This window comes from Pseudomonas sp. URIL14HWK12:I5 (genome assembly GCF_900176445.1).
In the GTDB taxonomy this organism is placed as follows: Bacteria; Pseudomonadota; Gammaproteobacteria; order Pseudomonadales; family Pseudomonadaceae; genus Aquipseudomonas; species Aquipseudomonas monteilii.
In genome coordinates, this window is the sequence record NZ_FWXQ01000005.1 from 283,843 (window position 1) to 394,544 (window position 110,702).

Genomic DNA, 110,702 nt, shown 5'->3' on the forward strand with positions numbered 1-110,702 from the left:
CCGTATTCCTTGAAGACGCGGGCAATTTCTTCCACCGGCGCGGTGGCGATGAACTCGGCGGCACTGATGCCTTGGGCCGGGTTCATGCGCATGTCCAGCGGGCCGTCATTGAGGAAGCTGAAACCACGCTCGGGGTCATCCAGTTGCGGTGACGACACGCCAAGGTCCAGCAACACGCCGCTGACCTTGCCGTGCAGACCGCGCTCGGCCACTTCCGCGCCCAGCTCGGCAAAGCTGCGCTGCACAATGACAAAGCGGCCGTCTTCGGCCGCCAGCGCTTGCCCCGTGGCAATCGCCTGTGGATCTTTATCGAAGCCCAGCAGCCGCCCTTGCGGCCCGAGCTTGCTGAGAATCAGCCGGCTGTGTCCGCCACGGCCAAAGGTGCCGTCCAGATAGCAACCGTCGGCGCGCAGGGCCAATGCCTCGACAGCTTCGTCGAGCAGGACGGTAATGTGGTTGAAGCCGCTATCTATGGTCACAGGATCAGGTCACGCAATTCGTCGGGCATGGCACCCGGTTGTTGAATAGCTGCAAGGTCGGCTGCCGAAACCGCGTTCCAGGCATCTTCATCCCACAGCTGGAATTTGTTCAGTTGCCCCACCAGCATCGCCTTCTTGTCGAGCTTGGCGTACTCACGCAGGCGGGGCGGTACCAGGAAACGCCCACTGCCATCGAGCTCCAGGTCAACCGCATTACCGATCAGCAAACGCTGCAGGCGACGGTTTTCCTCACGCAACGACGGCAAGGCACGCAACTTGGCTTCTATCTGTTCCCACTCATCGAGGGGATAAACACACAAGCAGGGGTCCACGGCGTCGATGGTCACGATCAGTTGACCATTGCAACGCGAATCGAGCTCGTCACGGTACCGGCTCGGCATGGCGAGACGTCCCTTGGCATCGAGGCTGACGGCGTTGGCTCCGCGGAACACGGCTGCGATTCCCCACAATGTTAGCTTTTTTGTGCCAGAAAACCCACTTCATCCCACTTTCTGCCACTTGCGCACACTATAGGAATCCGCCCGCAGCACCGTCAAGGCACGTTCATAAGGAAAAGCCTTACAGGACCGAGATTTAGCGCGTTAAGAGAAGGTGGAAGCACTACCAAGAAGAAAAAAAGACGAGAAAAATCAAACCCACGCAAGCGAATGGAGTTCGAAGTTAAAGTGATTTATCAAGAGTAAGATTTTTTCGGTATTACCAGAGAGGATCTGCTATCGAATGAAGCAGAGAAGGAAAGGTGGAGAGTCGATCTGTAAGCCGGGTTTTGTCGAGGACAGTCATTCCTCTACGACGGCCATCACTGGACGCCTCTAGCAACCTACCCGGTTCCGACGCGGGCCACGCCTGATGGAACCCTATTTGGTCTTGCTCCGAGTGGGGTTTACCTAGCCACGCACTGTTGCCAGCCGTGCGGTGCGCTCTTACCGCACCTTTTCACCCTTACCGGCACCGAAGTGCTTAGGCGGTTATTTTCTGTGGCACTTTCCGTAGGCTCACGCCTCCCAGGCGTTACCTGGCACTCTGCCCTATGGAGCCCGGACTTTCCTCCCCCTGCTGCTCACACAACAAAAGTTGCGGAACAAAAGCAGGCAGCGACTGTCCGATCGACTCTCCGCCGACAAGGTTACCGGCACGCGCGCCCGAGAACAAGCAATACCGGCATTTATATCAATTTGCCACTATTCGGCTTTCTGCTTTTCAAGGGCAAGTTGATACAACAGGTTCTTGCGCACCCCGGTAATTTCAGCCGCAAGTGCAGCCGCCCGCTTCAGCGGTAACTCGGCCAACAACAGGTCGAGCACCCGCTGGGCCTCGGCACTGATGGCCTGCTCGCCCTCCGGCGCACTCCACCCACCTACCAGTACCACGCACTCACCGCGCTGCTGGTTGCTGTCGCCAGCCACGAAGGCACGCAACTCAGCCAGCGGCAGGCCCTTGAGGGTCTCGAACGTCTTGGTCAGTTCGCGCGCCAGCAATGCCGGGCGGTCACCACCAAAAACCGCCTCCATGTCTTCAAGGCACTCCAGGATTCGGTGCGGGGCTTCATAGAAGATCAGCGTGCGCGGTTCTTCCTTTACCTGCTCCAGGCGTGCCCGGCGCCCCGCCTGCTTGGCTGGCAGGAAACCTTCGAAGATGAAGCGGTCCGACGGCAAGCCGGCCGCCGACAGCGCAGCGATCAAAGCACAGGCACCCGGCACCGGTACCACATTCACCCCAGCGGCCCGCGCCTGGCGCACCAAGTGGTAGCCGGGGTCAGAAATCAGCGGCGTGCCGGCATCAGAGACCAATGCCACGTTCTCGCCAGCCAGCAGCTTGGTGAGGAAACGCCCGCCTTCGTCGCGCTCGTTGTGCTCATGACAGGCCGCCAGTGGCGTGTCGATGCCAAAGTGCTGCAACAGCCGGACCGAATGGCGGGTGTCCTCGGCGGCGATCAGCGCCACGTCCGCCAGCACCTTCAACGCCCGGGCGCTCATGTCATCGAGGTTGCCGATAGGGGTTGCCACCACATACAGCGTCCCCACCGTGGATTTCGAAGCCCCTGCCACATCAGTCACTGCGCACACCTGTCATTCGGATCAAAGGCGCCATTGTAGCCCGAGCGCCTGCAACAGGGCGCAAAGAACTTCACCAGCGACCGGCGACAGGCCACCTATAGTGAAGGATCGACACGGCGACATCGCGCCCCGGCCAGTGCTTGGGTACAATTGCCGGCCAACTTGATCGAGTAACAGGACCTTTACATGATCGCTTGCCTGCGGCTGCTCACAGCCCTCTGCCTCGCTGCCCTGCTGGCGGCCTGCGCTAGCTCGCCCTCATCCAGCCTGGGCGAACTGCCACGCACCCCGGATGCCAGCATCGAGCAACTGCTCGAAAAGGCCGCTTCCAGCAAGTCTGCGGAAGACGCCGCCCTGCTGCGCCTGAGCGCAGCCGACCTGGCCTACAAGCAGAAGGATTTCCCACGCGCCGCACGCATCCTCGAGCAAGTGCCGCTGGACACGCTCAAGCCGGCCCAGCAAGTGTTCGCCAGCACCCTCGCTGCCGAACTGGCCATGAGCCGCAACCAACCCAAGGCCGCCCTGACAGCACTGGCTCACCCTAGCCTGCAGCGCGTCGCCGAGCTTCCGGCTGAGCAGCAAGCACGCACCTACAGCGTGCACGCCGCCGCCCTCGAAGCCGACGGCCAGGCCCTGGCTGCTGCGCAACAGCGCGTACTGCTGGCTCCGCTGCTCAGCGGCCAGGCCGCCAGTGCCAACAACGATGCCATTTGGGCACTGGTCGCCTCGCTGCCGGCAGAGCAACTGCAGCAGCCGGCCAACGACCAGATGCTGAGCGGCTGGACCAGCCTGGCCTTCGCCGTGAAAAGCGCCGGCACCCTGGAGCAGCAGCAAGCGGCTATCGAAGCCTGGGTCAAACAGCACCCGGACCACCCGGCAGCCCTGCAACTGCCGCAGGCACTGACCAAGCTCAAGGAACTGGCCAGCCAGCCGCTGACCAAAATTGCCCTGCTGCTGCCGCAGGAAGGCCCGCTGGCCGGTGTTGCCCGCGCGTTGCGCGACGGCTTCATGGCCGCCCACTTCCAGGCCCAGCAGGCCGGCCAGCCAGCGCCTGCAGTGCAGGTGTTCGACAGCTCGCGCATCGGCTCGCTCGATGATTTCTATCGACAGGCCCAGGCCGCTGGCGTGCAACTGGTCATCGGCCCGCTGGAAAAACCGCTGGTGAAGCAAATGGCCGCCAAACCTCAGTTACCCATTACCACCTTGGCCCTGAACTACGCAGACGCCGGTCAGAAGGCGCCGCCGCAGCTGTTCCAGTTCGGCCTGGCTGCCGAAGACGAGGCCCGCGAAGTTGCCCGCCGCGCACGCGCAGACGGCATGGTTCGGGCCGTGGCCCTGGTGCCGAGTGGCGAGTGGGGTGACCGCGTACTGGCCGCCTTCCGCCAGGACTGGGAAGGCAATGGCGGCACCCTGCTCGCCGCCGAGCGCATCGCCCAACCCGTCGCCCTGGCCCAGCAAATTGCCGACCTGTTCCAGCTGCGCCAGAGCGAGGGCCGCGCCAAGAGCCTGCAAAGCACGGTAGGCGGTAGCATCGCAGCACAACCGTCGCGCCGTCAGGACATCGACTTCATCTTCCTCGCCTCGACCCCACAGCAGGCACAGCAGATCAAGCCGACCCTGAACTTCCAGTACGCCGGTGACGTGCCTGTCTACGCTACCTCGAACCTGTACAGCGCCAGCGGCGACGTCAACCAGTACAATGACATGAACGGCATTCGCTTCTGCGAAACGCCGTGGTTGCTCGACACCAGCAACAGCCTGCGCCAGCAAGTCGTGCAACAGTGGCCGCAAGCCGCTGGCAGCCTGGGCCGCCTGTATGCCATGGGCGTCGATGCCTACAGCCTGGCGCCGCGCCTGGGCCAACTGAAAGCACTGCCGGACAACCGCGTCATGGGCCTTTCGGGCAGCCTGAGCATCAACGCCAACCAACGCGTCGAGCGCCAGCTGCCATGGGCCGAATTTGCCGGCGGCCAGATCAAGCGCCTGCCTGACACCGCGCGTTGATGGCCGCAGCATCACCAACTCGCGCCGGGCAAGCGGCAGAAAACCAGGCCCTTGAGTACCTTCAGGGGCAAGGTCTGCAGCTGCTGGCGCGCAACTGGCGATGCAAAGGCGGTGAGCTTGATCTGGTCATGCTTGACGCCGATACAGTAGTATTCGTCGAAGTCCGCTACCGGTTGCACGCGGGCTTCGGAGGCGCCCTCGACAGTATCGACGGGCGCAAGCAGAAACGGCTGGTGCTTGCCGCCACCCTGTTCCTGCAGAAGGAGCCCCATTGGGGCAACCACCCCTGCCGCTTCGACGTAGTCGCCCTGCAGGGCAGCCACCATGCAGGCAGACCGCTTCAATGGCTGAAAAACGCCTTCGAATGCTGAACCCACTTCGTTTTTTTTGCTCTATGTATCGCGGGCCGGTCGTTGTTGCGCGTAGCAAAGGCCACCGCCCTACTTAAGGTCACCAGATGGACATGCAATCCCGAATTCGCCGGCTGTTCCAGGCCAGCATCGATACCAAGCAACAGGCAATGGACATCCTGGCACCGCACATCGAGCAGGCCAGCCTGGTCATGGTCAATGCGCTGCTCAACGAGGGCAAGATGCTCGCCTGCGGCAACGGCGGATCGGCTGGCGATGCCCAGCACTTTTCCTCCGAGCTGCTCAACCGCTTCGAACGCGAACGCCCGAGCCTGCCTGCCATCGCGCTGACCACCGACAGCTCGACCCTGACCTCGATCGCCAACGACTACAGCTACAACGAAGTCTTTTCCAAGCAGATCCGCGCCCTGGGCCAGCCCGGCGACGTTCTGCTGGCGATCTCCACCAGCGGCAACTCGGCCAACGTGATCCAGGCGATCCAGGCCGCACATGACCGCGAAATGATTGTCGTAGCATTGACTGGCCGCGACGGCGGCGGCATGGCTTCGCTGCTGCTGCCCGAGGACGTGGAAATCCGCGTACCTTCCGCCGTTACCGCGCGCATCCAGGAAGTCCACCTGCTGGCGATCCACTGCCTGTGCGACCTGATCGACAGCCAACTGTTCGGGAGTGAAGAATGACCCCAATGCGCCTCGGCCTGATGGCCCTGACCCTGTGCCTGAGCGTCACCGGTTGCAGCTCGGTACTGACCTCTACACGCAATTCGCCGATCGAGGACGATCGCGGCACGCGCACCATCGGCAGCAAGATCGACGACTCGCTGATCGAGACCAAGGCCGCGGTGAACATTTCCAAGGCCAGCCCTGACCTGGACAAAGGCTCGCACATCGTTGTCAGCAGCTACAACGGCATCGTCCTGCTGGCCGGGCAAACCCCGCGCGCCGACCTCAAGAGCCTTGCCGAGCAAACCGCCAGCCAGGTGCAGCGGGTCAAGAAAGTGCACAACGAACTGCAGGTGATGCAACCCTCCTCCATCCTGGCACGCAACAACGACGCCTGGCTGACCACCAAGATCAAGACCCAGATGCTGACTGACAATGCCGTGCCCAGCTCGCGCATCAAGGTGATTACCGAGAACGGTATCGTCTATTTGCTCGGCCTGGTAACCCAGCAGGAGGCCAACTCGGCCACTGCCGTGGTACAGGGTGTGTCGGGCGTGCAGAAGATCGTCAAGCTGTTCGAGTACATCGACTGACACACTGGCCTCTTCGCGGCTAAAGCCGCTCCTACAGGTATCGCGTACCTCTGTAGGAGCGGCTTTAGCCGCGAAGAGGCCGGCACAGACAACATCAATGCCCCACCTTCAAGAAACCCGGGAAACACCGCATGAAAAAGCTTCTGCTGCCTGCCCTGCTGATCGGCACCTTCGCCACCCTGGCCGGCTGCTCAACCCCTAGCCTGATCACCCTCAACGATGGCCGTGAAATCCAGGCTGTCGACGCACCGAAGTACGACCGCGACGCCGGCTTCTACGAGTTCCAGCAACTCGATGGCAAGCGCACCCGCATCAACAAGGACCAGGTACGCACCATCAGCGACCTGTAATCCCGCGTTGCAACAAAGAAAAAGGCGATCCGGTTGGATCGCCTTTTTTGTTACTTGACCACTTTCAGGCTCGGTCGGCCACTTGGGCGTGGCGGCTGCCCACCTCCCTCTGGCGGCCCGTCGTCGTCCGGCTGCACGTCATCGTCTTCCAGCTCGTCGCCATCCATTGGCGACTCCAGCTCAAAGACCATGCCCTGGCCATTTTCGCGGGCATAGATGCCCAGAATGGCGCCAACCGGCACAAACAGCGAGTGGGCCACTCCACTGAAACGGCCCTCGAAGCTGACCGCTTCATTGTCCATGTGCAGGTGGCGCACGGCACTTGGCGAGATATTCAGGACAATCTGGCCATCACTGGCGAAACCATCCGGCACCTGAACTTTCGGGAATTCGGCATTGACCAGCATATGGGGCGTGCAATCGTTGTCGACGATCCACTCGTACAGTGCTCGAACCAGATAGGGGCGACTGGAGTTCATCAACGGCTCCTTAAAGCTTGCGCATTTCACGTTCTACGGAGGACAGGCTCGCCTGGAAAGGCTCGCGAGCGAACTGACGCTCCATGTAATCCAGCAGCGGCTTGGCTTGCCGCGGCAACTCGATACCCAACACCGGCAAACGCCAGAGTATGGGCAGTAGACAGCAATCGACCAGGCTTTGCTCATCGCTCATGAAACAGGCGAATTCATTGAACAGCGGCGAAACGCCGGTCAGGCTTTCGCGCAAGGCCTTGCGCGCTTCGGTTCTGGCAGCCTCACTGCTGCGTGAATCGAGCACGGTATCGGCCAGGGCACACCAGTCGCGCTGAATGCGGTGCATCAGCAAGCGGCTGTTGCCGCGCGCAACCGGGTATACCGGCATCAGCGGCGGGTGCGGGTAACGCTCCTCCAGGTATTCCATCACCACGGTCGACTCATACAACGCCAGGTCACGGTCGACCAGGGTCGGCACACTGCCGTAAGGGTTCACTTCGACCAGCTTGGGCGGCAGGCGGGCGGGGTCGACATCGATGACCTGTACGGTGACGCCCTTCTCGGCCAACACCAGGCGTACCCGATGAGAATAGTGATCAGCGGGATCGGAATAGCAGGCTAACCTGTTGGTTGCGCCCATGTAGCGGCTCCTCGCACGGGATGCTTGTGCAACTGTAAATGAAAACGCGCCCGGGACGCCCCCGGCATTTCTGCTGGGGGCACCCCGGGCGCGTTCAACAACCAGAAACTACTGCGTGATCAGTGCACGTCCTTCCAGTATTCACGCTTGAGCAAGTAGGCGAATACGAAGAAGAAAGCCAGGTACAGCAACACATAGGTACCGATGCGCTGGCTTTCCAGTTTGACCGGGTTGGCCGAATAGGCCAGGAAGGTCACCAGGTTCTTGACCTTCTCGTCGAACTGCTCGGTCGTCAGGGTACCGGATTTCGGCGTAATGGTCAGCTGGTCGCAGGCTTCATGGGTGATCGGGCTACCGGTCAATGGGTCGAACTGCTTCTTGCCATCGGTTACGGTCTGCACCTGCTTGCAACCAATCACCTGATTGCCTTGCAGGCCGACCAGCACGTTGGGCATGCCGACGTTCGGGAACACCTTGTTGTTCACCCCGTAAGGCCGCGACGGGTCCTCATAGAAGCTACGCAGGTAGGTGTACAGCCAGTCGGTACCGCGCACCCGAGCCACCAACGTCAGGTCGGGCGGCGCGGCGCCAAACCAGGTCTTGGCGTCACTGGGCTTCATGCCGATCTGCATGTGGTCACCAATCTTGGCACCGGTGAACACCAGTTTCTCCAGCATCAGTTCGTGAGGGATACCGAGGTCATCGGCCACACGCTCGTAACGCTGGAACTTGGCACTGTGGCAACCCATGCAATAGTTGGCAAAGGTGCGCGCACCGTCCTGCATGGCGGCCTTGTCGGTCAGGTCGATATCGACCTTGTCCAGCTCCAGGCCGTGTTCGGCAGCGAAGGAAAAGGCAGGCATCACTGCCAGCAAACATACTGCAATCAACTTTTTCATCAGCCAGTCACCCTTTCCGGAACCGGTTTGGTCTTCTCGAGCCTTGTGTAGAACGGCATCAGCAGGAAGTAGGCGAAGTACAACACCGTGCATACCTGCGACAGCAAGGTGCGCCCAGGTGTCGGCGCCAGTACGCCCAGCACGCCGAGAATGACGAAGGCCACGCAGAACACCAGCAGGAAGACCTTGCTGATCCAGCCCTTGTAACGCATGGAACGCACCGGGCTGCGGTCGAGCCAGGGCAGTACGAACAGCACGGCGATGGCCGCCCCCATGGCGATGACGCCCATCAGCTTGTCAGGCACCGCACGCAAAATGGCGTAGAACGGTGTGAAGTACCACACAGGCGCAATGTGTTCAGGCGTCTTGAAGGCATTGGCCTGCTCGAAGTTCGGTTTCTCCAGGAAGTAACCGCCCATTTCAGGGAAGAAGAACACCACGGCACAGAACACGAACAGGAACACCACCACGCCGACAATGTCCTTGACGGTGTAGTACGGGTGGAACGGAATGCCGTCCAGCGGAATGCCGTTTTCGTCCTTTTTCTTCTTGATGTCGACGCCATCGGGGTTGTTCGAACCCACTTCGTGCAGGGCGAGGATGTGCAGCACTACCAGGCCGAGGATGACGATGGGCAGTGCGACCACGTGCAGGGCGAAGAAGCGGTTCAGGGTGATACCCGAGATGAGGTAGTCGCCACGGATCCACTGAGTGAGGTCGTCGCCAATCACCGGAATGGCGCCAAACAGCGAGATGATCACCTGGGCACCCCAGTAGGACATCTGCCCCCACGGCAGCAGGTAGCCCATGAAAGCTTCAGCCATCAGCGCCAGGTAGATCAGCATACCGAACAGCCAGACCAGTTCGCGTGGCTTCTGGTAGGAGCCGTACAGCAGGCCACGGAACATGTGCAGATAGACCACGATGAAGAACGCCGACGCACCGGTGGAGTGCAAATAACGCAGGATCCAGCCGTATTCCACGTCACGCATGATGTACTCGACCGAGGCGAATGCCTCTTCCGCCGAGGGCGTAAAGCTCATGGTCAGCCATACGCCGGTGACGATCTGGTTGACCAGCACCAGCAGCGCCAGGGAGCCGAAGAAGTACAGGAAGTTGAAGTTCTTGGGCGCGTAATACTTGCTCAGGTGGTCTTCCCACATCTTGGTGGCGGGGAAGCGAGCATCAATCCAGTCCATGAACTTGCTCATCATGCGTTCTCCTGGTCGACGCCGATGACGATGATCTCGTCCGACTCGTAAGAGTGCGGTGGCACTGGCAGGTTGAGAGGTGCCGGCTGCGACTTGTAGACGCGGCCAGCGAGGTCGTAGTGGGAGCCGTGGCACGGGCAGAAGTAGCCACCTACCCACTTTGGACCGAGATCAGCAGGCGCCACTTCCGGGCGGAAGGTGGGCGAACAACCCAGGTGCGTGCACAGGCCGACGAGAATGAGGATTTCCGGCTTGATCGAGCGAACCTCAGGGTCGACGTAGGCCGGCTGCACAGAGGCCTTGGATTCTGGATCAGACAGGTCGCCGGTGATTTTTTTCAGGTTACCGAGGATTTCCTCCGTTCGCCGCACAATAAACACCGGCTGGCCACGCCACTCGGCCACCATCTGCTGCCCGGCCTCGACCTTGGCGATATTGACCTTCACCGGTGCACCTGCGGCTTTCGCCTTGGCACTGGGAAACCATGACCCCACGAACGGTACCGCAGCCCCCACTGCTCCCGCTGCCCCGACCACGGATGTCGCGGCTACGAGGAAGCGGCGCCGGCCTGCGTTGACGCCGTCATTGCTCATTCAGTCCTCTCCCATCAGCTTGCTTGGCCTGTTGAACCAGGCTTGTACTTAGGTTGTGTCAATGGCACTAAAAATTGGCCGCCATGGTAAGAAACAAATCCACACACTGACAAGGTGATTACCCCGCAAGAGGCGACAACCCGCGTTTTGCTTGATCTGCGTCTATGCGACAAGCGGCCACCGACATGCTGACAGGTTAGTTCAAGCCAAAAAAAAAGCCCGGTTCCAAGGAACCGGGCTTTTCTCGACTGCCGAAGCGGTATTAACGCTTGGAGTACTGAGGACGCTTACGCGCTTTACGCAGACCCACTTTCTTACGCTCGACTTCACGAGCATCGCGGGTGACGTAGCCAGCACGACGCAGAGCGCCACGCAGGGTTTCGTCGTATTCCATCAGAGCGCGGGTGATACCGTGACGGATCGCACCGGCCTGACCGCTGACACCACCACCGGAAACGGTGACGTAGATGTCGAACTTCTCAACGGTTTCGGTCAGCTCGAGTGGCTGGCGAACAACCATGCGAGCGGTTTCGCGACCGAAGAACACGTCCAGAGAACGGTTGTTGATGGAAATGTTACCAGTACCCGGACGCAGGAATACGCGAGCGGTTGCGGTCTTGCGACGGCCAGTGCCGTAGTTTTGAGTCGCCGACATAATGAACCTTCCCGTTAGATCTTCAGTTCTTGAGGCTGCTGAGCAGTGTGTGGGTGAGCAGCACCCGCGTACACTTTCAGCTTGCGGTACATGTCGCGACCCAGCGGGTTCTTAGGCAGCATGCCTTTGACCGCGGTTTCGATAACACGCTCTGGGGCCTTGGCGATCAACTTCTCGAAGTTGATTTCCTTGATACCGCCCGGGAAACCGGAGTGGGAGTAGTACATTTTGTCGGAAGACTTGGCACCAGTCACACGAACCTGCTCGGCGTTGATAACGACGATGTAGTCGCCGGTGTCAACGTGAGGGGTGTATTCTGGTTTGTGTTTGCCACGCAGACGGGTAGCGATTTCGGTAGCCAGACGACCCAGGGTCTGGCCAGCGGCGTCAACTACGAACCACTCGCGCTTTACTGTTTCCGGTTTAGCAGTAAAAGTTTTCATTCTCTAAAGCCTCAGAGGCCGCCCAGCGAAAAATAGACGGCGAATCTTACTGGATAGTGCACAGCTTGCCAAGGGCAAGCGCGCAGCCGAACGCTGACGCTTTTGGGGGCTCGGGTCGGGCACGCCAATGTTCGACGGGGTTCTTCCTGCGTGGAGGTGCATCACTTCCGCCACACGGAGAGGGGCCGAATTATCCAGATTGCGCGAAAAATTTCAACCTGCTTTGATGGGCTTCTTTGCCAAGGAGTGTCTACCCGATGGAATACCGCCAGCTTGGCCGTACCGACCTCAACGTCAGCGCCCTGTGCCTGGGCACCATGACCTGGGGCGAACAGAACGTTCAGGCCGAAGCCTTCGAACAGATCGCCCGGGCCAAGGCCGCCGGGGTCAACTTCATCGACACCGCCGAGATGTACCCGGTGCCGCCCCGCCCGGAAACCTACGCAGCCACCGAGCGCATCATCGGCAACTGGTTCCGTGAGCAAGGCGACCGTGACGACTGGGTGCTGGCCAGCAAGGTCGCAGGCCCCGGCAACGGCATCAGCCACATTCGCGACGGCCAGCTCAAACACAACCGTCAGCACATCGTCGCAGCACTGGACGAGAGCCTGAAGCGCCTGCAGACCGACCGCATCGACTTGTACCAGTTGCACTGGCCGGAGCGCAGCACCAACTTCTTCGGCAAGCTGGGCTACCAGCACCTGCCACAGGACCACTTCACCCCGCTGGAAGAAACCCTCGAAGTACTCGACGAACAGGTGCGTGCGGGCAAGATCCGCCACGTCGGCCTGTCCAACGAAACACCGTGGGGCACCATGAAGTTCCTGCAACTGGCCGAAAGCCGTGACTGGCCACGGGCGGTATCGATCCAGAACCCTTACAACCTGCTCAACCGCAGCTTCGAGGTAGGCCTGGCGGAAGTGGCCATCCGTGAGCAGTGCGGCCTGCTGGCCTACTCGCCGCTGGCCTTCGGCATGCTCTCGGGCAAATACGAGAACGGTGCACGGCCGGAAAATGCCCGCCTGACCCTCTTCAGCCGCTTTGCCCGCTACTCCAACCCGCAGACCGTGGCGGCCTGCAGCCGCTACGTGCAACTGGCCCGCGAGCATGGGCTGGACCCGGCACAGATGGCCCTGGCGTTCGTGACCCGGCAGCCTTTCGTGACCAGCAACATCATTGGCGCGACCAGCCTCGAGCAACTGGAGAGCAACCTGGCCAGCGTTGAGTTGAGCCTGAGCGACGAGTTGCTGGCAGGGATCGAGGCGATTCACCAGCAGCAGCCCAACCCTGCGCCTTGAGCGCAATCCTGTAACGCCCTCTTCGCGCGTAACCCCGCGCAGAGGGCGTGCAGTGTACCGGGGTAGACACCATCGCCAAAAAATAAGACGATCCAGCCGGTGATTGACCACTCTACCCTATAAGAACAATGACAATGATGTTTACCCAACCCTCCGCGTCGCTGCGGCGCGTCAGCATCCTGGCCATTGACAAGGTGTTCGCTTCGACCTTGATGCAAGCCAAGGATTTCTTCCACCTCGCCAGCCTGCGCTACAGCAAGCAGCTGGGCCTGGGCCTGCAGCCCATGTTCGAAATCCGCCTGGTGAGCCCCGACGGCCAGCCTGTGGACAGTTTCAGCAATGTGCAGCTACCGGTCGACGGTGGCCTGGACGACGCCGATGTGATCATCCTCCCGGCCTACTGGGACGACTTCGACAACCTGCTGCAACACTACCCACAGGTGCTACCGTGGCTGCGTGACCAGCATGCGCGCGGCGCGGTGCTGTGCGCCGAGGCCAGTGGTGTGTTCTGGCTGGCCGAGTCCGGCCTGCTCGATGGCAAGGAGGCGACCACCTACTGGCGCTTCTTCAACAGCTTTGCCGAGCGCTTTCCGAAGGTCCGCCTGAACCAGGACAAGCACCTGACTGACGCAGACAATATCTATTGCGCGGGCGGGGCTACCTCGGCCTGCGACCTGTACATCTACCTGATCGAACGCTTCTGCGGCGCCAACGTGGCCCGCGCCGTGGCCCGCGACATCCTCTACGAAGTGCAGCGCAACTACACCCCGGGGCGTATGGGCTTTGGCGGGCAGAAGCTGCACCAGGACCTGATCATCCTGCAGATCCAGCACTGGCTTGAAGAGCACTTCGCCGACAAGTTCCGCTTCGAGGATGTGGCCCGCAACCACGGCATGAGCATCCGCAACTTCATGCGCCGCTTCCAGGGCGCGACGGGCGACAAGCCGCTGCACTACCTGCAACGGCTACGGATCGAGACAGCCAAGGGGTTGTTGTCGAGTACACGCAAGAGCATCAAGACCATCAGCTATGAGGTCGGTTATGACGATGCCAGTTTCTTTGCGCGGCTGTTCCGTCAGCACACCGAGTTGTCGCCGAACCAATACCGGCAGCAGTTCATGCAAGAGGCTTGAGACCAATGGGGCCGCGTTGCGGCCCCAGCAATCTTATGGCTTGTGCGCGCGCGACAGGAATTCGTGCGACTGCATCTCCAGCAACCGGCTCAGGGTGCGCTGGAACTCGAAGCTCAGACGCCCACCGGTATACAGGTCCTTCAGCTCGACCTCGGCCGAAATGATCAGCTTGACGTTACGGTCGTAGAACTCGTCCACCATGTTGATGAAACGGCGGGCGATGTCGTCGGTGGTCACGCCCATCTGCTCCACGTTGCTCAGCAGCACGGCATGGAAAATCTTGCCCAGCTCGATGTAGTCGTTCTGGCTACGCGGCCCGTCGCACAGGGCGCGGAAGTCAAACCAGGCAACGTCATCGCAAGTACGCAGCGCATTGATCGGGCGGTTCTCGATCATCAACACGTCGTTCTCGACCGCCTGGGTGCATTCAGGCGTCAGTGCCTTGAAGCTGGCGCGCATGCTCTGGTGAGCCGCATCGTTGAGCGGGAAGTGGAACAGCTCGGCCTGCTCCAGGTGACGCAGGCGGTAGTCGACGCCGCTGTCGACGTTCACCACGTCGGTGTACTGCTTGATCATGGCGATGGCCGGCAGGAAGCGCGCACGTTGCAGGCCGTCCTTGTACAGGCCGTCCGGCACGATGTTGGAGGTAGCCACCAGCGACACGCCATTCTTGAACAGCTCTTCCATCAAGGTGCCGAGGATCATGGCGTCGGTAATGTCCGACACGAAGAATTCGTCGAAGCAAATTACCTTGGCTTCTTCGCTGAAGCGCTTGGCAATGATGGTCAGCGGGTTCTTCTCGCCCTTGAGGGTTTTCATTTCCTCGTGCACACGCTTCATGAAGCGGTGGAAGTGCGTACGCATCTTCTGCTTGAACGGCAGCGCTTCGTAGAAGGTATCGACCAGATAGGTCTTGCCTCGCCCTACCCCACCCCAGAAGTACAGGCCCTTGACCGGGGCCTGCTCCTTCTTGCCGAACAGCTTGCCGAACACGCCCGGCTTGTTGTTCTGCGCGTGCACCAGGTCGTCGTACAGGCGCTGCAGGTGACGCACCGCAGTTTCCTGCGCCGCGTCATGGAAGAAGTCGGGACGTTTCAGATCTGCTTGATAGCGTTCTAAGGGAGTCATGATTCGTTAGCGAGGCAACAAAAAACGGGCCGTCACTGTAGCGACAGGCCCGCTTAATGGCAATGAGACTTGCGTCAATATGCCTCATCCAGACCAACTAAGTGCTGGATGGCACCGGCTTTGCCGGTGTTCGCGGGTAAACCCGCTCCTACAGGCGAAATGCCTCAGTCTTGCTGTGGCTGAAGCGCTGCACGCAGGCTATGAATGGCTGCATCACGGGCTTCGGCGCTGTCGAACTGCGGCCCGTCGGCAACCTGTTCGCCGTTCAGCCACAGGCCAAAGCCCAGGCCTTCGACGCGCACATCCGCCTCGCCACCCTGCTGCAACTGCTTGCTCACGGCGCCGGCGCTCTTACCGTCGGCGAAGCTGCGCGACAGCAACAGTTGCTCGCCATCAGCGGCCAGCAGGCGGAAGCGGAAGCTGCCGTCTTCGTCGCGGAAGCTGACGAAACGCGCGCTCTTGGCGGCCTTCTTCTTCACTTCGGTGTTGGTCTGCACACTGCTGCGGAACGAACGCAGGCCCACGGCCTCGCGCAGCTGCTCGAGGAACGGCGTGGCGATCTTGCGGGCCTTGGCGGCGCCGGCAAGCAGGATGTCTTCCAGGTCCGCCGGACGGGCGATCAGCTGGTGGTAGTACTCGCGCTTCTCGGCCAGCTGGCCATCCAGCAGCTGGAACAGCCGCTGCTTGGCCTCGCCCCAGCCCAGGCCCTGCAGCAGCTCTTCACGGAACTCGGCGCGCTGCGCCGGCGTCGAGAAGGCCTGGAACAGGGTGAACAGGTGCGCGTTGTCCGGGTCTTTCGCTTCGCCAGGCGCACGCGAGTCGGTGACAATGCGCGAGATGGCGTCCTTCATGTCCTTGGCGCTGGTGAACAGCGGGATGGTGTTGTCGTAGCTCTTGGACATCTTGCGCCCGTCCAGGCCCGGCAGGGTCGCCACGCTCTCCTCGATCACCGCTTCCGGCAGGGCGAAGAAGTCCTTGCCCTGGCCGAACAGGTGATTGAAACGCTGGCCGATGTCGCGGGCCATTTCCACGTGCTGGATCTGGTCACGGCCGACCGGCACCTTGTTGGCGTTGAACATCAGGATGTCGGCAGCCATCAGCACCGGGTAGCTGAACAGGCCCATGGTGATGCCAGCGTCCGGGTCTTCGCCGGCCTCGACGTTCTTGTCCACCGAGGCCTTGTAGGCATGGGCACGGTTCAGCAGGCCCTTGGCAGCAACGCAGGTCAACAGCCAGGTCAGCTCGGGGATTTCCGGGATGTCGGACTGGCGGTAGAAGGTCACCTTGTCCGGGTCCAGGCCACCGGCCAGCCAGGTGGCGGCGATTTCCAGGCGCGAACGCTGGATGCGCAGCGGGTCGTCGCACTTGATCAGGGCGTGGTAGTCGGCCAGGAAGTAGAACGAGTCGACACCGGGCTGCTGGCTGGCACGGATCGCCGGGCGAATGGCGCCGGCGTAGTTGCCCAGGTGCGGAGTGCCGGTGGTGGTGATACCGGTAAGAATGCGCGTGGTCATGGGTGTTCGCTTATTCAGGCTTGGCTCAGTTCGAAAGGCGCGGCAGCAGCAGATCCTTCAGATCGGTCAGCTTGCCATGGAAGAAGTGTCCGCATTCTGCCACTTTCAGCAGCTCATGGGGGCGCGACAGGCTGTCGGACCAATCGTAAACCAGCTGCGGCGCAACGACTTCGTCGGCATCCGGCTGCACCACGGTGATCGGGCAGCGCTGCGGCAGCGGGAATTCGGCCGTCAGACGCATGACTGCCGGGGCGATCATGAACAGGTGCTGCAACTCGGTGCCTGCAGCCTCCAGGCGGCCGGCCAGGCTGGTGGCGACAAAGCCCCCGAACGAGAAGCCCATCAGCACCAGCGGCAGGCCCAGGTGCTTTTCGCGCAGCCAGGCCGCAGCGGCCTCGGCATCGGCCACTTCGCCAGCGCCCATGTCATGACTGCCGGCGCTCTGCCCGACGCCACGGTAGTTGAAACGCAGGGTCACATAGCCGGCGTCACGGGCGGTGCGCTGCAGGGTCGAGACCACCTTGTTGAGCATGGTGCCGCCCTGGACCGGGTTGGGGTGGCAGATCAGCACCACGCCACGGGCATTGGCCACGTCCAGGTACAAGGCTTCCAGCTGGCCACTGGGGCCATCGATGAACAAGGGGGTTTCGCGGACAAGCAAGGCACTACTCCGTGACCTCGGGAGGGGTCGATTCGTCTAGGTGAGGAATTCTGTTCTGATTTGCGATCGCTCGCGGTATACAGCGCAGGTCTGAGCCGTTAACGTAAAGCAAAGCCGTTTATAGAGGAAGGACTCGTGGAACTCTCGCTCCTTGTTTGGTTGTTGCCAACCCTGGCCCTGGTCATCGGCGTGGTAGTCGGTTTCGTCGTCGCTCGCCTGCTGCCCAATGCCGCGCCGAGCAGCACCCAGCGTCAGCTGGATGACATCCAGAAGCGTTTCGACAGCTACCAGAACGAAGTGGTCACCCACTTCAACAGCACCGCCGTGCTGGTCAAGAAACTGACCCAAAGCTACCAGGACGTGCAGGATCACCTGGCCGAAGGCGCCAACAGCCTGGCCCTGGATGAAGTCACTCGCCAACGCCTGCTGGCTGCACTGCACTCTGAAGCGCCGCAAGGCCCACGTGACCGCCTGACCCCGCCGAAAGACACCGCCGAAGTGCCACGCGACTATGCGCCGAAAGCGCCGAACTCGCCGGGAATGCTGGATGAGAGCTACGGGCTCAAGCGTTAATCCGCTGAGCATGAAAAAGGCCTCGCAAGAGGCTTTTTTCGGTTTACCTATTTGCAAGCCTGCAATGCCTGCTCGACATCCGCCAATAGATCCTCCACATCCTCCAGACCCACCGACAACCTCACCAGCCCCTCCGATATCCCGTGATGTGCCCGCTCTTGCGGCGTGTAACTGGAGTGCGTCATGCTCGCCGGGTGCTGTGCCAACGACTCGGCATCCCCCAGGCTCACCGCCCGTGCAAACAGCTGTAGCGCATTCATGAAGCGCCGCCCTGCCTCGATACCGCCCTTGAGCTCGAAAGCGATCATGCCGCCCGGCAAACGCATCTGGCGTTGCGCCAGCTCGTACTGGGCAAACGTCGGCAACCCCGGGTAGTGAATCAGCTCCACCTGCGGCTGCCGAGCCAGAAACTCCGCCACCTGCTGGGCATTGGCGCAATGTCGGTCCATGCGCAGAGCCAAGGTCTTGATCCCGCGCATCAGCAGCGCTGCGTCGTGGGGTGACAGGACCGCCCCGGTCATATCCTTCAACCCTTCCAGGCGGATACGGTCAATCAGCGCCTTGCGTCCCACCACCAGGCCGGCAGTGATATCACCGTGGCCACTGAGGTACTTGGTCGCCGAATGCACCACCAGGTCCGCTCCCAGCTCCAGCGGCCGCTGCAGGTAGGGCGTGCAGTAGGTGTTGTCGACCACCACATGTACATCATGCCCGCGCACCGCCTCGGCCACCACGGCGATATCCACCAGTTGCATGTTGGGGTTGGCCGGCGTTTCGAAGTAGATCATTCGTGTTTTGCTGTTGATCGCCGACTTCAGGGCCTTGGCATCGTTCAGGTCGACATGGCGGATTTTCACGCCGAATTCGCCAATGCCATGGTGCAGGAAGGCGAAGGTGCAGCCGTACAGCGTGCGCCCGACGATCAGCTCGTCACCAGGCCGCAGCAGGGTCCAGATCGTCGAGGTAATGGCCCCCATGCCCGACGCCAATGCCAACCCCGCCTCACCGCCCTCCAGTGAAGCCATGCGTTGTTCCAGCAGTGCCAGGGTGGGGTTGGAGATGCGGCTGTAGAAATGCCCCGCCTCCTCCCCAGCGAAGCACGCAGCGCCGTATTCGACCGTGGGGAAGGCATAGGTAGCGGTCTGGTACACCGGCGGCACCAACGCACCACCATGGGAAAGCGGGTCGTAGCCATGGTGAATGGCCCGCGTGGAAAAACCGGTGTTGTTATGGGAGTCGCGCATGGCAACAGCCTCTTGTGGTTTGCTATAAGCTTATGCCACCGAGCTGCCCGATTTTTTCCAAAGTAGCCCACGCATCTGCGTGCATGCTGGAACAAAAACAATAAATAACGGACCAGGAGGGCAAAACATGCCTTCAAGCCTCGACCGCACCGACCGCGCCCTGCTTGCCGCCCTGCAGGACAACGCCCGCCTAACCGTCGCCGAACTTGCCGACCAGGTGGCACTGACCACCTCACCCTGCTGGCGACGGGTCAAGCTGCTGGAAGACAACGGCTACATCACCGGCTACCAGGCCATCCTCTCGCCCAAGTCGCTGGGGTTTGGCGTGACTGCGTTCGTCAGCATCATGATGGACTCGCACACCAAGGACATGGCGCTGGCGTTCGAGCAGCGGCTGATGGAAATTCCCGAAATCGTGGCCTGCCACAACATCTCCGGGCGCTATGACTTTTTGCTGGAAATCCTGGCAAGGGACCTGGAGTCGTTCGGGGAATTTACTCGAGAAGTGCTGCAGCGACTGCCCGGAGTGAAGGAAATTTATTCGAGTTTTTCCTACAAGGCGGTGAAGGAAAGACGGGTGATACCTGTGTCGGAAAAACATATCTGAGACAGATCTTTCCGAATACCGAGAAGCCTCCTACCGATTGACAGGCCGCAGCTGACATACAGCGAATTCGGCATACGTAAAGCTGGCCCATGTAGTGACTTGGAGAACCTACATGGCACGGGACAATACGTATTATCTCGATGAGGCGCTATATATAAGCGCACAAGCGCCCACAGCGGCAGAACTGAGGCTGATTGGTGGAGGGGGCGGCGGGCCTGGTGCAGGCGGCTGGGGGCTGAGCGATGGTCCTCCTCGCGGCACCAGCCCAACCAAACAAGATGTTGCTCGGGTTATTTCCACACGCAGGGTACTGACTGAAGAATATCAAATAGTCGAGAAAGACTATACAGATAAATATGCGCCCGAAATAAATCAGCTTCCTGCAACCATCGCGACCTTGAAAGCCCAGATCAAAGCTGAAGCCAATGCGTTATCAGGTGCACCAGCAGAGCAGCAAATACTGACGTCACGCATCAACCAGATTCGTGATAGATACCTTCAGATAGTGCCCGAAGCTAACAATTACTTTGGCGTACCCGCATTCTATAAACGCGGCGACTCCATGATGAGCCGGTTTCTGGACCCGGGCTTCTTCGCTGCGACAACAGGTCAAGAATTAGGTATTGAATGGGCCACGAGACTCCAGAGGTCTTGGGATGGCACCTATCAATTACACCTTGAAGCTCAGAAGCACCAAGCGCTGGCAGATGAACTGGACGGGCTGGCAAGGCAAGTGGATCAGGAGGAGCTCAGCCATCAGCCTCTGGACCTGTTGACGATAATCGCGCGCAGAACAGCGCAGATTCACGCAGAGCGACAAATACATTTCGATTGTTTACCCAACGTTCTTCAACATGAGCTTGGGCAAACCGTCATAGACGAGGCGCTCACACTGGTTCAAACCTTCAGCTCTTACCTGGCCACTGCCGCAGCGTTGGTGCAAACCAAACAGGCGCAAATTCCACAGTATCGGGATCAAAATCCTCGAATCAACGGTCCGCTGTCGAAACCCCAGCTTGAAGGGCTTTTGCACCTTGTCGATGAGCAACGATTGCGCCGGGCCGGGCCACGCTGGCAGGAATATCACCTGGCACTGGCGTTGAATGAATCGATCAGATTCCTAGGTGTTTATGCAACTGCCACGCAAAACCTGATGCGGCGCGCTGCGGAGGTGGAAAACCTTCAAGCGCAACTCGCCGCACAGGAAGAAGCAATTCGCCAACAAGCCGAAGCCGAGCGTCTGGCCGCAGAAGCCGAGCGGCAAAGGCAAGAGGCTCTGCGCCAAAGCGTCACCTACATCAATGATGCGCGATGGGTTGCATCTACGCCGGCCGTAATTCCCATTGGCGCTGCCTCGTTTGCAATAGCCGAATCTGCTTACTCAGCGTTGGGCGAAACAATTACGGCAGCGATTACCCGCCTTGTAGCGTCTGCGCTCTCCTCGCTTGCAGTAGGTACTCTCGCGATGGCTTGGCCGACAACGCTCGGTAACAGCGAGCGCAGGTACCTTGTCAGTACTCCTCTCTCCAGCCTCACACCGCCCGGCGGGCCAGACCTTGCCACCTTGGCTGCGTCATCCACCAGCATCGACCTGCCGTATTTACTGGCGGGAGCCGAGCACGAGCATGGCATGGATCTGTATGTGGTGCCTGGAGGCAGGCCGATTCCCGTACGTGCAGCGGCATTCGACAGTGAACGGCAGGTCTACAGCCTGACGCTGGATAACCCGCAGCGGATTTTGACCTGGACACCTGCCAGCGCGCCGGGCGCTGAAGAAGGAAGCTCTACCAGCTTACCGCCAGCGCCACCCGGTACCGTTGTTTATACCGGCAGTACCCTGAACCCCGTCAGCACCGAAACAGAGGGTTACCCGGCGCTAGACTTGCTGGACCAGGAACGGTTGATCATCACCTTTCCCATGGACTCGGGATTACCGCCTATTCTGGTGGTGTTCAAGAGTCCGCGGTACGAGGCTGGTACATCGACCGGAAATGGTGCACAGGTAACAGATACATGGCGTAAATCGGCAGCTAGCCTCGAAGGGGCTCCAATTCCTGCTCAGATTGCTGATCTTCTAAGGGATAAAGAATATAGGAGCTTTGACGCGTTCCGGCGGCAATTCTGGAAGGCGGTGGCTAATGACCCCGAGCTTTCGAAGCAGTTTAGCCCTCAAGACATCCGTCGAATGAGAAAACATGGATACTCGCCTTGGGTCGATAAAGATGACAAGTATATGAGCAAACGCTCCCACGAAATTCACCATGTCGTGCCTATCAGCGAGCAAGGTGGTGTATATGATATGGACAACTTAATAATTTTGACGCCCAAAGCCCACAACCACATTCACCATGGAAAAGACGGCCTTGAAAAATAAATTTGAAGATTACACAAAACAAGAGTTCCTTGCCTTCCTCCAAGTGATTGATACAGCTATCGAGGATGAGCCAGACAACGTACTGGTACCTTTGATTGAACATTTTGAGAAAATTACCGAGCATCCGTCTGGTAGTGATCTTTTTTTTAGACCGCAGGGCAACAACCGGGGTGAGCCTGAGCAAGTACTTGAAATAGTCGAAACGTGGCGCCTGACCAATGGCAAAGAAGGTTTCAAAGCTAGCTGAATAGAATGAGGCCCTGATCACCCAGGGTCTCAACATATCCGGATGCCATGACGCGCCGCTGAGAATGCTGGCACCGCACCCGGAGTCATTTGGCGAATGTGCCACGCAGCTTGTCATCCAAAGCGGTGGAAGATAAACAGGTAATATCGGTTTAGGAAAACCGCACCCAAGACTATTCCTACCAATCACCAGGAGCGCTCCTACTGACATACAGCCTACCCCTGACATACAGAAAGCTCGTCCCCAGACACACTTTCCCTGCCTCTCACCCAGGGACGACTCCATGGCCTACCCTCTTCCAGAATTCATCATCCGTAAACTCGAAGGTCGAACATTCGACAGCTTCGACCATTTCTCCCAATACTTCTGGCTGGCGATCGCAGAAGACCCGATCTACAGCCAGCAATTCATCCCCGCCCAACTCAACCGCCTCAAGAAAGGCTGGCCCCCTCGCGCGCCATTCCATGAGACGGCAAGGGGTCTGCGGTGCTATCGGCTATGCCACCTGAACCCGCCCGAGTGGGGTGGGCCGATGTACGACGCTGAAAACCTGCGGATCATGAGCGCCATGCAATACGCGCTTTCATCGGAGACGCCATGGTGATCAGCCTGAAGCGCAGCCTCGCCGACTATTCATACGGTGAGTTTCGATCGATTGTTGAGGCGTTGACTCAGGCGACAGGCTCGCGTGATTGGCAGGACCGATTGCTGGAGCACTTTATCGAAGTAGTTGCACATCCTGATGGCGCTGACCTTATCTATAACCCAGAGCAGCAGCAGGCTAGCTGCGCCGAGCAGGTAGTGGCGCGCATCGTGGCGTGGCGCAGGTCAAATGAGCTCCCCGTTTTCAGTGACTTGCGGTGAACAACCCACGCCATGAACGAGCTGACTGATCAAGTACTCGAAGCGCTGTACAAGTACCCGGAATTGTTGAAACAGGTACCCGCGGGTTCACTTCTGCACAGGGTTCAAGCGTCTCGCTACGATACCAGCCCAGTGAACTACCGCGCCGATTCCGATACCCGCTACGCCGACCCTTCCAAACAGGTTGGCGTCTACTATTTGGCCTGTTCTGCAGAAGTTGCAATCGCCGAGTCGTTCCAGCCAGGCCAAGGTATTGATGATCAACCAGTACGACTTTCGCGACTGGAACAGACGTCGCTACATTTACTCAGGACGGTACGTGAGTTGTACGTGGTAGATGTGGCTGCCCTGGCGAACCGTGCGACTCATCACAAAATACGGGATATCGTTCAGGCTAAGGGCCAAGGTAGAGAAGGTTATGCATTCACACGAAAGCTCAGCCAAGTGTGCATGAGCCAAGGGCAAGTTGATGGCCTGCTTTATCCGTCAGCGGTCTATAGCGTTACCGGGTCCATGGACGGATGCAACATCGTGCTGTTCCAAGGTCGCTCAATCCAGATCGAAGCGAACCGCCATCAGGCTGTGAGCTTGGCAGTGTTGCAAAATGGTGAAACGGTAGTAGAGTTTCTTTACAGCCTGGGCGTAGCGCTGGAGTAGACGCGAAGCCCGACTTTCCTTGAAAGATCAGGATTCACTGCCCAGCTTCGAACGCGTTCAAAAAGTCGCGCTTGATGACTTCCACAGCCGCAGTGTTATCCAGCAAATGAAAGCGTGGCAATACGTTGCTCGGTTCACCGGGCTCTGAATAATCCATGTTGCCGATCAGGTGCTGAACCAGAAAATTCATGGCTTCGGTATCCGCAGGGTCCACTTCGAGCGACTGAATCAACCCGTCGACAAATGGCCTCGGCTTGTTCTCGGCGAACTGGAAAGACGGGTAGTATTTTCTGCGATTGCCAGTGTTCGTGTATGCGAGCAACTTACCGGCTTTTGTCTTCTGACTCAGTGCCTGCTTGGAAATGCCCAGTATTTCACAGGCCGTTCTGGCATCCAGCAACTCGCAACGGCTGATCACACGCTCGAACGCGCGTGCTTTCATCTTGGCCATGGCCTCCTGGTTACGTGTTGCAACACTGCGCTTCGTTTCGACGTCCACCCTGGCGAGGGCAGCAAAAGCCTGCTCGTCGGCCAGGGCTACGGCATTCAGCACTACTGCTTTAGAAGCACGTGCAAGATGCTCCTCAAAGCGCTGCCGCAGAGCAGCTTTGGCAGCTTCAAGGCAAGCGAATGCAGGGTGAGTCGCTTTGTGGGCAGCAGTAGTTGTCATTACGTTTCCTCCAGCCTGAACAGCCTTCTGGCATCCAAAGTATGCTTGCAGCCTCCACATGTCAACTTGTCAACAAGTCAATATGTAAACGTAGAGTTTAGGTCTGCCATGCAGCCCGTCGCGACACAAGACTGCCCCTACAAGGGACGGTGCAGGCTTGCGGGACGAAAAATAAAAACCCCGCCGAGGCGGGGTTTTTTATTGCAGGCCAGCGCTTAGATCGCGCCACGCTGACGCAGCACGTCCAGCACCAGCTTCACGCCTTCATCCACGCTGGTGGACTGGGTGTCGATCACCAGGTCAGCATCCAGCGGCACATCGAACGGGAAGCTTTCACCCGGGATGTTGTCGCCACCGGCCGCGTACAGGCCTTGCGGGTCACGCTCGCGGCAAGCCAGCGGCGAAGCCTGAACGTAGACGGTTACCAGACGGTCTTTGCCGATCAAGGCCTTGGCCTGTTCACGGCCTTCGGCGTCCGGGGCCACGAACGCAGCCAGGGTCAGCAGGCCGGCTTCGTTGAACTGGCGCGCCACATGGGCGGCGCGGCGCCAGTTCTCGGTGCGGCCGGCGCGGTCTTGCGGCAGGCCCTTGTTCAGGTCGTGGCGCAGGTTCTGGCCGTCGAGCACGTAAACCGCACGGCCCATGTCGAACAGCTTGCGCTCCACGGCGTAGGCCAGGGTGCTCTTGCCAGCACCGGACAGACCGCTGAACAGCACGGTGGCTGGCTGCTGACCGAAGCGCAGTGCACGTTCTTCAGTCGACACGTGAGCCTGCTTGCCATGCTGGCCGGTGCTGCCGTGTGGCAGTACTGGCGGGGCGATGATCATGCCGGCGCCAACGGTGCCGTTGGTCAGGCGGTCGATGACGATGAACGCACCGGTTGTGCGGTTGCTGTCGTAACCGTCCAGGGCGATCGAAGCGTCCAGGGCCACCTTGACGCGGCCGATCTCGTTCAGTTGCAGTGCACTGGCAGCGCCCTGCTCAAGGGTGTTCACATCGACCTTGTGGGTGATGCTGGCAATCGAGCCCGGCACGTAGCTGGTGGCGCGCTTGATGTCGTACTTCTTGCCCGGCAGCATTGGCTCTTCAGCCATCCACACCAGCATGGCGTCAAACTGGTCGGTTACCGGCGGAACGTTGTCGGCGTGTACCAGCAGGTCGCCACGGGAGATGTCGATCTCGTCTTCCATGGTCAGGGTAACGGCCTGGCCAGGGCCTGCGTTTTCCAGTTCACCTTCGTAGGTGACGATGGACTTGACGCGGCTGCTCTTGCCCGACGGCAGCACGACGATTTCGTCGCCCTTGTGTACCACGCCGCTGGCGATGGTACCGGCGAAGCCGCGGAAGTTCAGGTTCGGGCGATTCACGTACTGCACCGGGAAGCGCAGGTCGGTGAAGTTGCGGTCGGCCGACACTTCGACGGTTTCGAGGATTTCCATCAGCGTCGGGCCGGCGTACCACGGCGAACGCTCGCTGTGGTTGACCACGTTGTCGCCCTTGAGCGCCGACATCGGCACGAAGTGCAGGCTGCTCGGGGTCAGGTTGATGGCGTCGGCAAACTTCAGGTAATCCGCCTTGATCGACTCGAAGACGTCCTGATCGAAGCCTTTGAGGTCCATCTTGTTGACCGCGACCACGATGTGCTTGATGCCCAGCAACGAAGCAATGTAGCTGTGGCGGCGGGTCTGGGTCTGCACGCCGTAGCGGGCATCGACCAGGATAATCGCCAGGTCGCAGGTGGACGCACCGGTGGCCATGTTGCGGGTGTACTGCTCGTGGCCCGGGGTGTCGGCGATGATGAACTTGCGCTTGGCGGTGGAGAAGTAGCGGTAGGCGACATCGATGGTGATGCCCTGCTCGCGCTCGGCCTGCAGGCCGTCTACCAGCAGTGCCAGGTCGACTTCTTCGCCGGTGGTGCCGACTTTCTTCGAATCACGGGTGATGGCCTCGAGGTGGTCCTCGTAGATCATCTTCGAGTCGTGCAGCAGGCGCCCGATCAGGGTGCTCTTGCCGTCGTCAACGTTGCCGCAGGTCAGGAAACGCAGCAGTTCCTTGCGCTCGTGCTGGGCCAGGTAGGCGAGGATGTCCTCGCTGATCAGATCAGATTGGTGCGACATGGAGTAACCCTGAAATTAGAAGTAGCCTTGGCGTTTCTTGTCTTCCATGGAACCGGCGCCATCGTGGTCGATGACACGGCCCTGGCGCTCGGACGTACGGGTCAGGAGCATTTCCTGAATGATGTCCGTCAGGGTCTCGGCTTCCGACTCGACAGCACCCGTCAACGGGTAGCAACCGAGGGTACGGAAACGCACCTTCTTCTTGACGATGCGCGCTTTCTCTTCATCGGTGAGATGCTCGAGGATGCGCTCGTCGTCGATCATGATCAGGGTGCCGTTCTTCTCGATCACTTCACGCTCAGCGGCGAAGTACAGCGGCACGATCGGGATGCCTTCGAGGTAGATGTACTGCCAGATGTCCAGCTCGGTCCAGTTCGACAGCGGGAAGACGCGGATCGACTCGCCCTTGTTGACCTTGCCGTTGTAAACGTTCCACAGCTCGGGGCGCTGGTTTTTCGGGTCCCAGCGGTGCTTGCTGTCCCGGAACGAATATACACGCTCCTTGGCCCGCGACTTCTCTTCGTCGCGGCGCGCGCCACCGAAGGCGGCGTCGAAACCATGCTTGTCCAGTGCCTGCTTCAGGCCCTGGGTTTTCATGATGTCGGTGTGCTTGGAGCTGCCATGGGTGAACGGGTTGATGCCCTGCGCCACACCTTCGGGGTTGACGTGGGTGATCAGCTCCAGGCCCATTTCCTCGACCATTTTGTCGCGGAAGCTGTACATCTCCTGGAATTTCCACTGGGTGTCGACGTGCATCACCGGGAACGGCAGTTTGCCCGGAAAGAAGGCCTTGCGCGCCAGGTGCAGCATCACGGCGGAATCCTTGCCGATCGAGTACAGCATCACCGGGTTATCGAACTCGGCGGCCACCTCGCGGATAATGTGGATGCTCTCCGCCTCCAGCTGTTTCAAGTGCGTCAGTTTGTCGACCATGGCTACTCACGAAAAACGATCTTATGGACGGCCTGCGGGCCGTGTTCGAGCGAGCCACTTTATCACAGCGGCTTCTTCTATTTAGGAGCCGGGCTAGATCGAAAAGGTCTAACGATATGACTGGGGGTTTGGGCTGAAAGGGGGGCCGCCCTGCGGCCCTTCGCGGGCATGCCCGCGAAGAAGGCAACACCGATCTCAGATGGGGTTCGGGCAGTCGATGAACAGGTGCTCCACGGCAAACCGCCGCGCCAGGTAATCACCCAACGCCTGCACGCCATATCGCTCGGTGGCATGGTGCCCGGCCGCGATGAAGCTGACGCCGTTCTCGCGTGCACTGTGGTAGGTCTGCTCGGATGCCTCACCCGTCAGGTACAGGTCCACTCCGGCCGCAATCGCCGTATCGATGTAACCCTGCCCGCCACCGGTGCACCAGCCAACCCGGCGGATCATCTGCTCCCCTTCCACCAACAACGGCTCACGCCCCAGCACTTCCTGCACCCGGCGGGCAAAATCGCGCGCGGTCATCGGCTCGACCAGCGAGCCGACCAGTCCCACCACCTTGGGGTTTTCCGGGTCCAGCGGCCCTTCGACGGTGATGTCCAGTTGCCGTGCCAGCTGCACGTTGTTGCCGACGTCCGGGTGCATATCCAGCGGCAGGTGAAAGGCCAGCAGGCTGATATCGTTGTTCAGCAGGGTCTTCAGCCGACGCTGACGAATGCCTGTGATGCACGGGTTCTCACCCTTCCAGAAGTAACCATGGTGCACCAGTACCAGGTCGGCCTCGGCCTCGACTGCGGCATCCAGCAACGCCTGGCTGGCGGTAACACCGCTGACGATGCGGCTGACCTGTGGCCGGCCTTCGACCTGCAGGCCATTGGGGCAATAATCCTGGATCTTCGCGCTGCCAAGGTAGCGTTCGGCTTCCTCGACCAGGGTGTTGAGAGCGACGGCCATGAAAATCTCCTCGAAACTGCGCTTTTCTCGGGCGCAACGCCCGTATAATGCCGGCCATTATGGGCCGTCGCCGGCACTGGGGGAACCGGTGTATGATCGCGCGCGCTCATGCCCCACTGCGCGGCCAATGGCCCCTGCTCTTTCCAGGATTCGTTCATGTTCAAGGCGTTTCGTTACTTTGGCTGGCCCCTGCTCACCGGCGTGCTGATCGCCATGCTGATCATCCAGCGCTTCCCGGAATGGGTCGGCCTGCCCAGCCAGGACGTCAACCTGCAACAGGCGCCGCAGACCACCCGCATCATGCAGGGCCCGGTGTCTTACGCCGACGCGGTGACGCTGGCCGCGCCTGCGGTGGTCAACCTGTACACCACCAAAGTGGTGAACAAAAGTGCCCATCCATTGTTCGAAGACCCACAGTTCCGCCGCTTCTTCGGCGACAACCTGCCCAAGCAGCGCCGCTGGGAGTCGAGCCTGGGCTCGGCGGTGATCATGAGCCCCGAGGGCTACCTGCTGACCAATAACCATGTCACCAGCGGGGCCGATCAGATCGTCGTGGCCTTGAAGGATGGCCGCGAAACGCTGGCCCGAGTGATCGGCAGCGACCCGGAAACCGACCTGGCAGTGCTGAAGATCGACCTGAAGAACCTGCCGGCCATCACCATCGGCCGTTCCGACACCATTCACATCGGCGATGTGTCGCTGGCCATTGGTAACCCGTTCGGCGTCGGCCAAACCGTCACCATGGGTATCATCAGTGCCACCGGCCGCAACCAGCTGGGCCTGAACAACTACGAAGACTTCATCCAGACCGACGCAGCGATCAACCCTGGCAACTCGGGCGGCGCGCTGGTCGATGCCAATGGCAACCTGGTCGGCATCAATACCGCGATCTTCTCGAAGTCGGGCGGTTCGCAGGGCATCGGCTTCGCCATCCCGGTGAAACTGGCGCTGGAGGTGATGAAGTCGATCGTCGAGCATGGCCAGGTGATCCGTGGCTGGCTGGGCATCGAAGTTCAGCCGCTGAGCCAGGAGCTGGCCGAGTCGTTCGGCATGAAGGACCGCCCGGGTATCGTGGTGGCGGGCATCTTCCGCGAAGGGCCGGCGGCCAAAGCCGGGCTGCAACTGGGTGACGTGATTCTGAGCATCAACGGCGAACCGGCCGGCGACGGGCGCAAGTCGATGAACCAGGTGGCGCGGATCAAGCCTAACGAGAAGATCACCATCGAGGTAATGCGCAATGGGCAACAGTTGAAACTGATTGCCGAGGTGGGGCTGCGACCGCCGCCTGCGCCGGCTGCCACGCAAGAAGAGAAGTAAAAAATGGGGCCGCTTAGCGGCCCCATTTGCATCAGTGCAGGATCTGGCTGAGGAACAACTTGGTCCGGTCACTGCGCGGCCGGTCGAAGAAGTCATCCGGCGCCGCCTGCTCCACGATCTCCCCCTTGTCCATGAAAATCACCCGGTTCGCCACGGTGCGGGCAAAGCCCATTTCGTGGGTTACACAGAGCATGGTCATGCCATCCTCGGCCAGGCCCACCATGGTATCGAGCACTTCCTTGACCATTTCCGGGTCCAGCGCCGAGGTCGGTTCGTCGAACAGCATGATCTTCGGCTTCATGCACAGCGCACGGGCAATCGCCACACGCTGCTGCTGGCCACCGGACAACTGCCCCGGGTACTTGTGCGCCTGCTCTGGAATGCGCACGCGCTCCAGGTAGTGCATGGCAATTTCCTCAGCCTTGCGCCGGGGCATCTTGCGCACCCACATTGGCGCCAGGGTGCAGTTTTCCAGAATGCTCAGGTGCGGGAACAGGTTGAAGTGCTGGAACACCATGCCCACCTCGCGGCGGATGGCCTCGATCTGCTTGAGGTCGTTGGTCAGTTCCACGCCATCCACCACGATGCGCCCCTGCTGGTGTTCTTCCAGGCGGTTCAGGCAACGGATGGTGGTGGACTTGCCCGAGCCGGACGGCCCGCACAGTACGATACGCTCGCCCTGGCGCACGTTCAGATTGATGTCCTTGAGCACATGGAACTGGCCATACCACTTGTTCACACCCTGCATCTGGATGATGCCTTCGGGGCCAGCAGGCTGCTTGATCGCTTCACTCATTTCGAAACTCCTAACGCTTGTGGCCAGTGTCCAGCTTGCGCTCCAGGTGCATGGAGTAGCGGGACATACCGAAACAGAAAATCCAGAACACCAGGGCGGCGAACACATAGCCCTCGGTGGCCATGCCCAGCCAGGCCGGGTCGGCGGCGGCTTGCTTGACGCTGTTCAGCAGGTCGAACAGGCCGATGATGATCACCAGGCTGGTGTCCTTGAACAAGGCAATGAAGGTGTTGACGATGCCGGGAATAACCAGCTTGAGCGCCTGCGGCAGAATCACCAGGCCCATCGCGCGCCAGTAGCCCAGGCCCATGGCCGCAGCGGCTTCGTACTGGCCCTTGGGGATGGCTTGCAGGCCCCCGCGTACCACTTCGGCGATGTACGCCGACTGGAACAGGATCACGCCGATCATCGCACGCAGCAGCTTGTCGAAGCTCATGCCTTCAGGCAGGAACAACGGCAGCATCACCGACGACATGAACAGCACGGTGATCAACGGCACGCCACGCCAGAACTCGATGAAGGTCACACACACCACCTTCACGGCCGGCATCCGCGAACGCCGGCCCAGGGCCAGCAGGATGCCCAGCGGCAAGGCGCCAACGATACCCACGGTGGCGATCACCAGGGTCAGCATCAGCCCGCCCCACTGGCTTGTAGCCACGGTTTCCAGGCCAAGCACGCCGCCATGCAGCAGGGTGTAGGCCAGGATCGGGTACAGCACCAGGAACCCCAGGCCATAGAAGGCCTTGCGCGGGAAACGCTTGATGAACAGCGGAGCAGCGCCGAGCACGGCAAGCCACACGGTCAGGTCCACGCGCCAGCGCAACTCAGCCGGGTAATAGCCGTACATGAACTGGCCGAAGCGCTGCTGCACGAACACCCAGCAGGCGCCTTCCTTGGTGCAGTCGGCGCGGGTGGTGCCGACCCAGTTGGCGTCGATCAACGCCCACTGGATGAGCGGCGGCACGATCAACCACACCAGGTAGATGGCAAACAGGGTCAGCAGCGTGTTGAGCCAGCTGGAAAACAGATTGGCACGCATCCATGCGAGCACGCCGACGGTTTTCACCGGTGGCGGCATGTCGGGTTTGAAAACATGGGCATTCACGGGCGTATCCTCACCGCTCGATCAGCGCAATGCGCTTGTTGTACCAGTTCATCAGCAGCGAAATGCTGATGCTGATGGCGAGATAGACACTCATGGTGATCGCAATCACCTCGATGGCCTGGCCGGTCTGGTTGAGCACGGTACCGGCGAACAGCGAGACCATCTCCGGGTAGCCGATACCGGCCGCCAGCGACGAGTTCTTCGCCAGGTTCAGGTATTGGCTGGTCAGCGGCGGAATGATCACCCGCAGTGCCTGGGGGATGATCACCTTGCGCAGGGTCGGCCCCTCGCGCAGGCCCAGCGAGCGTGCGGCTTCGGTCTGGCCGTGACTGACCGAACGGATGCCGGAACGCACGATTTCGGCGATGAAGGCGGCCGTATAGATCGTCAGGGCCAGGGTCAGCGCCAGCAGCTCGGGGATCAATACCCAGCCACCGACGAAGTTGAAGCCTTTCAGTTGCGGTACTTCCCAGGTCACCGGGCTGCCGAACAGCAGCACGCTCAGGCCCGGAATGGCGACGAACAACGCCAGCCCCACCCAGAACTTGTGAAACGGCACGCCGGTCTCGTCGAAGCGCTGGTTGGCGAAACGCACCATCATCACGATCGCCACCACCGCCACGGCCAAGGCAACGACGAACGGCCAGAAGCCGTCGGCCATCGAAGCGCCGGGCATGTTCAGGCCACGGTTACTGATAAAGAAGGTGTCGTCGATGTTGATGCTGCCCCGCGGTCCCGGCAGGGTCAGAAACACGGCGAAGTACCAGAACAGGATCTGCAACAACGGCGGAATGTTGCGGAAGGTTTCCACATACACGGTCGCCAGCTTGTTGATCATCCAGTTAGGCGACAACCGCGCCACACCGATGATGAACCCCAGGATCGTCGCCAGAATGACACCGATGAAGGTCACCAGCAGGGTATTGAGCAGGCCGATGACGAACACCCGCGCATAGCTGTCGGATTCCACATAGGGAATCAGGTGCTGGGCGATGCCGAAGCCGGCACTGCGGTCGAGAAAGTCGAAGCCCGAGGTAATCCCCCGGTGTTGCAGGTTGGTTTGCGTGTTGTGGAACAGGTACCAGCCCAGGCCGACCACGAAAACGATCGTGAGGATCTGGAACAGCCACGCGCGCACACGCGGATCGTTAAGGGACAAGCCCTTGGGTGCGCCGATTTGATTTTGCATGAAGTGCCCCGGACAGTAGGGATTCGAACAGCCTGCGGCGACGGGATGCCGCCGCAGGGTGCAGCCATCAGCGCACAGGTGGCGCGTACTGGATGCCGCCGTTGTTCCACAGGGCGTTCATGCCACGGTCGATCTTCAGGTCGGTGCTCTGGCCCAGGTTCTTCTCGAACACTTCGCCGTAGTTGCCGACTTGCTTCACGATTTGCACTACCCAGTCTTTGGGCAGCTTGAGGTCCTTGCCGTACTCACCGTCCGCGCCCAGCAGGCGGGCGACGTCCGGGTTCTTGGTGGCCTTGGCTTCGGCCTCGACATTCTTCGAGGTGATGCCCGCCTCTTCGGCGTTGAGCATGGCGAACAGGGTCCACTTGACGATGCTGAACCACTCCTCGTCGCCTTTACGCACCACCGGGCCCAGCGGTTCCTTGGAGATGGTCTCCGGCAGCACCACGTACTCGGTCGGCGCGGCCAGCTTGGAGCGCTGGGCGAACAGCTGCGACTTGTCCGAGGTCAGCACGTCGCAACGGCCCGATTCCAGCGACTTGGCGCTTTCGTCCGAGGTGTCGAAGGTGATCGGCGTGTACTTGAGGTTATTGGCGCGGAAGAAGTCCGAGACGTTCAGCTCTGTGGTGGTACCGGCCTGGATACAGATGGTCGCGCCATCGAGCTCCTTGGCGCTGGAAACACCCAGCTTCTTGTTGACCAAAAAGCCAACGCCGTCATAGTAGGTAACACCGGCAAACACCAGGCCCATGCCGGCATCGCGCGAGCTGGTCCAGGTGGTGTTGCGCGACAGCACGTCCACTTCGCCCGACTGTAGGGCGGTGAAGCGTTCCTTGGCGTTGAGCTGGCTGAACTTGACCTTGGTCGCATCGCCGAACACGGCGGCGGCCACGGCGCGGCAAACATCGGCGTCGATACCGACGATCTTGCCCTGCGCATCAGGGACCGAGAAGCCCGGAAGACCGTCGCTCACGCCACACTGGACGAAGCCCTTCTTCTTTACCGCATCGAGGGTGGCGCCAGCTTGGGCGTTGCTCACGGCGCCCAGCGCGGCGGCAGCGGTCAGGACTGCCAGGGTGGTTTTCAACATCTTCATTCACAACCTCCAAATCGCTCTTGTTGTATCGAGCCGGAATTGCACCGCACCCTTTTGAGGCGTATCCGACCCGTATTGGCTTGTTATTGGGTCAATTGGCGCAATGGGCTGTTCTATGACAGCCTTCGCGTGCAAAGGGTGTTACCGTCACGGCCTGCCCTTTGCATCACAGGTTGAATTGCAAAGCGCGTACCAAAATTCGTGGCTGTAGCGTTTAAGCGCTCGTCAAGTAGGGAAAGTTGTATCGTTGCGACATTCTTTTTCCGACAATCATTTCCAGTGCCTTCTTTTCACGCACGCCATAACAAGACCCGCACACTTTCGGAGCAGTCATGACCAACCCGCTGATTCTCGAACCGCAGAAAACCGCTGATGCCTGTGTGATCTGGTTGCACGGTCTGGGTGCAGACCGTTACGACTTCCTACCTGTGGCCGAATTCATGCAGGAGCGCCTGCTCAGCACCCGCTTCATCATGCCCCAGGCCCCAACCCGCCCGGTGACCATCAATGGCGGCTACGCCATGCCCAGCTGGTACGACATCAAGGCCATGACCCCGGCCCGCGCCATTGACGAAGCGCAGCTGGAGGAATCGGCCGAACAGGTGATTGCCCTGATCAAGGCCGAGCAGGCCAAAGGCATCAACCTGTCGCGTATCTTCCTGGCCGGTTTCTCCCAGGGTGGCGCGGTGGTGCTGCACACTGCCTATATAAAGTGGCAAGAAGCACTGGGCGGGGTGATTGCCCTGTCCACCTATGCCCCCACCTTCAACGACCAGCACCAGTTGAGTGCGTGCCAGCAACGCACCCCGGCCCTGTGCCTGCACGGCGTGCACGACCCGGTGGTCATCCCGTCCATGGGCCGCACCGCCTTCGAGTTCCTCAACACCTGGGGCGTGGCCGCCCGCTGGCACGAGTACCCGATGGAGCACGAGGTGGTGGTCGAGGAGCTGAACGACATCCACGAATGGCTGGCCAAGCAACTGCAATAAGCCAGCACCGCTTGTAGTTGTAGGGCTATTCCACTACGCCGCGCCCGGTTCTTGCTTTACACTGCCCGGCGTACATTCCTTAACCAGTTGATGAGACGATCGTGCTCAAGGCACTCAAGAAAATATTCGGCAAGGGAGACGCCGCGCCACAGGCCGCCGCTCCTGCTGCCAGTGTGACGCCGCCTGCGCCCGCCCCTGCTGCAGAGGCCCGGCCCGCGCCCAAACCGGCCGCTCCACGCGCCAAATCTACCCCTAAGGCCGAACAGCCCACCGCCGCTACGCCAGCCGCCGACACCCCGGCCAAGGAAAATCCGCGTCGTGAACGCAAGCCCAAGCCGCAGGCCAGCCTGTGGAAGCCGGAAGACTTCGTGGTCGAGCCGCAGGAAGGCAAAACCCGCTTCCACGACTTCAAGCTGTCCAACGAGCTGATGCACGCCATCCACGACCTGGGCTTCCCGTACTGCACGCCGATCCAGGCGCAGGTGCTGGGTTACACCCTGCGTGGCCAGGACGCCATTGGCCGGGCGCAGACCGGTACCGGCAAAACCGCTGCGTTCCTGATTTCGATCATTTCCCAGCTGCAGCAGACGCCGCCGCCCAAAGAGCGTTACATGGGTGAACCGCGCGCGCTGATCATCGCGCCCACCCGCGAGCTGGTGGTGCAAATCGCCAAGGACGCCATCGCCCTGACCAAGTACACCGGTCTGAACGTGATGAGCTTCGTCGGCGGTATGGACTTCGACAAGCAGCTCAAGGCCCTGGAAGCGCGCCACTGCGACATCCTGGTCGCCACCCCGGGTCGCCTGCTGGACTTCAACCAGCGCGGCGAAGTGCACCTGGACATGGTCGAGGTGATGGTGCTGGACGAAGCCGACCGCATGCTCGACATGGGCTTCATCCCGCAGGTACGCCAGATCATTCGCCAGACGCCGCCGAAAAGCGAGCGCCAGACGCTGCTGTTCTCGGCCACCTTCACCGACGACGTGATGAACCTGGCCAAGCAGTGGACCACCAACCCGGCCATCGTCGAGATCGAGCCGGAGAACGTGGCCAGCGAAACGGTCGAGCAGCACGTGTATGCCGTGGCCGGCAGCGACAAGTACAAGCTGCTGTACAACCTGGTGACCCAGAACAAATGGGAACGGGTGATGGTGTTTGCCAACCGCAAGGACGAAGTGCGGCGCATCGAGGAAAAACTGGTACGCGACGGCATCAATGCCGCCCAGCTGTCGGGCGACGTGCCGCAGCACAAGCGCATTCGTACACTGGAAAGCTTCCGCGAAGGGCGCATTACCGTGCTGGTGGCGACTGATGTGGCGGGGCGAGGTATTCACATCGATGGCATCAGCCACGTGATCAACTTCACCCTGCCGGAAGACCCGGATGACTACGTGCACCGCATTGGCCGCACAGGCCGTGCGGGGACCAGTGGCGTGTCGATCAGCTTTGCCGGGGAGGATGACTCCTACCAGCTGCCGGCGATCGAAGAACTGCTGGGGCGCAAGATCAAGTGTGAGATGCCGCCGGATGAGCTGCTGAAGCCGGTGCCGCGCAAGCATCACTGACCGGTGTTGGATTCTTCGCGCGCTTGCCCGCTCCCACCTCCACAGGTTTCGGAAGCTGTGGCGTACCTGTGGGAGCGGGCAAGCCCGCGAACCGGGGCAAAGCCCCCGGCCATCAATATCCTGTCTACCAGCGCCCCGCCGCATCCTGGTCACTCTGCTTGCCTTCCACCCACCTTGGCCCTTCCTGGGTATTCTCCTTCTTCCAGAACGGCGCCCGGGTCTTCAGGTAGTCCATGATGAAGTTGCAGGCATCGAACGCCGCCTGCCGATGGGCACTGGCCACCCCCACGAACACAATCGGCTCGCCCGGTTCCAGCGCCCCTATGCGGTGCAGCACCTCTACCTTGAGCAACGGCCAGCGCTGCTCGGCCTCCACCACGATCTTGGCCAAGGCCTTTTCGGTCATCCCCGGATAGTGCTCCAGGAACATCCCTGCCACTTCGCGACCGTCGTTGAAATCCCGCACGTAGCCGACAAACCCGACCACCGCACCCACGCCGACATTGGCCGCATGCATGGCATTGACCTCGGCCCCGGGGTCGAACGCACCGTCTTGCACTCGCACCGCCATGCTCAGCCTCCGGTCACCGGCGGGAAGAACGCCACTTCATCGCCCTCTTCCAGCGGCTCATCGAGCCTGCACAGCTCTTCGTTGCGCGCACACATCACGTTTTGCTCAGCCAGCAGCTCATACTTCCCACCCTTGGCCACCAACGCCTTACGCACATCGTCGAGCACATTGAACGCACCTTCCACGCGCTCGGCATCCACGCCCAGCTGTTCGCGGTAACGGGCGAAGTACATCACCTTGACCTTCATCATGCCTCCACCTTGTAGTGCCCGCTCTTGCCACCGAGCTTTTCCAACAGACGCACCTGCTCGATGACCATGCCCTTGTCCACCGCCTTGCACATGTCATAGATCGTCAGCGCGGCAACGCTGGCAGCAGTCAACGCTTCCATCTCCACGCCGGTCTGCCCGGCCAGCTTGCAGCGGGCGACGATACGCACCGCGTCCTGCCCTTCGGCACTGAGTTCGACCTTGACGCTGGTCAGCATCAGCGGGTGGCACAGCGGAATGAGGTCGCTGGTCTTCTTCGCCGCCTGGATACCGGCAATACGCGCCACGGCGAACACATCACCCTTGGGGTGTTCACCATCGACGATCATCTGCAAGGTCTGCGGCAACATGCGCACCCGCGCCTCGGCGGTAGCCTCGCGCTCGGTCACGGCCTTTTCAGTGACGTCGACCATGTTGGCCCGCCCCTGGGAATCAAGATGTGTCAGCACTGCTCTGCTCCTGTGAAGGGAACAGCCAGTGTAAACCTGTGGGTCAGGTTTGAGCAGTGGGTTCAAGCGTGAAGAGGCCGGGCGGCGAACCGCCCGGCGGTGAGGGTTACAGATGCGACTCGGCGTACTCGGCCAGCACCGAACGTGGCACACCCTGCAGGGTGATGTGCACGCCATGGGGGAAGTCCTTGAAGCGCTCGGTCAGGTAGGTCAGGCCCGAGCTGGTCGCGGACAGGTAGGGGGTGTCGATCTGCGCCAGGTTGCCCAGGCAGACCACTTTGGAACCGGAGCCTGCACGGGTGATGATGGTTTTCATCTGGTGCGGCGTGAGGTTCTGGCACTCATCGATCAGGATCAGGCTCTGCTGGAAACTACGGCCACGAATGTAATTCAGCGACTTGAACTGCAGCGGCACGCGTTCGAGGATGTACTCCACACTGCCATGGGTACTTTCGTCATCCATGTGCAAGGCTTCGAGGTTGTCGGTGATGGCACCCAGCCAAGGCTCCATCTTCTCGGCCTCGGTGCCCGGCAGGAAGCCGATTTCCTGGTCCAGCCCCTGCACGCTGCGGGTGGCGATGATGCGCCGATAGCGCTTGCTGACCATGGTCTGCTCGATGGCCGCGGCCAGGGCCAGAATTGTCTTGCCGGAACCGGCGGCACCGGTCAGGTTGACCAGGTGGATGTCCGGGTCAAGCAGGGCGAACAGCGCCAGGCTCTGATGGATATCGCGAGGCTTCAGGCCCCAGGCTTCCTGGTGCAGCAGCGGCTCCTGGTGCAGGTCGAGCAATAGCAGCTCGTCGTTGCGGATACCCTTGATCCAGCCGACGAAGCCCTGCTCATCGATGATGAACTCGTTGATGTGCACCGCCGGCAGGTTGTCGATCATCTGCACCCGATGCCAGGTGCGGCCGCGCTCCTGTCGGGTGTCGACTTTGCTGACGCGGTCCCAGAACGAGCCGGTAACCGAATGGTAGCCCTTGGACAGCAAGGACACGTCATCGACCAGCTGGTCAGTGCTGTAGTCCTCGGCCGCAATGCCACAAGCGCGCGCCTTCAGGCGCATGTTGATGTCTTTGGTGACCAGCACCACGTCCAGGTCGGTGCGCCGGCTGCGTACGTCGAGCAGGGTGTTGATGATGATGTTGTCGTTGAGGTTTTCCGGCAGCAACTTGCTCGGTTCGTTGCGCGGGCTCATCAGGATCGACAGGAAGCCCTTGGGCCCACTCTTGTTACGCTGGATCGGTACGCCCTGCTCGACATCGCTGGGCGAAGCGTCACCAAGGGTCTGGTCGATCAGGCGGATGGCCTGGCGGCATTCCGCGGCTATGGTCTGTTTGCCAGTCTTGAGTTTGTCGAGTTCCTCCAGCACCGTCATCGGGATGGCGACGTGGTGCTCCTCGAAGTTGAGTAACGCGTTGGGGTCGTGAATCAGGACGTTGGTATCGAGCACATAGAGGATTGGCTTGCTGGAGGAAGGGTTGCGTCCTTGGTCATCCATACTCGGTCACCTTATGTCGAAGCCATACGGCGCGGTCTGTTGCGCCGCAAAGTGACTGCCGCTCTCCCCGTATCCGCGTTGTTACGGGCGGGAAGCGAACCTGCCTAGGTGGGCCTGGATGACGCCACCTGTGCTGCAGGAATCGGCTGTCTGGTTTCTTCATACCGCAAAAACCATGACCGAAAAAAGCATTTTTACGTCTTTTTGAAGTTTATTTTTCCGATTGACGAAGAGGCCTTGGCGGCGAGGCCAGAGGGGGCTACGCTCAGAAGTCATACCCCTTGTTCGCTATATCCATATTCCCGGCAATCTTCCCAGCCAATCCCGCTTTGGGCGGTATTGCGCAGCAACCATTCCACCGCCGGCTGGGCCTTGGGCAGGCTGTCGTGGAACTGGATCACCCCTTTGCGCCACAACAGCATCAAGGTCAGCACACGCTGCGCCGAGGCCTCGGCGCTCAAAGCGCCATCGTCCTGGGCATCGATATCCCACAGCGATACCCGCAACTGCTGGCTGGCCATGAAGGCCTCGCCATCGGCACGGCGTTGACCGTAAGGCGGGCGGAACAGCGGTACATACTGGCCCGGCAGGTCGGCCTGAATCCGCGCCTGGCTGCGGCGCAGCGAATCCTGCCAGCCTGTCCATTGCGCGTGTGAGCGGTATTCCCAACCCTGGATGCCCACGCACTGCCCGCTATAGAGCTGGCGCAAGGCATTCGCCGGTCCGGCATCACGGCGCTGTTGCAGGCGGTTTCCGAGCACGAAGAACGTGCCCTTCAGCTTCTGCCGGCGCAGATAATCCGCCAGTAAGTCGGTACTACCGCCGTCAGGCCCGGGCCCGCCGACAAAGGTCAGCAGGAACATCCGGTCGTTCAGCTCATCACCATTGCGCTCGCGCGAAGACAGCCGCTCGACCTCACTGCTGGTCTGCGGCAGCAATGCTGCCTTGCGCAGCTGTTCGTCCAGGTAGCGCACATGGAACTGATGGCTCGGCTCGATCCAACCGGTATAGAACGTGCCGACATCAGCAGCGAACGTTGCCGCCTGAGTACGCAAATCCGCCATGGAAGTTACCGGATAGCAAAACGATGCATCCTGCTCGCAACTGCGCTGCGCCTGTTGATAACCTTCCGATAACCGCTGCCACATGCGCGCCCGCACCTGGCGCACCTTCTGCAGATTGATCTGCCGCAACCCCAGCCGTGCCGCCAGCGCCGCATCGTCCAGCAATTCGCTCTCATGCAGCACCTGGGCGAACGAAAGAATCTCGGCCCGCGAGGCCACATCGAACAGCGCGGGGCTATCCAGCTGTTCGGGCCACAGGCTGCGGTCCAGGCTGACCTGGGGTGAAGGGGCGGCTTGCACGGCATAGCTCAACAGAGCAGCCAGCAAGGCAAAGGCGATGCGCACGGTGGAAGGCTCCGCAACGGCAAAACGCGAACTATAGCGCCTGCACCGCCCCATGGTCTGTGACTATCGTCGCCATAGTTTGGACTTGCACCGCCCACCCCGTAGAATCCACGGCCAACGATGCCAGGAGCCGACCCGATGCTGACGGTGATTTCCCCCGCCAAGACCCTCGATTACGACACCAAGCCTGTGACCGAGCGTTTCACCCTGCCCCAGTACCTGGACGACTCTCAGGAACTGATCCAGCAGCTGCGCGAACTGTCGCCAGCGCAGATCAGCGAACTGATGCACCTGTCCGACAAGCTGGCCGGCCTTAACGCCGCCCGCTTCGGCAGTTGGACCCCGGACTTCACCCCGGCCAATGCCAAGCAGGCGCTGCTGGCGTTCAAGGGTGACGTATACACCGGCCTCGACGCCGAGAACCTGGGTGAAGACGACTTCAGCTATGCGCAAAACCACCTGCGCATGCTCTCGGGCCTCTACGGCCTGCTGCGCCCGCTCGACCTGATGCAGCCCTACCGCCTGGAAATGGGCACCAAGCTGGCCAACGCCCGCGGCAAGGACCTGTACGCCTTCTGGGGCACACGCATCAGCGAATGGCTGAACCAGGCCCTGGCCGAGCAGGGTGATGACGTGTTGCTGAACCTGGCCAGCAACGAGTACTTCAGTGCGGTGAAACGCAGCGCATTGAAGGCCCGGGTGATCAACGTCGACTTCAAGGACCTGAAGAACGGCCAGTACAAGATCATCAGCTTTTACGCCAAGAAAGCGCGCGGCATGATGAGCCGTTTCGTCATCCAGCAACGCATCAGCGAGCCGGAACAGCTCAAGCAGTTTGATGTGCAGGGGTACTACTACAGTGCCGAGCAGTCCAAGGCTGATCATCTGGTGTTTTTGCGGGATCATCCAGGCGATTGATCCGGCATTTGCGCTGCTCTTGAGACCGAGCGCCGCCCGCGCGGCGCTCGGTCTCATAGGCAAAGACCCTCTCAAGGCATACCTCTGCGAACCAATCACAAAAAGACTATTTTTTGACGCCAAAAAACCACCACATCTACCCTTATCGCAAAACGCCATAAGACCGCTCATAGCTTTTTTGACGTTTTTTGAAAAATTTTTTCGATGCTGGCATAAAAACATCTAGCAACAGTTTCGTCCTTTATACACGGGGACCAAACACTTGTGTGCTATCAAATTGAAACTGTCCGCCACTGAAAAAATATTTAGAAATCTTTCATTCGGGCGAAACCCAGTCCGGAACTTCTCCTGCGACCTGCCGCTCATAGTGCCGTAACGAATTTCCTGCCTCCGGGTTGTGAGAGATGACTTACAGATGACACGGGCAGCTATCCACTACCTGCCTTGATAACTTCGACAGGTATCACGGAACCCCCGAGACCCTGTTAATGCAGGAGAGACGCGTCCCCTTAAAAATCGTCCTAGTGGTTGATTTCAAAGGATTTTTCCACTTGAAAAAACAAGCACAGCAAGGCGCCAAGTAGCGCATTGCAATAAAGACGGGTGCATTTCAGGGCACGTTTTTTAATTGATGGCTTTTTACTGCCAACTTTGAGTGCATAACTTTTTGCGCTCCGGATTTATTTTGCCTGCGCTCGGCGAAGTGTGCATTCGCCATGGATCCGTGCGCCCGAAAACTGTTGTTAATCAACCCGGCCGGCACTTCTGGTAAGCGTCGGCGTGATAAACACATGAGGTGATAGCGATGCGTATCAGCATCTTTGGTTTGGGTTATGTGGGTGCAGTCTGTGCAGGCTGCCTGACGGCGCGTGGCCATGAAGTGATCGGTGTGGACGTGTCCAGCACCAAGATCGACCTGATCAACCAGGGCAAGTCGCCCATCGTCGAACCTGGCCTGGAAGCACTGCTGCAACAGGGCATCGCCAATGGCCGCCTGCGCGGTACCACCGACTTCGCCGAAGCCATCCGTGCCAGCGACGTGTCGATGATTTGCGTGGGTACCCCCAGCAAGAAAAACGGCGACCTGGGCCTGGAGTACATCGAGTCGGTGTGCCGCGAAATCGGCTACGTGCTGCGTGACACCACCCGCCGCCACACCATCGTGGTTCGCAGCACCGTGCTGCCAGGCACCGTCAAGAACGTGGTCATCCCGATTCTCGAAGACTGCTCGGGCAAAAAGGCCGGCGTCGACTTCGGCGTGGCGGTCAACCCGGAATTCCTGCGTGAAAGCACCGCGATCAAGGACTACGACCAGCCACCGATGACCGTCATCGGCGAACTGGACAGCGCCAGCGGCGACATCCTGCAGGCCTTGTACGAAGAACTCGACGCCCCGGTGATCCGCAAGCCGATCGAAGTGGCCGAGATGATCAAGTACACCTGCAACGTGTGGCACGCCACCAAGGTCACCTTCGCCAACGAAATCGGCAACATCGCCAAGGCCGTAGGTGTGGATGGCCGTGAAGTGATGGACGTGGTCTGCCAGGACACCGTACTGAACCTGTCCCAGTACTACATGCGCCCTGGCTTCGCCTTCGGCGGCTCGTGCCTGCCCAAGGACGTGCGCGCCCTCACCTACCGTGCCGCCAGCCTCGACGTACGCGCACCGCTGCTCGACTCGCTGATGCGCAGCAACGAATCGCAGGTGCAGAACGCCTTCGAACTGATCGAAGCCCACGACAAGCGCAAGGTCGCCCTGCTGGGCCTGAGCTTCAAAGCCGGCACCGACGACCTGCGCGAAAGCCCGCTGGTAGAGCTGGCCGAGCGCCTGATCGGCAAGGGCTACCAGCTGGACATCTACGACGAGAACGTCCAGTACGCCCGTGTACACGGTGCCAACAAGGACTACATCGAGTCGAAGATCCCGCACGTGTCGTCGCTGCTCAACGCCGACTTCCAGCAGGTGATCGACAACGCCGACATCATCGTGCTCGGGAACCGTGACGAGCAGTTCCGTGCGCTGGCCCAACAAGCGCCAGCCGGCAAGCAGGTGATCGATCTGGTCGGCTTCATGAGCAAGCCGACCTGCACCACCAGCCGCACTGAAGGCATCTGCTGGTAAGTGCCTGGCCGGGCAGCGGAAGCCTCCCCACTTCCGCTGCCCACCCTCCCCCGAATTCTCGACGGATGCTGAACATGCAAAGGCTCCAGACCGTGCTGTTGCAGTGCGCCGGGTGGCTGCTCTACATGAGCCTGCTCATGCTGATCGCCCTGGCCCTGCCAGCCGATATCTTCGACTCGCAGTCGAAGCACTTCATCTTCCTGGTCGGCGCAGTCGGCATCTGGCGCTATTCCATGGGCGCCACCCATTTCATCCGCGGCATGATCTTCCTCTACGGCGTGTACCCGTACCTGCGCCGCAAAGTGCAGAAAATGGGCAATGCCACCGACCCGTCGCATGTGTACCTGATGGTGACCAGCTTTCGCATCGAAGCCCTGACCACCGCCCAGGTGTACAGCTCGGTGATCCGCGAGGCGATCAACTGCGGCTTCCCCACCACCGTGGTCTGCTCGCTGGTGGAAATGTCGGATGAACTGCTGGTGAAAAGCCTGTGGGCCAAATACAACCCGCCAGCCCATGTGAAGCTGGACATCGTGCGCATTGCCGGCACCGGTAAGCGTGATGGCCTGGCCTACGGCTTCCGCGCCATCTCGCGCATGCTGCCGGACGAAAACGCCGTGGTGGCGGTGATCGACGGCGACACCGTGCTGGCGGATGGCGTGGTCCGCAAGACCGTGCCGTGGTTCAAGCTGTTCCCCAACGTCGGCGGCCTGACCACCAACGAGTTCTGCGAAGTACGCGGCGGCTACATCATGAGCGAGTGGCACAAGCTGCGCTTCGCCCAGCGCCACATCAACATGTGCTCCATGGCGCTGAGCAAGCGCGTGCTGACCATGACCGGGCGCATGTCGATGTTCCGCGCCAGCGTGGTGACCAACCCTGAGTTCATTGCCGACGTCGAAAGCGACTCGCTGATGCACTGGCGCCTGGGCCGCTTCAAGTTCCTCACCGGTGACGACAAGTCCAGCTGGTTCAGCCTGATGCGTCTGGGCTACGACACCTTCTACGTGCCGGACGCCGCCATCAACACGGTCGAGCACCCGCCGGAGAAAAGTTTCTTCAAGGCGAGCCGCAAGCTGATGTACCGCTGGTACGGCAACAACCTGCGGCAGAACTCCCGTGCGCTGGGCCTGGGCCTTGGCCGCCTCGGGCTGTTCACCAGCATCGTGCTGTTCGACCAGCGCGTGTCGATGTGGACCAGCCTGCTGGGGCTGACCGTGGCGGTGATCGCCAGCCTCAAGTTCGGCCTGGCCTTCCTGCTGGTGTACCTGCTGTGGATCGGCATCACCCGCCTGATCCTCACCGTCATGCTGCTGTGCTCCGGCCACAACGTGGGCCCGGCCTACCCGCTGATTCTCTATTACAACCAGATCATCGGCGCGCTGATGAAGATCTATGTGTTCTTCCGCCTCGACAAGCAGTCGTGGACGCGTCAGCCCACTGCCCTCAAGCGTGACCTCGCCAGCTTTCAACAATGGTTCAACACCTGGTCCTCGCGGACCATGACCTTCTCGGCGGCCAGCATCTTCGTTGCTGTGCTGTTCATGGTCGTGTGAGCCCAACCCGGATCGGATCTAACAGGAACAAACCACCATGAATACCGCCGTGAACGTCAATGTCGTGCATGAGTCCGAAGCCCAGCGCCAACACGCCCGGGTGCGCATTCCCGCCAAGCTGCGTTTCCTGGACGCCCAGCGCCAAACCCACGAAGTGAAGGTCGACGACCTTTCTGCCGGCGGCCTGAGCTTCCACACCAAGCAGCCACTGTCGGTGGGCGATGTACTGCGCGGGCGCCTGCAGTTCGTGGTCGACAACCTGGGCCTGTCGATCGACATCGAGTTCCAGGTGCGCTCGTACAACCCAAGCAGCGGCCGTACCGGTGCGCAGTTCCAGAACCTTGAACCCCGCGACATCGCCACGCTGCGGCACATCATCACCAGCCACCTGTCCGGTGAGCTGATCAGCATCGGCGACGTGCTCAGCACCCTGCAACGTGACAACTTCACCAAGGCGCGTAAGCAAAAAGACGGCGGCTCCGGCCTGAGCGCATTCGGCCGGTTCAAGGCAGTCACCGTCACCCTCGGGGTATTCGTGGTCGGCGTCGCGGCTTTCGGCTTTGTCGCCAAGTCGTTGTACGGCATGTATTTCGTCAGCCATGCCGAAGCAGGTGTGGTCGCGGTACCGACCACCACCATCACCATGCCACGCGACGGCACCGTGAGCAGCCTGGTCGAGGGCGGTGGGCAGATCGCCAAGGGCGCGCCATTGGCTAGCTTCACCACCAGCATGCTGGACATGCTCAAGGGCAATCTGGACGACTCGCAGCTGGAGCCGGCGAAGATCGAAGAGCTGTTCGGCAAGCAGCTGTCCGGCACCCTCACCAGCCCCTGCGATTGCGTGGTCGCCCGCCAACTGGTGGACGACGGCCAGTATGCCGCCAAAGGCCAGCCGATTTTCCAGCTGATCCCGCGCACCACCACGCCCATGGTCGAAGCCCGCTTCAGCTACCGCCAGTTCGACGAGGTCAAGCCAGGCACCCGGGTCAACTTCCAGGTCGCCGGCGAAGACGAAGTGCGCACCGGCCAGATCGTCAGCAGCGCCAGCCTCAACAGCGACGACCTCGCCTCCGACATTCGTGTGCAGATCAAGCCTGACAGCGGCCTGCCCGCCGAACTGGCCGGCCGCCCGGCTGCGGTCAACAGCGACCGTGGCCCATCGCTGAACTGGCTGATCGACAAAGCCGTGGCCCGTGGGCTGTAAGAGGATCACAGCATGATTCCCTACAAGAAGAGCGCAAGCCTGGGCCTGTGTGCCCTGGCTGCCGCCATCACCTTGGCCGGCTGTGCCGGCCTGCCCGACCAGCGCCTGGCCAACGAAGCCATGAAACGCGGTGACACGGCCTTGGCCGAGCGCAACTACAAGGCCCTGGCCGACCTGGGCTACAGCGAAGCGCAAGTGGGCCTGGCCGACATCAAGGTGGCCACCCGCGACCCGTCGCAAATCAAGGAAGCCGAGGCCACCTACCGCGCCGCAGCTGCCACGTCGCCCCGTGCCCAGGCACGCCTTGGTCGCCTGCTGGTGGCCAAGCCCGACAGCACCCAGGCCGAACGCGAAGAAGCCGAAACCCTGCTCAAGCAAGCGGCCCGTCAAGGCGAAAGCAATACCCTGATCCCGCTGGCGATGCTCTACCTCAGCTACCCGCAGAGCTTCCCCAAGGTCAACGCACAACAGCAGATCGACCAATGGCGCGCCGCCGGCAACCCGGAAGCGGGCTTGGCCCAGGTGCTGCTGTACCGCACCCAGGGCACCTACGACCAGCACCTGGGCGAGGTGGAGAACATCTGCAAGGCCGCCCTGAACACCACCGACATCTGCTACGTCGAATTGGCCACCGTATACCAGAAGCGTGGCCAGGCCGACCAGCAGGCCGACCTGCTCGCCCAGCTCAAAGCCGCCTACGCCCGTGGCGCAGTGCCGGCCACCCGGGTCGACAGCGTTGCCCGTGTGCTGGCTGACCGCAGCCTGGGCCAGACCGACGAGAAAACCGCCAAGGACCTGCTTGAGCAGGTGGCCCCGACGAACCCGGCGTCCTGGGTCAGCCTGGCGCAACTGGTGTACGACTTCCCCGAACTGGGCGACACCGACCAGTTGCTGGCCTACATCGACAAGGGCCGCGAAGCCGAACAGCCTCGCGCCGAACTGCTGCTGGGCCGCCTGTACTACGAAGGCAAGACCCTGCCAGCCGACGCCAAAAAGGCCGAGCAGCACCTGCAGGCTGCCGCCGACGCAGGCGAGATCAGCGCCCATTATTACCTGGGCCAGCTGTACCGCCGCGGCTATTTGGGCAACGTCGAGCCGCAGAAAGCCGTCGACCACCTGCTGGCCGCCGCCCGTGGCGGGCAGAACAGCGCCGACTATGCCCTGGCCCAGCTGTTCAGCGAAGGCCACGGCATTCGCCCGCAACCGGGCAACGCCTGGGTGTTCGCCCAGCTGTCGCAGGTCAACCCGACGCCGCAATCGAGCGAACTCTTGCAGCAACTCGACCAGCAACTCACGCCTGACCAACGTAGCCAGGCGCAGCAACTGCTGGCGCAAGAGAAGCAGGCACGCGGCAGCATGGCCCAGGGCGCGAACAGCACCCTGGCACTCGAAGCCCTGCAAGACGACGAAAAAGAAGTAGACGGTGAGGACTCGCTATGACGCTCAATCCCTTCGTGAAAGCTGGCATCGGCCTGAGCTTCGCCCTGCTGTGGTCCTGCCCGACCCTGGCGGAAATGACCGCTGAGAAAAACTTTGGCCTGGACGTGAAAATCACCGGCCAGTCGGAAGACGACCGCGACCTGGGCACCCGCCCTGGCGGCGACGTCAACGGTCTGGGCCTGGACCTGCGCCCGTGGGTGTACGGCGAACGCGGCAACTGGAGCGCCTACGCCATGGGCCAGGCCGTCGCCGCCACCGACACCATCGAAACCGACACCCTGCGCCAGAACGACGACGGCACCACCACCGACACCGGTGACGACAGCCGCCAGCCAGACAAAAGCTACCTGGCCATGCGCGAGTTCTGGGTGGGCTACAGCGGCCTCACCGCTTACCCCGGCGAGCAACTTCGCCTCGGTCGCCAGCGCCTGCGCAGCGACGATGGCATGTGGCGCGACACCAACATCGAAGCGCTGAACTGGACCTTCGACACCACCCTGCTCAAGGCCGACCTGGGCGTGGCCCAGCGCTTCAGCGAATACCGCACCGACCTCACCGAGCTGGCCCCGGAAGACAAGGACCGCACCCACATCTACGGCAACGTCGCCACGCAGTGGACCCCTGGTCACTGGGTAGGCGTACGTGCCCACCACACCCACGACAGCGGCAGCCTGAAAAACCCGGGAGAAACCGTCGACGCACTGGACAAAACCCGCACCGGCGACCTGACCTGGCTGGGCCTGGAAGCCAACAGCGACGCCTACAACTGGCGCAACGACCACACCGTCAACTACTGGGGCAGCGTCACCTGGCTGACCGGTGACCGCGACACCCTCAGCAGCCAGGCCGTCGGCGGCGAGCAGGTTGCCACCGGCAAGCAGAGCGGCGATGTCAATGCCTGGGCCACCGACCTCGGCATCCGCCTGCGCCTGGACCCGCAATGGCAGGTCGGTGCGGCCTATGCCCGTGGTAGCGGCGGCGGGGGCGACGACGGTTCGAACAACTTCGAGCAAACCGGCCTTGAGAGCAACCGCTCCAACTTCACCGGCACCCGCTCGCGCGTGCACCGCTTCGGCGAGGCATTCCGTGGCGAGCTGGGCAACCTGCAGGCCGCCACCCTGTTCGCCTCCTGGCAGCTGCGCGACGACTACGACGCCAGCCTGATCTACCACAAGTTCTGGCGTGTCGACGGCAACCAGAACATCGGCTCCAGCGGCATCAATGCCGCCGTCGACGACAACGGCGTCAACCGCCAGCTGGTCGACGGTGAAAAAGACCTTGGCCAGGAAATGGACGTGGTTGTGACCAAGTACTTCAAGCAAGGTCTGCTGCCAGCCTCCATGAGCCAGGCCATCGACGAACCGTCCGCCCTGGTGCGCCTGCGCGCCGGTGTGTTCAAGCCGGGCGACGCCTATGGCAAGGAAGCGGACTCGTACATGCACCGCGCCTTCGTCGACGTGATCTGGCGATTCTGAGGCCGGGAGAAACCTGATGAACCTTCACCCGCACTTACGTCACAGCCTGTTGGCCAGCGCCTTGCTGCTGGCCAGCGGCCTGGTCGCCGCCGCAGAACCCCAGGTTATTGCCAAGGAACTGCAGCAGGCCAAGACCTATACCGTGGCCAGCGCGCCGATCGAGCCGCTGCAGATGGACCCGCCAAAGCTGCCCGACCTGACCGGCTTCACCGCCGAGGCGGTGCAGAAGAAGATCGACCGCAGCCACAAGGGCAAGGTCAGCCTGCGCCGCATGTTCCAGGAGGACACCCTCAAGGAGTTCGTCGGCGGCGACAACAAGGCGGCCGAGTGGGTGCAGCGCCAGCACGGTATTCCGCAGGCGATCTTCGTCGATGACGGCCATGTCGACCTGGTGGAACTGAGCAAGAAGGTGCCCAAGCAGTACCTCAGCGAAGTCGAGCCAGGCGTGTACCTGGCGCGCCTGCCGATTGTGGTCGGGCAAAAGGGCATCCTCGAGATCGACGGCAAGGTCAAGCAGTTGCGCCTGTCCCAGGAGGGCGGTTCGTTCCTGGTCAACGACGGCAAGCTGTTCGTCACCGACACCCAGGTGACCGGCTGGCGCGAGAAGGACAACGGCCCGGCGACCTTCCGCTCGCCCAAGGAATTCCGCCCGTTCCTGCTGTCGTGGGGCGGTACCGAGACCTACATCGTCAATACGAAGATGGCCAGCTTCGGCTACGCCAAGTCCAAATCGTACGGTGTGAGCATCTCGCAGTACACGCCGAACATGGCCAAGCGCATGGGACGCCCGGAACCCACCGGCTGGATCATCGGCTCTGAGTTCAGCGACATGTGGTACGGCTTCTATTGCTACGAAACCCAGGACTTCGTGGTGAAGGACAGCACCTACCGCGACAACATCGTCTACGGCATCGACCCGCACGACCGCTCGCACCGCCTGATCATCGCCGGCAACACCGTGTACGGCACCAAGAAGAAGCACGGCATCATCGTTTCGCGTGAGGTGAACGACAGCTGGATCATCAACAACAAGAGCTACGACAACAAGCTCTCGGGCGTGGTGATCGACCGTAACAGCGTCAACAACCTGATCGCCTACAACGAGATCTACCGTAACCACACCGACGGCATCACCCTGTACGAAAGCGGCGACAACCTGATTTGGGGCAACAAGCTGATCAACAACCGCCGCCACGGCATCCGCGTGCGTAACAGCGTGAACATCCGCCTGTACGAAAACATCGCCATGGCCAACGGCCTGGTGGGCGTGTACGGCCACATCAAAGACCTGTCCGACACCGACCGCGACATCGCCCTGGACCCGTTCGACACCAAAGTGTCGCTGATCCTGGTAGGCGGTGAGCTGACGGCCAACGGCTCCGGCCCGCTGTCGATCGACTCGCCGCTGTCGGTCGAGCTGTACAAGGTTTCGATGCTCGCCCCGCGCAAGGCCAGCGGTATCAGCCTCAACGGCATCCTGGGCGAACGCCAGGACGAAATCCTCGACCTGCTGGTACGCCAGCAAAAGGCTGTGCTGATCGACCCGGTCGAACGCCAGACCGAAATGATCGATTAAGGAAGCCCAGACCATGACCCCACACCTGATGAAACTGCTGGGCCTGTCCGCCGCCCTTCTGGCGATCAGCCAGGGCGTGCGCGCCGACGACGTGAAGGCCCCCACCTTCACCGCCGAGCCGTGCTGCCAGCTGTGCCCTGAAGCGCATGACGCCAGCCGCTACACCACCCGTTACCAGCAGAACTTCACCACGCTGGTGCAGGCCAAAGGGGACTGGCTTTTCCGTACCCGCGAAGACCTGCGCACCGAGTTCAACACCACCCCGGCCGGCTACAAACGCCTGCAGCAGGTGCACGACGCGTTCAAGAAGCGCGGCGTGGAACTGGTGGTGGTCTACCAGCCGACCCGTGGCCTGGTGAACCGCAACATGCTCAACCCGGCCGAGAAAGCTGCCTTCGATTACCAGAAGGCGCTGGGCAACTACCAGGCCATGCTCAAGCGCTTTGCAAGCATGGGCTACAACGTGCCCGACCTGTCGCCGCTGACCAACGAACAGCTGGCCGCCGCCGACCAGGGCAAGGACTTCTACTTCCGTGGCGACCAGCACTGGACACCTTACGGCGCCGAGCGCGCGGCCAAGATCGTGGCCGACACCGTGCACCACATGCCGGCCTTCGAAGGCATCCCGCGCAAGGAATTCGAAACGAAAAAATCCGGGCGCATGGGCAAGACCGGCACCCTGCACAACGTCGCCGGCCAGCTCTGCGGCACCAGCTATGCAGTGCAGTACATGGACCAGTTCGCCACCGAGCCGAAAGGCTCCAGCGGCGGTGGCGACGACCTGTTCGGTGACAGTGGCAACGCGCAGATCACCCTGGTCGGCACCAGCCACAGTGGCAAGAACTACAACTTCTCGGGCTTCCTCGAACAGTACATCGGTGCCGACGTGCTCAACGTCGCCTTCCCCGGCGGTGGCCTGGAAGGTTCGATGATCCAGTACCTGGGCAGCGAGGAATTCAAGAAGAACCCGCCGAAGATCCTCATCTGGGAGTTCTCCCCGCTGTACCGCCTGGACCAGGAAACCATCTGGCGGCAAATCCTCGGCCTGCTCGACAACGGCTGCGACGACCGCCCGGCGCTGATGAGCGCCAGCACCACCCTCAAACCCGGCAAGAACGAGCTGATGGTCAACGGCAAAGGCGGCGTGATCAAAGACCTGATCAACCGCAACCTGCAGATGGACGTGAAGTTCGAAGACCCGTCGGTGAAGGTATTGCAGGCCACCCTTTGGTACCTCAACGGTCGCCACGAAGACATCAAGCTGGAAAAGCCGGAAACCTCCGACACCGACGGCCGCTTTGTCTTCCAGATGCGTGAAGACGAGGACTGGGCCAGCCAGAGCCTGCTGGCCTTCGAGGTGCAAGGCCCGGAAAGCGGCACCCAGAAAGTCGAAGCCAAGCTCTGCAAACGCAACAACTTCGCCGTGCCCGCGCAAACCGCGCAGGCCGGCCAGTGAGGCGACCCATGACTACCTTCAAGCGAATCTTCCGCCCCGCCCTGCTCGCGCTGGCCCTGTTCGGGGGGGCCGCGCATGCCGCGCTGGTCCCCCCCCAGGGGTATTACGAGGGGATCGAAAAGCTCAAGACCGGCGACGGTAACTTCCGTTGCGAAGCAACGCCCAAGCCGTACACCGGTGCGCTGCAGTTCCGCAGCAAGTACGAAGGTTCGGACAGTGCCCGGGCAACCCTCAACAAGGATTCCGAGCAGGCCTTCCGCGATTCGACCAAGGACATCACCACCCTGGAGCGTGGCGTGGCCAAGATGGTCAACCAGTACATGCGCGACGGACGCCCGGCACAACTCGACTGCGCCCTGACCTGGTTGGGCACCTGGGCGCGTGCCGATGCGCTGATGTCCACCGACTACAACCACACCGGCAAATCCATGCGCAAATGGGCGTTGGGCAGCATGAGTGGTTCCTGGCTGCGCCTGAAGTTCTCCAACTCGCAGCCGCTGGCCGCGCACCAGGCCGAGGCCGAGCTGATCGAGAAATGGTTCGCCCGCCTTGCAGAGCAAACCGTGCGCGACTGGAGCAACCTGCCGCTGGCGAAGATCAACAACCACAGCTACTGGGCCGCCTGGTCGGTTATGGCCACCTCGGTGGCGACCAACCGCCGCGACCTGTTCGACTGGGCCGTGAAGGAATACAAGATCGGCGCCAACCAGGTCGACGAGCAGGGCTTCTTGCCCAACGAGATCAAGCGCAAGCAGCGCGCCCTGGCCTACCACAACTACGCCCTGCCACCGCTGGCGATGATCGCCAGCTTTGCCAAGGCCAACGGTGTGGACCTGCGCAGCGAAAACAACTTTGCCCTGCAGCGCCTGGGGGAAGGCGTGCTGTACGGCGCTCGCGATCCTAAGCACTTCGCGGAACGCGCAGGCGAAAAGCAAGACATGAAAGACCTCAAGGTCGACAGCAAGTACGCCTGGCTCGAACCGTGGTGCGCGCTGTACCAGTGCGTGGGTGACACGCTCGAACGCAAGCACGGCATGCAGCCATTCGACAGTTTCAGGCTCGGCGGCAACCTGACCCGGGTCTATGACCCGAGCGCAGACACCAAGAAGTAACGCAAAACCCTGTAGGAGCTGGCTTGCCTGCGATGGGCCGCGAAGCGGACCCGACAATGGCTGGGCAAGGCTTCGCCTTGCATCACAGGCAAGCCAGCGCCTACAGGGATCTAGGTAGCCCCCCACTTTTGTGTGGGGGGTTTGGGGGGCGCTGTGCCCCGGATGCTGTGAACAAAAAGGAGAACCGGGATGGTCTTCTCGTCCAACGTGTTCCTGTTCCTGTTCTTGCCGATCTTCCTCGGCCTGTACTACTTGAGCGGGCAACGCTATCGCAACCTGCTGCTGCTGGTCGCCAGCTACATCTTCTATGCCTGGTGGCGGGTGGACTTCCTGGCCCTGTTCGCCGGGGTCACCCTGTGGAACTACTGGATCGGCCTTAAAGTCGGCGCCGCCGGCGTGCGCACCAAGCCGGCCCAGCGCTGGCTGCTGCTGGGCGTGGGCGTCGACCTGGCAATCCTTGGCTACTTCAAGTACGCCAACTTCGGTGTCGACAGCCTGAACGCGATCATCAGCTCGTTCGGCCTGGAGCCGTTCATCCTCACCCACGTGCTGCTGCCGATCGGTATCTCGTTCTACATCTTCGAGTCGATCAGCTACATCATCGACGTGTACCGTGGCGACACCCCGGCCACCCGCAACCTCATCGACTTCGCAGCGTTCGTGGCGATCTTCCCGCACCTGATCGCCGGCCCCGTGTTGCGCTTCAAGGACCTGGTCGACCAGTTCAACAACCGCACCCACACCCTGGACAAGTTCTCCGAAGGTTGCACCCGCTTCATGCAGGGCTTCATCAAGAAAGTGTTCATTGCCGACACCCTGGCGGTGGTGGCCGACCACTGCTTCGCCCTGCAAAACCCGACCACGGGCGACGCCTGGCTGGGCGCGCTGGCCTACACCGCGCAGCTGTACTTCGACTTCAGCGGCTACAGCGACATGGCCATCGGCCTGGGCCTGATGATGGGCTTCCGCTTCATGGAGAACTTCAAGCAGCCCTACATCAGCCAGTCGATCACGGAGTTCTGGCGGCGCTGGCACATCAGCCTGTCGACCTGGCTGCGCGACTACCTGTACATCACCTTGGGCGGTAACCGCAAAGGCACCTTCAACACTTACCGCAACCTGTTCCTGACCATGCTGTTGGGCGGCCTGTGGCATGGCGCCAACTTCACCTACATCATCTGGGGCGCCTGGCACGGCATGTGGCTGGCCATCGAGCGTGCGCTGGGCATCGACACCAACCCGCAGCGCTTCAACCCGGTGAAATGGGCCTTCACCTTCCTGCTGGTGGTGGTCGGCTGGGTGATCTTCCGCGCCGAAAACCTGCACGTGGCCGGCCGCATGTACGGCGCCATGTTCAGCTTTGGCGACTGGCAGCTGTCGGAACTCAACCGTGCCCAGCTGACCGGCCTGCAAGTGGCCACCCTGGTGATCGCCTACCTCACCCTGGCGTTCTTCGGCCTGCGCGACTTCTACCGCAATGCCAAGCCTTCGCCCAAGGCGACCCCGGTGCAGGTCAACACTGACGGCTCGATCGGCCTGGACTGGACCCGGGTGATGACCCGCGCCCTGGTGCTGCTGCTGTTCGTGGCCTCGATCCTCAAGCTCTCGGCGCAAAGCTACTCGCCGTTCCTGTACTTCCAGTTCTGAGGCCGATGACATGAACCGTACTTTACGCATCACGTATTCACTGTCGTTCCTCGGCTTGCTGGTGGGCATGGGCGTGTGGTCCACCGGTGGCCTGCAAAGCTTCCAGCGTACCGAGCAGATGACCGTGCTCAACGGCAAGCTGGCCAAGGCCGCCGAAACCCACTACGACGAGCAGTTCCCGATCAAGCGCCTTGGCACCAACGTCTGGGCCGCGCTGGACTTCAAGCTGTTCAACGAAGGCCGCCCCGGTGTGGTGCTGGGCCGCGACCAGTGGCTGTTCAGCGACGAAGAGTTCAAGCCCACCGCCGGTGCCGAGCAACTGATGCAGGAAAACCTGGCGCTGATCCGCGGCGTACGCGACACCTTGCAGCAGCACGGCAGCCAGCTGGTGCTGGCCATCGTGCCCGCCAAGGCGCGTATCTATTCGGAATACCTGGGCAAGGAGCAACCAGCCAGCCTGCACGACGACCTGTACAACCAGTTCCATGCTCAGGTGCGCCAGGCCAACGTGTTCGCCCCGGACCTGCAAGCGGCCATGGAACAAGCCAAGGCCCGTGGCCAGGTTTTCCTGCGCACCGACACCCACTGGACGCCGATGGGCGCCGAAGTGGCAGCGCAGGCGCTGGCTGAAGCCGTAAGCCGACAGAACCTGCTCAACGGCGACCCGCAAACCTTCGTGACCGAAGCCGGCAGCACTGCGCCCTACAAAGGCGACCTGACCAACTTCCTGCCGCTCGACCCGCTGTTCAGCAACCTGCTGCCAACCCCGGACAACCTGCAACAACGCACCACCCGCCCGGCAGAAGCAGCGGCTGAAAGCGACGACGCGCTATTTGCCAACAACGAGATCCCGGTGGCGCTGGTGGGCACCAGCTACAGCGCCAACCCACACTGGAACTTCCTCGGCGCGCTGCAGCAAGCGCTGCGCAGCGACGTGGCCAACTACGCCGAAGACGGCCACGGCCCCCTGCTGCCAATGCTCAAGTACCTGCAAAGCGATGCCTTCAAAAATGCCGCACCCCAGGTGGTGGTGTGGGAATTCCCCGAACGTTATCTGCCCATGAAAAACGACCTCAGCAGCTTCGATCCGCAGTGGATCGCGCAGCTGAAAAACTCGCGTAAATCCGAAGAAAACCTGGCCTTGTCGTCCACCCGGACGAACCACTGAACGATAGAGAGGAAATGCACATGACTACCAAGACTTCCATTGCCAAAGCCCTCACCCTCGCGGCCGGCCTTTCCCTTGCTTCGATGCAGGCCTTCGCCGGTGCCGACGCCGCCCTGTATGGCCCAAGCGCGCCGAAAGGTTCGACCTTCGTGCGCCTGTACAACGCCGCCAGCGCACCCGCTGCCGCTTCGGTCGGCAACACCCAGATCAAACAGGTGGGCGCCCAGGCCAGCAGCGACTTCAGCTTCCTGCCAGGCGGCGACTATACCGCCCAGGTTGGCGGCAAGAGCGTGCCGGTGAAGCTGGCTTCGGACAAGTACTACACCCTGGTCAACAGCAGCAACGGCAACCCGCAACTGATCGAAGAGCCGCCGTTCAAGAACAAGCAGAAAGCCCTGGTGCGCGTGCAGAACCTGAGCGACCAGCAGCTGACCCTGAAAACCGCCGACGGCAAGACCGAAGTGGTCAAGCCGGTGGCCGCCAACGGCCGTGGCGAACGTGAAATCAACCCAGTGAAGGTCAACCTGGCGTTGTTCCAAGGTGACAAGAAAGTGGGCGACGTGAAACCCGTCGCCCTGGAGCGCGGCGAAGCCGCGGTGCTGTACGTAACAGGTTCCGGCAACGCCTTGTCGCCGGTGTGGGTAACTCGCCCCGTGGCTAGCAACTGATCCCTCTGCCTATTAACGACTATTGGAGAAACATGATGATCCCGGTAATTCTTTCTGGTGGTAGCGGTTCGCGTCTGTGGCCTCTGTCGCGCAAGCAGTTCCCTAAACAGTTCCTGGCCCTGACCGGTGAACACACCCTGTTCCAGCAAACCATCGAGCGCCTGGTGTTCGAAGGCATGGACACACCGATCGTGGTCTGCAACAAGGACCACAAGTTCATCGTCCAGGAGCAACTGGCTGCCCTGAAGCTGGAAACCCAAGGCATCCTGATGGAGCCGTTCGGCCGCAACACCGCGCCGGCCGTGGCCATGGCCGCCATGAAGCTGGTCAACGAAGGCCGTGACGAGCTGATGCTGGTACTGCCCGCCGACCACGTGATCGATGACCAGAAGGCGCTGCAACGCGCCCTGGCTTTGGCCACCGTGGCCGCCGAGCGTGGCGAAATGGTGCTGTTCGGCGTACCGGCGACCAAACCGGAAACCGGCTACGGCTACATCCGCTCCAGCCAGGATGCACTGCTGCCCGAAGGCGTGGCGCGGGTGGCACAGTTCGTTGAAAAACCCGATGAAAAACGCGCCGCCGAGTTCGTCCAGGCCGGTGGCTACTTCTGGAACAGCGGCATGTTCCTGTTCCGCGCCAGCCGCTTCCTCGAAGAGCTGAAAAAGCACGACGGCGACATCTATGACACCTGCGTGCTGGCCCTGGAGCGCAGCCAGGAGGACGGCGATGTGCTGAGCATCGACGAAGCCACCTTCGCCTGCTGCCCGGACAACTCCATCGACTACGCGGTGATGGAAAAAACCCAGCGCGCTTGCGTGGTGCCGATGTCGGCCGGCTGGAGCGATGTGGGCTGCTGGTCGTCGCTGTGGGAGGTGCACGAGAAGGACGAGGATGGCAACGTCACCAAAGGCGACGTGGTGGTGCAGGACAGCCGCAACTGCATGATCCATGGCAACGGCAAGCTGGTGTCGGTGATCGGCCTGGAAAACATCGTGGTGGTCGAGACCAAGGACGCCATGATGATTGCCCACAAGGACAAGGTCCAGGGCGTGAAGCAGATGGTCAAGACCCTTGACGAACAGGGCCGCACGGAAACCCAGAACCACCTGGAAGTGTATCGCCCGTGGGGCTCGTACGACTCGGTGGACATGGGCGGCCGCTTCCAGGTCAAGCACATCACCGTCAAGCCAGGCGCCAGCCTGTCGCTGCAGATGCACCACCACCGTGCCGAGCACTGGATCGTGGTGTCTGGCACTGCCGAGGTGACGTGTGACGAGAACGTGTTCCTGCTGACCGAGAACCAGTCGACGTACATTCCGATTGCCTCGATCCACCGCCTGCGCAACCCGGGCAAGATCCCGCTGGAGATCATCGAAGTGCAGTCGGGTAGCTACCTGGGTGAGGATGACATCGAGCGCTTCGAGGATGTATACGGGCGCACATCGACACCGGCAGAGCGTGGGGTTTCAGTGAAGACCATCGCGCAATAAGTAACACCTAGGGGCCGCTTTGCGGCCCTTTCCCATTTCAGGCTACGATGGTCAGACCCGCGCAACCAAGGTCTGCACGCCCCATGATCATCGGTGCCTTCCTCATCCTCACCTGGCTGGTGCTGCTGCTGCGCTACCCGGCCAAGGCTTTGCCGATCTCGCTGGCCGCTGTGTGTGGCCTGGGTTTGGTGGCGTTGTTTGTCGTCTGGCAGGACAACCGCGAAACCTCACGACTGGCCCGCCTGGACTTGCGCCTCGTTTATGCCCCCGAACAATGCCCTGCCGACCGTGCGTTGCAAGTACGCATGAAGAACGGCAACAAGGTGCCGCTCACCGAACTGCGCTGGCGGGTGGCGGCGTATGCGCCGGGCGATACCGTGAACCTGGCCGAGAACACCTACAACGCCCCACGCTATCGAGGGCCGGGTGAATTGCAACCGGGGGCCGAGTGGAAAGACTGCCTGCCATTGCCACCGCTGCGGTCCGGGTACCGGCCGCAAACGCTGGAATTCCGTGCCGAACACCTGCAAGGCACCTTCGCCAATTAATCAAAGGCCTCCCCCATGCCCACCGTTCTGATCACCGGTTGTTCCAGCGGCATCGGCCGCGCCTTGGCCGACGCCTTCCGCGATGCCGGCCTCCACGTCTGGGCCACTGCGCGCAAAGCGGAGGATGTTGAAGTGTTAAGCGCCGCCGGTTTTACCGCGCGGCAGCTGGACGTAAATGACAGCGAGGCCCTGGCCCGCCTGGCCGAGGAGCTCGAAACCCTCGACATCCTGATCAACAACGCCGGCTACGGCGCCATGGGGCCGTTGCTCGACGGTGGCGTGGACGCCCTGCGCCAGCAGTTCGAAACCAACGTGTTCGCCGTGGTGGGTGTAACCCGCGCGCTGTTCCCGTTGCTACGCCGCTCACGAGGAACAGTGGTGAACATCGGCAGTGTTTCCGGCGTGCTGGTCACACCGTTCGCCGGTGCCTACTGCGCCTCGAAAGCGGCGGTGCATGCCTTGAGCGATGCCTTGCGCCTGGAGCTTGCACCGTTCGGTGTGCATGTTATGCAAGTGCAGCCCGGGGCGATTGCCTCGCAATTTGCCAACAATGCCCAACGCCAGGCGGAGCAGGTGCTGGCGGCGGACTCTGCGTGGTGGCCGTTGCGTGAGCATGTACAGGCACGGGCGCGGGCTTCGCAGGACAAGCCGACTTCGGCGGCGGTATTTGCCCAAGGCGTACTGGCGGCCGTTGGCAAGTCACCCGTACCCGCTGTGGTGCGGTTGGGGAATGGCAGTACGGCGCTGCCGCTGATGGCCCGGTTACTGCCTCGGCGGGTGCTGGATTGGGCATTGCGCAAGCGGTTTGGGCTGCTGCGTCCGCTTTGATTTTTCTTTTGCCAGTACCGGCGATGGGCCGCACAGCGGCCCCGCTTTTTATGCTTTCTTCACCGGCTGCTCATCAAACGCCTGCCAGCCACCACCCAGGGCCTTGTACAACCCCACCAGCGCCTGCGACACCGCCGCCGAGCTGTCGATCCACTGCTCCTCGCTGGCCAGCAATGCACCCTGCACCGTCAGCACATTGAGAAAGTCCACTGCCCCTTCCACGTACTGGCGCTGGGCGGTTTCCAGGGCGATGCGGTTCTGCCTCACAGCCTCGGCCAGGTGGTCACGGCGCAACTGGCTGGCGTTGTACAGGCGAAGCACATCGTCGACCTCATGCCAGGCGCCCAGCACCACCTTGCGGTAGTTCAGCGCCGCTTCCTGCTGCTGCGCCTCGCGCAGTTCCAGGGTGCCCTTGAGCCGGCCACCCTCGAAGATCGGCAACGACAACTGTGGCCCGAAGGCAAAGCGGCGCGAATCCCAGCCGCCGAAATCAGACAACTGCATGGCCTGGAAGCCGACGCTGCCCGACAAACGGATGCTCGGATAGAAATCAGCCTTGGCCACGCCAATACTGGCGGTGGCAGCATGCAGGCGCGCTTCGGCCTGGCGAATGTCCGGGCGGCGTTCGGCCAGTTCGGACGGCAAACCGATGGCGAACTTTTGCTGTGGCGCAGGCAGTTCACCGCCTTGCAGCAATTCAGCCTGCAGACTGCGTGGCGGTTCTGCGGCGAGCAGACTGAGGGCGTTGATCAGGTCATCACGCCGGGCTTCGAGGCTTGGCAGGCGGGCCTCGATCGACGCCACCTGGGCACTGGCCTGAGCCACGTCGAGCCGAGTGGCAACACCTTCGGCCTGACGGTCTTCGGACAATTTGAGGCTGTGCCGGGCAACCTTGAGGTTGTCCTGTGTCACATCAATCGTGTGCTGCACCGCTCGCAGCTGAATGTAGTTGCCGGCGGTTTCCGACAGCAAGGCCAGCAGCACCCCACGGCGGTCGTTCTCGGCCACTTCGACCGTGGCATCGGCAGCCTCGACCTGGCGCCGCACGCGGCCCCACAGGTCCAGTTCCCAACCGGCCACCAAGTCGCCTTGCCAAAGGTTGAACGCCTCTTTACCCGCTTTACCGGAAGGGTCGCTCAAGCCTTCGGCGCTGTTACGAGCGCGGCTGTAACCAGCGTTGGCGTCTACCGATGGCACCCCATCGGCGGCCACGGTGCTGCGCAAGGCGCGGCTTTGCAGCAGGCGGGCGCTGGCCATCTGCAGGTCGAGGTTGCGCTCGGCAACGCGCTGGATCAACGCGCTGAGCTGTCCGTCATGAAAAGTTTCCCACCAGCGCAGCTCCAGCGGTTCGGCTTGCGGCTGACTGGATGCTGCCTGGCCTTGAAGCGGCGCCCACTGTTGCGGTGCCCGGCTGTCGGGGCGCAGGAAGTCCGGGCCCATCGTGCAACCGGCCATCAACACGGCCAGCACCAAGGGGCTCAAGCGTAATGCAGGTTTCATCGTGCACTTACCTCTTTGCCATCCAGCTTGTCGCCACGGGTATCGATGGTCGCTTCCACCGACATGCCCACCCGCAAGCGGGAGAGCAACGGCTGCCCGTCATCGAACACGATCTTCACCGGGATGCGCTGCACAACCTTGGTGAAGTTGCCGGTGGCGTTGTCTGGCTTGACCGCAGCGAAGGTCACGCCGGTAGCCGGGGCGATACTCTCTACGTGGCCTTGCAGCTTTTCACCGGAGAAGGTGTCAACGCTGATACTCACCGGCTGCCCCGGCTGCACATGGGTCAGCTGGGTTTCCTGGAAGTTGCCGACCACATAGGCCTGCTGCAACGGCACCACCGATAACAGGCGTGCGCCGGGATTGACGTAGGCGCCCACGCGCAGGGCGCGCTCGCCGACCATGCCGTCCACCGGCGCCGTGATGCGCGTGTAGGACAGGTCGAGCTGTGCCTTTTCCACGCCTGCTTCAGCGCGCTTGAGCTGGCCATCGGCGCTGGCCACCTGGGCAGTAAGGATATCCACCTGCTTGCGCGCCGCCACCAGCGCCGCCTGGGCATTGGCCAGGCGAGCGCGGGCCTGGTCGACGCCGCTGCGTGCCTGCTGGGCATTCTGCACGGTACCGGCGCCCTGCTCGGCCAGGCGGCTGTAGCGGTTGACTTCATGGTCGGCGAACGCTGTTTCGGCCTGGGCCGCTTTCACCGCCGCCTCGGCCTGGGCAATCAATGCTGCCTGGCGCTCGAGCGTGGCGCGGGCATCGGCACTTTGCGCCTGAGCCACCAGCAACTGGGCCTGAGCGGCATCCAGGGCGGCCTGGTAGTCACGGGCGTCGATGGTCGCCAGCAACTGGCCGGCTGTGACCTGCTGGTTATCTTCTACGAGCACGTCCTTGATGAAGCCTGCAACCTTGGGCGCAACTACGGTGTAGTCGGCAATGACGTAGGCATCGTTGGTGCTCTGGCGGTGGTCGCTGCCGAACATCCAGGGGCCGACAATGCCAGCCAGAACGGCCACGGCCAGTACCGAGCCAATGAACAGGGTCTTGCGGTTGTTAGTCATTTCAGCGGGTCTCGAATTCATCCAGGGTTCAGGCCACCGCGCGCGGCGGGTAGACCCGGGTAGGCACGAAAGGAATCAGGCAGATCAGGGCCACGGCGATGCCAGCCATGACCAGGTAGAGGTCGGCAGAGGTCAGCACCAGCGCCTGGTCGTGAATACGCCGGGCCAGGCCCGCAGCGCTGTCGTCGACCAGCGGGGCGTTGCCCAGGCTGTCCACCAGGTGATTGGAATGGAAGTGCCGGCGCAGGGTCCCAAGTGCATCCAGCAAGCCACCCGCGATGACTGCAGCCAGGCCTTTGACAGTGTTGAACCAACTGGAGGCGAACGGGCCTTCCTGTGGGGTCATCCCGTTGGTGGACAGCATCAGCAGTGGCAGCACCGCCATGGGCTGGCCAAACACCTGCAACAGGTAGAACGGGTAGAAGTCGCCACGGATCCACTCGCTGGTCAGCAGGCTGCTGCCGACACACGACACCGCCAGCATCGCCAGGCCAATGCCCAGCACCCAGCGGCAGTCCACCGCGCGGATGTTGCACAGCGCTGCCGTCAGCGGCAGGGCGATCAGTTGCGGCATCGCCACCAGCATCATCAGCGGGCTGGTCTGTGCCGGGCGGTAGCCCTGGATCTGCGCCAGGTAGGCCGACGGGATACTGCCTACGCCCGACAGCACGATCAGCACGCCGGCCAAGGTCACCAAGGCGAAACTCAGGTTGCGCCGCTGCAGCATGCGCAACTGGAAAAACGGCAGCGGCTCGGACCACTCGTTAAACATGAACAGCACCAACAGCAGCAGGCCACCACCCAGCAGCCAGCAGATCAGCGGCGAATCGAACCAGCCCCAACGGTCACCCAGCGAGAGGCCCAGCACGATGCAACTGATGGCGGGCAGGCCCAGCAACACACCGCGCCAGTCGAACTGCTTGAAACGCTCCAGGCGCAGCGGGTCTTGCGGCAGGCCCCAACCCACGCAGACGATGGCCAGCAGCGAGGGCAGGATGATCTGCCAGAAGGCCCATTGCCAACCGACGTACTCGGTCCACAGCCCCGCCAGCGGCGTGCCAAGGTTGGGGCCGAAAGTGGCGGTCAGTGCATAGCAGGCCAGGCCATAGACCTTGATGCCCGGCGGCAGAAAGCGCAGCGCCACGCTCATCAGCATCGGCGGCAAGGCACCCGAGGCAAAGCCCTGGAGTACACGCAGCAGCATCAGGCTATGTAGGTTGGGGGCGAACGGTTGCAGCAGGCCAAGCACGGCGAACAGGCCAATGGCGCTCATGGTGAAGCGCCGCAGTGAGAAGGTGGTGGCCAGCCACGGCGCAAAGGCCATGGCCGAGACCGAGGCGGCACTGTACACCGCCAGCAGCCAGGCGCCTTCATCGGCACCGATACCCATGGCACCGCGGATATCGGCCAGGGAAATCTTGGTGACTGACTCGTTCAGGCCCGCACACAGCACGGCCAGCAAAACACCGAACAGCCCCACCACCACCTGCACGCCGAACGCCGTCTGCGCAGGTGCAGCCGGCGCGGGGGCGGCGGCCAACGCCGCAGAGGGTGCGGTCAGGGAACTCATGAAATTACATCTCCAGCAACAATTTCGAGGCTGGAGCAAGTTTAAGAAGGTCGAATGCTGACGAAAACTGACTTGTTGGCAGTTTTATATTGCGCCAGACGCAATTGTCATGAAAATCACGGATCAATACTGCCGCATGCTTTCAACGTCTGGCGTAGCCAACGATGCGCGGGGTCGTTGTCGAACCGCGGGTGCCATGCCTGCTTCACATTGACCTTTTCCAACGGCACCGGGATCTCGAACGAGCGCAGTGGCAATTTCAGGCGCTGCACACTGTTGAGGATATTGGCCGGTATCGGCAGGATCAGGTCCGAATCCGGCAACGAAAACATGGCCGAGTGGAAGCTGGTGGTGATCAGCGCTACCCGCCGCTCCACCTTGTGGTTGGCCAGCGCCACATCGATCGGCCCATTGGCGCGGCCACGCCGGGATACACTGATCTGCGGGTAGGCGGCGAAGCGCTCTGGGGTGATAGGGGCGTCGAAGATCGGATGCCCTACGCGCGCCAGGCCCACGAAATAGGTGTTGAACAGGCTCTGCACCTTGATTTCCGGGCCCAGTTCTACGGCCGAGCTGATGATCAGGTCGATGTGCCCATTGCGCAGCACCGCATCATCGTCGCCACTGCCCTCCGGGACGAACCGCAACACCGTGCGCGGTGCCTGGGCCAGCATCATGCGCAGCAGTTGGGCGCCGTACAGGGCGATGAACAAATCGTTGGTGCGGATATTGAAGGCACGATCCAGGTTAACCAGATCGACATCGTCTCGGCTGCGGAACACCTGCCCGGCCTGCTCCACCAGGCCATGCACCTGCTCGCGCAGGGCCAACGCGCGCGGCGTCGGCACCAGGCCACGGCCGGCACGCACAAGAATCGGGTCGCCCATGGCCTCGCGAATGCGCCCCAGGGTACGGCTCATCGCTGCCGGGCTCAGGTTCATGCGCTGCGCCGCGCCCACCACGCTGCCCTCATCGAGCAGGGCATCGAGGGCGACAAGCAGGTTCATGTCCGGGAGTTGCATGGCCGTTTTCCGTGGCAGCTGTGGGGATGGCGATGGTAGCAGGTTGGTGGATTGCACCAGACGCAATGCGCTCGTGCGTGGAGGGACATTTATTCCGGAAGTGGATTGGGCCAAAAATATTGCATGGCAGGTTCGGCCCATTCGCGGGTAAACCCGCGAAAGGGCCCGGACAGGCAACCATTCAGCCAGCCTTGTACAAGGATCCCCAATGCCCACCCCCGTCCTGATCGCCATCGACGCCTCCCCCGCTTCCAGCGCCCTGCTCACCCTCGCCCGCCGCTACTGCCGCCCCGGCGAACACGAACTGCACGTATTGCTGGCCATCGACTCCACCTTCGCCGTCCACGAACAACCCGCCCCCTATACAACCGAAGAGCTGGAGGAATACCCCGCCGCCTGCGAGGAACAGCAACATGCCGACCTCGCCGTCGCCCAGGCCGTGCGCGAGTTGCAGCAAGCCGGCTTCGCCAGCCAGGGCTGCATGGTGGCCGGGCAACCGGTCGAAGTGATCGTGGCCAAGGCGCAGGAGCAGAACTGCGAGCTGATCATCATGGGCCACCGTCACCTGTCGCGGCTGGGGCGGATGCTGGATCCGTCGATCAGCGCGAAGGTGATTGACCGGGTGAAGGTTCCGGTGTTGGTGGGAGTAGCCTGACCGCCCATCAGAGGGGTAATGCACTTGCATTGACCAGGCAATGCATTCGCATTACCTTGGAATGCATAGCTTCCCCTCAAAAGGACATTGCCCATGGCAACCACTCTCGACGTCGAGTCCACACTGACCGATCGCTATCAGACCACTGTTCCCGAAACAGTACGGCGCGCCTTGGGCTTGAAAAAACGTGACAAGATCCATTACTCGATTCGCCCTGACGGTGAGGTGATACTCACCCGTGCAGAAGCAACCGAGAGCGATCCGGTACTGGGCAAATTTCTGGATTTCCTGGCACACGATATCGCCACCAACCCTCAACGGCTGCAGGTTGTCGATGCTGACCTCATCGCGCGTCTCGACAAGCTTGTCGGCGACGCAGAGGTCGACCTGGATCAACCTCTGTCGGCGGATGATGAATGAGTGATGCGAGCAGGAAGCCTCTGGTTATTCATGGATGGACTGTATTTGCCCACCCGCTGTTCCTGGCCAAACTGGAGGCACTGAGCACTCAAGTTCATGCTCAGATGCAGAAAGACCCAACAGGTTACACGGAAAGAAATGCCTATAAGCGGCTGGCGGCAATCAAGCGTTTGGCTTTTGATGTGATCCCTCAGGACCCGACCAAATCTGAATACCGCCAAGGCGCCACGCTGGGCGAGGGTCACAAGCACTGGTTTCGGGCAAAGTTCTTTCAGCAGTACCGGTTGTTCTTTCGCTACCACACCCCCAGCAGGATCATCGTGCTGGCCTGGGTCAATGACGAATCAAGCAAGCGGGCTTATGAAAGTCATGACGATGCTTACAAGGTCTTCCAGAAAATGCTCGACAACGGCAACCCTCCCGATGATTGGGATCAGTTGCTGAGGGAAGCCGCACAGCAACCGTGAACAACACTTACCCCTCGCTCGGCTTCACCACCACCGTACAGGTCGTCCCCGCCGCCAGCAAAAACCCTTCCGGCACTTCATCAATGTGAATCCGCACCGGCACGCGCTGCGCCAGGCGCACCCAGTTGAACGTCGGGTTCACATCGGCAATAAGCTCACGGCTTTGCGGGTTGTCACGGTCGTAGATGCCGCGGGCGATGCTCTCTACATGGCCCTTGATGCGCTCGCCGCTCATCATCTGCAGCTCGGCCTGGTCACCCACCTTCACGTGGGGCAGCTTGGTCTCTTCGAAGAACCCGTACACCCAGAACGAGTTCTCGTCGACCACCGCCATCACCGCTTCACCGGTGCGCGCATAGTCGCCCTTGTGGATATTCAGGTTGGTCACGTACCCGTCCACCGTGGCCACGATGTGCGTGCGCTTGAGGTTGAGCTCGGCTGCAGCCAGCTCGGCCAGGGCCTGTTGGTAATCGGCCTGGGCGGAGTTGGCGATGTTGCTGGCGTCGTCGCGGTTTTCCTTGGAAATCACCAGGTTGTCCATGTCGGCCCGGCGCTTGGCGTTGACCTTGCGCATTTCCCAGGTCGCCTTGCGCGAGGCGACCAGAGCCTTGGCCTGGTCGACTGCCAATTGGTAATGCTCGGGGTCGATCTGGATCAGCAGGTCGCCCTTCTTCACCCGCTGGTTGTCCTTGACCGGGACGTCCACCACGTAGCCGGGCACGTCGGCGGCGACGTTGATGATGTCTGCACGCACGCGGCCGTCGCGGGTCCAGGGCGTGGTCATGTAGTGCAGCCACAACTGGCGACCGATGGCCACGGCGGCGACCAGCACCAGCAGGGTGGCGATCAGGCTGAAGAACTTTTTCATCGAAGGATTCTCACCAGTAGACAGTAAGCGCCATGGCGCCGAACAGGCAGACGAACAGGCTCAGACGCAGCAGCGCCGGGTGCCAGAAGAAGCGGTAGCCATCATGGCTGGCGATGAACCGGTCCAGGCCCCAGGCCAGGCCCAGGGCGAACAGGAACATCAAGGTCATGGTGGGCATGTACACGCCATGGAAGGCGATTTCACGGGGCATGGTGCAGTCCTTTCGCCGGTGCCAATGGCGATTGTGGGTCAAGCAGGGAAGAACGGATGAAATGCAGATAGCTTTGCGCACGGCGCAGCACCGAGGTATCGAAGTGCCGGGCGAACGGCTCGTCGGTGGCTTGCACGCGGGCGATGGCGTGGTCCACCGCCACCAGTGCGCGTTCGTGGTTGCTGGCGCTGGGCTGCAAGAACAGCCTTGCCAGTGCGCGGCCCATCACGCGGATGGCCTGGCGCCACGGTTGTGACTCGGCGTAGGCCGGGTGCACCGGCGCACGGGCCTGCTCTTTGCGCAGCTCGATGACGGCGTGACCGATTTCCAGCACGGTGAACATCCACCCCATCAGCTGGCTTTGCACCTGCGGCTTGCCGGCCGCCAGGCCGTAGGCCTGGTGCAACAGGTCGCGGGTGCGGCTTTCAAAGGCCGACCCAAGGCCGCGCAGGCGGCCGCTGATGGCGAACAGCACTTGCTCACGCAGTTCCTGCTCCAGCCGGCTCCACAGCCAGCGGCTGTTGGGCGGCAGGATGATCGCGCCAGCAGCAGCGCAGACGAACATGCCGATGACCATGCCGATGTAGTCGTTGATGAACGTGTAAGGGTCATACACCGTCAGGTTGTTCGGCACCGAACCGATGGCGAAGAACACCAGCAGGCCCAGGCCATAACCGGCGTAAGCCGGGCGCGAGGCAAGGAACGCGCCGAGTACGAACACCGGCGCCAGCACCATGCACAGCAGCGGGAAACCGTCGATCCAAGGGAACACGAAGAAGGTTTCGAAGAAGCCGACAAAAGCGCCGATAGCCGTGCCGCAAGCCATCTGGAACGACATGCGTTTGGGGTTGGGCGAAGCCGCCGAAAGGCCCACGGTGACGGTGGCGATCAAGGTCATCATGGCGCCGCTGGGCCAGTCGCTGAGCAGCCAGTAACTGCCCAGCAGCAACAGCACCGCCGAGGCACGCACACCGGCGGCCAGCGACACCAGCCAGCTGGTCTGCGCCACATAGGGCTCGTCCCACTGTTCACGCTCGTGCCTGTGCGCCGCCAACGAAGCGTGGGTTTCGGCATAACTGAACATTTCGTCGACAAAGCGGTACAGCAGCTCGAACGCCGTATGGAAGTCGAGCAGGTCGGCCTCGCTGGGTTCGGTCGCCAGGTACTCGGCTCGCAGCCCACGCACCTGGGCTTGCAGGCCTTCCTTGTAGGCGGCCAGCTCCAGGGTCAGGCGCAGTGCATCGGCATCGGTCAACGCCCGGCCCACGTAGGGCTGTAACAGTTCCACCAAGGTGTTCAGGCCCGGTTCGATGGCACTGACGATCTGCAGGGGGCCACGAGCACGCAGGCGTTCGAGCAAACGGTGCAAGGCATTGAAGCGTGTGGTGATGGCCATGAACTCGCTGTTCATGCGCACCAGTCGGCCACTGCGGCGGCGCATGTGCGGGTCTTCGAAGGCAGTGACGTTGCGCAGGCTCTCAAGGCCCACGGCCTCGGCGACGAAGCGCACGTTGCTGCTTTCGAAACGGTCTTTCTGGCTGTCACCGCGCAGGGCTTCCACCACTACCCCGGCGAATACGCCAAAGCGCTGGTACAGGGCGTTGCGCATGGCGGCACTGGCCGACTGCGGCAGGATCGCGGCACTGACGAAGGTCGATACCAGAATGCCCAAGGCAATTTCCAGCACCCGCCATACCGCTGCCATGAACGCCTGATCGGGGTGCTGCAGCACCGGAAGGCCGATCATCGCTGCCGTGTAGCCGGCCAGCACGAAGCCATAGGCGCGGAAGGTGCGGTAGCGCATGGCGCCGGCCGAGCACAGGCCCACCCACAAGGCCAGGCTGGGCAGGAATAGCTCGGTGTTCTGCGGGAAGATGGCGATCAGCGCCACCATCATCGCCGAGCCGGCCAGGGTGCCGAGCACTCGGTAGAAGCTCTTGGCGAACACATGCCCGCTTTGCGGCTGCATGACGATGAACACGGTGATCATGGCCGTGCGCGGTTGCGGCAGCTCCAGGCGCATGGCCAGCCACAGGGTGATGAAGGCGGCAGCCAGCACCTTGAAGATGTACACCCAGGTCACACCGTCGGTGCGCGCCCAGGCAAAGAAGCCCCGGCGCCATTCCAGGCTTTGCAGCCAGCGCATGGGCAAACTGGAAGTGCTCATTCGGCGTTATCCGGCTTCTTGTCGAAAATGGCCAGGGTGGCCGGGGTTTTCGGCGCGGCCTGGCGTTCCTCTTTCGGCACATCCTGGCCGGCCTGCAGGCCACCGCCCAACGCGGTGACCAGCTCGGCATGGGCGATCAGGCGGGCGGCCTGCACCTGCTGTTGCACTTGCTGCTGGCGGAACAGCAAGGTCTGCGCATTGAGCACGCTCAGGTAATCGGTAAGACCCCGCTGGAAGGCGACCATGGCGATGTCGTAGGTTTTCTGCGCAGCAGCAACGGATTCGGCAGCGAAATGCGACTGTTCTTTCATCGACTCGCGGCGGATCAGCTGGTCGGAGATGTTCTTGAGCGCGCCAACCACGGTCTGGTTGTAACGCGCCACCGCCACGTCATAGCCCGCCGAGGCCACGCCCAGCTCCGAGCGCAGGCGGCCACCGTCGAAGATCGGCAGGCTGATGGCCGGGCCGACGTTGTAGTTGAACTTGCGCCCGGTGAGGAACTCCAGCGGGCCGCCGCCGGTGGCCATGAAGCCCAGGCTGCCGACCAGGTCGACGTTGGGGAAGAAGCCGGCATGAGCAACGTCGATGCCACGCGCCTGCGCGGCCACCTGCCAGCGGCTGGCAACCACGTCAGGGCGCTGGCCGACCAGTTGGGCAGGCAGGTTGGAAGGCAGTTTCAGTGGTGCAGCCAGGGCCAGGGTCGGGCGCTGCAACTGTGCGCCCTCCCCCGGCCCCTTGCCGGCCAAGGCAGCCAGCTGGTTGCGGGTCAGGGCGATTTCTTCGTTCAGGCTGTCGAGCTGGCGGTGGGTTTCCGGCAGCGGCGCTTCGGCCTGGCTGACTTCGAAATGGGTGCCGATGCCCGCGTCCAGGCGGCGCTTGGCCAAGGCCAGGATCTGCTCTTGCTGCTCCAGTTCGGCCTTGACGATATCGCGTTGGGCAAAGTGCAGGCTCAGCTGGATATAGGCACGCACCACGTTGTTCTGCAGTTCCAGCTGCGCCTGGCGGGCTTCGGCCACGCTCATGTGCGCCTGATCCACCGCCTGCTCGCTGGCATTGCGTTCGCGGCCCCACAGGTCGAGGGCGTAGCTGAAACCGAAGGCGGCATTGTTGTCCCAGGTGTTGGCGCCAGACAGCGCGCCAGGGCCGTAGAACTGGTCTTCAGGCCAGTTGTGGCGCTTGAGCGTGGCCTGGCCATTGACCTGCAGTTTTTCTGCCGACTCGACCACACCCGCCATGGCCTTGGCTTCGCGCACCCGCGCGGCGGCCATGGCCAGGCTTGGGCTGCCGGCCACGGACAGGGCTACCCAGCGGTCCAGCTGGGGGTCGCCATAGGCGTGCCACCACTGCTGGTCGGGCCAGTGGGCATCGGTCGCGGCTTCGCGTATGGCCGCGTCGGTGGTCAGGGTATTGGCTTGCAGCGTCTTGCTTTGCGGGGCGATGCCCCAGGTTCCGATACAGCCACTCAAGGTGAGGGCAAGGGCACAGGCACTGAACGCATTGAGCGTTCTGATGATGCGACGCGGCACAGCTGCGATTTCCCGAGGAAGAGGTGAAGGGGCCGGGCAATTCTAGGGGGCGGCAGCACTGGCGATAAGCGCAGATTCCTGCGAATCTTTGTTACCAAAACAGCGATAATCCGCCTTTGGTCGAAGGCAAATTTTCAGCTTTTTATCGTTACTTCGTGACACAATTTTGTCCTCTACATCGAGAGTGACCCATGGACACCCTGCAAAACATGCGTGCTTTCAGTTGCGTAGCCCAGCTTGGCAGCTTTACCGCTGCCGCCGCGCAACTGGATACGACCACCGCGAACGTGTCGCGGGCGGTCTCCAACCTGGAAGCCCATCTGCAAACAAGGCTGCTCAACCGTACCACCCGCCGCATTGCGTTGACCGAGGCCGGCAAGCGCTACCTGATGCGTTGCGAACAGATTCTTACCTATGTGGAAGAAGCCGAGGCCGAGGCCAGCGACGCCCATGCGCGCCCCGCAGGGCAGCTGAAGGTGCACTCGATGACCGGGGTGGGCCAGCACTTCGTGGTCGATGCCATCGCCCGCTACCGCGAATCGCACCCGGACGTGACCTTCGACCTGACCATGGCCAACCGCGTACCCGACCTGCTGGACGAAGGCTATGACGTGTCCATCGTGCTGGCCACCGAACTGCCCGACTCGGGGTTCGTATCCCAACGCCTGGGCATCACCTACAGCATTGTCTGCGCTTCGCCCGGCTACATCGCCCGCCACGGCAGTGCGCAAAAGCCGGCAGACCTGCTCAAGCACGCCTGCCTGCGCATGGTCAGCCCCGTGATCCCGCTGGAAAAGTGGCTGTTCGACGGGCCGGAAGGCCAGGAGATGGTCAACATCACCAGCTCGCCGTTCATGGTGAACACCGCCGATGCCATGAAGACCGCGATCCGCAGCGGCATGGGCGTTGGCGTGCTGCCCATCTACTCGGCCATCGACGGTCTGCGTGATGGCAGCCTGGTACGGGTGCTGCCCGAGTACCGCCTGCAGGAGCTGAACCTGTACGCCATCTACCCGTCGCGGCAGTACCTGGATGCCAAGATCAAGACCTGGGTCGAGTACTTGCGCAATTCCCTGCCGGAGATTCTCGCCGCCCATGAGGCGGACCTGAAAACCCATCAGGTGCTGATCGCCAACTAAAAAGCTGCTGCATGGCGGGGGTGGACAATGGTAGGTTGCTAACCAATATCCACCACCGCCTTGCAGAGAAGTTGCCCGATGAAAAAGACCGTCCTGGCCTTCAGCCGTATCACCCCGGCCATGGCCGAGCGCCTGCAGCAAGACTTCAACGTCATTTTGCCGAACCCCAAGCTCGGCGACATCAATGCCCAGTTCAACGAAGCCCTGCCCGAGGCCCACGGCTTGATCGGCGTTGGCCGCAAGCTAGGCCGTGCCCAGCTTGAAGGCGCAGGCAAGCTGGAGGTGGTGTCCAGCGTGTCGGTCGGCTACGACAACTACGACCTGGACTACTTCAACGAACGCGGTATCGCCCTGACCAATACCCCGGATGTGCTGACCGAAAGCACCGCCGACCTGGGCTTCTCGCTGATCATGGGCTGCGCCCGCCGCACCGCCGAGCTGGATGCCTGGACCAAGGCCGGCAACTGGCAAGCCACCGTGGGCCCAGCGCACTTCGGCAGCGATGTACATGGCAAGACGCTGGGTATCGTCGGCATGGGCAACATCGGCGCCGCCGTTGCCCGCCGTGGTCGCTTTGGCTTCAACATGTCGGTCATTTATTCGGGCAACAGCCGTAAAACCGCGCTGGAGCAAGAGCTGGGGGCGCAGTTCCGCAGCCTGGAGCAGTTGCTGGCAGAAGCGGACTTCGTGGTGATCGTGGTGCCGTTGTCCGAGGCCACCCGCAAGTTGATCGGTGCGCGAGAGCTGAAGCTGATGAAGCCGAGCGCCTTCCTGATCAACATCGCGCGCGGGCCGGTGGTGGACGAAGCGGCGCTGATCGAAGCGCTGCAGAACGGCACCATTCGTGGCGCCGGGCTGGATGTGTACGAGAAGGAGCCGCTGAGCGATTCGCCATTGTTCAAGCTGCATAACGCCCTGACCCTGCCGCACATTGGTTCAGCCACTGCCGAAACCCGTGAGGCCATGGCCAACCGGGCGATGGACAACCTGCGCGCGGCACTGCTGGGTGAGCGGCCGCGGGATCTGGTGAATCCACAGGTGTGGAAAGGCTGATAGTCATATTTTGCCTGCACCGACCTCTTCGCGGGCGAGCCCGCAAAGAGGTCGGTGCAGGCAGCACATTACCTATTTGGCCACCACCATCCCCTCAGGCACCTTGGCCTTGGGCTTGCGAAACACCAGCACATTCCCCGCCATCACCGCCACCAGCCCCAACAAGGCCGGCGCCGTCCACTGATACCCCTCGGCCACCGCCGACACATTCAACGCCACCAACGGGAACAGCACCGTGCAATAGGCCGCCCGCTCCGGCCCCATGCGCCCGACCAGAGTCAGGTAGGCAGTAAAGGCAATCACCGACCCTGGCACCACCAGGTACAGCAACGAGCCGATGTAGCGCACATTCCACTCCATGCTGAACGGCACGCCGCTGACCACACAAAACACCGCCAGCATCGCCGCCCCGTAGACCATGCCCCAGGCGTTGGTAGTCATGGGTTTGAGCCCGGCCTTCTGTTGCATGCTCGACAGCATGTTGCCCGCCGAGAAGCACAGCGTGCCGAGCAAGGCCAGGCCGAGGCCGTACAAGGTCTCGCGGCTGGCGGTGTGGTGTGACAGCTCGGGCCAGAACAGCAGCCCCAACCCGAGCAGGCCCAAGGCACCGCCGCCAAACACATTGCTGGCGATCTTCTGGCCGAAGAAGATCCGTGCATTGAGCGCATTCCACAGGGTAGCGGTGGAAAACACCACGGCGATCAAGCCACTGGCGACCCACTGGCTGGCACTGAGGAAACAGATGAAATTGACGCAAAACAGGCACAGGCCCTGAGCCAGGCAGATCTGGTGGCCACGGCGGTTCATGGGTTGCAGGCGGCGGGTGAGCAGCAGGAAGGCGAACAGGATCAGCCCGGCCAGGGCGAAGCGGTAAACGATCGAGACCGGGATCGCGACCACACCCAGCTGGAGCTTAAGGGCGATCCAGGTGGTACCCCAGATCAGGACGGTGAGCAGGTACAGTGACAGGTTCATGGCGGTGGTTCCTTGGGCCTTTCAAGATCGGTGCCCGGCGCTTCGCGGGCAAGCCCGCTCCCACAGGGATCGCCAGTGTTCTTCCGATCAGCGTTTGCCTGCTTGCACAAACTTGCGCTTTTCTTGCCCTGGTGGATGTCACTCGACCACAGCCGCAGTAGGATGGCTGGCAAGAGGATTCGCCCATGACCCCACTCACGCAGCTGCAAGTGTTCAACGCCATGCACGCCTCCCCCCACGCCCGGCTGGAGCTGAGCGCGCACCTGGGCGATGGGCTGGCGGCGGCGTTGTGGAGCAACCGGGATGATGCCCGCGATTATCAGGCACCGACCCATCACACCCTGTCGTGCTACATCGCCGACGGCACCGGTACCTTCCGCCGCCAGCGTCCCGCCGACAAGGGCGCGCCGGGCAAGCTGTGCGTGATGCCGGCCGGGCAGGAATCGAACTGGGTGGTCAATGGTGCAATCCGCCTGGCGCACCTGTATGTCAGCGAGGCGCAGTTCGCCTTGGGTTGCGTGCGCCTGCTGGACCGGGAGCCGCGTGAACTGCAATTACAGGAAGCGACCTTTCTCGACGACCCGCAACAGGCCGCGCGCTTTCGCCAACTGATCACCCTGGACTGGGACGAGTCCGGCGAGCGCCTGCTGGCCAGCAGCCTGGCGCACGAGATTGTCGACCATGCATTGCTCAGCCAGGTCGGGCTGCGCCAGGGCCTGCGCCTGAAAGGTGGGTTGGCGCCGAACCTGCGCCGGCAAATGGTCGAGTACATCGAGGCGCACCTGGACCAGCCGATTACCCTGGGTGAACTGGCCCTGCGCTGCAACCTGTCCGAATACCACTTCGCGCGCATGTTCCGCACCAGTTTCGGGCTACCGCCGCACCAGTACTTGCTGGCCCGGCGGCTGAACAGGGCCCGCCAGCTGTTGCGGCTGGGGGAAATTCCGCTGGGGGAAATTGCCTTGATGTGCGGGTTTGCCAGTGCCAGCCATTTCAGCAACCGGTTCCGCCAGGCGCTGGGCGCAACACCTGGCGAGTACCGTTCGGCCATTCGCGGCTAAAGCCGCTCCCACAGGTAAAGCGTTGCGCTTGAGGCGGGCGCGATCCCTGTAGGAGCGGCTTTAGCCGCGAAGTGGCCGGTACAGGCTGGCTCAAAACTCGAAGGTGCTGGACAGGCTCACCTGCCGCGCATCCCCGATTGCCACAAAGTACTGGTTCACCGCCGAGCTGTAGTAGACCTTGTCGAACAGGTTCTTCACGTTCAGTTGCAAGCGCACGTTGTGCTCATCCAGCTTGGTCTCGTAGCTGGCGAACGCATCGGCCACGGTATAGGACGGCAGGTCGAAGGTGTTGGTCGAGTTGCCCGCCCGCTCACCCACATAACGCGCACCTGCGCCCATCCGCAGCTTGTCGCCCCCGAACAGGCTGCCGAAGTCGTACACGGCCGACAACGAACCGCTGTGCTTGGCCACGTTCTGCAGGCGGTTGCCTTGCAGGTCCGGGTCCTTGGTGACCTTGGCGTCCGTGTAGGCGTAGCTGCCAATCAGGCTCCAGTGCTCGCTCAGCTGCCCCGTCAGGTCGAGCTCCACGCCACGCGAGCTGACCTCGCCGGCGTTGCTGTACACCGTCTCTTTCGTGGTGGCATCAAAGTTGGAAACCAGCACATTGCGCTTGGTGATGTCGAACACCGCCAGGGTACCGGTCAGGCGACCGGGCATGTCTAGCTTGGCGCCCAGCTCCCACGACTTGCCTTCCTCAGGTGCAACCGACGAGTCCAGCACCACGCCGCCCGTCAGCGGCGCAATGCTGGAGTTGGGCTTGAACGACTCGCTGTAGCTGCCATAGAACGACAGCTGGTCATCCACCTTGTAGACGATGCCGGCATGCGGCACCCAGGCTTGGCCGCTGTTATCGGTATTGGCCGTGAACGGACGGCCACGGCCTGCGTACTGGTCGAATTGCTGGAATCGTGCACCGGCCACCAGGATCCAGTGGTCGTCCAGGTGCAGCGCATCCTGCACGAACAGTGCATCGGTGCGCAGCTTGTCGGTCTGGTCACTGTCACTGGCTCTTACTGTGGTGCCCTCCACCTCTTGGCCGTAGACCGGGTTCACATAGCTGAACGTGGATTGCGCAGTCTGGCGGATCAGATCACCGCGAAAGATCTTGCGGTCTTCATGGTCAACGCCGAACAGCAGGTCGTGCTGCATACCGGCCAACTCCACGTTGCCCACCAGGCTCAAGGTGGCGAACTGGTCACGGCTCATGGCGTTGTGGGTGCCGTCGATGCTGCGAGTCAGTGTGCCTTTGGCTTCGTTGACCCCGGTCACCCGCACCTGGCTGGCATCATAAGTCTCGCGGTTGAAGCTGTAGCCAAAGTGCAGCTTCCAGTCATCGGCCAGTTGGTGGTCGACTTCCAGGCGGTACAGGTCAGACCGCCCTTCCATGTCGTTGAACGGCTCGTCCAGGCGCCGGGTGGTGGGGATGTTCAGCGGGTGGCCGTTGCTGCCGAACGCGGTGCCGCGGTCGAAGGGCGAGAGAAACTCGCGGTGCTCGTACGCCAGCACCACCTGGGTGTCTTCGCCCAGCCAGGCCAGCGACGGCGCTACCAATGACTCGCGGTGCACGCCGTAGTTGCGCCAGTAGTCCTCATCCTCGTGGTCGACGATCAGGCGGTAGGCGAAGTTGCTGTCGCCCAGCGCGCCGGTGCTGTCGAACCCGCCGCCACTGCCGTTCTTGCCGCTGCCGTAGGTGGAGCCACGGACGGTCAGGGCGTTGTACTGCTGCAACTGCGGGCGCTTGCTGACCACGTTGATCACCCCACCCGGGTCCTGGATGCCGTACAGCAGCGAGGCCGGGCCCTTGAGCACTTCGACCCGCTCGGTACTGGCGTTGAGGCTGCGGCCCTGCACGATGGGCATGCCGTCGCGCATGATCGAGCCGTCGCGGTTGTCGCCAAAACCGCGCTTCATCACCGTGTCGGAGGTGCCGCCAAAGTTGTTGCCCTGGGTGATGCCACTGACGTTGTAAAGGGCATCGTCGAGGTTGCGCGGAGCCTGGTCGCGGATGACCTGGGCCGGTACCACGTTGATGGCCTGGGGAATGTCCTGGTTCGGGCCTTGCCCGCGCATGATCGAGGCGGTGGCCGGCGGTTGATAGCTGTACACGTCCATTTGCGAGGTCACGGTGGTGGCCTGCAGGTTGAGGGCGCCGGAAGTGTCTGCGGTTTCGAGGGTCAGAGTACGGGCATCGACGCGGCGCCAGGCCAACCCGGTGCTGCCCAGCAGCTGTTGCAGGGCCTGTTCGGCGCTGAATCGGCCGTTCAGTGCCGGCGCCTGCACGCCCGGCAGTTCTAAGGTGTAGACCACGCTCTGGCCGGTGGTGCGGCTGAAGGCGTTGAGCGCCCGGGCCAGGGGCTGGGCCGGCTGGGCGAAAGCATAGGTCTGCTGTTGCTCGGCGGCACTGGCCAGGGGAGCGACAGCAACGGCCGGGAGCATGGCAAGGCCGAACCAGAGAGGGACGCAACGCGGAGAGAACTTCATGGACGCTGACCTGTGAGAGGGTGATGACTGCGAATGAATCGCACTTCCACTCATTACACGGATGCCACGTCCTGTTACCTCACCCGTTTTTTAAAAATATTTTGCCTGTGCCCGCGAAGAGGCCAGTACAGGCGACTACCGAAGCAGGGTCAAACGCCCCAGCACGGTCTGCCGCGAAAAGCCCATCACCTTGCCCAGCGAATCCAGCGCCAACTGCGGCTCGTCCACCGGGAAGCTGCCGCTGACCTTGCGCTGCCCCAGCTCACCATCCAGCAACAGAATGCGCCCCGGGTAATAGCGCCCAAGGTCTTCCACCACCTGCGCCAGTGGCACTTGGTAGTAGTTCAGCCAGCCTTGGCGCCAGGCCAGGCGGTTGTCACTGTCCACAACCTGGGTGTCGTCGATCCTGCCTGCGCTGTAGTTCACCTGCTGGTTGGCAGTCAGTTCGCGCGCCAAACCGCCCTGCGCAGGGCTAACCCCTACACGCCCACTGCGTACCGTCACCTGGGCGCCCTCGCCCTGCTCACGCACTTCGAACTGGGTGCCGAGCACCCGCACCTCGCCACCGGCAGCTTCAACCAGGAACGGCTCGCCGGTATGCGTCACCTGGAAAAACGCCGCGCCATGAAGCAACCGCACACGGCGCTCCCCCTTGGCGAAATCGACCGCAATGGCGCTACCGGCATCCAGCGTGACCTGCGACTGGTCAGCCAAGGTCACCTGGCGAATCTGCCCGGCACTGCTGTAGTCAGCCTGCAGGTCCTGCAACCAGTACCCCGGGTGCCAGCCACCGGCAACACCCACGGCCAGCACCAGGCAGGCCGCCATCGCCATCGCCGCCACACGCCTCCACGGACCACGGGCCGGCGGCCTGGCCATGGCATCGAGGTAACGTTGCAGGGCTTGCTGTTCTTCGTCGGCCAACCGCTGCGCCGGGCCGGCGCTTTTCTGCCACAACAGCTGAGCCTGTTCATAGGCGGCGCGGTGAACAGGGTCGGCCATTAGCCAGCGCTTGAACGCCGCACCTTCGGCTTGCGCGGGCTGCCCGTTGATGCGGCTGAGCCACTGCAGGGCGGCCTGGGATTGCGCCTCGGTAATGGGGGGCATGCTGCTCATCGACGGGCGCTCCCTGGCCGGCGTGGAGTGGGCGCGGGCTCGGCAACACTGGCCTTGCACGCTTCAAGGGCGCGCATCATATGCTTTTCCACGGTGCTCTGGGACAGTTGCATGGCCTTGGCGATTTCGCCGTACTTGCAGCCGTGAATACGGTTGAGCAAAAAGATCTGCCGGGTGCGCTCGGGCAAGGCGCGCAAGGCGGCTTCGATGCGTTGCAGGTCGTGGTCCACTTCCAGGGCCTGCTCTGGCGCCTGGGCCGTGGCCACTTCGTCCACCGGCAACGCGGCTTCGGCCACGCGTTCGCGGCTGCCTTCACTGCGCAGGTGGTCGATGGCGAGATTACCAGCGCATCGCAGCAAGTAGGTGTCCAGCGCCTCGACCTTCACTTCGGGGCGCCGCCAGAAGCGCAGAAATAGCTCCTGAACCAGGTCCGATGCCGTGGCGCGGCAGCCGACCCGTCGGCTGACCAGGGCTTCCATGCGTGCCCGCTGGGCCTGGAACACCTGGACGAAACGTGCACGCCCGCCGGCACTGTCGGCGTCGGGCTCGATGATGTCCCCCTGCTCGCTCACGGCTTCACACGGCAAACACGGCCAGCAACGGGCCGAGCACCACGCTGGCGGCGGCCAGGCCCAGCAGCAGGCGCGGCTGGTAAGGCAGGCCGAACACCCAGAGGGTTACCCCGGCCATCATCACCGCCGTCCACTCCACCAGGCCGTAGGCCCAGCCACGCAAGTGCACGCTGAGGAGCAGCGATAACAGCAGTAACAGCCATCCAGCACTGCGCAACAGCCGCAATTGCCCAGGGCGCGGCTTGCGCCCGAGCAGGTCGCTGAAGTGTTTTTCCATGGCCAGGCACAGGGCCACAACACCTGCGAATGCGATCAGTGCGTTACCCAGCATCAGCTCGCCTCCGCCGTTTCAGTACCCGGCTTTTTTACTGCGCGTGGGCGCTTGGCAACCGGCTTGGGGCTGCGCAGCATCTTGCCCGCCAGCCAGGCCAGGAACAGGCCGGTGGCCAGGGCAGTCAGGTCGAAGCCGGCCATGGCCCAGTCACCCTCCTGCAGCGAATGGTTCAGCCCGCGGTGGGTACTCAGGCCGTTGAGCAGCGGCAGCAAGGCAAAGGCCAGCGCACCCAACGCAAGTTGCTCGCCCCAGGCCCTGCGCCCGCTGCGTAGTACCGCATGCACCAGCGACAGGCCCCAGGCGATGAAGAAGGCATTGACCTCCCAGTCGCCCCGGCCTTCGACGCCTATCGGGACCAGGCGGTTGGCCCAGAAGAAACCTGCCACCGCCAGCAGCAAGCCGCTCATGCTGGCGATATTGAGTACCTCGACCAGGCGCAACTCACCCGGTATGCGCTCGCTCTTGGCGTGCTTGAGCTGACGCTTGCCCAGCCACATCACCAGCCCGGTGCCGATCACCGCAGTGCCGGCCACACCAAAGAAGAAGTACAGCCAGCGCAACCAAGGGCCGGCGAAGTTACCCATGTGCAGCCCGGCGAAACTGAAGGCGGTCATCATTGCCCCGCTCTCTGGCTTGCCCTGGCTCAGCAGCTCGCCACTGGCGCCATCGAAGGTCCAGTTAGCGCTGCGCCGATAAGCCACATGGTCGGCAGACGATTGCGTGAAGGTGACACGGGCATTGCTGTCGCCCGGGTTCTGCACCTGGATGTTGCCGATACGCGCGCCGGGTTGCAGTGCCTGCAACTGGGCATACAGGCTGGGCAACGGCACCAGCGGTGCAGCCACATGGGCCGCCTTGGGCGCATCGTCGCGGCCGAACAGGTCGTTGAAGTACTTGTCGGTGTCATTGCCATAGCTGGCCATGATGCCAGCCGGCATCACCATGTACATGAACAGCACCAGGCTGCTGTAGCTGATCATCAGGTGAAATGGCAGCACCAACACACCGATCGCGTTGTGCCCGTCCAGCCAGGAGCGCTGGCCCTTGCCGGGGCGGAAGGTGAAGAACTCCTTGAAGATCTTCTTGTGCGTGATGATGCCGGTGACCAGCCCCAACAGCATGATGAACGCGCAGAAGGTCGACAGCCATCGGCCGAACGGGTAAGGCATTTGTAGCTGGAAGTGGAAGCGGTAGAAGAACTCGCCACCGCGGCTGTCGCGCGCTTCAACCGGCTGACCGGTCTGGGTATCGAGGGTTTTACTCACGAACCCGCGTGGCCCGCCATTGGGGTCGCGGTAGCCCACGCTCAAGGCAGCCTCGCGCGCGTTGGGCATGCGAATGAACCAGGTGCCAGAATGCCCGGCATTGTCCTGCAGGTAACGTTGGGCCACACCCAGGCTGTTGAGCGGATCCAGAGCATGGCTGCGCACTTCGGGCTGCGCCCAGTGGGTGATTTCTTCCTTGAAATACGACAGTGTGCCGGTGAGGAAGATGGCGAACAACAGCCAGCCGAAGATCAGGCCGGTCCAGGTGTGCAGCCAGGCCATCGCCTGGCGAAAGCCTTCTTTCATGGGTTTTTCATCCAGTAGGCGACGCCGCTGATCAGGCCCAACAACAGGCTTGGCGCCAGTACACCCAGCCAGGCACGCCAGGCGTTGCGGCAGGCGAAGCACCAGATGAACGCCAGCAGGTAGAAGACGAACGACAGCAGCAGGCCGGTGAGCGTGGCATCGACCTTGGGCAACGGCGCCACCAAGGCAATACAGACGCTGGCCATCGACGCCAGCAAGTAGCCGCCCAGCAGCGCGGCAAGGCTACGTGAGGCAACGCCCAGCCGGTAACTGAGCGGGAGGCCGGCGGTTTTGCGCGTCATGGCGAAGGTCCGGGCGTTTTCGGGGCTGCAATACTAATGATTTCAATTCTCACAAGCAAAGCCTGCTGCTACTTCGCCCTGTGAACGCCTCGTTTTCCCCGCAAGTGGCCGAGCAGGCCGTGCACTGGGCAGACGTCGGTGGAGTTCTGACCTGTAGCAAATGGGGGGCCGCTTTGTAGCCCCCTTTTGCAACAAGAAATTTATTTTCAGAAAGGGCTTGAATTCATCCAGCAGTTGCCTGACCTTAGAGTCAAGAGGCGCAGAAATTCCAAGGGTCTCAAGGGCCTAGGCGCGCCTCCATGCGAGCAAGCTGAATAAGGATTGAATCATGCAAATCCAGGTCAACAGCAGCAACCATTTCGAAGGCAACGCCCGGCTCGATCAGTGGGTCCGCAGCACCCTGCAGAACTCGCTGGAACGTTACGAAGAAGACCTCACCCGCATCGAGGTTCACCTGCGCGACGAGAACGGCGCCAAGCCCGGACCGCATGACAAACGCTGCCAGATGGAGGCTCGCCCAAAAGGCCACCAACCGATTTCCGTGACCCACACCGCCACTTCGCTGGACCAGGCAGTCGACGGTGCCGCCACCAAGCTCACCCACGCGCTGGAACACTTCTACGGCAAGTTGCGCAGCAAGCGCGGCGCCCTGGAGCTGAGTGACCCAGACGCCTGATCGTCAAAGCAAAACGCCCGGCCTGAAGCCGGGCGTTTTTGTTTGTAGCGATCAACGGCACTGAACCAAGCCGCCGCGTTGCCAGTCAACCTCTGCACTCATCCACTGCAGAAGCACGACCATGGACAACCCGTTCGAAAAAATCAGTGCTGCATTCGCCCCCGAATACCGGGTCAACCTGAGCATCACAAACCTCGACGGCAGCATCATGCTGACCCTGTCCGACGACGCCGGCGTTGTCGCCAAGCGCCTCATCACCCAGGCCCAGCGCAACGACCCGGCGCGCCTGCAACGGGTGATCGACAGCATTCGCCTGGGCCTGGCCATCGAATTCAGTCAAAACCCCATGCAAGTGCTGGCCGCGCTAACCCGCGACGCTCGTCACGCGCCGCGCCACGTCGTTGCCAACTGAGGGCTACTTGCCCTCCTCCACTTCCTTGCCGTTGGCATCCAGCACCTTGGTCGAGGGGTAGCGATACGAAGCGTAGCGCACCACCAGAATCGAGAACGCCAGCAACAGGATGCCGCCGCACAGGTACAGCAGCCCTTCGTCCGGCGCCTTGTGGTGCGAGACATCGCCGATCAGCAGGCGAGTCAGCGCGGTAATGGCCACGTACAGCAGGAAGCGGATTGGCATGTGGTTGGTCTTGAAGTAAATGCCGACCATCGCCCCCAACTCCAGGTAGATGAACAGCAGCAGGATGTCATCGACACTGACCCCACCCTTGCCGAGCATGTCCAGGAAGGTGACCACCGCCGCATAGGCGGTAATCGCGCCAATGCCAAACAGCGCCAGGTAATGGAAGGCCTCGACGCACAGGTTACCCAGCGAGTCGGCCGAACCATGCAGGCCTTTGCGTAGCTTGTCTGCCCATTTGATGTTCACGATGTTCCATTCCCCGATACGTCTTTAAGGATGATGCGTCACCGGTGTGACGCTTGTGCCATGCAGTTAAAGGGCCAGGCCCTTGGCTTGGAAGGCGACCGATTGCCGCAAGGCACGTGTGGGCAGGCTGAAGAATCAGGTTGCGCGATGATGGCAATGCCATTACTGTATGCGCATACAGTAAACTGCAACACAAACAGCAAAAAAGGCATAGAGGTGATGAATGGCCGTCGAAGTGGTGTACCGCAGCAGCCGCGACCCGGAGCGCTTGTTCATGGATAAGGCCGAAGCAGACCGTCACGACAAGATGCTCGAACTGGCCGAGCGCCTGGCCGAAGTGCTGCACAAGGCGGTGCCGTCGCTGACTGAGCAGCAGGTTGAGGAAGCCGGTATCTACATGGCCAAGAACCGCGATGTGTTTGCCCGGGCGTTCAAGAGCCAGCCGGATGCGTTGGCCGAGTTGCTGGAAGGAGGTGCTGCCGAGTGAGATCGGCAGCGCCTGCTTCGCGGGCAAGCCCGCGAAGAGGCCAGTAACGCCAGCATCAGCATTCAGCCGTAGAGCAACCGCTCTGCCAACATCTGCGCCACCCGCGCCGGCGAACGCTTCTCCGCCTGGGCATGGCCGAACACTTCGGTCAGCCGTGACGGTATCCGCGCCAGGTGCGCGGTGATGGTGCCCAAATCCTCGCCACGATGGGTCAGCGCCACGTAGATCAACCCACCGGCATTGATCACGTAGTCAGGCGCATACAATATCCCGCGCGACTCCAGCTGGTCGGCCACCTGCAAGGTGGTCAGCTGGTTGTTCGCCGCCCCCGCCACCGCCGCGCAACGCAACTGCATCACGCTTTGCCCGTTCAGCACCGGCCCCACGCCGCAAGGGGCGAAGATGTCGCAAGGGGTGCTGATCAACGCATCGTTGGTTACAGGCTTGGCATCGAACTGCTCCATCGCCAGCCGCACACGTCCTGGGTCCAGGTCGCTGACCAGCAACTCCGCGCCCACTGCATGCAGTTGCTCCGCCAACGCAAAACCGACATTGCCCAAGCCCTGCACCGCCACTCGCAGGCCTCTGAGGTCATCACTGCCCAGCCGGAACGAGGTGGTGGCGCGAATACCCGCGAATACCCCCATCGCCGCATGTGGCGAGGGATCACCCGATGCGGTGGTACTGGTCACATGGGGTGTGCTCTGAGCAATGCAGTCCATGTCCAGGGTCGAGGTGCCGCTGTCCACGGCGATGATGAAGCGTCCGTGCAAGGTATCGATGAAGCGGCCAAAGGCCTCGAACAGTGCGGCGCGGTTTTCCACATGCGGGTTGCGCATGATCACCGCCTTGCCACCGCCCAGCGGCAAGCCCGCCAACGCCGCCTTGTAGCTCATGCCCTGGGCCAGGCGAATGGCATCGGTCATGGCGCTTTCGTCATCGGCATAAGGCAGGTACCGGCACCCGCCCATGGCCGGGCCCAGTTGCTCACTGTGGATCGCCACAACCGCTTTCAGACCCGTAGGCGGGTCGTTGAACAGGTGCAAGGACTGGGTACGGGTGCTTTGCATCAGAGCGAACATCGACAGGCCCCCCATGAGGTGCTCCCTCCAGTATAGGCACCGCCCTGAAGCTGGTGCCGCCGCCGGACCACTGGACGAAACCCCGCGCCACGGCTAATACTCAAGCGTGTGTGGAGAAGCCCCATGAAGCCACGTCAAGCCTGCCTGGCCTGCCTGGAACGCGAGCCTGTCGCCCTGCTGGAAGCCGCATTGTGGATTGCCGCCGAGCACGACCGGAGTGTCGAGCCCGCAGCCAGCCTTGCCGTGCTGCAAGACCTGCAGCGCGATATCAGCACCCACCTGCCGATGCTGCCACTGTGCGAACTGGCCCAGCCGCTGCTGCGCCAGCTCAATGCGCTGGGCTTCCAGCAGGATGAGTACCACCCCCTGCGCCCGCAGGCGGCGATGATGGACAAAGTGCTGCAACGCCGCCGTGGCCAACCGCTGACCCTGGCCATACTCGCCCTGGAACTGGCCGGGCGCCTGTCCATTCCGCTGGAAGGTGTGGGCTTTCCTGGCCATTTCCTGCTGCGTGTACCGGGTGCCGACCACCTGCTCGATCCCTGCGGTGGCCGGCGCCTGTACCCCAACGATTGCCGTGAGCTGCTGGCCCGCCAGTTCGGGCCGCATGTTGCGCTGACGGCCGAGCACATGCGCAGTGCCACCCCGCTGCAGATGCTGCAACGCCTGTCACGCAACCTGCGCCAGCTGCACATCAGCAACGACAACCACCTGGCGGCGTTGATCGATGCCGAACGGGTCATGCAGTTGGGGCCGGTGCAGGTCAGTGACTACATGACCCGCGCCTCGTTGTACCAGCACCTGGATTGCCCACAGGCCGAGCGCTTCGACCTGGAGCATGCGCTGCTACTGACTGAAGATCCGGCCCAGCGCCTGAAGCTGTCCGAACGCATCGGCAAGCTTCCGGCGGCGAACCGTTCGCTTCACTGAGCCGGGCTGTCCGGCTGCTGGGCGGGGTGGGCCTGGGTGAACGCCGGATGCCCGGCGGCCATTGCGGCAACCCGCAGGATACGCGGGAAGCTGCTCAGGTCGATGTTGAAGCGTTCGGCGGCATACAGCTGCGGGATCAAGTACACATCCGCCAGCCCCGGTCGATCACCGAAACAGAAGCCTTGATCACCAATCAGTTGCTCCACTGCCGCCAACCCTTGGCTGATCCAGTGGCCGATCCATTGATTGACCTGCCCCTCGTCCTGCCCGGCCTGGCGCAGCCGGTTGAGCACGCTCACGTTGTGCAGCGGGTGGATGTCGCAGCCAATGATTGCCGCTACACCACGCACCTTGGCACGCGCCTCGGCCGTGGCCGGCAGCAACGCGGGCTGTGGATAAAGCTCTTCCAGGTACTCGATGATTGCCGGTGACTGCACCAGCAATTCACCGCCATCGGTGCGCAAGGCCGGTACGCGGCCCTGCGGGTTGATGGCGACATAGTCCGCCCCACGCTGCTCACCCTGCAGCAGGTTGACCGGCAGGGACTGGTAAGCCAGCCCCTTCAGTGCCAGGGCAATGCGCACCCGGTAGGACGAGGTGGAACGGTAATAGGTGTACAGCTCCATGCCCGCCCCTCCTCAGTTGGCCGCGATGACCGTGCCACGGCATTCGCCGAAGCCGATGCTGGCCACGCCGTCGCGCGTGCAGCGGGCACGCAGGATGATTTCGTCACCGTCTTCGAGGAACTTGCGCACCTCGCCGCTGGCCAGTTCCACCGGCAGCTTGCCGCCCTCGGTGATCTCCAGCAGGCTGCCGAACGACCCCGGCGTGGCCCCCGACAAGGTGCCCGAACCGAACAGGTCGCCTGGTTGCAGCTGGCAGCCGTTGACGCTGTGGTGCGCCACCAGCTGCGCCACGGTCCAGTACATGCTGCGGGTGTTGCTCAGGGTCAGGCGGTGTGGAGCAACGCCCTGCTCACGCATGCGCTGGGTCAGCAGCAGCACTTCAAGCTCGATATCGTAGGCACCGGCGGCCTGGTCGCGCTTGTCCAGCAGGTACGACAGTGGCTGCGGGTCGCCTTCCGGGCGCGCCGGCTGGGCGCAGCGGAACGGCTCCAGCGCCTCGGCAGTGACCACCCAGGGGGAAATGGTGGTGATGAAGCTCTTGGACAGGAACGGCCCCAGTGGCTGGTATTCCCAGGCCTGGATATCGCGCGCCGACCAGTCGTTGAGCAGGCACAAGCCGGCCACATGCTCGGCGGCGTCGCCTACCGGGATCGCCTGGCCCATGTCATTGCCCTGGCCAATCCAGATGCCCAGCTCCAGTTCGTAGTCCAGGCGTGCGCAAGGGCCGAAGCTCGGCTCGGTGTGCCCGGCCGGCAAGGTCTGGCCCTTGGGCCGGCGCACATCGGTGCCCGATGGGCGGATGGTGGAGGCGCGGCCGTGATAACCGATCGGCACGTACTTGTAGTTGGGCAGCAGCGGATTATCGGGGCGGAACAGCTTGCCCACGTTCTTGGCGTGCTCGATGCCGACGTAGAAGTCGGTGTAGTCACCGATCTGCGCGGGCACATGCAGTTGGCAGTCGCTGGCCGGAATCAGCGCCGGCGTCAATGCCGACTGGTGTTCGCTGTGCTCGCCAAGCAGGGCCTGCAAACGCTCGCGCAGGGCCACACGGGCGCTGCGGCCCAAGGCGAAGAATGCATTCAGCGCGCCACCGCGGGTGGCTTCGACGGCAGCCTTGGCAGCACCGTCGAACAGGCCGGCGGCCAGCACCGCTTCCAGGTCGAGGATCGCGTCACCGATGGCCACGCCACAGCGTTTGGCTTCACCCGGCCGGCTGAAAATACCCATCGGCAGGTTCTGCAGCGGAAAGTCGCTGTGCCCGTTGGCGTGCTCGACCCAGCTACGGGCATTGGCAGTGTGGTTCATGGGTTATCTCCGGTTCGGGTTGAAGGTGCTCGGCAAGGTGGCCCAGCAACTATCGTAGTCGGCCTGCAATTGCGGGCATTCAAGGGCTTGCTGGCTCGGGCGCAGCACTTGGCTGGTCTCGAACATGAAAGCCATGGTGTTGTCGATCTTGTGCGGCGCCAGGTCGGCGGCAATGGCCTTTTCGCAGGTTTCGGCGTCGGGGCCATGGGCGCTCATCACCCCGTGCAACGAGGCGCCACCCGGCAGGAAGCCTTCGGCCTTGGCATCGTAGGCACCGTTGATCAGGCCCATGAACTCGTTCATCAGGTTGCGGTGGAACCATGGCGGACGGAAGGTGTTCTCGGCCACCATCCAGCGTGGCGGGAAGATCACGAAGTCCATGTTGGCCAGGCCATGTACGCTGGTCGGCGAAGTCAGCACGGTGAAGATCGACGGGTCCGGGTGGTCGAAGCTGACGGTACCGATGGTGTTGAAGCGGCGCAGGTCGTATTTGTAAGGCACGTTGCTGCCGTGCCAGGCCACCACATCCAGCGGCGAATGTTGCAGTTCGCAAGCCCAGTGCTCGCCCAGGAACTTCTGCACCAGTTGCACTGGCCCTTCGGCCTCTTCGTAGTGCGCCACCGGAGTGAGAAAGTCACGCGGGTTGGCCAGGCCATTGCTGCCGATCGGGCCCAGGTCCGGGATGCGCAGCGGCGCCCCATGGTTTTCGGCGATGTAGCCGCGGGCCTGGCCATCGAGCAGTTCGACACGGAACTTCATGCCGCGTGGAATCACCGCGATCTCCAGCGGTTCAACTTCCATCACGCCCAGTTCGGTGGCAATGCGCAGGCGGCCCATTTCCGGCACCAGCAGCAGTTCACCGTCGGCGTTGAAGAAAACACGCTCCATGGAACGGTTGGCGCGGTAGATGTAGATACTCACACCGGCCGGTTTTTCCGCCGCCGCGTTGGCCACCATCGGCAGCCAGCCCTCGATGAAGTCGGTCGGTTCGGCAGGGATCGGCTGCGGGCTCCAGCGCAGGCGGTTGGGGTTGATCCCACCCAACGGCCCGCTCAACGGCTGGCGCGCCAGGCGCTCGAAACGTGGGTGCAGTGCAGACGGGCGAATACGATAAAGCCAGGTACGGCGTAGCTCACTGCGGGCCATGGTGAACGCCGTGCCCGAGAGCAATTCGGCATACAGCCCATAGGGCGCCTTCTGCGGCGAGTTCTGCCCGACCGGCAAAGCCCCTGGCAGTGCTTCGCTGGCAAATTCGTTGCCGAAGCCGCTGAGGTAGTGAAGGTCGGGTGAGGTGTCGCGATTCATCGATGCCTCCGGGCTCTGGCCGAGCCGTTGCGGGCAGCTGGCTGCTGGCCCGGTGTGGGGTGGCAGCGCGTCTGCATTGTTTTTATCGTAATCAGATTACGAATAACGTAATTTGCCCCGCGCTTGGCGTCAAGCTATAAAGGCCCGACTTGAAGAATCCGGAAGCAGATGCCCATGACCAAAGCCAGCTCCCCCGCCGACAACGGCAAGCAGAAAGTCCGCTCGGCGGAGGTCGGCACCGACATCCTGAAGGCGCTTGCAGAGCTCTCCCCTTCCACGTCGCTGTCACGCCTGGCGGAACATGTGCAAATGCCGGCGAGCAAGGTGCACCGTTACCTGCAGGCGTTGATTGCCAGTGGTTTTGCGGAGCAGGACAGCGCCACCAACCACTACGGTTTGGGTCGCGAAGCATTGCGGGTGGGGTTGGCGGCGCTGGGCAGCATCGATGTGTTGAAGATTGCCGCCCTGCCGCTGTCGCAATTGCGCGATGAACTGAACGAGAGCTGCTTCATTGCCGTGTGGGGTAACCAGGGCGCGACCGTGGTCAGCATTGAACCGGCAGTGCGCGCGGTCACCGTGGTCACACAAATCGGCTCGGTGCTACCGCTGCTTACATCCTCTACCGGCCTGGTGTTCGCCGCCTATCTGCCCGAGCGCGAGACCGTGGACTTGCGCGACCGCGAGCTGGCCGCCCTGCAACACACTGCAGAAGACTACCAGGCAGTCTTGGCCGGCATTCGCGACCGTGGGTTGCACCATGTGCACGGCCTGCTGATGCCAGGTGTGGATGCGTTGTCGGCACCGGTGTTCAATGCCTTGGGGCAGGTTGTGGCCGTGATGACCGTGGTCGGGCCAACGTCGATTTTTCATGCCGACGAACATGGGCCGGCGGCGCAAAGGCTGCTGGCGGCTGCGCGCGAGACCAGCTGGCGCATGGGCTATTCACCGGCCGCGTGAGCGCCTGCAGCACTATTGCCCGATACGTAAAGGTGAATGTCATAAGCCGCTATTTTTCCCACAGGATCAAGCGCTTATTCTTAACTCACTGGCCGGCATGAAGGGCTCTTCCCCCCCGCCTTTCAGGTCTGCGAGGTTCACCGACGTAGATTTTGAAGCTCCTTGATCTAACGTCTCGATTGGCCGCTGTGGCTTGCAGCGGCCTTTTTTTTGCCCCGAAAGAACCTGCGCTCTCGCTGGCTGATGCGCTCCCACAAAGTGCCCAGCAAGCGCTCTAGAGTGGGTACTTCTGCAGGTTCGCCATCATCTGCTGCAGCGCCTGCAAGCTGTCCTGCGGGTGCACGGCCCCGTCAAAGTCGCCAATCCTTGCCCAGTTTTCCGCCACCTGCTCCGGGGTAAAGCCTTCGCGCGGATCAAAGCCTACCCCCAGGCTGCGCTCCCAGCGCACTTTGCCCACCCAGCCGCCACCCACCTCGAACAATTCGCCCGTACCCTGGCACTGCTCACTGCCCAGGTACACCACCAGCGGGCTGACCAGTTCCGGCTTGAGCCGCTCGAAGACCTGAGGCGGGATCAGCCCTTCGGTCATGCGGGTGCCGCCGGTAGGGGCGATGGCGTTCACCAGAATGCCGTGCTTGCGCCCTTCGATTGCCAAAGTGCGGGTCAGCCCATACAAGCCTAGCTTGGCCATACCGTAGTTGGCCTGGCCGAAGTTGCCGTAGATGCCAGAGGTAGAAGCGGTGAAGATCACCCGCCCCCAGTTCTGTTCGCGCAGGTGTGGCCAGGCGGCGCGGGTGACCTTGAAGGCCCCTTCCACATGCACCTGATAAACCTGCTCCCAGTCGCTGTCGTCCATCTTGTGGAACGTCTTGTCACGCAGGATGCCGGCATTGTTCACCAGCACATCGACCCGGCCGAAGCTGTCGAGGGCCTGCTCGACGATACGCGCGCCCTGGCTGACCGAGTCATGGTTGGCGATGGCGGTGCCACCGGCGGCCCGGATCTCCTCCACCACCCGGTCGGCGGCCGAAGCGCTGGCACCTTCACCGTGGGTAGAGCCGCCGAGGTCGTTGACCACGACCCTGGCACCCCGCGCGGCGAACAGCAGCGCATGGGCGCGGCCCAGCCCACCGCCGGCTCCGGTGACGATCACCACGCGATCTTGCAGACGGACAGGCTCGCTCATGCTCATGGCTCCAGGCAGGTTCAGGTCAGCCAAGTGTCCGCCGCCAACGGCAGGCGGACAATCAAGCTCACGCAGGCTGAATGCCTGGCAATAACGCAGGGCGATGAGGCCCGGTCAGGACCACGCCACTTTCTGTGGGTAATAGCTCAGCCGCTGTTCACGAAAAGCCAGGTAGTGGCGCAGGACCTGCACAGGCGCCTCGGTGTGCGGGTAATGGCCGATGCCCTGCAACTGCACGGTATCCGGCTCCGGCACCAGTTGCCGATAACGCTCCAGCATGTGCCCGCCGGAAAGTGGGTCAACCACGCCATTGATGAAGCGCAGGGGTACGCCTTTGCGCTGCATCGCCCCGACCCAGCGTTCGCGATGCAACCTGCGCTCGGGGATATAGCTCACCAGCTTGTGCAGGATGCGCGTGCCCCGGTTGGCGGCGATCAGGCTCCAAAAATCATCCAGGGCACTTTCGCTGGGGTGGGTGCAGGGGCCGTAGACCTGGGTCACGTTGCGCACCAGGTCGTCACGCCCGAACGAGCGCCCGACCAGCCAGCCGAACCGGCTAAGCAGCAGTTTCTGGATCAGCAGCATGCGGCAGCTTTCGGGGAACAGCCCACTGTTGAGGAACACGCAGCTGGCTATCTCGGCACGCTGTTCGTGGTGCCGCGCCAGCAGTTCCTGGGCCACGCTGCCGCCGTAGTCATGGGCCAACAGGTGTACCGGCTGGTCGACCTGCAGATGGCCGAGCAATGCCTGCTGCAGGTCGGCTTGCTCCATCAGGCTGTACGCGTGGTCGACCGGCTTGGCCGAGTCGCCAAAACCGAGCATGTCGCAAGCGATCACCCGAAAGCGTTGGGTCAAAGGCCCCCACAAGTAGTGCCAGTCCCAGCTGGCCGTGGGGAAGCCGTGTAACAGAAGCAGGGGCTCTCCTTGCCCTGCGGTCCAGTAGCGGATGCTCTGGCCCCGGAAGTTGAAGCTTTGTCCCCGGGTACGCCAGACGCACAATGGAATTTCGGCCATAGGCATCAGAAGTAACCCGGTGAAGTGATAGGGACGGGATAGGGCAAGGCTGCGGTCATTGCATGTCACCTCGGCACATACATGTGCTCTCTATGTCGAGGCAAAGTCTAGCCAGCAGCCCACTGGCTGGAACTTGCGTTGCCAGCCAGCTTGATGACTGTGCGAGTCAGTGGCACGAACGGTCAGAGCAACAGGGCCAGCAACGGTGCCGCGAACAGGTTCAGCAAGCCGGTCAGCACCATGACCAGGCCGGCCACCGAGCCTTCCTCGCGGCCCACCTCCTGTGCCCGGCTGACCCCGGCGCCATGCGCACCGACACCAAACAACGCACCCCGTGCCAGCGGCGTGCGCAACGGCAACCAACGCAGTAGCGCGCCGCCGAACATGGCGCCGAGTACACCGGTGAACATCACGAACACCGCTGTCAGCTCTGGTACGCCCCCCAGGTCATGGGCCAACGGCATGGCAAACGGTGTGGTAATCGAACGCGGCACCAGCGACAGGCTGGTCGCGCTGTCCAGCGCCAGCAGGTGCGCCAGCCCCCAGGAACTGGCGATCGAAGCACTGCTGCCGGCGACCATGCCCACCATCAGCGCCGGCCAATGGCGCGCCAGCATCGCCCGCTGCTGCCAGATGGGCACCGCGAAGGCGACGGTCACCGGGCCAAGCACGCTCATCAACCAATGGGTATTGCGCGCATATTCGGCATACGCGGTGTGCAGCGGCACCGCCAGCAACAGCACCGGTACCAGGATCAACGGCGACAGCAGGTAGCGCCCGCTGCGCCGGTACAGCCAGCGGCTGCCCAGGTAGGCCAGCAAGGTCAGGGCCAGCCAGAACAGCGGCATGGGTTCAAGGCTCATGGCGCAACCTCCAGCGGCACACCAGTTCTACGGTGAGCGCGGTCACCACCATCACCATCAGCGTGCTCACGGCGATCACCAGCAAGATGCGCCAGCCCTCCTCACGGATCAACGAGCCGTAGTCCAGCAGGCTCATCAACGCCGGAATGAAGAACAGCAGCATCTCGGCCATCAGCCAGCCGGCGCCGAGTTGCAGCATGGCCGGCTTGAGCACACCGGACGCGAACAGTATCAGCAACAGTGCCAGGCCCATCACACCACCTGGGATCGGCCAACCCAACCAGGTCGCAAGCTGGCCGCCCAGCAGAAACAAGGCACAAAGAATCGCCAGCTCGACAAGCAGGCGCAGGGCTTTTTTCAACAATGCGGGTTTCATGACGGGGGTTCCTCGACAGGCCCTCATTTTAAGATTTGGCTGCCTAGGCCAGAAGCGAATTGTTAGACTGATAGCCATTCCAGAATGGAATTCAGAGCATGGAATTCAAACAGCTGCGCAGCTTTATCGAAGTGGTCCACCGCGGTGGTTTTACCCAGGCCGCGCAAACCCTGCACATCAGTCAATCGGCCGTGAGCAAGCAGGTGGCGCAGCTGGAGCAAGATGTGGGCCAGCCGCTGCTGGAACGCCAGGCCTCCCAGCTGCACCTGACAGCGGCCGGGCACATTGTGCTGGAGCGCGGCGAAGCCCTGCTGCGCCAACGCCAGGCGCTGCTCAACGAACTGGACGACCTCAACCAGATGGAGCGTGGCGAACTACGCCTGGGTCTGCCGATGTTGGGCAGTGACGCCTTGTTCGCCGGGCTTTTTGCCGAATACCGGCGACGTCACCCAAACATCGCGATCCAGTTGCTGGAGGGCGGTAGCCGCAGTGTCGAACAGGCGGTCAAGAGTGGCGAGCTGGAACTGGGTGGTAGCCTGACACCCAGCGATGAGACGTTCGACTACCAGCCGTTCTGCAACGAGCCAATGGATGCCCTGCTGCCGGCGGGGCATCCATTGGCGAGCCTGGACGGGGTGGACCTGGGGCAACTGGCCGATACGCCGTTCCTGTTGTATCAACGCAGTTTCGTGCTCAACGACCGGCTGCTGAAGGCGTGCCAGCAACAGGGCTTTACCCCGAAGGAAGGCGGCCGCAGTGGCCAGGCAGACTTTTTGGCGGCGTTGGTGGCGGCAGGCCAGGGTGTGGTGTTGCTGCCCCGAGTGGTGGCAAAAGCGCTGGAGCGCCCCGGGGTGGTGCGTTTGCCGCTCCGTTCGCCGGGGGATTTACGCTGGGACATCGCCTTTATCTGGCGACGTGGGGCCTACCTGTCACGGGCGGCGCAGGCGTGGTTGGCATTGTTGCGCGAACCTCACGCCTGACGCGCTTTTTTATGCGGCCTTAGGGTCAGGCTTTCAGTGCGATTGCCAATTCAGCCAACCACGGTTCGGCATCCGCCTCCGGGGTCACCGTCTCGCTGGCGTCCAGGCGCAGCATTGGCTGCACCTCACGCACACCCAATTCGGCAAACAGCTCGCGCATCTGCTCGCCACCGCCGCAATAGGTATCACCGTAGCTGGAGTCACCCAGTGCAATCACCGCCCCCGGCAGACCACGCCAGGCCGCAGGCAAGGTATCGCGAAGGGTGCTGTACAGCGGCATGAGGTTGTCCGGCAGTTCGCCCATGCCGGTGGTCGAGGTCACGGCCAGCAAGGCGTCGGGGGCAAAACCTTCAAGATCCTGCTGGGTGGCACGTGCCGCATGCCAGGCCTCCAGGCCCGCTGCCTTGAGCAGCGTTTCAGCGTGACGGGCGACTTCTTCGGCGGTGCCATAGACCGATCCGGAAATAATGGCGACTTTCATCGGGTAGAGGATTCCGAAACTGAGTGAAAACGTAGGATACTAGCATCCAGCGCTGGCAAAAGGCCGCCTCTACCAAAGTCGCCGTCCTCAGCCCCTCCTTGCCCAATGGCCCGAACATGATCAATGCGCAATTGCTGCAATCGATGGTCGATGCGTCCAATGACGGGATCGTGGTTGCCGAACAGGAAGGCGACGACACCATCCTGATCTACGTGAACGCCGCCTTCGAACGCCTGACCGGCTACAGCCGCGATGAAATCCTCTATCAGGATTGCCGCTTTCTGCAGGCTGACGACCGTGACCAGCTTGGCCGCGCACGTATCCGCAGGGCCTTGGCCGAAGGCCGCCCCTGTCGCGAAGTGCTGCGCAACTACCGCAAGGATGGCAGCGCCTTCTGGAACGAGCTGTCGATTACCCCGGTAAGGCACGCCGCTGACCAGCGCACCTACTTCATCGGTATCCAGAAAGACGTCAGCCGCCAGGTCGAACTGGAACGGCAACTGGCGGAACTGTGCGCTCGTCCGAAACCCGACGAACGCGCTTGAACCAAGTACGCCATGCACGGTCAATCCCGATGAAGAAATCGCCACCACCGAGTTCGATCATGCAAGCAGACGTGCTCCTGACCCAGGACGAGCTGGATTTCATCCAGAACATGCAACATTCGCCGCATTTGAACGTGGCCGACTCCATGTCGAGCCTGCTGGTCAATGGCGACCGCCGCATACAGAGCCTGCTTACCCGGCTGGTGGCGAACGAACAGGTTACCTTGCAGGCCCAGTTCAACAACCAACAGATCAGCTTCCCCCTGCAATTGGTAGAAGACGAGTTCCACGCCCTGCACCTGCAACTGGGTTCACCGGAAATCTACGAAGACGGCCCCATGCTGCGCCCTTGGCGCCTGTCGATGGAGCAGCCGAGCGCACTGCTCGATGCCCATGACGAGATCAGCGGTCTGTGGGTACGTGATATTTCCTTCAAAGGTGTGCTGCTGGAAGTCCGTGACCTGCCCTCGCCACCCGCACGCTTCGAACTGCGCTTCGCCCCCGGCGGCATCAGCCCGATCGAACTGCACGGCGTACTGGGCCGGCGTATTGGCCCGGACCTGGCGGCTTATGACCTCAGCCAAAGCCCGCCCGAAGAAATCGAGCGTCTGCGCGACTACATCCTCCAGGCCCACCCCGACCTGCACACTCAGGTATCTAGCTGACCTGCCAGAAACTGCCGCAACCGCTGGCGCATGACACTACCCTGCGCTCCCAGGCAGGCGATAGCACTGCCAGCCAGGCTGGCCTGTGCCACTTCCGCCGCCTCACCGGCCAGTAACAACGGGCAGTCCAATACCGCCGCCAGGCGAGCCAGGTGCCGAGTGAGCTCTGCGGTAAGCGGCTGATGGGAAAACAGCACCAGGGCATCCGGCTTCAGGCGCTCGCAAACCAGCGCCAACTCCTGCAGTGGCTGCCCGTTCGCCAACGGGGTCACACCTGTTTCGTCGCTGCCCAGGATCAAGCTGGTGACCAGCAGCTCGAGCTCATGGCACTGCCCCGGTAATGGCGCCAACAGCACGGTGCGGCTACGCGGCACATGGGCAAGCTGCAAGCGAGCGAAGACCCGGCCGCGCAGGAACTGGTCAAAGAACAGCCATTCACTGGCCTGCCCATAGCCGCCCTGGCGGACTGCCATGTCGTGCCACACAGGCATGAACACTTCGCTGAAAACCTGGTCCAGGGTGCTGGCGGCAAACACCTCCTGGAAAAGCAGATCAAGGCCCGCCACGTCGAAACGCTGCACCGCCAGGCGGATCTGGTGCTGCCAGCGTAGCCAGGCGTCCGTCGCATCACCGGCCTGGCCGGCAAGGGCATGGCCACGCGCAAGAATACTGCCCACTTTGCTGATTGCCACACCGCGCTCCAGCCACCCGAGGATACGGCGGATCTCATCGATATCGGCCTGGGAATACAGGCGGTGGCCACTGTCGGTACGGATTGGCTGGATCAGGCCATAACGACGCTCCCAGGCCCGCAGGGTCACAGCGTTGACACCGGTCAGACGGGAAACTTCACGAATTGGAAACAGCTCCTGCTGTTCAAAACTCGCATCGATCACTGGATTACGTCCCTGTTCGTTCATCTGCAAGGGGTACCCTGCGTGCGGAAGTTGAACAGGTATTCTACTACGACGGCGCGAGTCGCAGGGTGCAACCGTTTGCCGCCCGGGGTTTGCCGAATATTGCAGATACGCGATAATCCGTGCCCGATTCTTGCATGCACGCCTGTGTTGCCCACCACCCCGGGCCACACAGCCAAAGGGGCCAGCTACCCGCCAGCCCCGTTGCCAGGAGATACACGATGTCTACCCCACCCGTCACCCTGATGGTGTCTCGCCGCGCCGCCCATGGCCGCTACCAGGACTTGCTGGCCTGGTTGCATGAAGGCGAGCAGCTGGCCACCGACTTTCCCGGCTACCTTGGCTCGGGCATCCTTGCGCCGCCCCGCGATGGCGACGAATTCCAGATCATCTTTCGCTTCAGCGACGAGCCGACCCTGCATGCCTGGGAGCACTCCGCCTCGCGCCGGGCCTGGTTGCAACGCGGCAACGGCCTGTTCGAACGCCCCAAAGAGGCGCGCGTAAGTGGTATCGACGACTGGTTTGGCACCAACATGGTGCAAAAACCACCCCGTTGGAAACAGGCTGTGGCGATCTGGCTGGCATTCTTCCCGGTCTCGTTGCTGTTCAACCTGCTATTCGGCCACTGGTTGGCAGCGTTGGACCTGGTGCCCCGGGTACTGCTCAGCACCTTGGCGCTGACACCCGTGATGGTCTACCTGTTCATCCCCCTGTCCACCCGCCTGCTGGCCGGTTGGCTGCATGCCACCCCAACGCCCTCTGGCGCCCTGCGCAGCCGCTGAGGGCAGGCCATACAATAGGGAAACAGTTCGGGTATGCTGGGGGCAACCAAAGGACAGACAAGTTGACCGCCCGAACATGAACAGCCCCATTCTCGTTACCGGAGCCAGCCAGCGCGTCGGGCTGGCCTTGGCCCTTGAACTGGCACAGGCCGGCCATACGGTGGTCAGTGCCAGCCGCAGTGTCCAGCCACAGACGGCCCACCCGAACATCGTGCAGTTCCAGGCCGACCTGTGCCAGGCGGCCGACCGCCAGGCCCTGATCGATCACCTGCACAGCCATTACGACGGCCTGCGGGCCATCATCCACAATGCCTCGCTGTGGCTGGATGACGGGCTCGACAACCTCGAAACCATGTTCCGCCTGCACGTCGAAGCGCCCTACCACCTCAACCTGGCCCTGGGCGACCTGCTGGCCAAGGTGGACAAGGCCGACATCATCCACATCTGCGACGAAACGTCCTCACGCGGCAGCAAGAGCCACATCGGCTACGCCGCCACCAAGGCCGCGCTGCAGAACATGGTGCTGTCGTTCGCCGAAAAATATGCGCCCAAGGTGCATGTGAACGGTATCCTGCCCGGGCTGCTGATCCTCAAGGAAGGGGGCGATGAAGCCTACCGCCAGCAAACCCTGAAAAAGGCCTTGCTGGAATTCGAACCCGGCGCCGGCCCGCTGGTCGAGACCGTCAAGTACCTGCTCGCCAGCCAGTACAGCACCGGCAGCCAGGTGGTCATCAACGGTGGCCGCCACCTGAAAAACCGCATGACTTGAGAGAAGCCCATGACCCCACAGCAACAGCTCGAACTCGAAGCCGCCGCGTTCCGGCGCTTGGTCGAACACCTGCAAAAGCGCACCGACGTGCAGAACATCGACCTGATGAACCTGTCCGGTTTCTGCCGCAACTGCCTGTCCAAGTGGTACAAGGCCGCAGCGGACGAGCGCCAGCTCGACCTGAGCCTGGATGACGCCCGCGAAGCGGTGTACGGCATGCCCTACGCCGACTGGAAAGCCCAACACCAGAAAGAAGCCAGCGCCGAACAACAAGCGGCGTTCGAAAAAGGAAAACCTCGTGACTGATCTGAACACCCTGCGCGCCAGCCTGGCCAGCGGCCAGCATGTATTTGCCGATACCCTGGCGTTCATTGCCGACCACTACAGCTACCAGCCTCAGGCCTTCAACAATGGTGGCGTGGAAAATGCCGCTGGGCAGAACGAAGGTTCGTGCAAGACTTTGGGCCTGGCACTGCTGGAAGGGCTGAGCGACCAGGAAGCGCTGCTGGCCTTTGGCGAGCACTACCGGGATGTGCTGGCCACGCCTGAGGGCAGTGACCATGGCAATATCCGTGCGCTGATCCAGCATGGACTGGCTGGGGTGAAGTTTGCTGCGCAGCCTCTGGCGCGCAAGGGCTGAGACAGCCGGGGCCGCGATGCGGCCCCAAAATTTTGAGCCCACCATCAATCCATGATGGTGCCAGGCCCTCCTTCTTCCAGCCCTCCCTGCTGCAACCACTGCAAGGCCACCGGCCACAGGCTTTCGCGAAAGCGGTCATGGAAGAACGCGAAGTGGCCAATTTCCTCGACCGAGATATCCACAGGCGCGATGCGCAGGTGCCGGGCACCCTGTATATAACTCAGCAAACGCTCGGTGGCCGCGACGGTGCCGAAGGGGTCATCGGTCAGGCTGATGGCCAAGGTTGCTGCCCGCACCTGGGCGAACGGCGGTGTTTTCAGTTCACGGCCGCTGGGCCGGTGTTCGTAACGCGGGGTTCGTGTGGTCCAGTCGTGCACCACGCCAGATGGCGTATCCTCCAGCCAACCCAGTCGCTTGCCGGGGAAGTAACCGAATACCCGAGTCAACAGCGGCATAACCACATGCCATTTTCCAAACAGCTGCCAGCGCTGCTCAGCCGCATAATCGCGCCAATAGGCGAACTGCGCGCCCACCATCACCACCCGGCGCACCCGGCTGGCAGATGGCGCCAGGCCCACTGCGCAGCCGCCGAAACTGTGCCCCACCACATCCACCGGCTGGCCAGGGAAATGCGCTGCAGCATGCGCCAGCATGGCTTCGAAATCGAGCCTGCCCCAGTCGCTCCATGAAGCCTGAAAACCGCGCAACGAAGCCGGGCGGGATTCGCCGATGCCCCGGTAATCGTAGGTCAGCACATCGCAGCCCTGGGCAAACAGGAAGTCGGCAAAACGTGAGTAATAGCGGCAGCGTACCGAAGTGGCAGCGTTGATGATCACCAGCGGGCGCTGGGGGTCTGGCTGGGCGTGGCGCCAGCAGAAACCGCCGAGGCTGTAACCGTCGGCTGCGGGGTGGCGAAAGGCTGTGGCGGGTTGGGTGAGGCTGCTCATGGCGCATTCCCTGTTGTTGTGCGCCAAAGCTAGCAAAGATTTTATAGCCTGTACCGGCCCGTTCGCAGGTGAACCCACGAACGGCCCGGTACAGGCTATCGCCGATTACAGCTCGACGCAGTCGAACTTCACATCGGTAGCCACGTCTTCGTCGTAGTTGACGTCAGCACGCTCGAAGCCGAACAGGTTGAGGAACTGCTTCTTGTAACCGGCATAGTCGGTCAGCTCGAACAGGTTCTCGGTGGTCACCTGTGGCCACAGGGCCTTGCAGGCGCTCTGCACGTCGTCACGCAGTTCCCAGTCGTCCAGACGCAGGCGGCCCTTCTCGTCGACTTCGGCCGGCGCACCGTCGGCACGGTACATGCGGTCGCGGTACATGCGGTCCAGCTGGTCCTGGGTGCCTTCGTGAACGCCCTTCTCCTGCATGATCTTGAAGACCATCGACAGGTACAGCGGCATCACCGGGATGGCCGAGCTGGCCTGGGTGACCACCGACTTCAGCACCGCCACGTTGGCGCCACCCTTGAGTTCGCCGGCCAGTTTCTGGTCCAGGCGCAGGGCGGTTTCGTCCAGATCCTGCTTGGCCTGGCCCAGCGCCCCGTGCCAGTAGATCGGCCAGGTAATGTCGCTGCCGATGTAGCTGAAGGCTACGGTACGAGCACCTTCGGCCAGCACGTCGGCGCCCGCCAGGGCGTCGATCCACAGCTGCCAGTCCTGGCCGCCCATGACGGTGACGGTGTCGGCGATTTCCTGCTCGGTGGCCGGCTCGATGCTGGCCTCGATGATGGTGTCCTTGTTGGTGTCGATGGCGGTCGACTTGTACGGTTGGCCAATTGGCTTCAGTGCCGAACGCACCAGTTCACCGGTCTGCGGCAGCTTGCGCACAGGCGAAGCCAGCGAGTAGATGACCAGGTCAACCTTGCCACCCATTTCGTTCTTGATCAGTTCGATGACTTTGGTACGGGCCTCGTCAGAGAAGGCGTCACCGTTGATCGACTTGCTGTACAGGCCCTCGGCCTTGGCAAACTTGTCGAAGGCAGCGGCGTTGTACCAACCAGCAGTGCCGGCCTTGGTTTCGGTGCCTGGTTTCTCGAAGAACACGCCCAGGGTGTCGGCCTTGAAGCCGAACGCTGCGGTGATGCGGGCCGCCAGGCCATAGCCGCTGGAAGCACCGATGACCAGGACCTTCTTCGGGCCATCCTCGCGCACGCCCAGCTTGCGGGTGGCTTCGATCTGGTCACGGACGTTGAGCTCGCAGCCCTTCGGGTGAGTCGTGGTGCAGATGAAACCGCGAACCTTAGGATGAATGATGGCCAATGTCTGTACCTCGTCAGGTTTATGCCGGGGAAGCGCCGTTTGAGGCGATTCCGATTGATCAGAGGGTGAGACTACCCCCGCAGGTTATCCGACACATATTACGGGGTGATCATGGGGATGCAAAACCGGGGTTCTTCTATCCCGGCATCTTCGAGGGTAAATCCGCTCCCACAGAGACCGCGCCGCCCACAAGGTCTGTGCAATACTTGTGGGAGCGGCTTTAGCTGCGAAAAGGCCGGCACCGGCATACTCAATCGCGGCGCCGACGGCGCCCGGTAATCATCGACCAAGGCAGGTTTTCCCGCAGGCGCACGCTCTCGTAAACGGCCGCCAGCACATGCACGCAAACCAGCACCAGCACGGCATCGGCCAACCCGCTGTGCAGATCAGTCGGCCAGTCCTCGCCCCACAAGGCATCCACCTCCTGCGACGCCCATCCGGTCAGGACCAGGCCGACAATGCCGGTCAGCATCAGCAACATCACCAAGGCGCCAATCGGCGAATGCCCCAGGCGATGACAAGGCTCCCCCCGCAGCAGCTTGCGGGCATGCCCCGCCAGACGCGACGGGGTTGGCCAGAAGTCAGCCCAGCGCGCGCTACGTGGCCCGACAAAGCCCCACACCAGGCGCAACACCACGCAGGCCAATGCGTAGTAGCCCAGCCACTGGTGCCAGTCGTCACCTTCTTCGTTGAAAAAGTAATCAGCGAAGAACACACCGGCGATCGAGAGATGGCACAGCCGCAGGAGCGGGTCCCACAGCTGCACCGTGCCGTTGCTGTTCAATCGTGGTACTCGGACTTGACCGCCTTGCCGGTCACCGGGTCATGGTAGATCTCGACCTTGCGGCCGTCCTTGTCGAAACCGTAGATCTCGTAGCAGTTGCCCTCGGTCACCTTGAACTTGTTGATCTTGTAGCCCTGTTCCTTGAGCTGCGCCTGGAATTTTTCCTGGTCTTGCCAGGTGCTTTTGTCAGCGGTGGTGCATTGGGTGGCGGCGAATGCTGTGCTGCTGCCGATCAGGATAAACAGGGCTATCAGGATGCGCATGGGAATGAGCTCCATTCAGTTGGGTGAAAACAGCACGGGAAACAGCTTAGTTGGATAGCGCGCCTGGTGCTCATTGATTTGCTTTTCACATCAATCAGAAAGAAAAACAAACTTAACAAATAAGCCAAAGCCACCGATGCTTGGGCATTACGCCCATCGCACGGAGAACAACAACATGAACGACGTGGTCATTGTCGCCGCAACCCGTACCGCCATCGGCAGCTTCCAGGGCGCCCTGGCTACGGTGCCTGCGGTCGACCTCGGTGCCGCCGTGATCAAGCGCCTGCTGGAACAGACCGGGCTGGACCCGGCGCAGGTCGACGAAGTGATCCTTGGCCAGGTACTCACCGCAGGTGCCGGGCAGAACCCGGCGCGCCAAGCCGCGATCAAGGCTGGCCTGCCCTACAGTGTTCCGGCACTGACCCTGAACAAGGTCTGCGGCTCGGGCCTCAAGGCCCTGCACCTGGGGGCCCAGGCCATTCGCTGCGGTGACGCCGAGGTGGTGATTGCCGGCGGCCAGGAAAACATGAGCCTTGCCCCTTACGTGATGCCTTCGGCACGTACCGGCCAGCGCATGGGCCATGGCCAGCTGATCGACAGCATGATCACCGACGGCTTGTGGGATGCCTTCAACGACTACCACATGGGGATCACCGCCGAGAACCTTGTGGACACGTACAGCCTGAGCCGAGAGCAGCAGGACGCCTTTGCCGCAGAATCGCAGCGCAAGGCGGTGGCGGCTATCGAGGCCGGGCGTTTCGATGACGAAATCACGCCGATCGTGATGCCGCAGAAAAAGGGTGAGCCCAAAGTGTTTGCGCGCGACGAACAGCCACGCCCGGACACCACTGCTGAATCCCTGGCCAAACTGCGCCCGGCTTTCAAGAAAGACGGCAGCGTCACTGCGGGCAACGCCTCCAGCCTGAACGACGGGGCAGCCGCCGTGCTGCTGATGAGCGCCGCCAAGGCCAAGGCCCTTGGACTGCCGGTACTGGCGAAGATCGCAGCCTATGCCAGTGCCGGCGTAGACCCTGCAATCATGGGTATCGGGCCGGTTTCCGCGACTCAGCGTTGCCTGGAAAAGGCCGGCTGGCAGTTGGCCGAACTGGACCTGATCGAAGCCAACGAAGCCTTTGCCGCACAGGCGCTGGCGGTGGGCAAGGCACTGGAATGGGATGCGGCACGGGTCAACGTGAATGGCGGGGCGATTGCGTTGGGCCACCCGATTGGTGCATCCGGCTGCCGGGTGCTGGTGACCCTGTTGCACGAGATGATCAAGCGGGATGCGAAGAAAGGCCTGGCCACCTTGTGCATTGGCGGTGGGCAAGGGGTGGCGCTGGCGATCGAACGTTGATCACAGCCTGAGTTGAACAGGCCCTTGCTGGCGCCGACTACCAGAACTCTCATCGCATCACTCCCTGTCGATTTGAATCGGAGTACATTCTAGGGGGATTGAGGATCAAGCGGCGATAGCGACCTGTTTCAGCGCGTTATTCAGGGCCCTGACCAGTACAGCCACTTCCTGGCACTTCTGCACAGCCAGGTCCAATGGGCTGTGCAGCAACGCGCAAGATGGCGCCACCCACAGCCGCTCACCCAGACGCTCGTGGGCATCGCGCAGCAGGTCCAAGGTCTTTTCCAGGTCGCACGGCGAAGCATTGCGGCCGTCGACCAGGCCCAGCGACAGCACCTTGTAGGCCGGCAGGCGGTCGAGCATGGCGGTGTACTGGTCGGGCGCCTGCACCAGGTCGATGTGCAAGCCATCGACCGGCAGGTTCGCGGCCAGGCCAAGGTTGCCTTCAAGGCCACCCGCGTAAGTGGCGATCAACTTCTTCAAAGGTGCGCGCTGAAGAATGTTGTAGGCGCGCTCGTAGGCGTTTTTCCAATCTTGCGGCAACTCAAGGGCGAGGATCGGTTCGTCGATCTGCACCCATTCAACGCCCAGGGCAGCCAGGCGGTTGAGAGCTTGGTCATACAGTGGCAGCAGGCTGTCGAGCAGCTCCAGCTTGTCGACATCACCGGCCTTGGCTTTGGCCTGCCACAGGTAGCTCAACGGGCCCAGCAACACCGGCTTGACCGCATGGCCAAGGGCTGTGGCTTGGGCTACTGCCTCGAAAAGCTGTTCCCAGTTCGGGGCAAACTGCTGGTGGTCACCGGCCAACACCTGGCCATACCAGGCAATGTCGCCGACTGGCAGCAGTTCAATGCCGGCGTCTTTCTGCACCTGCCACAGCTCATGGTCGCAGCCGGTGTGTGGAAAGCCCAGGTTGTGTGCCAGTGCCATGTCTTGTCCCTTCAGCATGCATAAATGATTGAGGGGATTTTCCGGTTCGCGGACCGCTGAGACAAACTCATTAAATTTGAGATGAACACAAGATTTCTTCATGATCATGTTCATGTCTCAATCAGAGCACCATCCTGCGCATCCGGACATGACCCGGTCCGCCTTGTGCCGCACAATGGCACCCTGACCACACCAGGTACCCGGCCACATGAGCCTGCTGAAAACCGCGCTGCGCGAACAGAATTTCGTCTGCGTGATGGAATTCGTCCCCAAGCCTTCCACAGAACGCTTCGCCGCCATGGAAGCGATCATGGCCCGTGCGCACCTGTGTGGCTGGCCGATGACCGTCGCCATCGGCGATCGTGTCGGCAGCCCGCTGGACATGTCGCCGCTGGACGCCCTCGCCTCGTTCAGCAACCCGGTGCCTGCCCTGCCGCACTTTTCCGGCAAGGACCGCGAACGCCACCACCTGCTCGCCCAGTTGCAACGCATGGACGCCGCCGGCCTCGACCAGCTGTTACTGCTGACCGGCGACCGCCTGCCCGGCCACGAGCCTGGCCAGCGCCCGGTGCGTTATCTGGAGTCGGTCGCCGCCCTGCAAATCGCTCGCCAGGCTTGCCCACACTGGCTGCTGGGCGCTGCACTGAACCCGTTCAAGTACCACGAGGAAGAAGGCGGCGCCCAGTATTTCAAGGCCGAGAAAAAGCTGGCAGCGGGCGCCGACTTCCTCACCCTGCAACTGGGGTTCGATGGGGATAAACACCAGGAAGCCATGCACTGGATGCGCCGCCAGGCCACGCCCAAGCCCATGCTGGCGTGCCTGATGAGCCTTACCCACGGGCGCGCTGCGATGCTCGACCACGTGGCTGGTGTTACCGTCACACCGTCCATGCGCGACATGCTCGAAGCGGAGACCGTGCAGTCCAAGGCCTTTGCCCAGGCACGCAGCGTTGACCGCCTGGCCTTGCAGATCATCGGCGTGAAGCTGATGGGTTACGCCGGCGTACACCTGTCAGGGGTGCACGAACTCAAACAACTGCTGGCCCTTGAGGCCCGCATCGAACACTGGCAAGCCCGGATCCACACCCTGGATCAATGGGCGCCGGCGTGGCGCGCCAGCTGGCAGATGCCCGGCCTGCCGGCAGTCACCTTCCATCCGCCGCAGGCGGGTTGGCGCCAGGGCGAGTCAAGGGTCGATGCTTCACTCAAAGAAAAAGCGCGCTATCACCTGATGCACGGCATGCATTCATTGCTGTTCAGCCGTCGCAATAGCCTGAGCAAGGCATTTGGCTGGGCGGTGCGCCAGCGGCTGTGGTCCACGCCCGTTGGCGCACAGGTGTTGCACAAGGTGGAGCGCGCAGTGAAACGGCCATTGGTGGGCTGCGACACCTGTGGCCGCTGCCGCCTGGAAGACACGTTGTACATCTGCCCGGAAACATGCCCCAAGGGCCTGGCCAACGGCCCATGTGGCGGTACCGCACTGAACCGCTGCGAGTTCGGCGACCGTGAATGCATACACAGCATCAAGTACCGCACGGCCAAGGCCGTGCGGCAAACTGCAGTGCTCACCGAGCGCCTGATCCCCTGCATCGAAGTCGAAACCCGCCACCGCAGCTCGTGGCCGCAGTGGTTCCAGGCAGCGACGCCGCGCCGGCTCAGCCCGCAGCCAGCGCCTCGAAGCCAGCCCGAATCGTAGCCTCGGGCAATTCATCGGCGATGAACACCATCACGCTCTCACGAGCCTCGCCTTCGGCCCACTCGGCGTCCCAGTCAAAGCCGTAGAGCTTGAGCACGCCCTGGAACACCAGCTTGCGGTCCTCGCCGGCAATGTTCAGCACGCCTTTGTAGCGCAACAGCTGCTTGCCGTGGGTTTCCAGCAGTTCGTTCATGAAGTCGCTGAGGCGGTCGATATCCAGCGCGGTTTCCGTGCGCAGCACCAGCGTGGAGATACGGTCCGATATAGCAGGCTTGAGCACCGGGCGCAGGGTGGGTTTCAGGTTCGCACCCAGGTCGGGGTTGAGGTTGAATCCACGCACATCCAGTAGCTCAGCCAGGTCGATGCGACCGTGTTCGACCACTCGGATTGCGGCACGACCATTGATGCGGGCCAGGCGTTCGCGCAGGGCTTCTACCGCAGCCGCCTCGACCAGGTCGGTCTTGCTCAACAGCAAGCGATCGGCAAAGCCGACCTGGGCCTGGGCAATGGTTTGGGTCAGGTGCAGTTCCGCATGAGCCGCGTCTACCAGGGTGATGATGCCGTCGAGGATGTAGCGCTCACGCAGTTCCTCGTCGATGAAAAAGGTTTGCGCCACCGGCGCCGGATCGGCCAGGCCTGTGCATTCGATTACCAGGCGGTCGAAGGCGATTTCGCCTGCGTCCAGGCGTTCAAGCAGCAGGTACAGCGCGCGCGTGAGGTCGCCGTGGATGCTGCAGCATACGCAGCCGTTGGCCAGGGTCATCACCTGCACCGGTTCGTCGCCCAGCAGTTGGCTGTCAATGCCAGCCTCGCTGAACTCGTTTTCGATCACGGCGAGTTTCAGGCCGTGCTCGGCCTTGAGCATGTGCTTGAGCAAGGTGGTCTTGCCGGCACCGAGGAAGCCAGTGAGCACAGTTACGGGAATAGGCGTCTGCACGCAGTAAATCTCCTGAAGCTGAAATGACTGTGGGAGCCGGTTACCCAGGCTCCCACAGGTTCACACGTGTCGCAGGCTCAACAGCACTTGGGCCCGGACTTGCCACCGTAACGCGCTTCCTGACGTTCGCGGAAAAATTCCTCGTACGTCATCACCGGCTTGTCCGGGTGCGTCTTCTGCATGTGCTCGACATAGTTGTCGTAGTCGGGCATGCCGACCATCAGGCGGGCTGCCTGCCCCAGGTATTTACCCAGTCGACCCAGGTCGTTGAACATGACTGCATTCCTCTCGATTACGCGTCAGGCAGTGCCTGGAACGGGGTTTCCTTGTCGGTACGCTCCTTGCGGCCCAGGGCGGCATAGCCAACCTTGATGGCGAAGAACAGGATGCTGAACACCACCAGCAGGAACAGAATCGTCAGGCCCGCGTTGGTGTAGGCGTTGAAGATCACATGCTGCATCTGCCCGATGTCCTTGGCCGGGGCCAGTACCTGGCCGGCGTCCAGCGCTGTGCTGTATTTCTTGGCCAGGGCCAGGAAGCCAACTGCCGGGTTCGGGTCGAACAGCTTGATCAGGCCTGCAGCCGTGGTGCAGATCAGCAGCCAGACCGCCGGCACCAGGGTGACCCAGATGTAGCGCTGACGCTTCATCTTGATCAGCACCACGGTGCCGAGCATCAGGGCGATACCGGCCAGCATCTGGTTGGAGATGCCGAACAGCGGCCACAGGGTGTTGATGCCGCCCAGCGGGTCGATCACACCTTGGTACAGCAGATAGCCCCAGAGTGCCACGCAACCCGCGGTAGCGAGCAAGTTGGCTCCCCACGATTCGGTGCGTTTGAGGGCCGGCACGAAGCTGCCCAGCAGGTCTTGCAGCATGAAGCGACCGGCACGGGTACCGGCGTCCACCGCGGTGAGGATGAACAGCGCCTCGAACAGGATCGCGAAGTGGTACCAGAAGGCCATGGTGTTCTCACCCGGCAACACCTGGTGCAGGATCTGCGCGATACCGACCGCCAGGGTCGGCGCACCGCCGGCACGGGCCAGGATGGTGTGCTCGCCGATGTCACGGGCGACGGCTTCAAGCTGCTCAGGCGTAATCAGGAAGCCCCAGCTGCTGACCGTCTGCGCCACCGATGCCACGTCGGCGCCAACCACCGCAGCCGGGCTGTTCATGGCGAAGTACACACCCGGCTCGATCACCGAAGCGGCGACCATGGCCATGATGGCGACGAACGACTCCATCAGCATGCCGCCGTAGCCGATGTAGCGGGCGTTGGTTTCGTTGTCCAGCAGCTTGGGCGTTGTTCCCGAGGAGATCAGCGCATGGAAGCCGGACACCGCACCGCAGGCGATGGTGATGAACAGGAACGGGAACAGGGTGCCCTTCCACACCGGGCCGGTGCCGTCGGTGAACTGGGTCAGCGCCGGCATTTTCAGCTCAGGTGCGATGATCAGGATACCGATGGCCAGGCCAACGATAGTGCCGATCTTGAGGAAGGTGGACAGGTAGTCACGCGGCGCCAGCACCAGCCATACCGGCAGCACGGCGGCAACGAAGCCGTAGCCCACCAGCATCCAGGTGATCTGCACGCCGGTGAAGGTGAAGGCCGGGCCCCACACCGGGTCCGCAGCAATTACACCGCCCAGCCAGATCGAGGCCAGCAGCAATACAACACCGACCACCGAGATTTCGCCGATGCGGCCCGGGCGGATGTAGCGCATGTAGATGCCCATGAACATCGCGATCGGGATGGTGGCCATCACCGTGAACATGCCCCACGGGCTTTCGGCCAGGGCCTTGACCACGATCAGCGCCAGCACCGCCAGGATGATGATCATGATCAGGAAGCAGCCAAACAGGGCAATGGTGCCCGGAATGCGGCCCATCTCCTCGCGCACCATGTCGCCCAGCGAGCGGCCGTTGCGGCGGGTAGAAAGGAACAGGACCATGAAGTCCTGCACCGCACCGGCCAGCACCACACCGGCAATCAGCCAAAGCGTGCCGGGCAGGTAGCCCATTTGCGCGGCAAGCACCGGGCCGACCAGGGGGCCTGCGCCAGCGATGGCGGCGAAGTGGTGACCGAACAGAATGTGTTTGTTGGTCGGGACGTAGTCCAGGCCGTCGTTGTTGAGCACCGCCGGCGTGGCCCGCCGCGGGTCGAGTTGCATCACCTTGGTGGCGATGAACAGGCTGTAGTAACGGTAGGCAACCAGGTAGATGGCCACTGCCGCGACCACGATCCACAAGGCGTTGATCGCCTCACCGCGACGCAGGGCTACCACACCCAGCGCGCAGGCCCCTATGACTGCCAGCGCCAGCCACGGAAGGTGGCGTAGCAGGCTATTATTGTTGTTCATGGTTTGCTTCCAGCTGGTGGATTGGAAAGACCGCCCACCGAGTCTAGGGCCAGTCATCGCACATTGCCACACTTGCTTTGGTCTAGAGCCTCTGCGGCCAGATTGCGGTACCTGATGCACATACCACGCTAACTATAGTCAGGATGTCACCTTAGGACCTACCCGAGGACCCATGCCATGAGCGATCACGACGAACGCCGCCGCTTCCAGCGTATCCAGTTCGACGCCCCGACCCGGCTGTGCCAGGGCGAACGCTGCTGGGAGGTGAAACTGCTCGACCTGTCCCTCAAAGGGCTGCTGGTCGAATGCCCGCAACCGTGGGATGCCGACCTGACCCAGGACTTCGAAGCGTACATCCTGCTCAACGATGAAGTGACCGAGGTGCAGATGCAGGTCGAGTTGCGCCACGAAGAACCCGATCGCCTGGGCTTCATCTGCCTCTACATCGACGTCGATTCGATGACCCATTTGCACCGTCTTGTGGAATTGAACGTGGCTGACAGCACCGAAATGATGCGTGAGCTGCGCGAACTCATCGAATAATGAAATCTCTTAGCTAGCTAATAGCTTTCCCACATGATGTTTCCTGTCTACCCAGACAGCTTTAAGCCTGGGTAGCAGTACTTTGTACACACCCCTCTAGCACCGTTTTCGATGAGTTGGTACGCCTTCTGCATTGGGTT

The 110,702-nt window shown here is 62.1% G+C and carries 114 protein-coding genes and 1 other RNA gene (1 of these 115 running past the window's edge); 53 read left to right on the forward strand and 62 right to left on the reverse strand.

Features of this window, described 5'->3' with window-relative positions; all coding sequences use genetic code 11:
- The 4 genes from rsmH to rsmI all read right to left on the reverse strand — a co-directional run.
- Positions 1-479, reverse strand: the 5' portion of a protein-coding gene (rsmH, locus tag B9A31_RS13930; protein ID WP_019097348.1) for a 16S rRNA (cytosine(1402)-N(4))-methyltransferase RsmH. The gene continues 469 nt to the left of window position 1, outside the view; the window shows 479 of its 948 coding nt (coding positions 1-479); the start codon lies at positions 477-479; the stop codon falls past the left edge of the window.
- Positions 476-931 (reverse strand): division/cell wall cluster transcriptional repressor MraZ, encoded by a 456-nt coding sequence (gene mraZ / locus B9A31_RS13935; RefSeq protein ID WP_004575120.1) that lies wholly within the window; start codon positions 929-931, stop codon positions 476-478. The genes rsmH and mraZ overlap by 4 nt, the downstream gene beginning before the upstream one ends.
- 308 nt (positions 932-1,239) lie before the next feature.
- Positions 1,240-1,614: RNase P RNA component class A (gene rnpB, locus B9A31_RS13940), an RNA gene on the reverse strand.
- 67 nt (positions 1,615-1,681) lie between these two features.
- A complete protein-coding gene (gene rsmI, locus B9A31_RS13945; RefSeq protein WP_016713554.1) occupies positions 1,682-2,557 on the reverse strand; it encodes a 16S rRNA (cytidine(1402)-2'-O)-methyltransferase in 876 nt (291 codons plus the stop codon).
- Between the two features lie 186 nt (positions 2,558-2,743).
- On the opposite strand from rsmI, the gene B9A31_RS13950 reads away from it, so the two are divergent.
- The 5 genes from B9A31_RS13950 (at position 2,744) to B9A31_RS13970 (ending at position 6,537) form a co-directional block, all read left to right on the forward strand.
- Complete coding sequence (locus B9A31_RS13950; protein WP_025753958.1) at positions 2,744-4,561, forward strand: penicillin-binding protein activator; 1,818 nt, start codon at positions 2,744-2,746, stop codon at positions 4,559-4,561.
- Positions 4,561-4,932 carry a YraN family protein gene (locus B9A31_RS13955; RefSeq protein WP_019098045.1) on the forward strand — a complete coding sequence of 124 codons (372 nt, stop codon included), beginning with the start codon at positions 4,561-4,563 and terminating at the stop codon, positions 4,930-4,932. The genes B9A31_RS13950 and B9A31_RS13955 overlap by 1 nt, the downstream gene beginning before the upstream one ends.
- A gap of 86 nt (positions 4,933-5,018) precedes the next feature.
- Positions 5,019-5,612, forward strand: a complete 594-nt coding sequence (locus B9A31_RS13960; RefSeq protein WP_016713550.1) for a phosphoheptose isomerase — start codon at positions 5,019-5,021, stop codon at positions 5,610-5,612.
- Positions 5,609-6,187 (forward strand): BON domain-containing protein, encoded by a 579-nt coding sequence (locus B9A31_RS13965; RefSeq protein WP_019098044.1) that lies wholly within the window; start codon positions 5,609-5,611, stop codon positions 6,185-6,187. Before B9A31_RS13960 ends, B9A31_RS13965 begins: the two co-directional genes overlap by 4 nt.
- Positions 6,188-6,318: 131 nt before the next feature.
- Complete coding sequence (locus B9A31_RS13970; RefSeq protein ID WP_016488976.1) at positions 6,319-6,537, forward strand: YgdI/YgdR family lipoprotein; 219 nt, start codon at positions 6,319-6,321, stop codon at positions 6,535-6,537.
- 50 nt (positions 6,538-6,587) lie between these two features.
- On the opposite strand, the gene B9A31_RS13975 is transcribed toward B9A31_RS13970, so the two are convergent.
- From B9A31_RS13975 to rplM, 7 genes are all read right to left on the reverse strand, one after another.
- Complete coding sequence (locus tag B9A31_RS13975; RefSeq protein ID WP_016713547.1) at positions 6,588-7,016, reverse strand: ClpXP protease specificity-enhancing factor; 429 nt, start codon at positions 7,014-7,016, stop codon at positions 6,588-6,590.
- Positions 7,017-7,026: 10 nt separating this feature from the next.
- A complete protein-coding gene (locus B9A31_RS13980) occupies positions 7,027-7,650 on the reverse strand; it encodes a glutathione S-transferase N-terminal domain-containing protein (RefSeq protein ID WP_016713546.1) in 624 nt (207 codons plus the stop codon).
- A gap of 119 nt (positions 7,651-7,769) precedes the next feature.
- The gene (locus B9A31_RS13985) at positions 7,770-8,549 is read right to left on the reverse strand and encodes a cytochrome c1 (protein ID WP_019098043.1); all 780 of its coding nucleotides are present in this window, start codon (positions 8,547-8,549) and stop codon (positions 7,770-7,772) included.
- Positions 8,549-9,760, reverse strand: a complete 1,212-nt coding sequence (locus B9A31_RS13990) for a cytochrome b (RefSeq protein WP_003251825.1) — start codon at positions 9,758-9,760, stop codon at positions 8,549-8,551. The genes B9A31_RS13985 and B9A31_RS13990 overlap by 1 nt, the downstream gene beginning before the upstream one ends.
- Complete coding sequence (petA, locus tag B9A31_RS13995) at positions 9,760-10,353, reverse strand: ubiquinol-cytochrome c reductase iron-sulfur subunit (protein ID WP_003251823.1); 594 nt, start codon at positions 10,351-10,353, stop codon at positions 9,760-9,762. The genes B9A31_RS13990 and petA overlap by 1 nt, the downstream gene beginning before the upstream one ends.
- A gap of 262 nt (positions 10,354-10,615) precedes the next feature.
- Entirely contained in the window at positions 10,616-11,008 is a 393-nt protein-coding gene (gene rpsI, locus B9A31_RS14000) for a 30S ribosomal protein S9 (RefSeq protein ID WP_003260797.1), read from the reverse strand.
- Between the two features lie 14 nt (positions 11,009-11,022).
- Complete coding sequence (gene rplM, locus B9A31_RS14005; RefSeq protein WP_003251819.1) at positions 11,023-11,451, reverse strand: 50S ribosomal protein L13; 429 nt, start codon at positions 11,449-11,451, stop codon at positions 11,023-11,025.
- Between the two features lie 257 nt (positions 11,452-11,708).
- Here rplM and B9A31_RS14010 point away from each other — a divergent pair, with 257 nt between their 5' ends.
- The gene (locus tag B9A31_RS14010; RefSeq protein WP_084297074.1) at positions 11,709-12,749 is read left to right on the forward strand and encodes an NADP(H)-dependent aldo-keto reductase; all 1,041 of its coding nucleotides are present in this window, start codon (positions 11,709-11,711) and stop codon (positions 12,747-12,749) included.
- 212 nt (positions 12,750-12,961) lie between these two features.
- On the forward strand, positions 12,962-13,882 hold the full coding sequence (locus tag B9A31_RS14015; protein ID WP_174244705.1) for a GlxA family transcriptional regulator: 921 nt from the start codon (positions 12,962-12,964) through the stop codon (positions 13,880-13,882).
- Positions 13,883-13,915: 33 nt separating this feature from the next.
- Here the strand turns inward: B9A31_RS14015 and zapE are convergent, their stop codons facing one another.
- The 3 genes from zapE to B9A31_RS14030 all read right to left on the reverse strand — a co-directional run bounded on the left by zapE (position 13,916) and on the right by B9A31_RS14030 (position 17,185).
- Positions 13,916-15,010 (reverse strand): cell division protein ZapE, encoded by a 1,095-nt coding sequence (gene zapE / locus B9A31_RS14020; protein WP_016713542.1) that lies wholly within the window; start codon positions 15,008-15,010, stop codon positions 13,916-13,918.
- 164 nt (positions 15,011-15,174) lie between these two features.
- Positions 15,175-16,524: a tryptophan--tRNA ligase gene (locus B9A31_RS14025; RefSeq protein WP_084297075.1), complete on the reverse strand. Its 1,350-nt coding sequence runs from the start codon at positions 16,522-16,524 to the stop codon at positions 15,175-15,177.
- 25 nt (positions 16,525-16,549) lie between these two features.
- Entirely contained in the window at positions 16,550-17,185 is a 636-nt protein-coding gene (locus B9A31_RS14030; protein WP_019098039.1) for an alpha/beta hydrolase, read from the reverse strand.
- 135 nt (positions 17,186-17,320) lie between these two features.
- On the opposite strand from B9A31_RS14030, the gene B9A31_RS14035 reads away from it, so the two are divergent.
- Positions 17,321-17,758: a Z-ring associated ZapG family protein gene (locus tag B9A31_RS14035; protein WP_016713539.1), complete on the forward strand. Its 438-nt coding sequence runs from the start codon at positions 17,321-17,323 to the stop codon at positions 17,756-17,758.
- A gap of 47 nt (positions 17,759-17,805) precedes the next feature.
- On the opposite strand, the gene B9A31_RS14040 is transcribed toward B9A31_RS14035, so the two are convergent.
- Positions 17,806-19,002, reverse strand: coding sequence for a methionine gamma-lyase (locus B9A31_RS14040; RefSeq protein WP_016713538.1), 1,197 nt, complete (start codon positions 19,000-19,002; stop codon positions 17,806-17,808).
- 127 nt (positions 19,003-19,129) lie between these two features.
- Between B9A31_RS14040 and B9A31_RS14045 the strand changes: the two genes are divergently transcribed.
- The 6 genes from B9A31_RS14045 (at position 19,130) to B9A31_RS14070 (ending at position 23,751) form a co-directional block, all read left to right on the forward strand.
- The gene (locus B9A31_RS14045) at positions 19,130-19,609 is read left to right on the forward strand and encodes an Lrp/AsnC family transcriptional regulator (RefSeq protein WP_016498026.1); all 480 of its coding nucleotides are present in this window, start codon (positions 19,130-19,132) and stop codon (positions 19,607-19,609) included.
- A gap of 112 nt (positions 19,610-19,721) precedes the next feature.
- The gene (locus B9A31_RS14050; RefSeq protein WP_084297076.1) at positions 19,722-21,983 is read left to right on the forward strand and encodes an S-type pyocin domain-containing protein; all 2,262 of its coding nucleotides are present in this window, start codon (positions 19,722-19,724) and stop codon (positions 21,981-21,983) included.
- Positions 21,958-22,230: a bacteriocin immunity protein gene (locus tag B9A31_RS14055; RefSeq protein WP_033694650.1), complete on the forward strand. Its 273-nt coding sequence runs from the start codon at positions 21,958-21,960 to the stop codon at positions 22,228-22,230. Before B9A31_RS14050 ends, B9A31_RS14055 begins: the two co-directional genes overlap by 26 nt.
- 283 nt (positions 22,231-22,513) lie before the next feature.
- Positions 22,514-22,834 (forward strand): hypothetical protein, encoded by a 321-nt coding sequence (locus B9A31_RS14060; protein ID WP_019098035.1) that lies wholly within the window; start codon positions 22,514-22,516, stop codon positions 22,832-22,834.
- Entirely contained in the window at positions 22,828-23,094 is a 267-nt protein-coding gene (locus tag B9A31_RS14065; protein ID WP_027614733.1) for a bacteriocin immunity protein, read from the forward strand. Before B9A31_RS14060 ends, B9A31_RS14065 begins: the two co-directional genes overlap by 7 nt.
- A gap of 12 nt (positions 23,095-23,106) precedes the next feature.
- Positions 23,107-23,751, forward strand: coding sequence for an RES family NAD+ phosphorylase (locus B9A31_RS14070; RefSeq protein WP_084297077.1), 645 nt, complete (start codon positions 23,107-23,109; stop codon positions 23,749-23,751).
- 34 nt (positions 23,752-23,785) lie between these two features.
- Here the strand turns inward: B9A31_RS14070 and B9A31_RS14075 are convergent, their stop codons facing one another.
- The 4 genes from B9A31_RS14075 to B9A31_RS14090 all read right to left on the reverse strand — a co-directional run bounded on the left by B9A31_RS14075 (position 23,786) and on the right by B9A31_RS14090 (position 28,425).
- The gene (locus B9A31_RS14075; RefSeq protein ID WP_080587366.1) at positions 23,786-24,421 is read right to left on the reverse strand and encodes a MerR family transcriptional regulator; all 636 of its coding nucleotides are present in this window, start codon (positions 24,419-24,421) and stop codon (positions 23,786-23,788) included.
- Between the two features lie 215 nt (positions 24,422-24,636).
- A complete protein-coding gene (cysN, locus tag B9A31_RS14080; protein WP_016713536.1) occupies positions 24,637-26,538 on the reverse strand; it encodes a sulfate adenylyltransferase subunit CysN in 1,902 nt (633 codons plus the stop codon).
- A 15-nt stretch (positions 26,539-26,553) separates the two neighbouring features.
- Positions 26,554-27,471 (reverse strand): sulfate adenylyltransferase subunit CysD, encoded by a 918-nt coding sequence (gene cysD, locus B9A31_RS14085; RefSeq protein WP_013974136.1) that lies wholly within the window; start codon positions 27,469-27,471, stop codon positions 26,554-26,556.
- A 195-nt stretch (positions 27,472-27,666) separates the two neighbouring features.
- Positions 27,667-28,425 (reverse strand): Nif3-like dinuclear metal center hexameric protein, encoded by a 759-nt coding sequence (locus B9A31_RS14090; RefSeq protein WP_084297078.1) that lies wholly within the window; start codon positions 28,423-28,425, stop codon positions 27,667-27,669.
- A gap of 156 nt (positions 28,426-28,581) precedes the next feature.
- Here B9A31_RS14090 and algW point away from each other — a divergent pair, with 156 nt between their 5' ends.
- Complete coding sequence (gene algW / locus B9A31_RS14095) at positions 28,582-29,742, forward strand: Do family serine endopeptidase AlgW (RefSeq protein WP_019098030.1); 1,161 nt, start codon at positions 28,582-28,584, stop codon at positions 29,740-29,742.
- A gap of 31 nt (positions 29,743-29,773) precedes the next feature.
- Here algW and B9A31_RS14100 read toward each other — a convergent pair whose 3' ends face one another.
- The 4 genes from B9A31_RS14100 to B9A31_RS14115 all read right to left on the reverse strand — a co-directional run bounded on the left by B9A31_RS14100 (position 29,774) and on the right by B9A31_RS14115 (position 33,931).
- Positions 29,774-30,538, reverse strand: coding sequence for an amino acid ABC transporter ATP-binding protein (locus tag B9A31_RS14100; RefSeq protein ID WP_003251792.1), 765 nt, complete (start codon positions 30,536-30,538; stop codon positions 29,774-29,776).
- A 10-nt stretch (positions 30,539-30,548) separates the two neighbouring features.
- Entirely contained in the window at positions 30,549-31,646 is a 1,098-nt protein-coding gene (locus tag B9A31_RS14105) for an amino acid ABC transporter permease (protein WP_016713533.1), read from the reverse strand.
- Positions 31,647-31,656: 10 nt separating this feature from the next.
- Positions 31,657-32,835 (reverse strand): amino acid ABC transporter permease, encoded by a 1,179-nt coding sequence (locus tag B9A31_RS14110; protein ID WP_019098029.1) that lies wholly within the window; start codon positions 32,833-32,835, stop codon positions 31,657-31,659.
- Positions 32,836-32,902: 67 nt separating this feature from the next.
- Entirely contained in the window at positions 32,903-33,931 is a 1,029-nt protein-coding gene (locus B9A31_RS14115; protein ID WP_016713531.1) for an amino acid ABC transporter substrate-binding protein, read from the reverse strand.
- A 332-nt stretch (positions 33,932-34,263) separates the two neighbouring features.
- On the opposite strand from B9A31_RS14115, the gene B9A31_RS14120 reads away from it, so the two are divergent.
- Both B9A31_RS14120 and rhlB read left to right on the forward strand, forming a co-directional pair.
- The gene (locus tag B9A31_RS14120) at positions 34,264-34,920 is read left to right on the forward strand and encodes an alpha/beta hydrolase (RefSeq protein WP_019098027.1); all 657 of its coding nucleotides are present in this window, start codon (positions 34,264-34,266) and stop codon (positions 34,918-34,920) included.
- 101 nt (positions 34,921-35,021) lie between these two features.
- A complete protein-coding gene (gene rhlB / locus B9A31_RS14125; RefSeq protein WP_084297079.1) occupies positions 35,022-36,485 on the forward strand; it encodes an ATP-dependent RNA helicase RhlB in 1,464 nt (487 codons plus the stop codon).
- 124 nt (positions 36,486-36,609) lie between these two features.
- Here rhlB and moaE read toward each other — a convergent pair whose 3' ends face one another.
- From moaE to B9A31_RS14150, 5 genes are all read right to left on the reverse strand, one after another.
- The gene (gene moaE, locus B9A31_RS14130; RefSeq protein WP_016713528.1) at positions 36,610-37,056 is read right to left on the reverse strand and encodes a molybdopterin synthase catalytic subunit MoaE; all 447 of its coding nucleotides are present in this window, start codon (positions 37,054-37,056) and stop codon (positions 36,610-36,612) included.
- Positions 37,057-37,058: 2 nt separating this feature from the next.
- On the reverse strand, positions 37,059-37,304 hold the full coding sequence (moaD, locus tag B9A31_RS14135; RefSeq protein WP_019097265.1) for a molybdopterin converting factor subunit 1: 246 nt from the start codon (positions 37,302-37,304) through the stop codon (positions 37,059-37,061).
- Positions 37,304-37,774 carry a cyclic pyranopterin monophosphate synthase MoaC gene (moaC, locus tag B9A31_RS14140; protein WP_003251775.1) on the reverse strand — a complete coding sequence of 157 codons (471 nt, stop codon included), beginning with the start codon at positions 37,772-37,774 and terminating at the stop codon, positions 37,304-37,306. The genes moaD and moaC overlap by 1 nt, the downstream gene beginning before the upstream one ends.
- Before the next feature lie 106 nt (positions 37,775-37,880).
- The gene (locus B9A31_RS14145) at positions 37,881-39,275 is read right to left on the reverse strand and encodes a PhoH family protein (RefSeq protein WP_012274097.1); all 1,395 of its coding nucleotides are present in this window, start codon (positions 39,273-39,275) and stop codon (positions 37,881-37,883) included.
- A gap of 272 nt (positions 39,276-39,547) precedes the next feature.
- Entirely contained in the window at positions 39,548-40,684 is a 1,137-nt protein-coding gene (locus B9A31_RS14150) for a polysaccharide deacetylase family protein (RefSeq protein ID WP_027609121.1), read from the reverse strand.
- Positions 40,685-40,822: 138 nt separating this feature from the next.
- Between B9A31_RS14150 and yaaA the strand changes: the two genes are divergently transcribed.
- The 15 genes from yaaA (at position 40,823) to B9A31_RS14225 (ending at position 59,892) form a co-directional block, all read left to right on the forward strand.
- Positions 40,823-41,602: a peroxide stress protein YaaA gene (gene yaaA / locus B9A31_RS14155; RefSeq protein ID WP_084297080.1), complete on the forward strand. Its 780-nt coding sequence runs from the start codon at positions 40,823-40,825 to the stop codon at positions 41,600-41,602.
- An 805-nt stretch (positions 41,603-42,407) separates the two neighbouring features.
- Positions 42,408-43,724, forward strand: coding sequence for a nucleotide sugar dehydrogenase (locus tag B9A31_RS14160; protein WP_016713524.1), 1,317 nt, complete (start codon positions 42,408-42,410; stop codon positions 43,722-43,724).
- Between the two features lie 74 nt (positions 43,725-43,798).
- A complete protein-coding gene (locus B9A31_RS14165; RefSeq protein WP_025753970.1) occupies positions 43,799-45,280 on the forward strand; it encodes a glycosyltransferase family 2 protein in 1,482 nt (493 codons plus the stop codon).
- Positions 45,281-45,317: 37 nt separating this feature from the next.
- Positions 45,318-46,484: an alginate biosynthesis protein Alg44 gene (locus B9A31_RS14170; RefSeq protein ID WP_016713522.1), complete on the forward strand. Its 1,167-nt coding sequence runs from the start codon at positions 45,318-45,320 to the stop codon at positions 46,482-46,484.
- 12 nt (positions 46,485-46,496) lie between these two features.
- Entirely contained in the window at positions 46,497-47,924 is a 1,428-nt protein-coding gene (gene algK / locus B9A31_RS14175; protein WP_019097269.1) for an alginate biosynthesis TPR repeat lipoprotein AlgK, read from the forward strand.
- Positions 47,921-49,399, forward strand: a complete 1,479-nt coding sequence (locus B9A31_RS14180; protein ID WP_019097270.1) for an alginate export family protein — start codon at positions 47,921-47,923, stop codon at positions 49,397-49,399. The genes algK and B9A31_RS14180 overlap by 4 nt, the downstream gene beginning before the upstream one ends.
- Positions 49,400-49,415: 16 nt before the next feature.
- Positions 49,416-50,975 (forward strand): mannuronan 5-epimerase AlgG, encoded by a 1,560-nt coding sequence (algG, locus tag B9A31_RS14185; RefSeq protein ID WP_016713519.1) that lies wholly within the window; start codon positions 49,416-49,418, stop codon positions 50,973-50,975.
- Positions 50,976-50,988: 13 nt separating this feature from the next.
- On the forward strand, positions 50,989-52,431 hold the full coding sequence (locus tag B9A31_RS14190) for an alginate O-acetyltransferase (protein WP_025753973.1): 1,443 nt from the start codon (positions 50,989-50,991) through the stop codon (positions 52,429-52,431).
- A gap of 8 nt (positions 52,432-52,439) precedes the next feature.
- A complete protein-coding gene (locus B9A31_RS14195) occupies positions 52,440-53,543 on the forward strand; it encodes a mannuronate-specific alginate lyase (RefSeq protein WP_025753974.1) in 1,104 nt (367 codons plus the stop codon).
- Positions 53,544-53,732: 189 nt separating this feature from the next.
- Positions 53,733-55,190, forward strand: a complete 1,458-nt coding sequence (locus B9A31_RS14200) for an MBOAT family O-acyltransferase (RefSeq protein WP_019097272.1) — start codon at positions 53,733-53,735, stop codon at positions 55,188-55,190.
- 10 nt (positions 55,191-55,200) lie between these two features.
- Positions 55,201-56,358, forward strand: a complete 1,158-nt coding sequence (locus tag B9A31_RS14205; RefSeq protein WP_025753975.1) for an alginate O-acetyltransferase — start codon at positions 55,201-55,203, stop codon at positions 56,356-56,358.
- Between the two features lie 20 nt (positions 56,359-56,378).
- Positions 56,379-57,026, forward strand: a complete 648-nt coding sequence (locus B9A31_RS14210) for an alginate O-acetyltransferase AlgF (RefSeq protein WP_084297081.1) — start codon at positions 56,379-56,381, stop codon at positions 57,024-57,026.
- Between the two features lie 35 nt (positions 57,027-57,061).
- The gene (locus tag B9A31_RS14215; RefSeq protein ID WP_025753976.1) at positions 57,062-58,516 is read left to right on the forward strand and encodes a mannose-1-phosphate guanylyltransferase/mannose-6-phosphate isomerase; all 1,455 of its coding nucleotides are present in this window, start codon (positions 57,062-57,064) and stop codon (positions 58,514-58,516) included.
- Between the two features lie 83 nt (positions 58,517-58,599).
- Positions 58,600-59,064 (forward strand): hypothetical protein, encoded by a 465-nt coding sequence (locus tag B9A31_RS14220; protein ID WP_025753977.1) that lies wholly within the window; start codon positions 58,600-58,602, stop codon positions 59,062-59,064.
- 15 nt (positions 59,065-59,079) lie between these two features.
- A complete protein-coding gene (locus tag B9A31_RS14225; protein ID WP_027609118.1) occupies positions 59,080-59,892 on the forward strand; it encodes an SDR family oxidoreductase in 813 nt (270 codons plus the stop codon).
- A 48-nt stretch (positions 59,893-59,940) separates the two neighbouring features.
- Here B9A31_RS14225 and B9A31_RS14230 read toward each other — a convergent pair whose 3' ends face one another.
- The 4 genes from B9A31_RS14230 to B9A31_RS14245 form a co-directional block, all read right to left on the reverse strand.
- The gene (locus tag B9A31_RS14230) at positions 59,941-61,392 is read right to left on the reverse strand and encodes an efflux transporter outer membrane subunit (RefSeq protein ID WP_019098855.1); all 1,452 of its coding nucleotides are present in this window, start codon (positions 61,390-61,392) and stop codon (positions 59,941-59,943) included.
- On the reverse strand, positions 61,389-62,450 hold the full coding sequence (locus B9A31_RS14235) for an HlyD family secretion protein (RefSeq protein ID WP_019098854.1): 1,062 nt from the start codon (positions 62,448-62,450) through the stop codon (positions 61,389-61,391). Before B9A31_RS14235 ends, B9A31_RS14230 begins: the two co-directional genes overlap by 4 nt.
- A 28-nt stretch (positions 62,451-62,478) precedes the next feature.
- Entirely contained in the window at positions 62,479-64,020 is a 1,542-nt protein-coding gene (locus tag B9A31_RS14240; protein WP_019098853.1) for an MFS transporter, read from the reverse strand.
- A gap of 116 nt (positions 64,021-64,136) precedes the next feature.
- The gene (locus B9A31_RS14245) at positions 64,137-65,042 is read right to left on the reverse strand and encodes a LysR family transcriptional regulator (protein WP_019098852.1); all 906 of its coding nucleotides are present in this window, start codon (positions 65,040-65,042) and stop codon (positions 64,137-64,139) included.
- 208 nt (positions 65,043-65,250) lie between these two features.
- Between B9A31_RS14245 and B9A31_RS14250 the strand changes: the two genes are divergently transcribed.
- The 3 genes from B9A31_RS14250 to B9A31_RS14260 all read left to right on the forward strand — a co-directional run bounded on the left by B9A31_RS14250 (position 65,251) and on the right by B9A31_RS14260 (position 66,584).
- On the forward strand, positions 65,251-65,697 hold the full coding sequence (locus B9A31_RS14250) for a universal stress protein (protein WP_084297082.1): 447 nt from the start codon (positions 65,251-65,253) through the stop codon (positions 65,695-65,697).
- 93 nt (positions 65,698-65,790) lie between these two features.
- Complete coding sequence (locus B9A31_RS14255; RefSeq protein ID WP_019098850.1) at positions 65,791-66,117, forward strand: type II toxin-antitoxin system PrlF family antitoxin; 327 nt, start codon at positions 65,791-65,793, stop codon at positions 66,115-66,117.
- Positions 66,114-66,584: a type II toxin-antitoxin system YhaV family toxin gene (locus B9A31_RS14260; RefSeq protein ID WP_019098849.1), complete on the forward strand. Its 471-nt coding sequence runs from the start codon at positions 66,114-66,116 to the stop codon at positions 66,582-66,584. Before B9A31_RS14255 ends, B9A31_RS14260 begins: the two co-directional genes overlap by 4 nt.
- Before the next feature lie 7 nt (positions 66,585-66,591).
- Here B9A31_RS14260 and B9A31_RS14265 read toward each other — a convergent pair whose 3' ends face one another.
- The 4 genes from B9A31_RS14265 to B9A31_RS14280 are packed head-to-tail and all read right to left on the reverse strand — an operon-like array spanning position 66,592 to position 71,356.
- Positions 66,592-67,452 (reverse strand): efflux RND transporter periplasmic adaptor subunit, encoded by an 861-nt coding sequence (locus B9A31_RS14265; protein ID WP_016713502.1) that lies wholly within the window; start codon positions 67,450-67,452, stop codon positions 66,592-66,594.
- Positions 67,453-67,462: 10 nt separating this feature from the next.
- Positions 67,463-67,663: a DUF1656 domain-containing protein gene (locus B9A31_RS14270; RefSeq protein WP_009685040.1), complete on the reverse strand. Its 201-nt coding sequence runs from the start codon at positions 67,661-67,663 to the stop codon at positions 67,463-67,465.
- Positions 67,653-69,830 (reverse strand): FUSC family protein, encoded by a 2,178-nt coding sequence (locus B9A31_RS14275; protein WP_019098848.1) that lies wholly within the window; start codon positions 69,828-69,830, stop codon positions 67,653-67,655. The genes B9A31_RS14270 and B9A31_RS14275 overlap by 11 nt, the downstream gene beginning before the upstream one ends.
- Positions 69,827-71,356, reverse strand: a complete 1,530-nt coding sequence (locus B9A31_RS14280) for an efflux transporter outer membrane subunit (protein ID WP_019098847.1) — start codon at positions 71,354-71,356, stop codon at positions 69,827-69,829. Before B9A31_RS14280 ends, B9A31_RS14275 begins: the two co-directional genes overlap by 4 nt.
- A gap of 191 nt (positions 71,357-71,547) precedes the next feature.
- Here B9A31_RS14280 and B9A31_RS14285 point away from each other — a divergent pair, with 191 nt between their 5' ends.
- Together B9A31_RS14285 and B9A31_RS14290 are read left to right on the forward strand one after the other, a co-directional pair.
- Positions 71,548-72,495, forward strand: coding sequence for a LysR family transcriptional regulator (locus tag B9A31_RS14285; RefSeq protein WP_016713499.1), 948 nt, complete (start codon positions 71,548-71,550; stop codon positions 72,493-72,495).
- A 78-nt stretch (positions 72,496-72,573) separates the two neighbouring features.
- Positions 72,574-73,548 (forward strand): 2-hydroxyacid dehydrogenase, encoded by a 975-nt coding sequence (locus B9A31_RS14290; protein ID WP_019098846.1) that lies wholly within the window; start codon positions 72,574-72,576, stop codon positions 73,546-73,548.
- 72 nt (positions 73,549-73,620) lie between these two features.
- On the opposite strand, the gene B9A31_RS14295 is transcribed toward B9A31_RS14290, so the two are convergent.
- Entirely contained in the window at positions 73,621-74,523 is a 903-nt protein-coding gene (locus B9A31_RS14295) for a DMT family transporter (protein ID WP_027609115.1), read from the reverse strand.
- 185 nt (positions 74,524-74,708) lie between these two features.
- On the opposite strand from B9A31_RS14295, the gene B9A31_RS14300 reads away from it, so the two are divergent.
- Positions 74,709-75,584, forward strand: a complete 876-nt coding sequence (locus B9A31_RS14300; RefSeq protein WP_084297083.1) for a helix-turn-helix transcriptional regulator — start codon at positions 74,709-74,711, stop codon at positions 75,582-75,584.
- A 90-nt stretch (positions 75,585-75,674) separates the two neighbouring features.
- Here the strand turns inward: B9A31_RS14300 and B9A31_RS14305 are convergent, their stop codons facing one another.
- The 6 genes from B9A31_RS14305 to B9A31_RS14330 all read right to left on the reverse strand — a co-directional run bounded on the left by B9A31_RS14305 (position 75,675) and on the right by B9A31_RS14330 (position 81,960).
- Complete coding sequence (locus tag B9A31_RS14305; RefSeq protein ID WP_027615370.1) at positions 75,675-78,065, reverse strand: TonB-dependent siderophore receptor; 2,391 nt, start codon at positions 78,063-78,065, stop codon at positions 75,675-75,677.
- 135 nt (positions 78,066-78,200) lie between these two features.
- Entirely contained in the window at positions 78,201-79,181 is a 981-nt protein-coding gene (locus B9A31_RS14310; protein WP_084297084.1) for a FecR family protein, read from the reverse strand.
- Complete coding sequence (locus B9A31_RS14315) at positions 79,178-79,753, reverse strand: RNA polymerase sigma factor (protein ID WP_025753987.1); 576 nt, start codon at positions 79,751-79,753, stop codon at positions 79,178-79,180. The genes B9A31_RS14310 and B9A31_RS14315 overlap by 4 nt, the downstream gene beginning before the upstream one ends.
- Positions 79,754-79,757: 4 nt before the next feature.
- Positions 79,758-80,084, reverse strand: a complete 327-nt coding sequence (locus tag B9A31_RS14320) for a DUF3325 domain-containing protein (RefSeq protein ID WP_019098840.1) — start codon at positions 80,082-80,084, stop codon at positions 79,758-79,760.
- Positions 80,084-81,658: a PepSY-associated TM helix domain-containing protein gene (locus B9A31_RS14325; RefSeq protein ID WP_025753989.1), complete on the reverse strand. Its 1,575-nt coding sequence runs from the start codon at positions 81,656-81,658 to the stop codon at positions 80,084-80,086. Before B9A31_RS14325 ends, B9A31_RS14320 begins: the two co-directional genes overlap by 1 nt.
- Positions 81,655-81,960 carry a DUF3649 domain-containing protein gene (locus B9A31_RS14330; protein WP_019098838.1) on the reverse strand — a complete coding sequence of 102 codons (306 nt, stop codon included), beginning with the start codon at positions 81,958-81,960 and terminating at the stop codon, positions 81,655-81,657. The genes B9A31_RS14325 and B9A31_RS14330 overlap by 4 nt, the downstream gene beginning before the upstream one ends.
- Positions 81,961-82,288: 328 nt before the next feature.
- Here B9A31_RS14330 and B9A31_RS14335 point away from each other — a divergent pair, with 328 nt between their 5' ends.
- Both B9A31_RS14335 and B9A31_RS14340 read left to right on the forward strand, forming a co-directional pair.
- Positions 82,289-82,636 (forward strand): HPF/RaiA family ribosome-associated protein, encoded by a 348-nt coding sequence (locus B9A31_RS14335; protein WP_016713489.1) that lies wholly within the window; start codon positions 82,289-82,291, stop codon positions 82,634-82,636.
- Between the two features lie 121 nt (positions 82,637-82,757).
- A complete protein-coding gene (locus B9A31_RS14340) occupies positions 82,758-83,048 on the forward strand; it encodes a DUF3509 domain-containing protein (RefSeq protein WP_025753990.1) in 291 nt (96 codons plus the stop codon).
- A 3-nt stretch (positions 83,049-83,051) separates the two neighbouring features.
- Here the strand turns inward: B9A31_RS14340 and B9A31_RS14345 are convergent, their stop codons facing one another.
- Entirely contained in the window at positions 83,052-83,522 is a 471-nt protein-coding gene (locus tag B9A31_RS14345; protein WP_016713487.1) for a phosphate-starvation-inducible protein PsiE, read from the reverse strand.
- Between the two features lie 223 nt (positions 83,523-83,745).
- On the opposite strand from B9A31_RS14345, the gene B9A31_RS14350 reads away from it, so the two are divergent.
- Complete coding sequence (locus B9A31_RS14350) at positions 83,746-84,009, forward strand: YebG family protein (protein WP_016489064.1); 264 nt, start codon at positions 83,746-83,748, stop codon at positions 84,007-84,009.
- A gap of 62 nt (positions 84,010-84,071) precedes the next feature.
- Here B9A31_RS14350 and B9A31_RS14355 read toward each other — a convergent pair whose 3' ends face one another.
- Positions 84,072-85,091: a Leu/Phe/Val dehydrogenase gene (locus tag B9A31_RS14355; RefSeq protein ID WP_025753991.1), complete on the reverse strand. Its 1,020-nt coding sequence runs from the start codon at positions 85,089-85,091 to the stop codon at positions 84,072-84,074.
- Between the two features lie 123 nt (positions 85,092-85,214).
- Here B9A31_RS14355 and B9A31_RS14360 point away from each other — a divergent pair, with 123 nt between their 5' ends.
- Complete coding sequence (locus tag B9A31_RS14360) at positions 85,215-86,021, forward strand: SirB1 family protein (protein WP_019098835.1); 807 nt, start codon at positions 85,215-85,217, stop codon at positions 86,019-86,021.
- On the opposite strand, the gene maiA is transcribed toward B9A31_RS14360, so the two are convergent.
- From maiA to hmgA, 3 genes are read right to left on the reverse strand one after another with little or no spacing between them, the layout of a single operon-like run.
- Positions 86,015-86,647: a maleylacetoacetate isomerase gene (maiA, locus tag B9A31_RS14365; RefSeq protein ID WP_019098834.1), complete on the reverse strand. Its 633-nt coding sequence runs from the start codon at positions 86,645-86,647 to the stop codon at positions 86,015-86,017. The two genes, B9A31_RS14360 and maiA, sit on opposite strands and share 7 nt — an antisense overlap.
- Positions 86,648-86,659: 12 nt before the next feature.
- Positions 86,660-87,952 (reverse strand): fumarylacetoacetase, encoded by a 1,293-nt coding sequence (gene fahA / locus B9A31_RS14370; protein WP_019098833.1) that lies wholly within the window; start codon positions 87,950-87,952, stop codon positions 86,660-86,662.
- A 3-nt stretch (positions 87,953-87,955) separates the two neighbouring features.
- Entirely contained in the window at positions 87,956-89,257 is a 1,302-nt protein-coding gene (gene hmgA, locus B9A31_RS14375) for a homogentisate 1,2-dioxygenase (protein ID WP_019098832.1), read from the reverse strand.
- Positions 89,258-89,431: 174 nt separating this feature from the next.
- Here hmgA and B9A31_RS14380 point away from each other — a divergent pair, with 174 nt between their 5' ends.
- Positions 89,432-90,214: an IclR family transcriptional regulator gene (locus B9A31_RS14380; protein ID WP_016713480.1), complete on the forward strand. Its 783-nt coding sequence runs from the start codon at positions 89,432-89,434 to the stop codon at positions 90,212-90,214.
- Positions 90,215-90,488: 274 nt separating this feature from the next.
- On the opposite strand, the gene B9A31_RS14385 is transcribed toward B9A31_RS14380, so the two are convergent.
- The 4 genes from B9A31_RS14385 to B9A31_RS14400 all read right to left on the reverse strand — a co-directional run bounded on the left by B9A31_RS14385 (position 90,489) and on the right by B9A31_RS14400 (position 93,653).
- The gene (locus tag B9A31_RS14385) at positions 90,489-91,400 is read right to left on the reverse strand and encodes an SDR family oxidoreductase (protein ID WP_016713479.1); all 912 of its coding nucleotides are present in this window, start codon (positions 91,398-91,400) and stop codon (positions 90,489-90,491) included.
- A 114-nt stretch (positions 91,401-91,514) separates the two neighbouring features.
- Positions 91,515-92,420, reverse strand: a complete 906-nt coding sequence (locus B9A31_RS14390) for an alpha/beta fold hydrolase (protein ID WP_019098831.1) — start codon at positions 92,418-92,420, stop codon at positions 91,515-91,517.
- 176 nt (positions 92,421-92,596) lie between these two features.
- Positions 92,597-93,277: an LrgB family protein gene (locus tag B9A31_RS14395; RefSeq protein WP_084297085.1), complete on the reverse strand. Its 681-nt coding sequence runs from the start codon at positions 93,275-93,277 to the stop codon at positions 92,597-92,599.
- Positions 93,267-93,653, reverse strand: a complete 387-nt coding sequence (locus tag B9A31_RS14400) for a CidA/LrgA family protein (protein ID WP_016713476.1) — start codon at positions 93,651-93,653, stop codon at positions 93,267-93,269. The genes B9A31_RS14395 and B9A31_RS14400 overlap by 11 nt, the downstream gene beginning before the upstream one ends.
- 98 nt (positions 93,654-93,751) lie before the next feature.
- On the opposite strand from B9A31_RS14400, the gene B9A31_RS14405 reads away from it, so the two are divergent.
- The gene (locus B9A31_RS14405) at positions 93,752-94,633 is read left to right on the forward strand and encodes a LysR family transcriptional regulator (RefSeq protein ID WP_019098829.1); all 882 of its coding nucleotides are present in this window, start codon (positions 93,752-93,754) and stop codon (positions 94,631-94,633) included.
- 25 nt (positions 94,634-94,658) lie between these two features.
- Here the strand turns inward: B9A31_RS14405 and B9A31_RS14410 are convergent, their stop codons facing one another.
- A complete protein-coding gene (locus tag B9A31_RS14410) occupies positions 94,659-95,114 on the reverse strand; it encodes a flavodoxin (protein ID WP_019098828.1) in 456 nt (151 codons plus the stop codon).
- Between the two features lie 116 nt (positions 95,115-95,230).
- Between B9A31_RS14410 and B9A31_RS14415 the strand changes: the two genes are divergently transcribed.
- Complete coding sequence (locus B9A31_RS14415; RefSeq protein ID WP_016713473.1) at positions 95,231-95,659, forward strand: PAS domain S-box protein; 429 nt, start codon at positions 95,231-95,233, stop codon at positions 95,657-95,659.
- Between the two features lie 59 nt (positions 95,660-95,718).
- Positions 95,719-96,324, forward strand: a complete 606-nt coding sequence (locus tag B9A31_RS14420; RefSeq protein WP_025753992.1) for a hypothetical protein — start codon at positions 95,719-95,721, stop codon at positions 96,322-96,324.
- On the opposite strand, the gene B9A31_RS14425 is transcribed toward B9A31_RS14420, so the two are convergent.
- A complete protein-coding gene (locus tag B9A31_RS14425; protein ID WP_016713471.1) occupies positions 96,309-97,244 on the reverse strand; it encodes a MerR family transcriptional regulator in 936 nt (311 codons plus the stop codon). The two genes, B9A31_RS14420 and B9A31_RS14425, sit on opposite strands and share 16 nt — an antisense overlap.
- A gap of 218 nt (positions 97,245-97,462) precedes the next feature.
- Here B9A31_RS14425 and B9A31_RS14430 point away from each other — a divergent pair, with 218 nt between their 5' ends.
- From B9A31_RS14430 to B9A31_RS14445, 4 genes are all read left to right on the forward strand, one after another.
- On the forward strand, positions 97,463-98,023 hold the full coding sequence (locus B9A31_RS14430) for an antibiotic biosynthesis monooxygenase (protein WP_019098826.1): 561 nt from the start codon (positions 97,463-97,465) through the stop codon (positions 98,021-98,023).
- Positions 98,024-98,099: 76 nt separating this feature from the next.
- Entirely contained in the window at positions 98,100-98,792 is a 693-nt protein-coding gene (gene folM, locus B9A31_RS14435) for a dihydromonapterin reductase (RefSeq protein ID WP_025753993.1), read from the forward strand.
- 9 nt (positions 98,793-98,801) lie between these two features.
- Entirely contained in the window at positions 98,802-99,098 is a 297-nt protein-coding gene (locus B9A31_RS14440) for a DUF1244 domain-containing protein (RefSeq protein WP_019098825.1), read from the forward strand.
- A complete protein-coding gene (locus B9A31_RS14445) occupies positions 99,091-99,432 on the forward strand; it encodes a HopJ type III effector protein (RefSeq protein ID WP_019098824.1) in 342 nt (113 codons plus the stop codon). Before B9A31_RS14440 ends, B9A31_RS14445 begins: the two co-directional genes overlap by 8 nt.
- 44 nt (positions 99,433-99,476) lie before the next feature.
- Here the strand turns inward: B9A31_RS14445 and B9A31_RS14450 are convergent, their stop codons facing one another.
- The 4 genes from B9A31_RS14450 to B9A31_RS14465 all read right to left on the reverse strand — a co-directional run bounded on the left by B9A31_RS14450 (position 99,477) and on the right by B9A31_RS14465 (position 102,743).
- On the reverse strand, positions 99,477-100,379 hold the full coding sequence (locus B9A31_RS14450; protein ID WP_019098823.1) for an alpha/beta hydrolase family protein: 903 nt from the start codon (positions 100,377-100,379) through the stop codon (positions 99,477-99,479).
- 105 nt (positions 100,380-100,484) lie between these two features.
- Positions 100,485-101,696, reverse strand: coding sequence for an enoyl-ACP reductase FabV (gene fabV / locus B9A31_RS14455; RefSeq protein ID WP_019098822.1), 1,212 nt, complete (start codon positions 101,694-101,696; stop codon positions 100,485-100,487).
- A 250-nt stretch (positions 101,697-101,946) separates the two neighbouring features.
- Positions 101,947-102,480 carry a cytochrome b/b6 domain-containing protein gene (locus B9A31_RS14460; RefSeq protein WP_019098821.1) on the reverse strand — a complete coding sequence of 178 codons (534 nt, stop codon included), beginning with the start codon at positions 102,478-102,480 and terminating at the stop codon, positions 101,947-101,949.
- Complete coding sequence (locus B9A31_RS14465; protein WP_016713464.1) at positions 102,477-102,743, reverse strand: PepSY domain-containing protein; 267 nt, start codon at positions 102,741-102,743, stop codon at positions 102,477-102,479. Before B9A31_RS14465 ends, B9A31_RS14460 begins: the two co-directional genes overlap by 4 nt.
- A 175-nt stretch (positions 102,744-102,918) precedes the next feature.
- On the opposite strand from B9A31_RS14465, the gene B9A31_RS14470 reads away from it, so the two are divergent.
- Positions 102,919-104,097 carry an acetyl-CoA C-acetyltransferase gene (locus tag B9A31_RS14470; RefSeq protein ID WP_019098820.1) on the forward strand — a complete coding sequence of 393 codons (1,179 nt, stop codon included), beginning with the start codon at positions 102,919-102,921 and terminating at the stop codon, positions 104,095-104,097.
- Between the two features lie 105 nt (positions 104,098-104,202).
- Here the strand turns inward: B9A31_RS14470 and B9A31_RS14475 are convergent, their stop codons facing one another.
- On the reverse strand, positions 104,203-105,027 hold the full coding sequence (locus tag B9A31_RS14475; protein WP_019098819.1) for a 5-methyltetrahydropteroyltriglutamate--homocysteine methyltransferase: 825 nt from the start codon (positions 105,025-105,027) through the stop codon (positions 104,203-104,205).
- A gap of 208 nt (positions 105,028-105,235) precedes the next feature.
- Between B9A31_RS14475 and B9A31_RS14480 the strand changes: the two genes are divergently transcribed.
- On the forward strand, positions 105,236-106,723 hold the full coding sequence (locus B9A31_RS14480; protein WP_019098818.1) for a methylenetetrahydrofolate reductase C-terminal domain-containing protein: 1,488 nt from the start codon (positions 105,236-105,238) through the stop codon (positions 106,721-106,723).
- On the opposite strand, the gene yjiA is transcribed toward B9A31_RS14480, so the two are convergent.
- The 3 genes from yjiA to B9A31_RS14495 all read right to left on the reverse strand — a co-directional run bounded on the left by yjiA (position 106,683) and on the right by B9A31_RS14495 (position 110,019).
- Complete coding sequence (gene yjiA / locus B9A31_RS14485; protein ID WP_016713460.1) at positions 106,683-107,660, reverse strand: GTPase; 978 nt, start codon at positions 107,658-107,660, stop codon at positions 106,683-106,685. The genes B9A31_RS14480 and yjiA overlap by 41 nt on opposite strands.
- A 77-nt stretch (positions 107,661-107,737) precedes the next feature.
- Entirely contained in the window at positions 107,738-107,935 is a 198-nt protein-coding gene (locus tag B9A31_RS14490; protein WP_016713459.1) for a YbdD/YjiX family protein, read from the reverse strand.
- A 17-nt stretch (positions 107,936-107,952) separates the two neighbouring features.
- The gene (locus B9A31_RS14495; RefSeq protein ID WP_019098817.1) at positions 107,953-110,019 is read right to left on the reverse strand and encodes a carbon starvation CstA family protein; all 2,067 of its coding nucleotides are present in this window, start codon (positions 110,017-110,019) and stop codon (positions 107,953-107,955) included.
- 177 nt (positions 110,020-110,196) lie between these two features.
- Here B9A31_RS14495 and B9A31_RS14500 point away from each other — a divergent pair, with 177 nt between their 5' ends.
- A complete protein-coding gene (locus tag B9A31_RS14500; RefSeq protein WP_019098816.1) occupies positions 110,197-110,562 on the forward strand; it encodes a PilZ domain-containing protein in 366 nt (121 codons plus the stop codon).
- Positions 110,563-110,702 lie beyond the last annotated feature (140 nt).

Bases quoted from the DNA above. Each gene is read 5' to 3' on its own strand.
- B9A31_RS13950 (WP_025753958.1), top strand. From the start codon at position 2,744: ATGATCGCTTGCCTGCGGCTGCTCACAGCCCTCTGCCTCGCTGCCCTG.
- B9A31_RS13955 (WP_019098045.1), top strand. From the start codon at position 4,561: ATGGCCGCAGCATCACCAACTCGCGCCGGGCAAGCGGCAGAAAACCAG.
- B9A31_RS13960 (WP_016713550.1), top strand. From the start codon at position 5,019: ATGGACATGCAATCCCGAATTCGCCGGCTGTTCCAGGCCAGCATCGAT.
- B9A31_RS13965 (WP_019098044.1), top strand. From the start codon at position 5,609: ATGACCCCAATGCGCCTCGGCCTGATGGCCCTGACCCTGTGCCTGAGC.
- B9A31_RS13970 (WP_016488976.1), top strand. From the start codon at position 6,319: ATGAAAAAGCTTCTGCTGCCTGCCCTGCTGATCGGCACCTTCGCCACC.
- B9A31_RS13975 (WP_016713547.1), bottom strand. From the start codon at position 7,016: ATGAACTCCAGTCGCCCCTATCTGGTTCGAGCACTGTACGAGTGGATC.
- B9A31_RS13980 (WP_016713546.1), bottom strand. From the start codon at position 7,650: ATGGGCGCAACCAACAGGTTAGCCTGCTATTCCGATCCCGCTGATCAC.
- B9A31_RS13985 (WP_019098043.1), bottom strand. From the start codon at position 8,549: ATGAAAAAGTTGATTGCAGTATGTTTGCTGGCAGTGATGCCTGCCTTT.
- B9A31_RS13990 (WP_003251825.1), bottom strand. From the start codon at position 9,760: ATGAGCAAGTTCATGGACTGGATTGATGCTCGCTTCCCCGCCACCAAG.
- petA (WP_003251823.1), bottom strand. From the start codon at position 10,353: ATGAGCAATGACGGCGTCAACGCAGGCCGGCGCCGCTTCCTCGTAGCC.
- rpsI (WP_003260797.1), bottom strand. From the start codon at position 11,008: ATGTCGGCGACTCAAAACTACGGCACTGGCCGTCGCAAGACCGCAACC.
- rplM (WP_003251819.1), bottom strand. From the start codon at position 11,451: ATGAAAACTTTTACTGCTAAACCGGAAACAGTAAAGCGCGAGTGGTTC.
- B9A31_RS14010 (WP_084297074.1), top strand. From the start codon at position 11,709: ATGGAATACCGCCAGCTTGGCCGTACCGACCTCAACGTCAGCGCCCTG.
- B9A31_RS14015 (WP_174244705.1), top strand. From the start codon at position 12,962: ATGCAAGCCAAGGATTTCTTCCACCTCGCCAGCCTGCGCTACAGCAAG.
- zapE (WP_016713542.1), bottom strand. From the start codon at position 15,010: ATGACTCCCTTAGAACGCTATCAAGCAGATCTGAAACGTCCCGACTTC.
- B9A31_RS14025 (WP_084297075.1), bottom strand. From the start codon at position 16,524: ATGACCACGCGCATTCTTACCGGTATCACCACCACCGGCACTCCGCAC.
- B9A31_RS14040 (WP_016713538.1), bottom strand. From the start codon at position 19,002: ATGCGCGACTCCCATAACAACACCGGTTTTTCCACGCGGGCCATTCAC.
- B9A31_RS14045 (WP_016498026.1), top strand. From the start codon at position 19,130: ATGCCTTCAAGCCTCGACCGCACCGACCGCGCCCTGCTTGCCGCCCTG.
- B9A31_RS14050 (WP_084297076.1), top strand. From the start codon at position 19,722: ATGGCACGGGACAATACGTATTATCTCGATGAGGCGCTATATATAAGC.
- B9A31_RS14055 (WP_033694650.1), top strand. From the start codon at position 21,958: ATGGAAAAGACGGCCTTGAAAAATAAATTTGAAGATTACACAAAACAA.
- B9A31_RS14060 (WP_019098035.1), top strand. From the start codon at position 22,514: ATGGCCTACCCTCTTCCAGAATTCATCATCCGTAAACTCGAAGGTCGA.
- B9A31_RS14065 (WP_027614733.1), top strand. From the start codon at position 22,828: ATGGTGATCAGCCTGAAGCGCAGCCTCGCCGACTATTCATACGGTGAG.
- B9A31_RS14070 (WP_084297077.1), top strand. From the start codon at position 23,107: ATGAACGAGCTGACTGATCAAGTACTCGAAGCGCTGTACAAGTACCCG.
- B9A31_RS14075 (WP_080587366.1), bottom strand. From the start codon at position 24,421: ATGACAACTACTGCTGCCCACAAAGCGACTCACCCTGCATTCGCTTGC.
- cysN (WP_016713536.1), bottom strand. From the start codon at position 26,538: ATGTCGCACCAATCTGATCTGATCAGCGAGGACATCCTCGCCTACCTG.
- cysD (WP_013974136.1), bottom strand. From the start codon at position 27,471: ATGGTCGACAAACTGACGCACTTGAAACAGCTGGAGGCGGAGAGCATC.
- B9A31_RS14090 (WP_084297078.1), bottom strand. From the start codon at position 28,425: ATGGCCGTCGCTCTCAACACCCTGGTCGAGGAAGCCGAACGCTACCTT.
- algW (WP_019098030.1), top strand. From the start codon at position 28,582: ATGTTCAAGGCGTTTCGTTACTTTGGCTGGCCCCTGCTCACCGGCGTG.
- B9A31_RS14100 (WP_003251792.1), bottom strand. From the start codon at position 30,538: ATGAGTGAAGCGATCAAGCAGCCTGCTGGCCCCGAAGGCATCATCCAG.
- B9A31_RS14110 (WP_019098029.1), bottom strand. From the start codon at position 32,835: ATGCAAAATCAAATCGGCGCACCCAAGGGCTTGTCCCTTAACGATCCG.
- B9A31_RS14115 (WP_016713531.1), bottom strand. From the start codon at position 33,931: ATGAAGATGTTGAAAACCACCCTGGCAGTCCTGACCGCTGCCGCCGCG.
- B9A31_RS14120 (WP_019098027.1), top strand. From the start codon at position 34,264: ATGACCAACCCGCTGATTCTCGAACCGCAGAAAACCGCTGATGCCTGT.
- moaE (WP_016713528.1), bottom strand. From the start codon at position 37,056: ATGGCGGTGCGAGTGCAAGACGGTGCGTTCGACCCCGGGGCCGAGGTC.
- moaD (WP_019097265.1), bottom strand. From the start codon at position 37,304: ATGAAGGTCAAGGTGATGTACTTCGCCCGTTACCGCGAACAGCTGGGC.
- B9A31_RS14145 (WP_012274097.1), bottom strand. From the start codon at position 39,275: ATGGATGACCAAGGACGCAACCCTTCCTCCAGCAAGCCAATCCTCTAT.
- yaaA (WP_084297080.1), top strand. From the start codon at position 40,823: ATGCTGACGGTGATTTCCCCCGCCAAGACCCTCGATTACGACACCAAG.
- B9A31_RS14160 (WP_016713524.1), top strand. From the start codon at position 42,408: ATGCGTATCAGCATCTTTGGTTTGGGTTATGTGGGTGCAGTCTGTGCA.
- B9A31_RS14165 (WP_025753970.1), top strand. From the start codon at position 43,799: ATGCAAAGGCTCCAGACCGTGCTGTTGCAGTGCGCCGGGTGGCTGCTC.
- B9A31_RS14170 (WP_016713522.1), top strand. From the start codon at position 45,318: ATGAATACCGCCGTGAACGTCAATGTCGTGCATGAGTCCGAAGCCCAG.
- algK (WP_019097269.1), top strand. From the start codon at position 46,497: ATGATTCCCTACAAGAAGAGCGCAAGCCTGGGCCTGTGTGCCCTGGCT.
- B9A31_RS14180 (WP_019097270.1), top strand. From the start codon at position 47,921: ATGACGCTCAATCCCTTCGTGAAAGCTGGCATCGGCCTGAGCTTCGCC.
- algG (WP_016713519.1), top strand. From the start codon at position 49,416: ATGAACCTTCACCCGCACTTACGTCACAGCCTGTTGGCCAGCGCCTTG.
- B9A31_RS14190 (WP_025753973.1), top strand. From the start codon at position 50,989: ATGACCCCACACCTGATGAAACTGCTGGGCCTGTCCGCCGCCCTTCTG.
- B9A31_RS14195 (WP_025753974.1), top strand. From the start codon at position 52,440: ATGACTACCTTCAAGCGAATCTTCCGCCCCGCCCTGCTCGCGCTGGCC.
- B9A31_RS14200 (WP_019097272.1), top strand. From the start codon at position 53,733: ATGGTCTTCTCGTCCAACGTGTTCCTGTTCCTGTTCTTGCCGATCTTC.
- B9A31_RS14205 (WP_025753975.1), top strand. From the start codon at position 55,201: ATGAACCGTACTTTACGCATCACGTATTCACTGTCGTTCCTCGGCTTG.
- B9A31_RS14210 (WP_084297081.1), top strand. From the start codon at position 56,379: ATGACTACCAAGACTTCCATTGCCAAAGCCCTCACCCTCGCGGCCGGC.
- B9A31_RS14215 (WP_025753976.1), top strand. From the start codon at position 57,062: ATGATCCCGGTAATTCTTTCTGGTGGTAGCGGTTCGCGTCTGTGGCCT.
- B9A31_RS14220 (WP_025753977.1), top strand. From the start codon at position 58,600: ATGATCATCGGTGCCTTCCTCATCCTCACCTGGCTGGTGCTGCTGCTG.
- B9A31_RS14225 (WP_027609118.1), top strand. From the start codon at position 59,080: ATGCCCACCGTTCTGATCACCGGTTGTTCCAGCGGCATCGGCCGCGCC.
- B9A31_RS14230 (WP_019098855.1), bottom strand. From the start codon at position 61,392: ATGAAACCTGCATTACGCTTGAGCCCCTTGGTGCTGGCCGTGTTGATG.
- B9A31_RS14235 (WP_019098854.1), bottom strand. From the start codon at position 62,450: ATGACTAACAACCGCAAGACCCTGTTCATTGGCTCGGTACTGGCCGTG.
- B9A31_RS14240 (WP_019098853.1), bottom strand. From the start codon at position 64,020: ATGAGTTCCCTGACCGCACCCTCTGCGGCGTTGGCCGCCGCCCCCGCG.
- B9A31_RS14245 (WP_019098852.1), bottom strand. From the start codon at position 65,042: ATGCAACTCCCGGACATGAACCTGCTTGTCGCCCTCGATGCCCTGCTC.
- B9A31_RS14250 (WP_084297082.1), top strand. From the start codon at position 65,251: ATGCCCACCCCCGTCCTGATCGCCATCGACGCCTCCCCCGCTTCCAGC.
- B9A31_RS14255 (WP_019098850.1), top strand. From the start codon at position 65,791: ATGGCAACCACTCTCGACGTCGAGTCCACACTGACCGATCGCTATCAG.
- B9A31_RS14260 (WP_019098849.1), top strand. From the start codon at position 66,114: ATGAGTGATGCGAGCAGGAAGCCTCTGGTTATTCATGGATGGACTGTA.
- B9A31_RS14265 (WP_016713502.1), bottom strand. From the start codon at position 67,452: ATGAAAAAGTTCTTCAGCCTGATCGCCACCCTGCTGGTGCTGGTCGCC.
- B9A31_RS14270 (WP_009685040.1), bottom strand. From the start codon at position 67,663: ATGCCCCGTGAAATCGCCTTCCATGGCGTGTACATGCCCACCATGACC.
- B9A31_RS14275 (WP_019098848.1), bottom strand. From the start codon at position 69,830: ATGAGCACTTCCAGTTTGCCCATGCGCTGGCTGCAAAGCCTGGAATGG.
- B9A31_RS14285 (WP_016713499.1), top strand. From the start codon at position 71,548: ATGGACACCCTGCAAAACATGCGTGCTTTCAGTTGCGTAGCCCAGCTT.
- B9A31_RS14290 (WP_019098846.1), top strand. From the start codon at position 72,574: ATGAAAAAGACCGTCCTGGCCTTCAGCCGTATCACCCCGGCCATGGCC.
- B9A31_RS14295 (WP_027609115.1), bottom strand. From the start codon at position 74,523: ATGAACCTGTCACTGTACCTGCTCACCGTCCTGATCTGGGGTACCACC.
- B9A31_RS14300 (WP_084297083.1), top strand. From the start codon at position 74,709: ATGACCCCACTCACGCAGCTGCAAGTGTTCAACGCCATGCACGCCTCC.
- B9A31_RS14305 (WP_027615370.1), bottom strand. From the start codon at position 78,065: ATGAAGTTCTCTCCGCGTTGCGTCCCTCTCTGGTTCGGCCTTGCCATG.
- B9A31_RS14310 (WP_084297084.1), bottom strand. From the start codon at position 79,181: ATGAGCAGCATGCCCCCCATTACCGAGGCGCAATCCCAGGCCGCCCTG.
- B9A31_RS14320 (WP_019098840.1), bottom strand. From the start codon at position 80,084: ATGCTGGGTAACGCACTGATCGCATTCGCAGGTGTTGTGGCCCTGTGC.
- B9A31_RS14325 (WP_025753989.1), bottom strand. From the start codon at position 81,658: ATGAAAGAAGGCTTTCGCCAGGCGATGGCCTGGCTGCACACCTGGACC.
- B9A31_RS14330 (WP_019098838.1), bottom strand. From the start codon at position 81,960: ATGACGCGCAAAACCGCCGGCCTCCCGCTCAGTTACCGGCTGGGCGTT.
- B9A31_RS14335 (WP_016713489.1), top strand. From the start codon at position 82,289: ATGCAAATCCAGGTCAACAGCAGCAACCATTTCGAAGGCAACGCCCGG.
- B9A31_RS14340 (WP_025753990.1), top strand. From the start codon at position 82,758: ATGGACAACCCGTTCGAAAAAATCAGTGCTGCATTCGCCCCCGAATAC.
- B9A31_RS14350 (WP_016489064.1), top strand. From the start codon at position 83,746: ATGGCCGTCGAAGTGGTGTACCGCAGCAGCCGCGACCCGGAGCGCTTG.
- B9A31_RS14355 (WP_025753991.1), bottom strand. From the start codon at position 85,091: ATGTTCGCTCTGATGCAAAGCACCCGTACCCAGTCCTTGCACCTGTTC.
- B9A31_RS14360 (WP_019098835.1), top strand. From the start codon at position 85,215: ATGAAGCCACGTCAAGCCTGCCTGGCCTGCCTGGAACGCGAGCCTGTC.
- maiA (WP_019098834.1), bottom strand. From the start codon at position 86,647: ATGGAGCTGTACACCTATTACCGTTCCACCTCGTCCTACCGGGTGCGC.
- fahA (WP_019098833.1), bottom strand. From the start codon at position 87,952: ATGAACCACACTGCCAATGCCCGTAGCTGGGTCGAGCACGCCAACGGG.
- hmgA (WP_019098832.1), bottom strand. From the start codon at position 89,257: ATGAATCGCGACACCTCACCCGACCTTCACTACCTCAGCGGCTTCGGC.
- B9A31_RS14380 (WP_016713480.1), top strand. From the start codon at position 89,432: ATGACCAAAGCCAGCTCCCCCGCCGACAACGGCAAGCAGAAAGTCCGC.
- B9A31_RS14385 (WP_016713479.1), bottom strand. From the start codon at position 91,400: ATGAGCGAGCCTGTCCGTCTGCAAGATCGCGTGGTGATCGTCACCGGA.
- B9A31_RS14390 (WP_019098831.1), bottom strand. From the start codon at position 92,420: ATGCCTATGGCCGAAATTCCATTGTGCGTCTGGCGTACCCGGGGACAA.
- B9A31_RS14395 (WP_084297085.1), bottom strand. From the start codon at position 93,277: ATGAGCCTTGAACCCATGCCGCTGTTCTGGCTGGCCCTGACCTTGCTG.
- B9A31_RS14400 (WP_016713476.1), bottom strand. From the start codon at position 93,653: ATGAAACCCGCATTGTTGAAAAAAGCCCTGCGCCTGCTTGTCGAGCTG.
- B9A31_RS14405 (WP_019098829.1), top strand. From the start codon at position 93,752: ATGGAATTCAAACAGCTGCGCAGCTTTATCGAAGTGGTCCACCGCGGT.
- B9A31_RS14410 (WP_019098828.1), bottom strand. From the start codon at position 95,114: ATGAAAGTCGCCATTATTTCCGGATCGGTCTATGGCACCGCCGAAGAA.
- B9A31_RS14415 (WP_016713473.1), top strand. From the start codon at position 95,231: ATGATCAATGCGCAATTGCTGCAATCGATGGTCGATGCGTCCAATGAC.
- B9A31_RS14420 (WP_025753992.1), top strand. From the start codon at position 95,719: ATGCAAGCAGACGTGCTCCTGACCCAGGACGAGCTGGATTTCATCCAG.
- B9A31_RS14425 (WP_016713471.1), bottom strand. From the start codon at position 97,244: ATGAACGAACAGGGACGTAATCCAGTGATCGATGCGAGTTTTGAACAG.
- B9A31_RS14430 (WP_019098826.1), top strand. From the start codon at position 97,463: ATGTCTACCCCACCCGTCACCCTGATGGTGTCTCGCCGCGCCGCCCAT.
- folM (WP_025753993.1), top strand. From the start codon at position 98,100: ATGAACAGCCCCATTCTCGTTACCGGAGCCAGCCAGCGCGTCGGGCTG.
- B9A31_RS14440 (WP_019098825.1), top strand. From the start codon at position 98,802: ATGACCCCACAGCAACAGCTCGAACTCGAAGCCGCCGCGTTCCGGCGC.
- B9A31_RS14450 (WP_019098823.1), bottom strand. From the start codon at position 100,379: ATGAGCAGCCTCACCCAACCCGCCACAGCCTTTCGCCACCCCGCAGCC.
- B9A31_RS14465 (WP_016713464.1), bottom strand. From the start codon at position 102,743: ATGCGCATCCTGATAGCCCTGTTTATCCTGATCGGCAGCAGCACAGCA.
- B9A31_RS14470 (WP_019098820.1), top strand. From the start codon at position 102,919: ATGAACGACGTGGTCATTGTCGCCGCAACCCGTACCGCCATCGGCAGC.
- B9A31_RS14475 (WP_019098819.1), bottom strand. From the start codon at position 105,027: ATGGCACTGGCACACAACCTGGGCTTTCCACACACCGGCTGCGACCAT.
- B9A31_RS14480 (WP_019098818.1), top strand. From the start codon at position 105,236: ATGAGCCTGCTGAAAACCGCGCTGCGCGAACAGAATTTCGTCTGCGTG.
- B9A31_RS14490 (WP_016713459.1), bottom strand. From the start codon at position 107,935: ATGTTCAACGACCTGGGTCGACTGGGTAAATACCTGGGGCAGGCAGCC.
- B9A31_RS14495 (WP_019098817.1), bottom strand. From the start codon at position 110,019: ATGAACAACAATAATAGCCTGCTACGCCACCTTCCGTGGCTGGCGCTG.
- B9A31_RS14500 (WP_019098816.1), top strand. From the start codon at position 110,197: ATGAGCGATCACGACGAACGCCGCCGCTTCCAGCGTATCCAGTTCGAC.